The following is a 113,150-nucleotide window of genomic DNA, read 5'->3' on the forward strand; positions in this document are numbered from 1 at the left end:
GAGTCGTCACGCCGGGGGTCACCGAGCTGACGAAGGTGTTCGTCAAGCCCGCCCACCGCGGCTCGGGGCTCGCGCCGCGGCTGGTGGCGGCCGCCGAAGACGCCGCCCGCACGCTCGGCTCGGCCCTCATGCGGCTCGACACCCGCCACGACCTCGTCGAGGCCCGCGCGCTCTACGCGAAGATCGGCTACGACGAGGTCGAGCCCTTCAACGACGGGCAGTTCGCCGAGCACTGGTTCGCGAAGGCCCTCAGCTGAGCCCGGCCGGTGCAGGCCGCGACCTCGCCGGGTGCCGACTTCCGCGTCGCCACCACGCGCCCGCCCAGGGAGATGCGGCACTCCACCGCGCCGCTCCCCTGCCCGAGCAGCTGGACCGACCCGGCCGACGGCCACGAAAGCTCCTTCCGCCACGGCAGGGCGACGTCCAGCTCCTGGTGGACCAGGCCGAGCCCGTTCGAGTCGTAGACGACCGTCGCCGTGCCGGTGCCGGCCAGCTCATAGGTCACCTGGTAGCCGGACGGCGCCGGCGGGGTCGAGGTGTACGTCGCAGTCGCCATGATCGTGCGCGGCGGCACCGAGGACGGCGCCGGCCCCCACCACCGCGACCGGCGGCGACGGCGGAGAACCGTTGTCTCCCACGATGAAGATGCCGGTGGTCACCGCCGCGATCGCGATCACCGCGATGCCGAGCCTGCCGGCGAGCTGCCGGTTCATGGGGACTCCCAAGGGAAACGGCGGCTCCCCGGCGCGGAGTGGTCGTGTTCCACCAAGACTCCCAGGTCGGGGTCGTGAGTGTTTAGGGCGGTTAGAACCGCCCTAAACACTCACGACCGGGTTACTTGATGCCGGCGTCCGCGACCTTCCTCGTCCGGCCCGATGTTCAGCAGGTCGACCTTGTGGTCACCGTCCAAACCGGACCGCGCGACGAAGTAGTTCGACACCGCGAGGTGCTGCGGCGTGTCGGTTTCGTGGTAGAAACCGTCGCTGCCGAGCGCCCAGTTGTCGTAGGCGCCCCAGTGCGGGACCGCGCCGACGACGGTCGGCAAGGTCGCCGCCTCCGCCCTGCTGCGCCTTCGCCTTGGTGTCGACCCGGCCCCGGATGTCGAGGACGTAGACGCCACCGGTCGTGCCGGGGTCGTCGGCCGAGAGGGTGCCCTTCTGCCGGCCGACGATCGCGCGGTGGAGGTACTTGTCGTCCGGGCTCGCCTGGATCAGCCGCCGTCGGAGCTGGCGCCGTTCGAGTCGTCGGTCGCGTAGATCGCCTTGTTCGCGGCGCCGTCGTCGAACACCTCGATCCAGCGCGGCTCGGCCGCGGTGATGTCCGGTGTGTAGAACACCGCGCCGCCCTGCATGGTCTGGGCGAACGCGCCCTTGTGCCCCGGCAGGTTCGTCACCGTGGTCTCCATGACCGCGCGGCTCTCGGCGTGCAGTGGGTCGGCCGGATCGGCCCGCGGGCCGTCCTGCAGGTACGGCACCGACTTCAGCTTCGGGTGGTTGCGGTCGGAGATGTCCCAGGTCCGCACGGTCGGCCGGCGCAGGTACGGCGACGGCTGCTTCACCGGGTCGAGGATGATGGTGCGCGGCTCGGCGTAGTCGCTCGTGACGAGCGTGTTCAGCTCCTCGCGGGCCTGGATGCCGTGCGGGTTGGCGCAGGTCGGCTTGCCAGCTGCGGCAGGTTGTCGCACAGCTTCTGGTTGTCGCCCTGCGGGGTCGCCGCCGGGGACTCCGACAGGACTTCGGCGTTCTGTCCGAAGTGGACGACCTCGCCGGGGCTGCCCGCGAAGCCGTTGCCGATCTGGGTGGAGCCGTCGGCGTAGGAGTGCGGGCCGGGGACGACCGGGCCGCCCATGTACGTGCCGTACGCGGTGCCGTCCTCGATCACCCAATACGCGTCCGGACGCTGCCGCCGAGCGTGGTGGTCGGCAGGCTGACGCACGCGCCGATTGGGCCAACAGGTGAGCGTCACTACTCCGCGACGTCTAGACCATCCAGCGGCGTCACAGCTGGTCACAATGGCGCAGCCCCGACGCCTGAACGCCGGGCTGCGAGTTACGTATCCGTTGTGAAGTGCCGGGAACTCCGGTCAGAGCTTGGTGCCGCAGTCCGAGCAGAACAGCGCGCCGGGCTTGGTGCTCTCGCTCCCGCAGCCGCCGCAGCGGACCTTGAGCGCCAGTGACGTGCCGCAGGACGAACAGAACTTCCCGCCCTCGGCCTTCAGGCCACAGCCCGGGCAGGTCACCTTCGCGCGGGTGTCGAGGTCGAGGTCGGACGTCCAGTCGTTCTCGCGGGCCTTGTCCCAGATCTGGTCGCGCTGCGCCGACGCCTGGGCGCGCGAGATCTCCTCGGCGACGCTCGGCGAGCAACGCAGGCACTGGCCGATCTCCTCGTTCCAGCACTGGTCGTGGCACATCCAGTCGCCGCACCCGCGGCACTGGCGGAAGCTCGGCGTGATCTCCTTGACCGCCGCCGCCAGCGCCCGGTCCTTGGCCGGCGAGTTCGTCGCGCGGTCGTAGCGCCACTGGTCGGCCGAGTTGCTCAGATCCCGGAGCGTCCCGCCGAAGAACGAGCCGACAGTGCGAAGCACGCTTCGCCCGGTTTCCATGGTGTCGCGCTGGAAGGCGGAACGGAAGCCGTTGCCGCAGCGTTCACAGCGGAACTCGAACTGGTACCCCTGTGTGTTGGAGAGGTCCGAAAAGTTGTCCGTGAAGGGCACAGAGTCAGCCACGGCCCATCTTCGCCAGCGCGCCACCACCACGGCGACGAGAGATTTGCCGACAACGACGCGGCTACCGGCCGTCACGGGATGCCAGGAGGGCCAACGGAAGCAGCGCCAGCACACCTCCGACGACCGCCACGAGCGCGTACCCACCGCCGGCAAACAGCTGTCCTGACCCCAAACCGGCCAAAGCGGACGCGGACCAGACCACCGCGTCGACGGTGCCCTGCACCCGGCTGCGCGTCTCCGGCGCGAGGTCGCGGCTCAGCTGCGCGCTGCCGCCGACGAACACCAGGTTCCAGCCGTACCCGAGCAGGAACAACGCCACCGGCAGGCCGGACGTGTGCGCCGTCGGCGCCGCGAGCGCGGTCGCCGTCGACAAAGCCAGGACCCCGAGACCCGCGTTGACCGTGACGCGCGGGCCCCAGCGGTCGGCGATCCGGCCGGACAGCGGCGCCAGCGCGAACATGCCGAACAGGTGCGCGCTCAGCACCCAGCCGACGACGTCGAGACCGTGCCCGTGGCTCTCCAGCTGCACCGGCGTCATGGTCATCACCGCGACCATCGTCAGCTGCGCGGCGACCATCGCGACCAGCGGCCGCGCGACGCCGGCCGCCCGCGCCGGGGCGACCGTGGCCGCCGGCTTCTCCGGTGGGAGCGGGACGTGCCGCGGGAGGAACGCGGCCGCCAGCGCCGCGCCCGCCGTGGCCAGCACGGCGACCGCGACCGGCCCGGACAGCGACGGCCAGCCGAACCCGGTGACGACGTCCGCCGCCGGGGCCATCAGCGCCGGCCCGGCGAGCGCGCCGACGGTTCCGGCCCACACGACGTTCGACAGCGCGCGGCCCCGGCGTTCCTCCGGGTACAGGTCCGCGGCCAGGTAGCGCGACAGCTGCGCGCCGCCGTTGCCGAGACCGACCAGCAGGATGCCGAGCAGGAGCGGCACCAGCGACGTCGTCAGAGCGCCGGCGAAGGCGACGAGCGCACCGGCCGCGGCGACGCCGTACCCGGCAACCAGGACGCGGCGGCGGCCGTGCCCCGGCAGCAGCAGGCCCGCGCCGAACGCGCCGGCGGCCGTCCCGAGCACGTTCGCGACGCTCGGCAGGCCGCTCCACCCCGGCCCGCTGCCGGCGGCGACGATCAGCGTCGCGGCGGTGCTCAGGCCGACCGTCGCCGTGTTGAGCAGCGCGACGCCGGCGAACAGCGCGCCCATCGACCGGGCCCGGCCGGTCACCGTCAGAGTCCCCATGACCAGCAACTTTAGGAACTTCCGAGGATCTTTCGAAGGGACGATCAACGGCAAATCCGTCGCCACGGTCGCGGTTCGGAAGGAAGATGGGGCCCATGACCTTCCGTTCGGAAAAGCCCCTGGACGACGTCGACTGGCGGCTGCTGGAACTGCTGCAGGCCGACGGGAGGCTGTCCTTCAAGGAGCTGGGCCGGCGCATCAACCTCTCGGCGCCGGCAGTGGCCGAGCGGGTCCGGCGGCTGGAGGAGACCGGCGTGATCACCGGCTACCGCGCGCAGGTCGACGCGCGGCGCGCGGGCCAGCCGCTGCAGGCGTTCGTCGAGATGCGGTGCGCGCTGAGCAGCTGCCTGCTGAAGACGTCGAAGTCCGAGGACTACCCGGAAGTCGTGGAGATCCACCGCCTGTCCGGCGACCACTGCACGATGCTGAAGATCCGGGCGGCCTCGCTCGAGCACTTCGAAGGTCTGCTGGAGCGGCTCGGCAAGCACGGCGAGCTGCGGTCGTCGGTGGTGCTGTCGACGCAGTTCGAGGGGCGGCCGGTGCAGCCGCCGACGGACGACTTCCTGCGCGCGACGACGCCCGAAGGCTGGTCGTGACCCGAAGTCCTGCCCGGAAGGCGGCTGATTGTCCGCCGCCGAGCTGATAGACGAGAGGGATGCCGATCTTGACTCGCAGGGTGCGGACGCTCGCCGTCACCCTCGCCACCTTGGCCACCCTGGCCGTCCCCGCCACCGCGCAGGCCGCGCCGCCGGCCGCCCCCGCCGAGTTCGTCGCCCTGTCCGACGTGGCGCCGTCGATCCTGCAGGACATCCGCTACGCCACCCGGCACAACTTCGTCGGCCGGCGGATCGACGGCTACCTCGAGCCCACCTGCATCCTGACCCGGCAGGCCGCCGAAGGCCTGCGGCAGGCCCAGGCGAAGCTGGTCAGGCAGGGCTACACGCTCAAGGTCTACGACTGCTACCGCCCGCAGCGCGCGGTCGACCACTTCGTGCGGTGGGCGAAGGACCTCGCCGACGAGAAGATGAAGGCCGAGTTCTACCCGAACGTCGCCAAGGACCGGCTGTTCGAGGACGGGTACATCGCCGAGAAGTCCGGGCACAGCCGCGGCAGCACCATGGACCTCACCGTCGTGAAGCTCCCGCCGCGGTTCCAGCGCCCGTACGTCCCGGGTGAGCCGCTCGTGCCGTGCTTCGCGCCGCGGAACCGGCGCTTCCCCGACAACATGGTCGACATGGGCACCGGCTACGACTGCTTCGACCCTCTGGCCCACACCGACAACCCGGCGATCACCGGCGTCGCGCGGCAGAACCGCGACCTGCTGCGGACCACCATGATCGCGGCCGGCTTCCACAACCTGCCCGAGGAGTGGTGGCACTACACGCTCGACGGCGAGCCGTTCCCGGACACCTACTTCGACTTCCCGGTGTCGCGCTGCAGTCTTCGCTGACCCGAAAAGCGCCCCCGGTCCACTGTGGACCGGGGGCGCTTTTTTGTTCGTCAGGCCGCGTTCCGGCGCCGGCGGGAGCCGATCACCAGTCCACCGCCGAGCCCCAGGGCGACCAGGGCGAGCACCCCGAGCCCGAGTGCGTCGACACCCGTGCTGGCCAGGCCGGTGCCACCGCCGGTGCTTTCCCCGCCGCCGGTCCCCGCCGCGTTCGACGAGGTGGGCGTGCCCGCCGGGGCGCAGTCCGCGGGCTGGGCCGGTACGGCCGGCGCCGCCGGCGAGGTGCCCTCCTCCGCCAAGACCACCTGCGGCTGCGGCTTCGTCGGCGCGCCGAAGACCCAGATCGGCATCGGGTTGCTGTCGTCGTACTTGAGCTTCCAGCCGTCCGGCAGCTGGAAGTACAGCTGGTAAGCAGGTCCGGGCGCCACGTCCTTGAACGCGAAGTACCCCTTGTCGTCGGTCGTCGTCTCGCCGGTGATCGGGCAGTGCAGGTCGGAGACGAGCACGACCTTGACGCCGGCCACGCCCCGCTGCAGCTGACCGTGGTCGTCGAAGACGCCGACGTTGCCGTCGACGGTGACCTTCGCGCCCGGCACCGCGGCCTGGGCGTCGGCCTGCGCGTGGTTGTCGACGTCCACTTCGGGATAGCCGAAGTCGCAGGAAGCGAAGACGAACCCGCGGTTGAACGCGGCCGCCGGCACCGTGTCGGTCACGTCGAAGGTGCGGGTCTCTCCGGCGGCGATCGTCACCCCGCGCGAGTAGACCAGGTCACCCCAGCCGGGCCCGGTTCCGTTCAGGATGTAGCTGTCACCGACCCGGTTGCACTCGGCCACGATGCCGGTGAGCGGGATCGAGCCGGAGTTCGACAGCGTCACCGTGAGGTGCAGGAGGTCGCCGACCCGGTAGCTGTCCTGGGTGAACTTCATCGACGCCTTCAGCGCGCCGTTGAGCGGCGGAGCCCCGCGGACGAGCAGGTCGTCACTGTCCGGTCCGATGTGGACGGTCCGGAACGGGAACAGCCAGCCGTCGACCACGTCGCCGCCGAGGTAGTAGTCCCCGGCCGGGATGTCGACGCCGAACTTCCCCTGGGCGTCGCTCGTGGCCGTGTACTCGCCGCTGCCGTGCGTGTACCGCAGGGTGAGCTTGGCCCCGCCCAGCTGCTCGCCGCCGTCCGGCACACCGTTGCCGTTCGCGTCCCCGTAGACCGAGCCCTTCGCGTGCACGATCTCCTGCGTGATCGGAACGGTGAAGGTGAACGTCTGGCTGGCGCTGGCGCCGGTCTCGTCGAACAGGACACCCCGCACGACCGCGGTCGGCTTGTCGAGGCTCCGGACGCGGCCGGAAACCGGCAGTTCGAAGGTTTCACCCGGCTCGAGCGACAGGCCGGGCGCGGCCTTGAGCGGTCCCCAGCCGTCGTAGGGCACGTTCAGGTCGTCCGGGTTGGAAATCATCTGGTAGATCGTGAGGCCGGCCGCGCGGGTCTGGCCGACGTTCGTCAGCTTGAACTTGAAGGTGACGTCGTCGCCGGTCCCGTACGACGGCTTGTCGAAGTCGGCGGAAACGTCGACTTCCGCTCGTTCGGCGGCGGCCCGGGGCTTCTGTTCCGTGGGCGGCGCGCTCTCGGCCGCGGAACTCGGCACCGACGTCGTCGGCATCTCGGAACTGCTCGGCGGCGCTTCCGAAGTGGCCGGCGCGGTGGCCGTCGGAGTCGTCTCTTCCGCGCCGGCCGGGCCGGCAAACCCGCAGGTCAGCAAGGCCGCCGCGGCGAGCGTGGCGAAATGGCGCGAGATCGGTCTCGCGCTTCTGGATTTGTTCACGAACAGTCACCCCTGATTACCCGATGGAAACGCGCAAAGCCCCCGAACCGCGTGAACCTCGTCAATCTAGCGGGGTGCGCACCCGTTTTGGGTGACAGTTGCGAAACGGGAAAGGCCCTCGCCGGAATCCCGGCGAGGGCCTTTCCCGTTGATCGGGACTACGGTCAGCGGAAGTCGCGGCCGAAGTCGTAGTCGTCCAGCGGCACCGCGGCACCGGTACCCGTACCGAACACGTCCGGGGTGTAGTAGCCGTCGTCGTAGGACGGGATCGCGTACGCCGCGACCCGGGCCTCTTCCGTCGGCTGCACCTGGATGTTGCGGTACTTGTTGATGCCCGTACCGGCCGGGATCAGCTTACCGATGATCACGTTCTCCTTGAGGCCCACGAGCCGGTCCGAGCGGCCGTTGATGGCCGCGTCGGTCAGGACGCGCGTGGTCTCCTGGAACGACGCCGCCGACAGCCACGAGTCCGTGGTGAGCGACGCCTTCGTGATACCCATCAGCACCGGACGACCCGAAGCCGGCTCGCCGCCCTCGGCGACCGCGGCCCGGTTCGTCGCCTCGAACTTGGTCCGCTCGGGCAGCTCGCCCGGCAGGAAGTCCGTGGCACCGGAGTCGATGATCGTCACGCGGCGCAGCATCTGCCGCACGATGACCTCGATGTGCTTGTCGTGGATCGACACACCCTGCGCCCGGTACACCTTCTGGACCTCGTCCGTGAGGTGCATCTGCGCCTCGCGCGGCCCCATGACCCGCAGGACCTCGTGCGGGTCCGGCGTGCCCTCGAGCAGCTGCTGGCCGACGTTGACGTGGTCGCCGTCGCCCAGCGGGCCGTTCGGGGTGTTCGCGAGCCGCTGACGCTTGGACAGCTTGTCGAAGACGATCTCTTCGCCGCCGTCGTCCGGGATCAGCGTGATCTTCCAGAACCGCTCGCTCTCCTCGATGCGCACGCGGCCATCGACGTCGGCGATCGGCGCCTTGCCCTTCGGGACACGAGCCTCGAAGAGCTCCTGCACACGGGGCAGACCGGTCGTGATGTCGTCACCGGCGACACCACCCTGGTGGAACGTACGCATCGTCAGCTGCGTACCCGGCTCACCGATCGACTGGGCCGCGACGATACCCACGGCCTCGCCGACGTCGACGAGCTGACCGGTCGCCATCGAGCGGCCGTAGCAGGTCGCGCAGATGCCGACGGCCGACTCGCAGGTGAGCACCGAGCGGACCTTGACCTTCGAGATGCCGCTCGAAAGCAGCTTGTCGATGGCCGGGTCGCCGATGTCGTCGCCGGCGTTCAGCACGACGTTGCCCTTGGCGTCCACCGCGTCCGTCGCGAGGTTCCGCGCGTACACGGAGGTCTCGACGTGCTGGTCGCGCAGCACCTTGCCGTCGCCGATGTCCTCGCCGATCGGCATCATGATGCCGCGGGTGGTGCCGCAGTCGACCTCGCGGACGATGACGTCCTGCGAGACGTCCACCAGACGACGGGTCAGGTAACCCGAGTCGGCGGTCCGCAGCGCCGTGTCCGCCAGGCCCTTCCGGGCACCGTGCGTCGCGATGAAGTACTCCGCCACCGACAGGCCCTCACGGAAGTTGGCCTTGATCGGACGCGGGATGTACTCACCCTTCGGGTTCGACACCAGGCCACGCATCCCGGCCAGCGACCGGACCTGCGTCATGTTGCCCGCCGCGCCCGACTTCACGATCATGGCGATCGGGTTGTCGTCCGGCAGCGCCGTCTCCATGATCTTGTGGACCTCTTCGGTGGCCTGCGTCCACACCTTGACGAGCTCGTTGTTGCGCTCGGTGTGGGACAGCTGACCACGCTGGTAGCGCTTCTCCACCTGGGAGGCCTTGCCCTCGTACTCGTCGAGGATGGCGGCCTTGCCCACCGGGGTGAGCACGTCCGAGATGGCGACGGTGACGCCCGAGCGGGTCGCCCAGTAGAACCCGGCGTCCTTCAGGCGGTCCAGGGTCTGCGCGACCTGGGTCATCGAGTACCGCTCGGCGAGGTCGTTCACGATCGCGGCCTGACGCTTCTTCGGCATCGGCTCGTTGATGAACGGGTAGTCCGCCGGCAGCAGCTCGTTGAACAGCACGCGGCCCAGGGTCGTCTCGGCCAGCCACGCCTTGCCCGGCTCCCAGCCCTTTTCCGCGAGCCGCGCTTCGTCGGCCTTGGCCGGCTGGCGGTCGGTGACGCGGATCTTGATCGGGGCGTGCAGGCCCAGCGCCTTGCGGTCGAAGGCCATGATGGCCTCGGCCGGCGACGAGTACGCGTTGCCCGCGCCCTCGGCCTTCTCGTTGAGGCGGGTCAGGTGGAACAGACCCGTCACCATGTCCAGTCGCGGCATGGCGAGCGGACGGCCCGACGCCGGCGAAAGGATGTTGTTCGCCGACAGCATCAGGATCCGGGCCTCGGCCTGCGCCTCGGCCGACAGCGGCAGGTGCACCGCCATCTGGTCACCGTCGAAGTCCGCGTTGAACGCCTCGCAGACCAGCGGGTGCAGCTGGATGGCCTTGCCCTCGACCAGCTGCGGCTCGAAGGCCTGGATACCGAGGCGGTGCAGGGTCGGCGCGCGGTTCAGCATCACCGGGTGGCCGGTGATGACCTCTTCCAGCACGTCCCACACCTGCGGCCGCGAGCGCTCCACCATCCGCTTGGCGGACTTGATGTTCTGCGCGTGGTTCAGGTCGACCAGCCGCTTCATGACGAACGGCTTGAACAGCTCGAGCGCCATGTCCTTCGGCAGGCCGCACTGGTGCAGCTTCAGCTGCGGGCCGACGATGATGACCGAACGGCCCGAGTAGTCGACGCGCTTGCCGAGCAGGTTCTGGCGGAACCGGCCCTGCTTGCCCTTGAGGAGGTCGGACAGCGACTTCAGCGGCCGGTTGCCCGGGCCGGTGACCGGACGCCCGCGGCGGCCGTTGTCGAACAGCGCGTCGACGGCCTCCTGCAGCATCCGCTTCTCGTTGTTGACGATGATCTCGGGCGCACCGAGGTCGATCAGCCGCTTGAGGCGGTTGTTGCGGTTGATCACGCGGCGGTACAGGTCGTTCAGGTCGGAGGTCGCGAAGCGGCCACCGTCCAGCTGCACCATCGGGCGCAGGTCCGGCGGGATGACCGGGACGGCGTCGAGCACCATGCCGCGCGGGTCGTTGCCGGTGGCCTGGAAGGCCGCGACGACCTTGAGCCGCTTCAGCGCGCGGAGCTTCTTCTGCCCCTTGCCGTTGCGGATCGTGTCGCGCAGGCTCTCCGCCTCCGCGGCGACGTCGAACTCGGTGGCCAGCTTCTGGATGGCCTCCGCGCCCATGCCGCCGGTGAAGTACTCGCCGTAGCGGTCGACCAGCTCGCGGTACAGCAGCTCGTCGGCGATCAGCTGGCGGGTGTCGAGCTTCGTGAAGGTCGTCCAGACCTCCTCGAGGCGGTCCAGCTCGCGACCGGCGCGGTCACGCAGCTGGCGCATCTCGCGCTCGCCGCCCTCCTTGACCTTGCGGCGGACGTCGGACTTGGCGCCCTCCGCCTCCAGCTCGGCCAGGTCGGCTTCCAGCTTCTGCGCGCGAGCCTCGATGTCCGCGTCACGCTTGGTCTCGAGGTTCTTGCGCTCGACGCCGATCTCGTTCTCGAGGGTCGGCAGGTCGTTGTGGCGCAGCTCCGTGTTCACGCCCGTGATGACGTAAGCAGCGAAGTAGATGATCTTCTCGAGGTCCTTCGGCGCCAGGTCCAGCAGGTAGCCGAGGCGCGAGGGAACACCCTTGAAGTACCAGATGTGGGTGACCGGGGCGGCCAGCTCGATGTGGCCCATCCGCTCGCGGCGCACCTTGGCGCGGGTCACCTCGACGCCGCAGCGCTCACAGATGATGCCCTTGAAGCGGACGCGCTTGTACTTGCCGCAGTAGCACTCCCAGTCCCGGGTCGGGCCGAAGATCTTCTCGCAGAAGAGGCCGTCCTTCTCGGGCTTGAGCGTCCGGTAGTTGATGGTCTCCGGCTTCTTGACCTCGCCGTACGACCACTGACGGATGTCGTCGGCCGTGGCGAGACCAATGCGGAGCTCATCGAAGAAGTTGACGTCCAGCACGTCTAGATCCCCTTGGGGTTGTTTCGGCTAGAGGGGTTGGCGGGCGAGCGAGGGGGCCGGAGGCTGTGTCTTGCGGGACACCCGCACCCGGGTCTCCCCCTCGCTCAGCTCGCGATCAGTGCACGACGTCGTCCACCGAGGGCGACTCGTTGCGGGACAGGTTGATGCCGAGGTTCGCCGCGGCGCGCTCGAGGTCCTCGTCGTCGGAGTCGCGCATCTCGATCGCCGCGCCGTCGCTGGAGAGCACCTCGACGTTGAGGCACAGCGACTGGAGCTCCTTGAGGAGCACCTTGAACGACTCCGGGATGCCCGGCTCGGGGATGTTCTCCCCCTTGACGATGGCCTCGTACACCTTGACGCGGCCGACCACGTCGTCCGACTTGATCGTCAGCAGCTCCTGCAGCGTGTAGGCAGCGCCGTACGCCTGCATCGCCCAGCACTCCATCTCACCGAAGCGCTGGCCACCGAACTGCGCCTTACCACCCAGCGGCTGCTGCGTGATCATCGAGTACGGACCGGTGGAGCGGGCGTGGATCTTGTCGTCGACCAGGTGGTGCAGCTTCAGGATGTACATGTAGCCGACCGCGACCGGGTACGGGTACGGCTCGCCGGAGCGGCCGTCCAGCAGGGTCGCCTTGCCGTTCTCCTTGACCATGCGCTCGCCGTCGCGGTTCGGCTTGGTCGCCCCGAGCAGCCCGGTGAGCTCCTCTTCCTTCGCGCCGTCGAACACCGGGGTCGCGGTGTTCGTGTTCGGCGCGACGTCGTAGAGCTCCGGGGACAGGTTCTTCGCCCAGTCCGGGGTGCCTTCGATCGTCCAGCCCTGCGAGGCCAGCCAGCCCAGGTGCAGCTCGAGGATCTGGCCGATGTTCATCCGTCGCGGCACACCGTGGGTGTTCAGGATGATGTCGACGGGCGTGCCGTCCTCCATGAACGGCATGTCCTCGACCGGCAGGATCTTGCCGATGACACCCTTGTTCCCGTGCCGGCCGGCGAGCTTGTCGCCCGGCTGGATCTTGCGCTTCTGGGCCACGTAGACGCGGACCAGCTCGTTGACGCCCGGGGGCAGCTCGTCGTCGTCCTCGCGCGAGAACACGCGGATGCCGATGACCTTGCCGGTCTCGCCGTGCGGCACCTTCAGCGAGGTGTCGCGGACTTCGCGGGCCTTCTCGCCGAAGATCGCGCGGAGCAGGCGCTCTTCCGGCGTCAGCTCGGTCTCGCCCTTCGGCGTGACCTTGCCGACCAGGATGTCGCCGTCGCGGACCTCGGCGCCGATGCGGATGATGCCGCGTTCGTCGAGGTCGGCCAGGACCTCCTCGGAGACGTTCGGGATGTCCCGGGTGATCTCCTCGGCGCCCAGCTTGGTGTCGCGGGCGTCGATCTCGTGCTCCTCGATGTGGATCGACGTCAAGACGTCGTCCTGCACCAGGCGCTCGGAGAGGATGATCGCGTCCTCGTAGTTGTGGCCCTCCCACGGCATGACCGCGACGAGCAGGTTCTTGCCGAGCGCCATCTCACCGTTCTCGGTGGACGGGCCGTCGGCGATGACCTGACCCTGCTCGACCCGGTCGCCCTCGTTGACGATCGGGCGGTGGTTGAAGCAGGTGCCGTGGTTGGAGCGGCGGAACTTGTACAGTCCGTAGCTCTTCCGCGTGCCGTCGTCGTGCATGATCGTGATCAGGTCCGCCGAGAGCTCCTCGACGACACCGGACTGCTCGGCGACGAGCACGTCACCGGCGTCGACCGCGGCGCGCAGCTCCACCCCGGTGCCGACGTACGGCGCCTGGTTGCGGAGCAGCGGCACGGCCTGGCGCTGCATGTTCGCACCCATCAGGGCGCGGTTCGCGTCGTCGTGCTCGAGGAACGGGATCATCGCCGTCGCGACCGAGACCATCTGCCGCGGCGAGACGTCCATGTAGTCGATGTCGAGCGGGTCGATCAGCTCGACTTCGCCACCCTTGCGGCGGGCCATGACCCGGTCTTCCACGAAGGTGCCGTCGTCGGAGATCGGCGCGTTGGCCTGGGCCTTGACGTACCGGTCCTCTTCGTCCGCGGTCAGGTAGTCGACCTGGTCGGTGACCCGGCCCTCGACGACCTTGCGGTACGGCGTCTCGATGAAGCCGAACGGGTTGACCCGCGCGTAGGAGCAGAGCGAGCCGATCAGGCCGATGTTCGGACCTTCCGGCGTCTCGATCGGGCACATCCGGCCGTAGTGCGACGGGTGGACGTCCCGGACCTCCATGCCGGCGCGCTCACGGGACAGACCACCCGGGCCGAGGGCCGACAGACGACGCTTGTGCGTCAGGCCCGACAGCGGGTTGTTCTGGTCCATGAACTGCGACAGCTGCGAGGTGCCGAAGAACTCCTTGATCGCCGCGCCGATCGGGCGGATGTTGATCAGGGTCTGCGGGGTGATCGCCTCGACGTCCTGCGTGGTCATGCGCTCACGCACGACACGCTCGGTGCGGGACAGGCCGACCCGGATCTGGTTCTGGATCAGCTCGCCGACCGTGCGCAGGCGCCGGTTGCCGAAGTGGTCGATGTCGTCGGTCTCGACCGGGATCTCGGTGCCGTTCTGCGCGTCCATCTTGTCCTCGCCGGCGTGCAGCCGGACCAGGTACTCGATGGTGGTGACGATGTCCTCTTCGGTCAGCGTCCCCGTGTCGTACGGCGTGTCGAGGCCCAGCTTCTTGTTGACCTTGTACCGGCCGACCTTGGCCAGGTCGTAGCGCTTCGCCTTGAAGAACAGGTTCTCCAGCAGGGTCTGCGCGCTCTCCTTCGTGGGCGGCTCGCCCGGGCGCAGCTTGCGGTAGATGTCGAGCAGCGCCTCGTCGGTGCCCGCGGTGTGGTCCTTCTCGAGGGTGGCCAGCAGCGTCTCCGAGAAGGAGAAGCGCTCGCGGATCGCCTCGGTGGTCCAGCCCAGGGCCTTCAGCAGCACGGTGACCGGCTGGCGGCGCTTGCGGTCGATGCGGACGCCGACGGTGTCGCGCTTGTCGACGTCGAACTCGAGCCACGCGCCGCGGCTCGGGATCACGCGGACGCTGAAGACGTCCTTGTCGGTCGTCTTGTCGACGTCCTTCGAGTAGTAGACGCCCGGCGAGCGGACCAGCTGGGACACGACGACACGCTCGGTGCCGTTGATGATGAACGTGCCCTTGTCGGTCATGACCGGGAAGTCGCCCAGGAAGACCGTCTGGCTCTTGATCTCGCCCGTGTTGTTGTTGACGAACTCCGCCGTGACGAACAGCGGGGCCGCGTACGTCATGTCCTTGTCCTTGCACTCCTCGATCGAGGCCTTGACCTCGTCGAAGCGCGGGGCGGAGAAGGACAGGGACATCGAGCCGGAGAAGTCCTCGATCGGGGAGATCTCGTTCAGGACCTCTTCGAGGCCGCCGACCGGGTTTTCTTCACCTTCTTCGACACGGCGCTCGAACCACGCTTCGTCCCCGGTGAACCACTGGAACGACTGGATCTGGACATCGAGCAGGTTGGGGGTGTTGAGCGGTTCGCGAATCTTTGCGAAGGAAACCCGCTTGGGCGCGCCGGGGATTCCCGTGGACTCCGAGCGAGATTCAGCCGAGGTGGTCGCAGCAGTGGCCTGGTTCGCGGGAGAGACTGCCAAGATGCGTCCTTCCGGGGACAATGAGCGGTGACGGCCGCCATAGCAACAGCTATGAGCGACTGTCAAGGGTGCCGTGTGCCCACTATCCTAACTACCGGCTCCGGGCAGCCTGAAAGAGGGCAGCGCAAAGAGGCAGTCTAGCCCGAACGGCGCGGTCTGTCCAGGGGGCGCTCCCGATGGGGCCCAGCCTGCCTCGCGACGTCTTCAGGTATGCCTCCAGGCGAGCCGGTTGTCCCTCCCGCAAGGGCCGCCGGTTTCGCCGTTCGGGAGTAAGCGTGAACCCACCGGGCCCGAGAGTCAAGATGCCACACGGGGGTCCCGCCGGTTGGCGCAGCGTGGAAGAGGGTCAGCGGAGCGTGAGCGGCCGAATATCATCCTGGTTACCGGCGGGTAGCGCCAGTAATACGGCTTGGACCTGGGTGTTTCCCACGTTCGGCGCTCGCCCGATTTGTGTTTCAGGCCACTTCGGAGCGACACCGGTTCCGCCGGCGACGGCGTGTCGCGGGGGTTCGGGTGACCGCCCCGGAGCCCCCGCGGGCGCCGTCCCAGCCGCCCCGTGCGTCCCGCCCGCCTCAGCGGCGCGAGAGCGTTCGGAGAGGCTTCGGGACCGTGCCGGCCGCCCTGTGCCGCCGCGGCCCGCTCAGGCCGCGACGAGCCCGCCCGGGAGAGGCTCGCCGGCTCTCCGGGCCCGCCGAGCACGGACCTGACGGAGCCGCGCGTTCCCTCGTGTGGGCGACGGCAGCCTCCGGCGAACTGCGCCGCCGCGGCCCGCTCAGGACTCGGCGAGCCAGCCGGGGAGGGGCTCGCACGCCGCGCGCCAGCTCTCCGGGACCGGTGAGCCGTCCGCCGCGAGCACGCCGCCCACGATGGCGCCCACCGTGTCGACGTCCTCGGCGACCTGGGCCACCGTCCAGAGCGCGTCGGTGAAGCTGTCCCCGAAGCGGGCGGCGATCCACAGGGCCAGCGGGACCGTGTCGTGCGCGGCCAGCTCGCGGCCCGTGCCGAGCTTGGCGGCGGCTTCGCGGGCGCCGGAGAACTTCAAGGCCAGCGTGAGCCCGTCGCGGACCCGGCCGGGCGGCACCAGCGGGATCACCCCGTCCAGCAGGTCGGCGCCGGCCAGCCCGGGGGACGCTGCCCGCAGCGCAGCCGCCGCCGCGACGGCCACCGCGCCCGCGACGCCTTCGAGGTGCGAGTGCGTGACGACGGCGGACAGCTCGGCCTGGCGCAGGGCCTGCGGCAGGGTGTCGCAGAACCACGCGCCCAGCGGCGCCACGCGCATGGCGGCGCCGTTGCCCCAGGAGCCGCGGCCGTCCGGTTCGGCGACCTCCGGCCACGTCCGCCCGGCCCGGATCTGGTTCAGGCGCCACTCCGCGCCCGGGCCGTAGCCGCGGCCGGGGTCGAGGTGCTCGGCGAACGAGCCGGCGAGCACGTCCTGGTCGATGTGACCGTTCCGCCGCAGGACGTCGACGACCGAGCACGCCATTTCGGTGGCGTCGGTCCAGCGCCACGGCGCGGCCGGCACCAGCCGGCCGGCGACGTCCGGGTGGTCTCCGGGCAGGAGGATCTGCGCGCCGAAAGCGTCACCGACGGCCAGGCCGACGAGACTGGCGTACGCCTGTTCGAATCCCATTGGCCTACCGTAGCGGCGGCGCTACCGGCCGCCGGCCACCGCCGGCTCCCCGAAATCGACGAGCGGCACCGCCCGTCGCCGGGCGGCCGCCGGACTCACTTCGTCGGCGAGGGGGACGCCGGCGGCGCCGAGGACGACGGCGCCTGGGTCGCCGCCGGGACCTTGGGCGCGTTGTACGTGTCCATGTCCGTGATCTTCCACTTGTCGCCCTGGAGCTGGGCGTTCAGGTGGAGCTGGGCCGTGCCCGCGGTCGTCTTCTTCGTGTCCGTGCGGGTCGAGGTCTGGTCGACGAAGACCATCACCTTCGCCAGGTCGCCGTTGAGCATGATCACCGCCGCGCGGGTGACCTTGCAGGTCACGACCATCTTCTGCGTCGGCGCGAGCCTCTTCACCTCGCCCATCAGCGAGTTGTACTTGTTCTTGACGTCGTCGTTGGCGAGCAGGTCGTTCGCCGCGTCCTCGGTCTTCTTGATGTTGTTGAAGTCGTAGGAGAACAGCGCCTCGGCCGCCTTCGACACGGCGTCCTTGACCTGGGCCGTCTTCGCGACGTCCAGCAGCGCGGTGTTGCTCGTCGCCGAGGAGACCTGGACCTCCTCGGACTTGAACCAGAACGCCAGCCCGCCCAGGAGCAGCGCCACGAGCACGAGCGCGCTCGCCAGCACGTACGGCTTGTGCGAGGAGGAGCCCGCTGCGGCCGGAGCGGGCTTCTCCGCCGAAGCGGCCGCCTCGGCCTCGGAGACGCCGGTCGGCTTCGCGATCCCTGTGTCGCGCTTCTTCCGCCGCGGCGCCGGCCGGGACGGAGCTTCTTCGTCCGCCTCGGGCTCGCCGGTGAGCGCGTCGACCTTCGGCTCGTCCTCGGTCTCGACCGCCGCGAACACCGCCGTGTCCTCGGCCGAAGGTGCGGTGTCGAGCTGCCCGCTCGCGGCCTCGAACGGCTCCGCGGGCTTGGCGGCCGGGCGCGGCACCGGACGCGGCGCGGGCCGGGGCCGCGGCTTGCGCGGCTCGGCCGGCACCGCGGGGAGCTGGCCGGTCCGCTCGGCGGCGGACTCGTCCGCCGCGGGCTTGCGCAGGCCGGCCACGCGGGGCCGGCGCGACGGCGGGGTGCTGCTGCTGCGAGGCGGCTGGCGGCGGGAGGGGGGCACTACGAGCTCCTTCTGCGTGACGCGCTACTGGCCGGCCGCGACGAGCGGGACGCTGTCGATGCCGGACAGCTTCCAGTCTTCGCCCACGCGGGTCATCGACACCTCGAGGCGCAGCGGCTTCGCGCTGCTCTTGTCGCCCTGGGTGACGGTCGTGGCGATGGCGGCGAGGAAGCTGGCCTTGCCTTCGTGGTCGTCCAGCTCCTCGACGGCGATGTCCTGGACGTCGGTGGTGACCTTCGTCTTGGCGTCGGCGAGCGCCTTGCGGAACGTCGGCGCCGACTGGTCGATCTGCTGGGACATCTTGTCGTCCGACACGGACTTCTGCCGGGCGAAGAAGCCGTCCAGGTCCTGGTAGTCGACCTCGGTGTAGGCCTTCAGCGCGTTCGTACCCGCCTTGACCACGGCCTCGCGCGAGGCCGCCAGATCGGCGTTGTCGTCGTTCGCGGCCACCCACCACTGGACGCCGAAGATCGCCGCCGCGATCAGCGCGGCCAGCGCCAGCGCCGCGGCGCCGAGCACCAGGATCCGCGAGGACGACTCCTGCGACGGCGTCTCGGGGGCCGGCTCCTCGGTCTCCGCCACCGCGACCGCGGCCGGCTCGTCCGAACTCATAGCACTCCAGGGTAGGTAACGGTCATCAAATCCACGTCAGGCGAGCCCGAGCAGCGAACCCAGGCTGTTCAGGCTGACGCCGGGGCTGCCGACGATGCCCGGGACACCGCGGGTGTCGCGCTCCTCCGCGAGCTCCTCGGCCGGCCGGTTCGCGTTGGCCGAAACGTCGCTCGCGGACGGCGCGACCGGCACCCCGCCGTACGGCGCGTTCTGCGCGCCCCGCACGTTGATCGGGCTGCCCTTCGGTTCGGCACAGTACGCGTCCTCCTTCGCCGGCTTCGGCGAAGTGTCGGCTCCGGTGCGGTACTGCGAGTACGGCAGGTACCCCTTGGTGCACGACGGCGGGTTGAAGAGGTTGAGCACCAGGCCGAGGTGCGCGGTGCCGTCGCCGGGCGCCACGCTGCTCGCCGCGCCGGCCAGCGCCGGGTAGGTGACCAGGCCCTGCTCGATGCCGTCGAGCCGCGTCACGGTCAGGTTGGCCGTGGTGAGCAGGTTCGCCGTCAGCGCGCCGAGGCCCGGGCCGGACTCCTGCAGCACCTGGCTGATCTGCGTCGCCACCTGCGGCGTGATGCCGATGAGCTTGCGCAGGTCGCCGTCGGAGTTCTTCAGGGTGCCGGTGAGCTCGTTGAGGCTCTTGCTGAACGACGCGAAGTTCTCCGCCTCGGCGTTCTGCGTGTCCAGCACCTTGCCGCCCTGGTCGAGCAGCTGGATCGTCTGCGGCAGGTACTCCTGCGCGGTCGTGGTGAAGCTGCGCGCGGTGTCGAGCAGCTTCTGCAGGTCGCCGCCGGTGCCGCGGAAGGCGTCGTAGGACTCGTCGACGACCGTGCGCAGCGAGTCGACCGGGACCGACGCGGCCAGCGTGTCGAGGTCGCCGATCAGCCGGTCGGTGCTGACCGGGGTGGTCGTCTTCGAGGCCGGGATGACCGAGCCGCCCGCCAGGTACGGGCCCTTGTCGGCCTTGGGCTTCAGGTCGACGTACTGCTCGCCGACCGCCGACCGGTTGGCGACGACCGCGTCGAGGTCGGCCGGCACCTGCGGCGCCGACGGGTCGATGTTCAGGTCCGCCTCGAGCCCGGTCGGGGTCAGCCGCATCTCCCCGACCCGGCCGATGTTGTAGCCCCGGTAGGTGACCTCGGCGTTGGTGAAGATGCCGCCCGACTCGTTGAGCTGCAGCTTCACCGTGTAGCCGTCGTTGCCGAACACGGTGCCGAGCCCGGCGAACCGGATCAGCGCGTAGACGATCGCGACGATGGAAATGACCGCGAAGGCGATCAACTGGATCTTCGTCCGGCGAACCAGCATCAGCCCGCACCTCCCGGCAGGAGCCCGAAGAGGTTGCCGAGCCCCGGCTTCGACTGCCCGGACTGCGGCTGGCCGCTCTCCCCGGGGATCGGCAGCGGCGGGTTGCCCGACGCGCCTTCGGTACCGCCGGTCAGCCCGGCCAGCGGCAGCTGCCCGGACAGGATGTTCTGGCGGCTGTTGCCCAGGTTCTCGACGACGGTCTTCAGGTTCAGGTCCACCTTCGCGTACAGGTTGAAGTAGTCGCCCTTGACGCCGTTGACGGCCTGGTCGCTGAACGGGAACGTCAGCAGGATCTGCAGCGCCTTCGGCAGGTCGTTGCCCGCCTCGCCGAGCTTCTGCAACGTCGGGGTCAGCGCCTTCAGATCGGCGACGAGGTCTTTCTGCGACCGGTTGACCGTGTCGGTGGCGACCCCGGAGAGGTTGTCCAGCGCCTGCAGCATCGTGACCAGCTGGCCGCGCTGCTGCTCGAGCACGCCGAGGCCGGGGCCGAGGTTGTCGACCGCGCCGACCAGCTTGTCCTTCTGGTCGTTCAGGGTCGAGGACAGCCGGTTCAGCCCGTCGATCGCCCGGGTGATGTTGCGCGACTGCTGGTCGAGGTTCGTCACCAGCTGGTTCGCGTTGTCCAGCAGCGCCTTGATGTCCGGCTCGCGGCCGGACGTGGCGTTGTTGAGCTCCTTGGTGATGGTGTTGAGCTGGTCGACCCCACCGCCGTTGAGCAGCAGCGACAGCGCGCCGAGCAGCTCTTCGACCTCGACGCTGCGGTTCGTCCGGGCCAGCGGGATGGTCGCGTTGTCGGCGAGCTTGCCCTGGGCCTGGTCGTCGCCGGGCGAGGCCAGCTCGACGTACTTCTCGCCGAGCAGGCTGGACTGCTTCACGTTGGCCAGCGCGTTGGCCGGCAGCTTGACGTCGCCGTTGACCTTCAGCGTCACGAGCGCGTGCCAGCCGTCCTTGGTGAGCCCGACGTTCTCGACCCGGCCGATCGGCACCTCGTTGACCTTCACCCCGGCCTGCGGGGTCAGGTCCAGCACGTCGCGGAACTCGACGTTCACCGTGTACGGGTGGTCGCCGAGGTCGGCGCCGCCGGGCAGCGGCAGGTCGTAGATGCCGTTGAACGCGCAGCCGGACAGGGTCAGCGCGGACACCGTGGCGAGAGCCCCGGCACTCAGCAGCTTCCTCACTGGCCACCTCCGTAGAGCTGCCCGGCGATGGGCAGCGGCAGCGGCGGCAGCTTGCCCGCCTGCAGCGCCTGGACGGTCTGCGCCAGCGAGGGCAGCGGCACGATCCCGTCGACGACACCGGCGATGCCTTCGCAGGCGTTGCCGAGCACGTCCGGGATGCCCTTGCCGGCCTGCTTGAGCAGCCGGCAGATCATCACCAGCGGCGGCTGGGTCAGCTCGTTGAGGTTCGGCCGGGCGTCGAGCGTGCCTGCCGAGCCGTTGTAGGTGTTGACCAGGTTGCTCAGGCCGACCGGCGCGACGTCGAGGATCTCGGCGAGCGAGCTGCGCTGGTCGACGAGCACCTTGGTGATGCCGGCCAGCTTGTCCACGTTGGACTTGAGCCGGTCGTGGTTCTGGTCGATGAACGCCTGCACCGCGGTGAGCGTGGTGCCCAGCTGCTGCACGGTGGCGGCCAGGTTGTCCTTTTCGGACGCGAGGTAGCCGCTGACGTCGGCGAGCTGGCTCTCGAAGCTGCGGACCTGCTTGTCGCTGTCGGCCAGCGTCTGCGAGAACTTGCCGAGGTTCTCGATGGTGGAGAACAGGTCGTCCTTGTTGCCGGAGAGCGTCCCGGCCGCTTGGCCGAGCTTGGTGATCGTGTCGTGCAGGGCCTGGCCGTTGCCGTCGACGTTGGCCGCCGCGGTGGTCAGCAGGTTCGACAGCGACCCGTTCTTGTTGGCGCCGTTCGGGCCGAGAGTCTCGCTGACCCGGGCCAGGCTGGCGGCCAGCTGGTCGACTTCCAGGGGCACCTCGGTGCGGTCGAGGCCGATGACCGCGCCGTCGGAGATCCGCGGGCCGCCGGTGTAGGCGGGGGCGAGCTGGACGTAGCGGTCGGACACCAGCGACGGCGCCACGATGAGCGCCTTGGCGTCGGCCGGGACGGCGACCGAGCGGTCGTACTCGAACTCGACCTTCACCTGGTTGCCCATGGGCTGGATCTTGGTGACCGTGCCCATGTCGACGCCGAGCATCCGCACGCTGTTGCCCTCGTACAGGCCGACGGCGCCGGCGAAGTACGCGGTCAGGTGGTTGCGCCCGGCGTCCTTCAGGGTCCACCAGATCCCGCCGGCGACGACGAGCGCGAGGACGATCGCGATGGTGAAGCCCCGGGTCAGGGCCTGGCCGAAGCGGGTGTCACTCATTTCGTGTAGCACCCCTCTTCGTTGATCGGGCCGAACGACGGCAGCACCAGGCCGCAGATGTAGTTGTCGAACCAGCGGCCGTTGCCGATGGTGTTGGTGAAGACGCGGATGAACGGCGCGAACTTCGCGATGCCCTGGGCCAGCGAGTCCTGGTTGCGCTGCAGCATCGACGTCAGCTGGTCCAGCGACGTCAGCACCGGGTCCAGCTGCTTGCCGTTGTCGTCGATCAGGCCCTGCAGCTGCGTCGCCAGCTCGCGGGAGCCGTTCAGCAGCGCCGTGATCGCGTCTTCGCGCTTCGAGAGCTCGGCGAGCAGCTGGTTGCCGTCGTCGAGCAGCTTCTGCACCTCGGCGTCGCGGTCGACCAGGGTCTGCGACACCTCGCGGGTGTTGGCCAGCAGGTTGGACAGCTGCGTGTCGCGCGAGGCGATCGTGTCCGACAGCTTCGACAGCCCGGACAGCGCGCCCTTCACGTCTTCCGGCGTGTTGGCGAAGGTCTGCGAGATCGTGTCGAAGCTCTGCGCCAGCTGCTTGGTGTCGATGTTGTCGACCGTCTGCGACAGCCCGCGGAACGCGTCGAGCACGTCGTAGGGGGCCATCGTGCGGTCCCGCGGGATGCCGGTGCCCGGGTTCAGCGAGCCCTCGCCCTGCGGGTCCAGCGACAGGTACTTCTGGCCGAGCAGCGTCTTGATCTTGATCGCGGCGCTGGTCCGGTCGCCGAGCCAGGCGTCCTTGACCTTGAACGACACCTTCACCGACGCACCGTCGAGCTCGATGTCGCTGACCTTGCCGACCTTGACGCCGGCGACCCGGACGTCGTTGTCCTTCTGCAGCCCGGAGGCTTCGCTGAACTCGGCGGTGTAGGTCGTGCCGCCACCGATCACCGGCAGGTCGTCGGAGTTCAGCGCGGCGATGAAGCCGAGCGCCAGGACGGCGATGCCGACCAGCGCGATCGGGACGGGGTTGCGCTTCTGGAAGGACTTCATCCCGAGCACCTCTCCCGGTTGGCCGGGAGCAGGGGCAGGTCTGTCGCGGGGATCAATGGAGGCAAGCTGACCGTCCCGGAGAACTCGCAGGCGTAGAAGTTGAACCAGGAGCCGTAGTCCGCGGTGCGGGTCAGCGTGCTCACCTTGGTCGGCAGGAACTGGATGAAGTGCTCCAGCTCCGGCTCGTTCTTGTTGAGCTGGTTCGTGAGGTTGCCGAGCGCGCTGATGTCGTTCTTCAGCGGCTCGCGGACGTCACCGAGCAGGCCGGACGTCGTCTCGGCCAGGTTGCCGAGGCTCTCGATCGCGTCGCCGATCGGCTTGCGGTCCGCGGCCAGCCCGGACACCAGCTGCTGCAGCTTGACGATCAGGTCGTTGAGCTGCGGGGTGTGCGCGTTGACCGTGTCGAGCACCGAGTTGAGGTTGTCGATGACCTGGCCGATCACCTGGTCCTTGTCGGCGATCGTGGTGGCCAGCGACGCCGTGTGCGACAGCAGGCTCTCCACGGTGCCGCCCTCGCCCTGCAAGACCTGGATGACCTCGTAGGACAGCTTGTTGACGTCGTCCGGATTCAGCGCGGTGAACAGCGGCTTGAAGCCGTTGAACAGCTCGGTCAGGTCCAACGCCGGCGTCGTGCGCTCCAGCGGGATGGTGCCGCCGGGCTGCAGGGTCTTCCCGGCGCTGTCGTCGCCTTCGCCGAGTGAGACGTAGCGCTGGCCGACCAGGTTGCGGAACTTGATCTGCGCGGTCACCCCGGCCGGCAGCGTCCGCCCGGCGTCGACCTCGAACTCGACCTCGGCCTGGCGCTTGTCGACGATCTTGACGTCCTTGACCTGCCCGACGCGGACGCCGGCGATGCGGACGTCGTCGTTGGGCAGCAGCAGCGTCGCGTCGGTGAAGCGCGCCTTGTAGGCGTTGGTGCTGGTGGTGTTGATGTTGGCGATGCTGATCCCGAGGATCGTCGTGAACAGCACGGTGACCACGACGAAGATGCCGAGCTTGATCAGCGGCGCGAGCAGGCCCCTCACTTGACCGTCACCTCCGCGCCCCGGTACAGCGGGCCGACGAGCAGGGCGCTCCAGCCCGGGACGTCCGACGCGTTCATGCCCAGCTGCGGGCCGAGCAGATCGGCCAGGAAGCCCTGTTCCGCCGTCGAGTAGGCAAGTTGACCAGCGCTGTCACCGGCTCCGCTCCCATTGCCGCCGGCCGCGTCGGCCTTGAACTTCGCCGGGTTGAGGCCGTCGCCGACCGTCTTGGGCGCGGTCTGGTGCTTGGTGCCGTCCTGGAACGCGCCGTCCGGCGGCTCCGACGGGAACGGCTTCGGGATGTCCTTCATGTCGTAGCACCGCGGGCCGCGCTTGTCCTCGAACCGCGGCTCCTCCTTGCCGGCTTCGTACGGCGCGCGCGGCACGATGATCTCGATCGTGGCGTGCAGGCCGGGCTTGTCGGTGCCCTTGCCCAGCGCCTGGTCGATCAGCGGGACGTTGTCGGCCATCTGGCGGATCACGCAGGGGTACTCCGGCGCGTACTTCGCCAGCAGCTCGGCCGTCGGCCGGGCGGTGTCGGCGAGGGAGATGATGTTCTCCTTGTTGTTCTGCAGGAACGTCTGCAGGTCCACCGACGCCTGGGTCAGGCTGCCGTAGAGGTTCGACAGGTTCTGCCGCTCGTCGACCACGGTCCGGGTCGTCGTGCTCAGGTTGTCCAGGCTCTGCACCAGGTCCGGCGCCGAGTCCTTGAGGTGGTCGGAGAACTCCGCGAGCGCCTTCAGGTTGTGCTGCAGCTCCGGCTCGTGCGGGTTCAGCTCGCCGATGTAGGTGCCCAGCTGCGTCAGCGTGTCGCCGAGCTGGTCGCCGCGGCCCTGCAGCGCGGTCGAGATCGCGGTGAGCGTCGCCGACAGCTTCTGCGGCTGCACCGCCTGCAGCACCGGCATCAGGTGGGAGAACGCCTGCTCCAGCTCGACCGCGCTGGACGTGCGGTCCTGCGGGATGACGTCCCCGCTGGCCAGGGTCTTCGACGACGGCTGCTGCGGGATCTCCAGCGAGACGAACCGCTCGCCGAAGAGCGTCTTCGGCAGGAACCGCGCCGAGACGTTCTCCGGGATCAGCTTCGCCGACTCCGGCTTGAGCGCGAGGGTCAGCTCCGCGCCGTGGTCGGTGGCGACGATGTCCTGGACGGACCCGACGATCAGCCCGCGCACCTTGACGTCGGACTGCTTGATCAGCTGGTTGCCGATCTTGTCGGCCTGCAGCTTGACCGTGACGACGGGCGTGAACGCCTTGTCGTAGAGCGCGATGGACAGCGCCACCCCGCCGACCATCACGGCGATGAGCAGCAGGCCGAGCAGCCTGCGTCGGAGCGTCCTCATCCCGCGATCCTTACCGTGACGTCGGTTCCCCAGATGGCGAACCCGATGAAGAAGTTCATGATCGACACCGTGACGATGGAGAGCCGCACGGCCTTGCCGACCGCGACGCCGACACCCGCCGGGCCGCCGGTCGCCCGGTACCCGAAGTAGCAGTGCGACAGGATGATCAAGACGCTGAAGAGCAGCACCTTGATGAACGAATAGAGCACGTCCTGCGGGGGTAAGAACAGGTCGAAGTAGTGGTCGTAAGTACCGGCCGACTGGTTGTAGATGTAGATGACGACCAGTCGTGACGCGAGGTACGAGCTCAGCAGGCCGATGATGTAGAGCGGGATGACCGCCACGAAGCCGGCGATGATCCGCGTCGTCACCAGGTACGGCAGGCTCGGCACGCCCATGACTTCCAGCGCGTCGATCTCCTCGGAGATCCGCATCGCGCCCAGCTGCGCGGTGAACCCGGCACCGACGGTGGCGCTCAGGGCGAGCCCGGCGACCAGCGGCGCGATCTCGCGCGTGTTGAAGAACGCGGTCAGGAAGCCGGTGAAGGCCGACGTCCCGATCGAGTTCAGCGCCGAGTAGCCCTGGAGGCCGACGAGGACACCGGTGAACAGCGTCAGGCCGACCATCACGCCGACCGTGCCGCCGATGACCGCGAGCGAGCCGGACCCGAAGCTCACCTCGGCCAGCAGCCGGAGGACTTCCTTCGTGTAGCGGCGCAGCGTCCGCGGCGTCCACAGCAGCGCGCGGCCGTAGAACGACATCTGGTCACCGAGGGTGTCCAGCGTCTGCAACGGACGGTTGGCGACGCGTTTCGCGCCCTGGAGGAACGTCATGGCGCTAGTCCAGCTTTCCGGGCACGATCTGCAGGTAGATCAGGGTGATCACGAAGTTCACGACGAACAGCATGAGGAACGTGATGACCACCGACTGGTTCACCGCGTCCCCGACGCCCTTCGGGCCGCCGGACGGGTTCAAGCCCCGGTAGGACGCGACGACGGCGGCGATGAACCCGAAGATCAGCGCCTTGAGCTCACCGACCCAGAGGTCGGGCAGCTGCGCGAGGGCGGAGAAGCTCGCCAGGTACGCACCCGGCGTCCCGCCCTGCAGCACGACGTTGAAGAAGTAGCCGCCCAGCACACCGATGACGCTGACCATGCCGTTGAGCAGCAGCGCGACCAGCATCATCGCGAGGGTGCGCGGCACGATCAGCCGCTGCACCGCGGAGACGCCGAGCACCTCCATCGCGGCGATCTCCTCGCGGATCGTCCGCGCACCGATGTCGGCGCAGACGGCGGAGCCGCCCGCGCCCGCCACCAGCAGCGCGGTGACCAGCGGACTGGCCTGCTGCACGGTGGCGAGCACGGAGCCCGCGCCGGTGTAGGACTGCGCGCCCAGCTGGCGGGCGAGCGAGCCGAACTGCAGCGAGATGACCGCGCCGAACGGGATCGCCACCAGGGCCGTCGGCAGGATGGTCACGCTCGCGATGAACCACGACTGCTGGATGAACTCCCGCAGCTGGAACGGGCGTTGGAACAGGCCGCGGATGATGTCCAGGCCGAGAGCGAACAGGTTCCCGGTTTCGCGGAGCATGCCGATCCCGGGGATCTTCGCCTGTGTTGCGGGAGAGCTCACCGGCCACCTGGCCCGTTGTTCGGCGGCGGGGGCATGCGCCGGGCGCCGGGTCTCGGCGGCTGGCCGCCGGGGATCCGCGCGACCTGGTCGGCGGGCAGCTGGCCGTGGTGCTGGTTCGGGACGCCGTCACCCTGCCGGGCGCCCGCCGGGACCTGCTGCTGTTGCTGCTGCTGAGCCTGGGCGACCTGCCGCGGGCTGACGCCGTAGTGGCGCTGCTCCTCCGGGCTCAGCGAGGCGATGATGCCCTGCTGGGCGGCCTCGGGCAGCCGGTGCATGATCTCCATGACGCGGTCCTTGCGGCGCACCGCGCCCATCCGCTGCGGCACGCCCGGCGTCGTCTGCATCTGCGGCGGCACCCCGGAGATGTCCTCGACCCCGCCCGCGTGGTGCCCGGCGTCGAACATCGCCTGCTCGGCGGCCATCTGGGCGCTGTCCTTCTCCTCGGACATGCCGATCGGGCCCTGCATCTTGCCGTTGAGGAACTGCTTGACGACCGGCTCTTCGCTGGTCAGCAGCACCTCGCGCGGGCCGAACATGACCAGTTCCTTGCGGAAGAGCATGCCCAGGTTGTCCGGCACCGTGCGGGCCAGGTTGATGTTGTGCGTGACGATCAGGAACGTCGCGTCGATCTGCGCGTTCACGTCGAGGAACAGCTGCGAGATGTAGGTGGTGCGGACCGGGTCGAGACCCGAGTCCGGCTCGTCGACCAGGATGATCTCCGGGTCCAGCACCAGGGCGCGGGCGAGGCCGGCGCGCTTGCGCATACCGCCGGAGATCTCGCCGGGCAGCTTCTTGTCGGCACCGTTCAGGCCGGTCATGTCGAGCTTCTCGAGGACGATCCGGCGGATTTCCGTCTCGGACTTCTTCGTGTGCTCGCGCAGCGGGAAGGCGACGTTGTCGTAGAGGTTCATCGAGCCGAACAGCGCGCCGTCCTGGAAGAGGACGCCGAAGAGCTTCCGGATCTCGTACAGCTTGTGCTCGGAGCAGGTGACGATGTCCACCCCGTTGATCACACAGCGGCCGCGGTCGGGCTTGAGCAGCCCGATCATCGACTTGAGGAAGACCGACTTGCCGGTTCCCGACGGGCCGAGCATCGCCGACACTTCGCCCGGGGGCAGTGTCAACGTGACGTCCCGCCAGATGGCCTGCTTACCGAAGGACTTGGTCAGACCTTCGATGACCACCTCGGCACCCATCGCACCTCCAGGAGCTGTTCCGCGTCATTGCGCCCGCTGCCACACCCATGCCACCCCATGCCGGCGGCGGGTGCGGGCCGTGGCGCCCAAGAACCCGCGTCAACCAGGTGCAACGAGCTGAGTGCGAACAGGTTACTCACCAGTTTTCTTTTCTGGCCAGCCCTGGTTCCATCGTCACCCCGCCGTGATCGGCAACTGCAGGCACCGTAGTCCATTCGGGGCAACGACGCAGATCTCCGGAGCCCCGAACCCTCGATTTAGGGACCCGGGGCTATTCGGACACCACTCCTAGGGGATCAACGTGAACGCGGCGACCACCAGCAGGAATACCACGGGTGCGACCACGGCCGCCGGGGAAAGGGTGAGCAGGGGCCTGCGGTCGGTCAGCTGCTGCGCGAGGAGCTCGATGTGCTCGGGGTCGGTCATGGTCCTCAAGTCGGTTCGAGGGCCGTCCGCGCAACAACCGGGCGCAGTGTCCCGGCAAACGGGAAGGGGCGGGCATCCGCGTGGATGCCCGCCCCTTCTCGAGGTGGTGCGCAGGCGCTTACGCGCCCGGAATCACTTGATGGAGATCTTGGCGCCCGCGGCCTCGAGCTTCTCCTTGGCGGCCTCGGCGGCCTCCTTGTCGACCTTCTCCAGGAGGGCCTTGGGAGCGGCCTCGACCAGCTCCTTGGCCTCCTTCAGGCCCAGACCGGAGACGACCTCGCGGACGACCTTGATGACCTGGATCTTCTTGTCGCCGGCGCCCTCGAGGACGACGTCGAACTCGTCCTGCTCCTCGGCGGCCGGGGCAGCGGCGCCGACCGGGCCGGCGGCGGCGACGGCGACCGGCGCGGCGGCGGTCACGTCGAAGACCTCTTCGAACTCCTTCACGAACTCGGACAGCTCGAGGAGGGTCAGCTCCTTGAAGGCGTCGATCAGCTCGGCGGTGCTCAGCTTCGCCATGATGGCTTCCTCTCAGAAATACGAACTAGACGTTCGGGGTGGGGGTGGTTCAGCTCTCGGCGGGTGCTTCGGCTGCTTCGGTACCGGTGGCGTTGCGCTGCTTCTCCTCCAGCGCGGCAGCCAGGCGGGCGACCTGGGACGCCGGCGCCTGGAACAGCGCGGCGGCCTGGGACAGCTTCGCCTTGAACGCGCCCGCCGCCTTGGCGAGCAGGACCTCACGGCTGTCGAGATCGGCGATCCGGTTGATCTCGTCCACGGACAGCGCTTTGCCGTCCATGTAGCCGCCCTTGATCACAAGCGCGTTGTTGTCCTTCGCGAAGTCGCGAAGCGCCTTGGCGGCGTCGACAGCCTCACCCTCGACGAAGGCGATGGCGGTCGCGCCGACGAACAGGTCCTCGAGCCCCGTGACGCCCGCGTCTTCCGCGGCACGCTTGACGAGGGTGTTCTTCGCGACCCGGTACTTGGCACTGGTGCCGAGAGCGCGGCGCAGCTGGGACAGCTGGGACACGGAGAGGCCGGTGTACTGGGTAACGACGGTGGCCGAGCTGGTGCGGAAGCTCTCCGCGATCTCGGCGACGGCCGCCACCTTGTCGGGCTTCGCCATGGTCGCCTCCTCTCTTGGCTAGTGTTTCCACTGGCCCGAAGGAGCCCCCGAAACGACGAAACGCCCTCGCGCAAGCAGGCGCGGGGCGTTGGAGGGGCACACGGGTGTGCCCGGCCTCGTTCCTCCTGCGCGGGCCGCCCGGCGAGTGCGGGACCTTCGTTCCCCGTGGGGACGGGGAAAACCAGCGGTCTTCGGTAGAACCATCGACAACTATACGTCATGGGTCCGGGGCGCCTCACCGGCCCCCCGCGCTGACCTGCGTTTAGGGCGGCTGGCGGTTCCCCGCGACGGCCGGGAGGGCATCATGGTCACGTGGCGGAGCAGCGCGATGACGGAAAGCCGGGTTCGGACATCGAACCGGCGGGCTCGAACGCACCCACGCCTTCCGGCGGCGGTGCGCAGCCACCGCTCCCCCAGCCCCGCGGCGCCCTCACTCCTGGCCACGGCTCTTCGGCGCTCCCCCAGCCGTCCGGTGGCGCGCAGCCGCCGGTGGATCCCGCGGAGCTCGAGCAGTTCCGCCAGTTCCAGCAGTTCCAGGACTACCTGCGGTTCACGCAGTCCCAACAGGGCAACCAGCCGGCGCCCGCGCCGGACGCCGGCGTGGTCCAAGCTCCGCCGTCCCAGCCGGCCACGCAGTCCGCCGGCCAGCCACCGATGATCCCGCCGGGCTACCAGCTGGTCCCCACCGAGCGCCGTCGAGCGCCGAAGTGGGTCAGCTGGCTGGGCAAGAAGGTGATTGCCTGGGTGCTGGCGATCGTGATCCTCGGTCTGGCAGGCACCTGGCTGTACAACCACTTCTTCCCCAACGACGCCGGCAAGACCTCGGCCCAGCTCGCCCAGGAGGGCGGCGGGAAGTACCACACGAACCACCTGTTCTCGACGAACCCGTACGAGGCGGTGCGGTTCGTGTACCACAACATCGCCCAGGGCCGGGTCGCCGATGCCTGCGGCCGCTTCCAGAACGAGGGGCAGCGCGACATCCAGACCCAGTTCGCGCAGGACATCGCGCAGACGTTCCGCCAGAACACCGCCCAGACGGACTGCAAGAAGGCTGTCGAGTTCCTCGCCACCCAGGTGACGAACAAGAACGACTACGCGGAGTCCCTGCCGTCGAGTGTCTCGGAACCGCTGCCCGGTGACACCGTCACGATCGATTCCTGCACCTTCGCCATCAGCGGCGGCCCGGCACTGGGCGTCTTCACGGTCTCGAAGGTGGAGAAGGGCCAGTGGCTCATCACCGGCCACGCGATCGGCCCGGCGAAGTGCAGCGGAGTGCCCACCACACCGGCACCGACCAGCTGACTCAGCGGGGGTGCGGCGCGGTCAAGAACGCCACCAGCGCTTCCGAGAACGCCGGGGACATCACCGCCGTCATGTGGTCGCCCGGGATGCGGACCATCCTGGCTCCCGCGATCGCTGCCGCGAGGCGCTCCGGCTCTGCTGCCAGCAGGTCCTGGTCGCCCGCCAGCACCAGGGTCGGGACGCCGATCGCCGAGAGGTTCAGGCTTCCCTCCTGGGACGCCAGCGCCACCGCCGCCAATGCCCGGCGGTCCCCGCCGACCGCGTCGGCCAGCAGGCGGAACGGCACTCCGGACGGCGGCACCGTCGACGGGTCCTCCGCCAGCAGTGCCGAGGCGATCTCCGCCGGCTTCACCACCCGCAGGTCGACGCCGCCGAAGTCGACGATGCCCGAACCCACCCCGCCCGTGGCCAGGCAACGGATGCGCTTGTCCGCCGCCGTGGCCGCCAGGGCGATGATCGCGCCCATCGAGTAGCCGACCAGGGACACCTCGTCCAGGCCCAGCTCGTCGAGCAGCGCCGAAACGTCGCGCGCCATGCTGTCGCCCGTGTAGCGGGACTCATCGTGGGGCTTCTCCGAACGGCCGTGGCCACGGGCGTCCAGGGAGATCACCGTGAGGCCGGCCTCGCGCAGCGCCGCGACCACGCCGGTGGAGATCCAGTTCGCGTTCGTGTCGGCCGCGAAGCCGTGTTGGAGCAGCACCGGGCGGTGGGCGGCGGCGCCCTCCCACACGGTGTAGTTCAACCGGAGCCCGTCGAACGACGCGAAAGTCGGCATGACCTCCATGAGACACGAAGAAAGGGCGCCCCCGCAGCAAGCGGGGACGCCCTTTCTGGTGATGTCCGACTCAGACGTTCGCGTCCTCGGAGAGGAGGTTGCGGGTCCGCAGCGGGTCGACCGGGATGCCCGGGCCCATCGTCGTGGTGAAGGTGACCTTCTTCAGGTAGCGGCCCTTCGCCGACGAGGGCTTGGCGCGGAGGATCTCGTCCAGCGCGGCGGCGTAGTTCTCGACCAGCTTCTCCGTGTCGAAGGAAGCCTTGCCGATCACCAGGTGCAGGTTGGCCTGCTTGTCGACGCGGAAGTTGATCTTACCGCCCTTGATGTCCTTCACGGCCTTCTCGACCGCGGGGGTCACCGTGCCGGTCTTCGGGTTCGGCATCAGGCCACGCGGGCCGAGGATGCGGGCGATGCGGCCCACCTTGGCCATCTGGTCCGGCGTCGCGATCGCGGCGTCGAAGTCGAGCCAGCCACCCTGGATGCGCTCGATCAGCTCGTCGGTGCCGACCGCGTCCGCGCCGGCGGCCTCGGCCTCGGCGGCCTTGTCGCCGACGGCGAAGACGATGACGCGGGCGGTCTTACCGGTGCCGTGCGGCAGGTTCACGGTGCCGCGGACCATCTGGTCGGCCTTGCGGGGGTCCACACCGAGACGCATCGCGACCTCGACGGTCGCGTCCATCTTGGTCTTGGAGGTCTCCTTCGCCAGCTTCGCCGCGTCGAGGGGCGCGTACAGCCGCGCCTTGTCGATCAGCTCCGCAGCCTGGCGGTAAGCCTTGCTGTGCTTGGTCATGCTTCTGTCCTTAGTAATCGTGGATCAGTGTGGTGACGAGCCGCACCCGGCTCTCCCACGTACTTCTGGTGCTGCAGACGTCAGGCGTCGACGACCGTGATGCCCATCGACCGAGCAGTGCCGGCGATGATCTTCGCCGCCTGGTCGATGTCGTGCGCGTTGAGGTCGGTCTCCTTGGTCTTGGCGATCTCGCGGACCTGGTCCCAGGTGACCTTGGCGACCTTGGTCTTGTGCGGCTCGCCGGAGCCCTTCTCGACACCAGCGGCCTTGAGCAGCAGGCGCGCGGCCGGCGGCGTCTTCAGCTTGAAGTCGAACGACCGGTCCTCGTACACGGAGATCTCGACCGGGACGACGTCCCCACGCTGCGACTCGGTCGCGGCGTTGTAGGCCTTGCAGAACTCCATGATGTTGACGCCGTGCTGACCCAGAGCCGGGCCGACCGGGGGCGCGGGGTTGGCCGCACCCGCCTTGATCTGCAGCTTGATGATCGCCGCAAGCTTCTTCTTCTTGGGTGGCATTTCTTTTCCTGTCCTGTACTACGTTCCCCGCGTACCTGCCGTGGACGTGGGGACTGCGGCCGCGCGGCGGCCGTCAGATCTTGGAGACCTGGTTGAACGACAGCTCGACCGGGGTCTCCCGGCCGAAGATCGACACCAGGACCTTCAGCTTCTGCCCGTCGACGTTGACCTCGGAGATCGTCGCCGGCAGCGTGGCGAACGGGCCGTCCATGACCGTGACCGACTCGCCGATCTCGAAGTCGACCTCGACGGCCGGGCCGCCGAGCGGGGCCGCGGTCGCGGTGGACTCGCCCTTGCCGGCCTTCGCCGGGGCTTCGCTTTCGACCTTCGGGGCGAGGAACTTCAGGACCTCGTCCACGGTCAGCGGCGACGGCCGCGAGGTGGCGCCGACGAACCCGGTGACACCCGGCGTGTTGCGCACCGCGCTCCACGAGGCGTCGTTCAGGTCCATCCGGACCAGGATGTAGCCGGGCAGCACCTTGCGCTGCACCTGCTTGCGCTGGCCGTTCTTGATCTCGGTGACCTCTTCGGTCGGGACCTCGATCTGGAAGATGTAGTCCTCGACGTCCAGGGTCTGGGTCCGGGTCTCGAGGTTGGTCTTCACCTTGTTCTCGTACCCGGCGTAGGAGTGCACGACGTACCACTCGCCGGGCGCGGCGAGCAGCTCGGCGCGCAGCCTGGCGACCGGGTCCTCGTCGTCCGCGGCGGGTTCGGCGGCCTCTTCTTCGGCCACCGCCACGTCGTCGCCGCCCTCGTCAACTGAAGCGGCTTCGTCGACCTCGTCGGACACCTCGACGGGCTCGAGGTGCGCGGACTCCTCGTCACCGAGTGCCGCGTGCACCTGCTCGTCGGAAAGCTCGGTCAGCTCGTGACCGGCTGATGTGCCGTTGTCGGAGGTCACGTTCCGTCCTCTCAGTTGATCATTGCCGGGGTCAGGCCGGGACCTGAGCCCCATCGGCGCGCGCCGAGGCGCGTCAGCCGAAGATCTTGCCGATGCCCCACTTGAATGCCAGATCGAGCACGCTGACCAGGGCCACCATGAACACCACGAAGGCCAGCACGACCGCGGTGTAGGTGACCATCTGCTTGCGGTTCGGCCAGATGACCTTGCGCAGCTCCGCCCACACCTCGCGGATGAAGCGGATCAGCCGCGCGAACACCGACGCCTTCTTCGGCTTCTGGTCCCGCTTCGGGGTCGGAGCGCCCTTCGCGTCGGGGGCGGACTTCTCCCCCGACTTCCCGGCCGGACGGGTCTTGTCGTCCGCACGTGCCGCGGACTTGCCCGCCGGACGAGCGGTCGCACGGCGCTCACGCCGGGCAGCGGCTGTGACGGGACGGGACGGGCTCTCGGGCTTCCGCCCGGTGCCGTCCTGCTCCTGCTCGCCGCCGCTGGCGTCGCTGTCGCTCACGACCACTCCTCTGCTCCACCAGTTCCGTTACGCAGGGGTGACAGGACTTGAACCTGCAACCTGCGGTTTTGGAGACCGCTGCTCTGCCAATTGAGCTACACCCCTGTGGAGTCCCGATCGCTCGGAGCCCCGGAGGACGCATTCCATCATCCCCACCATCCAGGCGGGGATGACCGTAGTGCGTTCCAAGTCCCGAAGTCTACGGCAAGCCTCGCGGGAGCCCGCAACCGCGCCCCCCGATCGACCGCCGTACCCCGGCCGGCCTGCGGAAAACTCCCCGCCGACCACCCGATCATGCCAGGATGTCCGCCATGACGAGCAACCCGGGCCCCGCGACGTCCGTCCGTCGTGGACCGGTGAGCGGGACGCGGCTCGGGCTGGCGCTCCCCCAGTACGGCGCCCTCGCCGACCCCGCCGCCGTCGCGCGCTTCGCGACCGCCGCGGAGGACCTCGGCTTCGGCTCGCTGTGGGTCGGCGACCGGATCCTGACGCCCCTGGAGCCGTCTGACCTGTACCCGGGCGGCGGGACGCCGGAGCACCCGTACCCCAATGAGTTCGAGACCTTCGCGGACCCGTTCACGACGCTGGCGACCGCGGCCGCGGTGACCCGCACGGTCCGCCTCGGGATGAGCGCCCTGACCGGCCCGGTCTATTCCCCGGTGCTGCTCGCCAGGGCCCTGACCTCGCTCGACCTCGCCAGCGGCGGCCGGCTGGACGTCGGCCTCGGGCTCGGCTGGCTGCGCGAGGAGTACTTCGCCACGGGCGTCCCCTGGGCCGGCCGGGGCAAGCGGCTCGACGCGGTGCTCGACGCGCTCGAGGCGCTGTGGACCGGCGATCCGGTGGAGCATGAGGGCCCGCAGTGGCGGATCGCGCCGTCGACGGTCGGCCTGCGCCCGGCGCAGGACCCGCGGCCGCCGGTGCTGCTGGGCGGGTTCTCGCCGCCGGCGCTGGCCCGGGTGGGCCGCCGGGCCGACGGCTGGCTGGCCGGGTGGATGCCGAAGCAGTACCTGACCGGCCTCTGGTCGGTCGCGCTCGAGGCGGCCGAGAAAGCCGGGCGCGACCCGGGAACGCTGCGCCGCGTGCTGCGGATCAACCCGCGCGCGGGTACCGGGGTCGAGACGGTCGCGGACGTGCCGCCGTGCCTGGACGTGGCCCGTGAGCTGGGCATCACGGAGGTCCTGGTCGACCTGCACTACGTCGCGAAGGACGTCGACCACGCCCTGGAGCTCGCGGCCGAGTTCGTCCACCCGCGGTAGCGGTCAAGCCCGCTTTGGGGTTTTCCCCAGTCACCCGGATCGCCGCAGTGACCGAAGGCCTACGTTCGGTAGAAACGAAGGTGTGGCGAAGAACAGCGGGGGCGGCTGCCTCGTCGTGGTACTCGTGGTCGGGCTCCTGGCGTTCGGGTACTACAAGTGGCACCACGGATCTTCGTCGGCGCCGCCGGACACCGGCGCGGACACCGGGGGCGGCACCGGCCGCTACGTCGCGCTGGGCGACTCCTACACGTCGTCGCCGCACAACGGCCGGCGGGCCGGGACCCCGGCGGGCTGCGAGCGTTCCCTCGACAACTACCCCCACGTCCTCTCGGCGAAGCTGAAGCCCGCCGAGCTCGCCGACGTCAGCTGCAGCGGCGCGACGACCGGGAACCTGACCGCCGCGCAGAAGACGCCGAACGGCACGAACCCGCCCCAGCTGGATGCGGTGAACGCGAAGACGACGCTGGTGACGCTCGGCATCGGCGGCAACGACGTCGGCTTCATCTCCCTGGCGTCGTCCTGCGCGACGGCGCACCGGTCCGGGTCGCCGTGCAAGGACCGGCTGACCGCGGGCGGGCACGACCAGCTCGCCGAGCGGATCGACGCGACCGCGCCGAAGGTGGGCGCGGTGCTGGACCGGATCCACGTAAAGGCCCCGGAGGCGAAGGTGGTCGTCGTGGGCTACCCGACGGTGCTGCCCGACGGCGACGGCTGCTGGCCGGTCCTCCCGGTGGGCGCCGGCGACGTCGACTACTTCCGCGGCGCGCTCGGCAAGCTGAACAAGATGCTCGAAGACCAGGCCGACGCCCACCACGCCGGCTACGCGGACACGGCCACGCCCAGCAAGGGACACGACGTCTGCTCGGCGTCCGACACACGCTGGGTGGAGGGGCTGATACCCACCTCGCCCACCGCGCCGCTGCACCCCAACGCCCGCGGGGCGCAGGGCATGGCCGACGCCGTGCTGGGCGTCCTGAAGCTGCCCTAGACGCGGACCAGGGCCTGCGGCTTGCCCAGCACGGTCTTGCCGTCGAACTTGGCCACCAGGTCGATGCGCGCGGTGCCGTCGTCGTTCACCACGGCGACCTTGCCGCTGAACTCCACCAGGGCGCCCTCGGGCGTGTTCGGCACCACCACCGGCCGCGTGAAGCGCGCGCTCAGGTCGACCAGGCGGGCGGGATCGCCGAGCCAGTCGGTGACCACGCGGCCGGCCAGCGCCATCGTCAGCATGCCGTGCGCGATGACGTCCGGGAGGCCGACCTCCTTGGCGAACGCCTCGTTCCAGTGGATCGGGTTGAAGTCCAGCGACGCCCCGGCGTAGCGGACGAGCTGGTCGCGCGTCACCCGGACCTCGATGGCGGGCAGTTCGTCGCCGACGTTCACGCGTCCTCCCCCCGGACCACCAGCTGGGCCCGCGTAGTGGCGATGTGCTCGCCGTCGCCGTCGGCGATCTCAGCGCGCAGGTTGATGAAGTCGTTGCCCGCGCGGGCCATGATCTTGTCGATGTGGGTGGTGAGCAGCAGCCGGTCGCCGACGCGCACCGGGCGGCTGTAGCTGAACTGCTGGTCGCCGTGGACCATCCGCGAGTAGTCGAGCCCGAGTTCCGGGTCGGTGACGATCGCGTTGATGGCGGCGAGGTTGACGATCGTGATGAACGTCGGCGGGGCGATGACGTCCGGGTGCCCGGCGGTGCGGGCCGCCTCGGGGTCGCGGTAGACCGGGTTCGCGTCGCCGATCGCGTCGGCGAACTCCCGGATCTTCTCCCGGCTCACTTCGTAGCTGGTCTGCGGCGGGTAAACCCGCCCGGTGAACGACTCGTCCAAGGGCACCCGGAGAGGCTACCAACAGCAGAAGAGCCGCCCCGGTGGTCCGGGGCGGCTCTTCGAAGCTGGTGCGAACGCGCTACGTCAGCGGGTTTCCTTGTGCGTCCGGTGCGTACCGCAGTTCGGGCAGAACTTCTTCATCTCCAGGCGATCCGGGTTGTTGCGCCGGTTCTTCTTGGTGATGTAGTTGCGGTGCTTGCACTCTTCGCACGCCAGCGTGATCTTGGGTCGCACGTCGGTGGCAGCCACAGCGTTTCCTTCTCTCTCAGGTCCCGGGGGCCAGCCCCAGTCGTTACCGCGTAGCGGTGGCCGGACTTGAACCGGCGACACAGCGATTATGAGCCGCTTGCTCTGCCAACTGAGCTACACCGCCCTTACATGACCCAAGCCGCGACACGCAGGCGTGACGCGGCTGAGGTCGTGAGCCCCTTTACGGAATCGAACCGTAGACCTTCTCCTTACCATGGAGACGCTCTGCCGACTGAGCTAAAGGGGCCTTGCCTCTCGCGAGGACTTCGAAAGATTACCAACCCCCGTCACCCGCCCGTGCAACCGGGGTCCTCAAAAAGCAAAACCTCAGGTCAGCAGGGTCAGCACGGTCTCGGAGTGGCGTCCGGGAGACCGTGCCGTGCGGGCCTGCAGCCACGCCTCCAGGCGGTCCTCCGGCAGCGGCCGCGAGATCAGGTAGCCCTGCGCGACGTCACAGCCCATCGCCTCGAGCTGGTCGCGCGCGACGTCCTCTTCGACGCCCTCGGCGACCACCGTCAGCCCGAGCGAGTGCCCCAGCTCGACGATCGACCGCACCACCGCGAGGTCGCCGAGGTCGGTGCCCATGCCGAGGACGAAGCTCTTGTCGATCTTGACCTGGTCGACCGGCAGCTGCCGCAGGTAGGCCAGCGACGAGTAGCCGGTGCCGAAGTCGTCCACCGCCAGCGTGATGCCCAGCGAGTGCAGCTCGCGCAGGATCGGCAGCGCCTTCTGCGGGTCCGACATCACGCCGGACTCGGTGAGCTCGAACGTCAGCAGCTCCGGCGGGATGCCGACGCGCTCCAGCTCGCGGGCCACCTTGTTCGGGAAGTCCTCGTCGGCCAGGTTGCGCACCGACAGGTTGACCGCCACCGAGATCCGCAGGCCCTCGTCGAGCCACTTGCGGCAGCGCTTCAGGGCTTCACCGAGCACGAACGACGTCAGCACGCCGATCAGGCCGGCCGCCTCGATGGCCGGGACGAACTCGTCCGGGCCGAGCCTGCCGAACTCCGGGTGCACCCAGCGGACCAGCGCCTCGACGCCCTGCACCTGGCGGTTCGGCAGGGTGATCTTCGGCTGGTAGTGCACGCTGACCTGACCGTCCTCCAGGGACTGCCGGAACTGCGTGACCATCTGGAAGCGGCGCAGGAAGATCTGGCCCATGCTCGGCACGTAGCCGCGGACCTCTTCGCCGCCCTTCGTCGCGCGCACGGCGACGTCGGCGCGCTGCAGCAGGCCTTCGATGTCGACGACGTCGCCGGACTCCTCGGGCGTCGTCGTCGCGTAGCCGATCATCGCGTTCGCCTCGACCGAAAGCCGGTCGACCGGGTACGGCGCGGAAAGCTCTTCGCGCAGCCGTTCCGCCGCGGTGTGGGCGTCTTCGGGCGGGCAGCCGACGAGCAGGGCCGCGAACGACGCGCCTTCGAGGCGGGCCAGCGGGACGTCGGGGCCGAGCGCGTCGCGGATGCGGCGGCCGGCGGCGATCACCATCCGGTCGGCCCACGCGTAGCCCAGCGCGTCGCTGACCGTCGAAAAGACGTCGAGGTCGATCCGCAGCACCACGGCGTTCGCGAAGTCCCGCAACGGTTCCTTCGCCACCTGCCGGAAGCCCGGCCGGTTGAGGTGCCCGGTGAGCGGGTCGTGGTAGGCGTCGTGGCGCAGGGTCGCGAGCAGCCGCCGGTTGTCCAGCGACGTCGCGAGGTGGCTGGCCATCGTGCCGAGCAGCTGGACGTCGTACTTGCCGAAGCCGCGCCAGCGGGACAGCCGGTCGTGCGCCTCGACGACGCCCAGCAGCTGGTTCGCGCTGCGCAGCGGGACGACGAGCGCCTCCTGCGCGCCGCGGTCGAGCAGCGCCGCGCGGACGTCGGGGTTGGCCTCGGTGATCCGGAAGTGCCGGACGTGCGCGCCGGGCAGGCGCAGCAGCGGGTCGTCGGCGGCCGGGTCGGCGGGCGGCAGGTCGTCACCGGCGACGACCACCCGCATCGTGTCCTTCGGTTCGAGCCGCAGCCGCAGCACGACGCGGCCCGCCGCCAGCTGGTCCTTGATGCGCTCGGCGATCGTGGCCCATTCGCGGACGTCGACGCCGCCGACGAGCTCGTCGGCCCGGCTGGCCGGGCGCGCCGCCGCCTGCTGGCCGGAGCGGGCCACCATCAGGCTGACGTCCGAGAGCGCCTCCATGTCCCGCTGCTCGCGCAGCAGGTCGGAGTAGGCCCAGTACAGCGCGGTCAGGCCGAGGAACACGGCGAGCACCAGCGGCCACGCCTTGGGCGTGTTCGAGATGACGAGGTAGCCGGACAGGCCGACGGACGCGTTGACGAAGCCGACGACCAGGATCCGCGCGGTGAGCCGGATCGCGGTGCTGACCCGCATGCGGCGCCGCAGGACGCGGACCGCGGCCAGCGCGAGCAGCGTGCTCACCAGCGGCGCGGTGAGCGTGCCGGCCAGCGCGGCGACCCACGGGATCTTGTCGCCGACACCCGCGCCGACGGCGTACTTGACGAGCCCGGCGACCGCGAAGGCGCCGGTGATCTCGAGCAGGAACGCGCCCGCGTTGTAGAGGACGCGGCCGGCGACCTTGCGCGCGAGCAGCGTGCCGATGCCGGCGACCAGGTGCGCGGCCAGCACGACCTCGAACGGCGCGACGAAGAACCCGATGACGAGCGGGATCTCGGTGAAGGAGATGGTCCACGAGATACCGCTGCGGACGTCGACGTTGATGCCGAGCTGTTCGGCGAGCAGGAACGCGACCGCGAGCACCGGCCCGATCCACAGCAGCCGGCTGTCCCAGTCGAACGGCAGCCAGGACCCGACGGCGAACGCGGCGGCGAGCCCGATGCTCAGGACGGCGAAGGTGTACGCGCGGAACCGGCGCTCGTCGGTGCGGGCCTCGGCGGACTGGGGAGGTGCCCCGGAAGCGGCTCCCGGCCCGGGCTGCGCCTGTGCGACGGCGTCGCCGTGGGCGTTGGTGTCCGGCATCCGACCTTCCCTCCCGGCTTGTCCACCGGTGCTGATCCGTGACTTCGGGTGTGGACAAGGGCCATACCGTACCCCGTAGGGCGTACCCGCGTCCCTTTCGAGACAGTAGGAGATCACCCCAGGGTTAACAATGCCTCGATGGCGCTGACCTGCGTGGACCAAGGGGTGAAACCTTGTGGCACTCGGGGCCCTACCCCGGACCGGGGGTCCGGTGGCCGAAGCAGGGGTGGTTCTCTGCGCACGGCGTCCCGCGTAGCGCTTCAATATGCCCATGCACAGCGACGTGATTGCCACCGAACACGCGGCCCGGCTCGCGGCGGTGGATTCCCTGCTCCCCGGTTCTTCCCCCTTCGAAGCAGCCGAAAGCGCGGTGGTGCTGGAGGTGGCGACGCCCGACTCGGCGGCGTCCGGCCTCGCCTCGCGCATCCAGGTCGACCAGGGCGCTCCCAACGCGCCGTGGCGGGCGCTGACCGAGCACCGCCTCGACCTCCAGCTGGCCGGCCCGCAGCCCGCGGCGGCCCTCGACGCCCTCCTCACCCGATGGGATGAACATCTGCGCGCGGTCGCCGAGCGCGGCGACACCGAGACCGCGGCGATCGTCCCCCGCGCCAGCCGGGACGCCGCCGGCACGCGGGAAATGCTGCACCACGGGTTCGCGCCGCTGCGCGTGATCGCGGTCCGCCCGGCCGAGCGGATGGTCCCGGCGGGCCCGCGCGGCACGCCCGGCGTCAAGATCCGCCGCGCCGAGCCCGGCGACCTCGAAACCGTCGTCTCGCTGGGGCTCGAGCTGCACTCCTTCGACGCGCAGTACGGCACGGTCAACCTGCGCCAGGGCGTCGAGGACATCATGGCCAAGGACCTGGCCGAACAGCTGAACCGCCCGGAGCCTCCGTTGTGGATCGCCGAGCTGTACGGCCGTCCGCTCGGCATGGTGAACGTCCAGCACCCCGGGGAGACCGGCTGGATCAGCGACCGCGTCGCGGCGGGGCGCGTCGGCTACCTGTCGTCGCTGGCCGTCGCGAAGGAGGCGCGGTCGTCCGGTGTCGGTACCGCGCTGGCCACCCACGCCCACCACGTCCTCGACGAGGAGGGCGCGGACGTCGTCCTCCTGCACCACGCGGCGGCGAACCCGCTGTCGACGCCGTTCTGGTACGCGCAGGGGTACCGCCCGCTGTGGACGTACTGGCAGCGTCGACCAGCCGTTCGGTGAACGACTGGCGGATTACCCCTGGTCGACAGTCCTTATAGGCTGGCTCCCGGAGCAGCGAGGGGAGCCGGACGTGACCAAGCAGCGGGATTCCGCGCCGAGAGCGCCCGAAGGCGTCGACACCGAGAAGCCGTCCGCGGCCCGGATCTACGACTGGTACCTGGGCGGCACGCAGAACTGGGCCGTGGACCGCGAGTTCGGCCGGCGCATGGAGCAGCAGTGGCCGCTGGTGCGCCCCGGGTCGAAGCAGAACCGCGAGTTCATGAACCGCGCGGTGCGGGCGGCGCTGCGGGCCGGGATCCGGCAGTTCATCGACCTCGGCTCCGGCGTCCCGACGGCCGGGAACGTGCACGAGGTCGTCGAGGCCGAGCTGCCCGAGGACCACGACGCGACGGTCGTGTACGTCGACTACGAGCCGGTCGCGGTCGCGCACGCGACGCTGATCCTCGAAGAGGAGGCGGCGACGGACTGGGCGGGCATCGTCCAGGCCGACATGCGGGACGCGAAGGCCGTGCTGCGTGCCGAAGAGACGAAGCGGCTCATCGACTTCTCGAAGCCGGTCTGCCTGATGATGATGGCGGTGCTGCACTTCGTCGGGCCCGACGACGACCCGATCGGCCTGCTGAAGGCGTACCGGGACAAGCTCGCGCCGGGCAGCTGGCTGGCGATCTCGCAGATGAGCGAGGGTGACGGGACCGGCAAGACCCTCGAGGGACTGCGCTGGTTCGTCGAGCAGTACCGGAAGACGAGCAACCCGGTGTGGCTGCGCGACCGCGAGGAGATCGAGCCCCTGTTCGGCGACTGGACCCTGCTGGAGCCGGGCATCGTGCACCTGCCGGACTGGCGGCCCGACCGGAAGCTCAACGCGCTGGAGGCGGAGGCCCGTCCGTACGCGTGGTGCGGCATCGCGGAGAAACCCGGCGCATGAGCCCGGAGAACACAGCGGCGCGAAGCGCCTCCATCGAGGGTGGTGGGGGCGTGGGAGGAGCCCCGATCGCCCCGGCCGGGGTGGACACCGACAAGCCGTCCGCGGCGCGGGTCTACGACTGGTACCTCGGCGGCAACCACCACTGGGCCGTCGACCGCGAGTTCGGCCGGCGCGTGGAGAAGGTGTGGCCGCTGATCCGGCCGATCTCGCGGCAGAACCGGGCGTTCATGAACCGGGTGGTCTCGGCGGCGATGGACGCCGGCATCCGCCAGTTCGTCGACCTCGGCTCCGGCGTGCCGACGGCCGGCAACGTGCACGAGATCGTCCGCGACCTGCTGCCCGACGGCGAACGGGCCGCCGTGGTCTACGTCGACTACGAGCCGGTGGCGGCCGCGCATTCGCGGCTGATCCTGGAACGCGAGGGCGCGACGGACTGGGCGGGGCTGGTCGAGCGGGACATCCGGCGGCCGAAGGAGATCTTCGCCGACCCGGTGACGTCGTCGCTCATCGACTGGTCGCGCCCGGTGTGCCTGCTGATGATCACGGTGATGCACTTCGTCGGGCCGTCCGACGATCCGGACGGGCTGATGGCGACGTACCGGTCGAAGCTCGCGCCGGGCAGCTGGCTGGCGTTGACGCACGGCACGTGCCGCGACGACGCGCCGCCGGAGCGCGCCGCAGAGGTGAAGCGGTTCATCGACGCCTACCGCGACACGTCGAACCCGGCGTGGCTGCGGTCGGCCGAGGAGCTGCTCCCCTGGTTCGGCGGCTGGCCGCTGCTGCCGCCGGGGATGACGTCATTGCCGGACTGGCGTCCCGACGAGCGTCCGAACGTGATCGACCTCGAGACCCGGCCCTTCGCCTGGTGTGCCGTCGCGCGCCGACCAAGCCTCTGACCTGCACTTTCTTTCTTCGCTGTGGGCGAACGCACTCCTGGAAACAAACACACCCATCGGAGAGTTGAGCTAGGCAGACTCAACTACACGAGGAGTGCACATGTCCGACACCCGCCTCCTGCCCGTGCTCCCGCTCGATGACGACGTCGTGCTGCCGGGCATGGTCGTCCCGCTCGACCTCACCGACACCGAGACGCGGGCAGCGGTGGAGTCCGCCCAGGCGAGCACGCCGAGCCAGGCGTCCTTCCCCGGCATCCGGTCGACCGGCGCCACCAAGGCCGAGGTCCTGATCGTCCCGCGCGTCCACGGCGAGTACGCCGAGTACGGCACCGTCGCGACCGTCGAGCGCATCGGGCGCGTGCCCGGCGGCAAGGCCGCCGTGCTGCTGCGCGGGACCGCGCGCGCCCTCGTCGGCCGGATGGCCGACGGCCCCGGCGCCGCCCGCTGGGTGCACGCCGAGGACGCCCCCGAAACCACCGACGACCGGACCGCGAAGCTCGCGGCCGAGTACAAGGCCGTCGTCATCTCGATCCTCCAGCAGCGCGGCGGCTGGCAGCTGATCGACGCCGTCCAGCAGGTCGAGGACGGCTCCGCGATCGCCGACCTGTCCGGCAACGCGCCGTACCTCGACACCGAGCAGAAGCTCGAGCTGCTGACCACGCTCGACGTGAGCGCACGCCTGGAGAAGGCGCTCGAGTGGAGCAAGGAACACCTCGCCGAGCTCGAGGTGACCGACACGATCCGCAAGGACGTCGCCGAGGGCATGGAGAAGCAGCAGAAGGAGTTCCTGCTGCGCCGCCAGCTCGAAGCCATCCGCAAGGAGCTCGGCGAGCTCGACGGCACCGCGCAGGACGACGACTACCGCGCCCGCGTCGAGGCCGCCGAACTGCCGGACGCCGTGAAGAAGGCCGCGCTGGCCGAGGTGGACAAGCTGGACCGCACGTCCGAGCAGTCCCCCGAGGGCGGCTGGATCCGCACCTGGCTGGACACCGTCCTGGAGCTGCCCTGGAACGAGCGCACCGAGGACGTCTACGACATCGCCGCCGCGCGGGCTGTCCTGGACGCCGACCACGCCGGCCTCGACGACGTCAAGGAACGGATCATCGAGTACCTGGCCGTCCGGAAGCGTCGTGCCGAATCGGGTCTGGGCCCGGTCGGCGGACGCCGGTCCGGCGCGGTGCTCGCCCTCGCGGGCCCTCCCGGGGTCGGCAAGACGTCGCTGGGTGAGTCCGTCGCGAAGGCCATGGGCCGCAAGTTCGTCCGCGTCGCCCTCGGCGGCATCCGCGACGAGGCGGAGATCCGCGGCCACCGCCGCACCTACGTCGGCGCGCTGCCCGGCCGGATCGTCCGCGCCATCAAGGAAGCCGGCTCGATGAACCCGGTCGTGCTGCTCGACGAGATCGACAAGGTCGGCGCCGACTACCGCGGCGACCCGACGGCCGCCCTGCTCGAAGTGCTGGACCCGGAGCAGAACCACACGTTCCGCGACCACTACCTCGAGGTCGAGCTGGACCTGTCCGACGTCGTGTTCCTGGCGACGGCCAACGCGCTGGAGACCATCCCCGGTCCGCTGCTGGACCGCATGGAGCTCGTCACGCTGGACGGCTACACCGAGCACGAGAAGGTCACCATCGCCCGCGACCACCTGCTCCCCCGGGAGCTGGAGCGCGCCGGCCTGGGCACCGCGGACGTCAGCCTGACCGACGCCGCGTTCAGTCGGATCGCGGCCGAGTACACCCGCGAGGCGGGCGTGCGCGACGTGAACCGCACGATCGCGAAGGTGCTGCGCAAGATCGCGACGAAGGTGGCGCTGGACGAGGTGTCCTTGCCGCTGACGATCGGTGCTCCGGAGCTCGAGACCTACCTCGGCCGGCCGCGGCACGTGCCGGAGTCGTCGCTGCCCGCGTCGACCCAGCGGACCGCGACCCCGGGGGTGGCGACGGGCCTGGCGGTGACGGGTGCCGGCGGTGACGTCCTCTACATCGAGGCGTCGCTGGCGGACCAGGAGTCCGGCGCGTCCGGGCTGCAGCTGACCGGCCAGCTCGGCGACGTGATGAAGGAGTCCGTCCAGATCGCGCTGTCCTACCTGCGCTCGCACGGCGCGGAGCTGGAACTGCCGGTGGGTGACCTGAAGAACCGCGGCATCCACGTCCACGTGCCGGCCGGCGCGGTCCCGAAGGACGGGCCGAGCGCGGGCGTCACGATGACGACGGCGCTGGCGTCGCTGCTCTCGGGCCGCGTGGTGAAGGCGGACGTCGCGATGACCGGCGAGGTGTCCCTGACCGGACGCGTCCTCCCGATCGGCGGCGTCAAGCAGAAGCTGCTGGCGGCGCACCGGGCGGGGATGAAGACGGTGATCATCCCGCAGCGCAACGAGCCGGACCTGGACGACGTCCCGGCCGAGGTGCTGTCCCAGCTGGACGTCCACGCGGTGGCGAACGTCCGCGAGGTCCTCGACCTCGCTTTGACCCCGGCTTCGACGCCGGTTCCCCAGGCGGCGTAACCCCGAACGCCGCCGCTGAACGGCCGGTTTCCCTCTCCCCCAAGGGAAACCGGCCGTTTCCTATGTCCGGACCGGGGCGGTCGACTCACGCTCGACGAGCGAGACGTCGATCGTCACCGGCTGCTTCGGACGCTCGCCCTTCTCGATCGAGCCCATCAGGATCGACACCGCTGTCGACGCCTTGCGGGCGATGTCCTGCGAGATCGTCGTCAGCTTCGGGGTCACGTAGTTGCAGAGGTCCAGGTCGTCGAAGCCGACCACCGAGACGTCTTGCGGCACGCGCGTGCCCGTCTCGGTCAGGCCGTGGACGATGCCGACCGCGAGGATGTCGGCCGTCGCGAACACCGCCGTCAGGTCGTGGCGCTCCCGCAGGACCAGCCCCAGCTCGTGGCCTTCCGCGTACGTCGTGTTGACCGTCTCCACCAGGCCCGGACGCTCGGCACCGGCGTCCGCGAACGCCTGGCAGAAGCCCTCGAAGCGTTCGTGGACCACGCCGACACCGCTGAACGCCGGGCCGGCGAACAGGATCCGGCGGTGGCCGAGGTCGAGCAGGTGCCGAGCCGCGAGGCGGGCGCCCGCGAAGTCGTCCGAGCGCGTGCCCGTGGTCAGGCGGTTCGCCGAGTAGCTGTCGATCGCGACGACGTGGACCGCGCCGATCGTCTTCTTCGTCAGCTTGCCGACCTCCTCGTCGAGGAAGCCGAGCAGGATCGCGCCGTCGAGGCTCCACGACCGCAGCGCTTCGGCGACCTCGTCCGGGTGGGCGACCCCGCGCAGCAGCAAGTGGTAGCCGTATTTGCGCAGCTCGCGCTCGATCAGGCCGACGATCGCCATGGTGTGCGGGCTGATCATCAGGCTGTCCTCGTCCGCGGCCGGCACCAGCAGGCCGACGAGCCGGGACGCCTTCGTCGCGAGGCTGCGAGCCGACGCGCTCGGGACGTAGCCGAGCTCGTCCGCGATGCGCTGGACCTTCTCGATGGTGCTCGGCGAGACCCGCGCGCGGTTGCCGTTCATCACGTTCGACACGGTCATCATGCTCACGCCCGCCTGCTCGGCGACCTCCCGCAGCGTGACGCGCACCCTCGGACTCCTCTCGCTCACCCCGGCGCCAAGGTTACGGGACCGGCCGTTGACAACCACCTCAGGACGACATTACCGTCTAGCGAGGTATAGCGCTAAACCTAATCGCTGCGGACGCCGGTCCGCACCCTTCGCCGCGCTCCGGAAACCGTTGAGCCAGAACGGGAGTCCCGTGACCACCGACCTCTCGACCAGCCCGCTGACCACCGCCCCCGGCCAGGGGACGCCGTGGTGGCGCGGCGCCGTCATCTACCAGATCTATCCCCGCAGTTTCGCCGACGGCAACGGCGACGGCACCGGCGATCTCGCCGGCGTCCGCGCCCGCTTGCCCTACCTGAAGAGCCTCGGGGTGGACGCCCTCTGGTTCACGCCCTGGTACTCCTCACCGCTGGCCGACGGCGGTTACGACGTCGCCGACTACCGCGCGATCGACCCGGCGTTCGGGACCCTCGCGGAGGCCGAAGAGCTGATCGCCGACGCGGCCGGGCTGGGCATCAGGACCATTGTGGACATCGTCCCCAACCACGTCTCGGACCGGCACGAGTGGTTCCGGGACGCGCTCGCCGCCGGGCCGGGATCGCCGGAGCGCCGACGGTTCTGGTTCCGCCCGGGCCGCGGCGAGCACGGCGAGCTGCCGCCGACGGACTGGGAGTCCAGCTTCTCCGGCGGCACCTGGACGCGCGTCACCGAACCGGACGGCACGCCCGGCGAGTGGTACCTGCACCTGTTCGCGCCCGAGCAGCCGGACCTCAACTGGAACCACCCGGACGTCCGCGCCGAGCACGAGCGCGTGCTGCGCTTCTGGTTCGACCGGGGTGTCGCGGGCATCCGCATCGACTCCGCGACCATGCCGGTCAAGGACCCGTCGCTGCCCAACGAGGTGACGCCGGACGCGCACCCGTTCGTCGACCGCGACGAGATCCACGACATCTACCGGAGCTGGCGGGCCGTCGCCGACTCCTACGCGGAGCCGCGCGTGCTGGTCGGTGAGGTCTGGCTGGCCGATCCGCGCCGCTTCGCGCGCTACCTGCGGCCGGACGAGATGCACACGGCGTTCAACTTCGACTTCATGATGCGCCCGTGGGACGCCGGCGAACTCCGCACCGCCATCGTGTCCACTTTGGACGCCCACGGCTCGGTCGGCGCGCCGCCGACGTGGGTGCTGTCCAACCACGACGTCACCCGCGCGGCGACCCGCTACGGCCGTGAGGACAGTTCGTTCGGCTTCGTCGCCCGCGCCTTCGGCATCCCCACGGACCTCGTGAAGGCGCAGCGGCGGGCGCGCGCGGCCGCGCTGCTGTCGGCCGCTTTGCCCGGCTCGCTGTACGTCTACCAGGGCGACGAGCTGGGTCTGCCCGAGGTCGAGGACCTCCCGCTCGGCGTCCTGCAGGACCCGATGCACTTCCGCTCGGGTGGCACCGACCCCGGCCGCGACGGTTGCCGCGTCCCGCTGCCCTGGACGTCCGACGCGGACAGCGCGTTCGGCTTCGGCGCCGGAACCCCTTGGCTGCCCCAGCCCGCGAACTGGGGTGACTACTCGGTCGAGCGGCAGGACGGCGATCCCCGGTCGATGCTGACGCTCTACCGCACCATGATCGCGCTGCGCCGGTCCGAGCCCGCGCTGCGTGGCGAGGAGTTCGCCTGGGCGGCCGACGGCGGCGCCGACGTCCTCGCCTTCCGCCGCGGTGACGACCTGCTCTGCCTGGTCAACTTCGGCGAAACCCCGCTCGACCTGCCCGTCCACCTCGAAGTCCTGCTCGCCAGCGAAGAGCTGACGGACGCCCAGTTGCCCACCGACACAGCCGTCTGGCTGCGAGTCTGAAACCCCGCCAGGAGTGACGATGAAGTCCTCGAAGATCGCCGCGGTGTGCCTGTGCGCCGCCGCCGCGCTGACCGCCTGTTCCGGCGCCGGCGACACCACCACCGCCGACGGCAAGACCGTCGTCAAGGTGTCCATCGAACCGGGCCTGGACCAAGGCGCGGTCGCCGCGTTCAACGCCCGGGTGACGCAGTTCGAAGCCGCGAACCCGAAGATCGACCTGGTCCCGCAGGAGTTCAAGTGGGACGCGACGACGTTCACCGCGCAACTGGCGGGCGGCACCCTCCCGGACGTCCTGACCATGCCGTTCACCGACGGCCGCGGCCTGATCGAACGCCGTCAGCTCGCCGACATCAGCGGCCTGGTCGACCAATTGCCGTATGCGAAGAAGTTCAACCCCGAGGTCGCGAAGGCCGGTTCGGCCGCCGACGGGAAGATGTGGGCCGTCCCGATCGCCGCCCACGGCCAGGCCCTGCACTACAACCGCACGCTCTTCAAGCAGGCCGGTCTCGACCCGGACAAGCCACCGTCCACTTGGGACGAAATCCGCGCGGACGCGAAGCAGATCGCGCAGAAGACCGGCCAGGCCGGGTACGCCCAGCTGACCACCGACAACACCGGCGGCTGGATCCTCACCACGCTCGACTACGACTTCGGCGGCCGCACCGAACAGCTGGCCGGCGACAAGGCGACGGCGACGCTGAACACCCCGCAGATGGCCCGTGCGCTGCAGACCATCCACACCATGCGGTGGGACGACAACAGCATGGGCGCGAACTTCCTCTACGACTGGAACGGCATCAACCAGGACTTCGCCGCCGGCCGGATCGGGATGTACGTCTCCGGCGGCGGCAACTACGGCTCACTGAAGGCGCAGAACGCGATCAAGGCGGACGACTACGGCGTCACGGCCCTCCCCCTCGACGGCCCGGACGCCGGTGTCCTCGGCGGCGGCACGCTCGCCGGCGTCAACGCCAAGGCGAACGACGCCGTCAAGGCCGCGGCCGTGAAGTGGATCGACTTCTACTACCTGAGCAAGCAGGCCGACCAGGCCGCGGCGGTCGCCGACGCGAAGACGACCGCGGACTCGGGCGAGGCGGTCGGCTCGCCCGAGCTGCCGGTGTTCGACAAGGCGACCTACGACCAGCGGATGGGCTGGATCGCGCAGTACGTCAACGTGCCGGTGAAGCAGATGACGCCGTACACGGACAAGATGTTCGGCCAGCCGCTGATCCCGGAACCGACGCGGTCCACCCAGCAGGTCTACGGCCTGCTCGACCCGGTGGCGCAGAAGGTCCTGACCGACCGCGGCGCGGACATCCCCGCGCTGCTCGCCGACGCGCAGACGCAGGCCCAGGCGTTGCTGGACAAGCCGTGACGCTCACGGCGGCCCGGCCGGCGACGGCGACCTCGCGCCGCCCGGCCCGGGCCCGCCGCCGGCGCACCCCCCTGACGTGGGTGCGCGGCGGCGGCCTCGGCACCGTGCTGTTCCTGCTGCCGATGCTGGCGGTGTTCGGGCTGTTCTCGTGGCGGCCGATCGGCCAGGCCGTCGTGATGAGCTTCCAGCAGACCAACCTCGTCTCGGCCCCGGTGTTCGTCGGACTGGACAACTACAAGGCCGTGCTCGGCGACCCGCAGCTGTGGAACGCCGCGGGCAACACGCTGTGGTTCGCCGTGCTGGCGCTGCTGCTCGGTTACCCGATCCCGCTCATCGCCGCGGTGCTGATGAGCGAGGTCCGGCGGGCGAAGGGGCTCTACAGCGCGCTGGCCTACCTGCCGGTGGTGATCCCGCCGGTGGTGGCCGTGCTGCTGTGGAAGTTCTTCTACGACGCGAGCCCGAACGGCGTGTTCAACACCGTGCTGGGCGCCGTCGGAATCAGCCCGGCGCCGTGGCTGCAGTCGGCGTCGACGGCGATGTTCTCGCTGGTCGCGGAGGCGACGTGGGCGGCGGCCGGTGCCACGATCATCATCTACCTCGCCGCGCTGACCAGCGTCCCGCCCGAGCAGTACGAGGCGGCCGAGATCGACGGCGCGTCGGTCTGGGGCAAGGTCTGGCACGTCACGCTGCCGCACCTGCGCGGGGTCCTGCTGATCACGTTCATCCTGCAGATCGTCGGCACGGCGCAGGTATTCCTCGAGCCGTTCCTGTTCACCGGTGGCGGCCCGGCGCGCTCGACGACCACGATCCTGCTGCTCGTCTACAACTACGCCTTCGCGGACAGCCTCGGCGGCGACTACGGCGCGGCGACCGCGTTGAGCGTCCTGCTCGCCCTGGTCCTGGGCCTGTTCTCCGCCGTGTACTTCCGCCTCACCCGCTCCTGGAGCAAGTCATGACGCGCGCCCTGCTCTCGCCGTCGGACTGGCGGCGTCCAGTGGTCCGGCGCACCACCCGCACGCTGCACGCACTGCTGCTCGCGGCGTTGTTCCTGGCCGGGCTGGGGCCGATGCTGTGGCTGGCGAAGGCGGCCGTCACCCCGACGCAGGACACGCTGCGCGACCCACTCGCGCTGTGGCCGCACGGGATCGACTTCGCCAACCTCTCGACGGCGTGGACGCGCGTCCAGATCGACAAGTACTTCCTCAGCACCGTGTGGGTCGCCGCCGGGTCGTGGCTGGTGCAGCTGATCGTCGCGACGACGGCCGGGTTCGCGCTGTCGGTGCTGCGGCCGCGCTACCGTCGCGTGCTCACCGGGGTCGTCCTGACGACGTTGTTCGTCCCGGCGGTCGTGCTGCTGGTGCCGCTGTACCTGTCCATGGTGGACTTCTCACTGATCAACTCGTTCTGGGCGGTCTGGCTTCCGTCGGGTGCCAGCGCGTTCAACATCCTGCTGGTGCAACGGTTCTTCGACAACCTCCCGCGTGAGGTGTTCGAAGCCGCTCGCGTTGACGGCGCGGGGCCGCTACGGCTGTTCTGGTCGGTCGTGCTGCCGATGTCCCGGCCGATCCTCGGAGTCGTCTCGGTGTTCGCGATCGTGGCGGCCTGGAAGGACTTCCTCTGGCCGATGCTGGTGCTGCCCGACCCGGCAGTCCAGCCGCTCTCGGTCCGGCTGCCGGCGTTGCAGAAGTTCGTCGAGCTGGACGTCTTCCTCGCCGCTCTGGCTATTTCGACGGTGATTCCCGTCGTGCTGTTCCTCGTGTTCCAGCGGATGTTCCTGCGCGGCAACGCGCTGGGCGGAGCCGTCAAGGGCTGACTCTCTGGTTGGGAGAAAACAGATGCGCAGATCCCCTGTCCTGGCCGTCGCGGTGCTCACTTTCACCGCGGTGGTGTCCACGGTCCCGGCGCACGCCGCGACCACCCGTCTGGAAGCCGAATCCGCTGCTCTTTCCGGCGGCGCTGTGGTCGAAACCGACCATCCCGGCTACAGCGGTTCCGGCTTCGTCGGCGGTTTCACCGACGGCCATCTTGGCACCGCGCGGACGACCTTCGCTGTCTCCGCCGCTTCGGCGGGTTCGTACACCCTCGCGCTCGGCTACGCGAACGGCACCGGCTCTTCCCGGACCCTCACCCTGACCGTGGACTCCACGGCACAGCAGATTTCTTTGCCCGCAACAGCTTCCTGGGACAGCTGGGGCTCGGCGAGCGTGGCCGTCCCGCTCGGCGCGGGCGCGCACAGCGTGTCCTACACCTTCGGCTCGGGGGACAGCGGAAACGTCAACCTCGACCGCCTCGACGTGACGCCGTCCGCGGCCGGGCAAGTGGGTCCGCTGTTCGAGGCCGAGAACGCGACGCTCTCGGGCGGCGCGGTCGTCGCGACCGACCACCCCGGCTACAGCGGGAGCGGCTTCGTCGGCGGGTACACCGACGGCAACAAGGGGGCCGCGCGGACGTCGTTCGCCGTCAACGTGACGACTGCAGGAACGCAGTCGCTCGCCCTCCGGTACGCGAACGGCACGGGTGTGGCCATGACGCTTTCGCTCTATGTCGACAGCGTCCGGCAAGGTCAGGTGTCGCTGCCTGCGTCGGCGAACTGGGACACCTGGACGTCGGCGACCGAGTCCGTGACGCTGGCCGCGGGCGACCACACGGTGGCATACGCCTTCGACAGCACCGATTCCGGCAACGTGAACCTGGACAGCCTGACCGTGACAGTTTCGGTGCCTGCTGGTCCTGGCGAAGCCGAAGCCGCGTTCCTCTCCGGCGGCGCGACCGTCGGTGCCACGACCGCGGGGTACACCGGACCTGGCTATGTGACGGGCTTAGCGACGCCGGGCGCGCGTCTGGTGCGCACCTTCGCGATGGCGTCGGCGGGAACGGCGACCGCGACGATTCGCTTCGCCAACGCGGGCACCCTCACGGTGTCGGCGAACGGCCGTGACGCCGGATCCGCGACCTTGCCGTCCGGCAGCGGCTGGCGGACGGCCACGGTCTCGGTGCCGGTCCGCGCGGGCGTCAACACGCTGCAGCTGGCCGGGACCGGCAGCGACGTCCTGGTCGACAGCGTGGTCGTCGCGAACGAGACGGCGCCGGCCGCCCGGGGCGCGACGACGCCGTACACCGAGTACGAGGCCGAAGCCGGGTCGACGACCGGGACCGTGCTCGCCGCGGACCGGACGTTCCACACGGTCCAGGCCGAGTCGAGCGGGCGCCGCGCGGTGCGGCTGGGCGCGACCGGGCAGTCGGTGAGCTTCACGCTGACGCAGCCCGCGAACGCCGTCACCGTGCGGTTCTCGATCCCGGACAGCGCGGACGGCGCCGGGCAGACCGCGCCGCTGGCGTTGTACGCGAACGGGACGAAGGTCCGCGACCTGACGCTGACGTCGACCTACAGCTGGGTCTACGGCGCTTATCCGTACACGAACGTGCCGTCGCAGGGCAGCCCGCACCGGTTCTACGACGAGACGCGCGCGCTGATCGGCGACTGGCCCGCGGGCACCGTGCTGAAGCTGCAGAAGGACGCGTCCAGCACGGCCGCGTACTACGACGTCGACCTGCTGGACGCCGAGCAGGCACCCAGTGCGGCGACCGCCCCGGCGGGTGCGCTGTCCATCACGTCGTACGGCGCGGTGCCGGACAACGGCTCGGACGCGACGTCGGCGATCAACGCCGCGATCGCGGCGGGCGCGTCGCAGAACAAGCCGGTGTGGATCCCGGCCGGGACGTTCCGGATCACGTCGAAGATCACTGTCGCGAACGTGCGCGTTTACGGAGCGGGTCCCTGGTACTCGGTGATCCAGGGCACGGGCCCTCGCGGTGGCTTCTTCGGCACGGGCAGCAACGTGACGCTGGCCGACTTCGCGATCTTCGGTGACGTCCGGATCCGCGACGACAACGGCTCGGACGGCGCCCTCGACGGCAACTTCGGCACCGGGTCGCTCGTCCAGAACCTGTGGATCGAGCACACCAAGGTCGGGCTGTGGGCCGACTCGGGCACGAATGGCCTGTACGTGGTCGGCACGCGGATCCGCGACACGTTCGCGGACGGCGTCAACATCCACGCCAAGGACGCCGGGACGAGCAACGTGCGGGTGGACCAGTCGATGGTCCGCAACACGGGCGACGACGGGCTGGCGATGTTCTCCGAAGGCGACACGGTGGCCGGGAGCGCGTACACGTTCAACACGGTCCAGTCGCCGGCGCTGGCGAACGGCATCGGCGTCTTCGGCGGGGCGGGCAACCGCGTCGAGGACAACGTCGTGTCGGACAACGTCGAGGCGGGCTCGGGCATCACGGCCGGCACCCGGTTCAACCCGGTGCCGCTGTCCGGCACGACGTCGATCCGGCGCAACACGCTGCTGCGGACGGGCAGCTTCGAGCACAACTGGAACTCGGCGCTCGGCGGGCTCTGGATCTACGCGGACTCGGCGGACATCGCGGCGCCGGTCGTCGTCGAGGACCTGACGGTGACCGACAGCACGTACCAGGGTGTGCTGCTGAGCTTCCAGAAGTCGATCACGCAGCTGAGCTTCGACCGCGTGACGATCGCCGGAGCGGGCACGTACGGCATCGAGACGAACGCGACGGGCAGCGCTTCGATCGCGCACACGTCGGTGACCGGAGCGGCGTCCGGCGGCCTGCTGAACGACGGCGGGTACACCTTGGTGAGGGGTCCCGGGAACTCGGGTTTCTAGCCGACGAAAGAAGCCCGGTGACCTCGTCGGTCACCGGGCTTCTCCGTGGGTGGCGGGTGAGGGATTCGAACCCCCGTAGGCGTAAGCCAACTGGTTTACAGCCAGTCCCCTTTGGCCACTCGGGTAACCCGCCATGGCCGGTCGAACCGGCCGGGGAGAAGCTTACCCAACGGGTCGGAGCGGGGGTCAACCGGGATGCCCGCCCCCCGGTGGGGGCTAGGCTGGGTGGCCCCTGACAAGCGAGTACGAGGTGTGAGGACACGTGGCGGATCCCTCTTTCGACGTCGTGAGCAAGGTCGACCGCCAGGAGGTGGACAACGCGCTGAACCAGGCGAGCAAGGAGCTGGGCACCCGGTTCGACTTCCGCGGCACGGGCACGACGATCAACTGGTCCGGCGAGGAGGCGATCACGATCGAGTCCGAGACGGAGGAGCGTGCGCTGGCCGCGGTCGAGGTGTTCAAGGAGAAGCTGATCAAGCGCAGCATCTCGTTGAAGGCGTTCGAAGCGGACGAGCCGGCCCTGTCGGGCAAGATCTACAAGATCGGCGGCAAGATCCTCCAGGGCATTGCGTCGGACAAGGCGAAGCAGATCGCCAAGTTCATCCGGGATGAGGGGCCGAAGGGTGTGCAGGCCCAGATCCAGGGTGATCAGCTGCGGGTTTCGGGCAAGAAGAAGGACCAGCTGCAGGACGTGATCGCCTTGCTGAAGGGCAAGGACTTCGAGATCGCGTTGCAGTTCACGAATTACCGGTGACGCACCCTCGTTGACCTGCGGGTATCTGGTTTCAGGTGCCCGTGGGTACAACGTCGGTACAACCGAGCGCGGAGTCGACGAGCGTCCGCGTCTGGTCCACCGCGTCCGGCCAGTAGCCGACGTAGGTGTTGAGCGTCACCGCGGGCGTGGTGTGGCCCATGGCGAGCTGGACGGTCTTGACGTTCGCTCCGCCGAAGATCAGCACCGTGGCGAAGTAGTGCCGCAGGTCACGCAGGCCGAAGCCTTCCGGCAGCCCAGCGGCCTTCACGGCCGGACGCCAGATGTACGACCAGTCGGCCCGGTGGATCGGACGGCCGTCGCCCCGGGTGAACACGAGGTTGGCGGGCCGCCGGATCGGCCGGCGGGGGTCGGTCTCGTCGTCGATCTCCTCCGGCAGAGACCGGAAGGTCTCCAGGTGGCCGCGCAGGGAGTTCGCGACCAGCGTCGGCAGCTCGTTCGCCCGGCGGCTGGTTTTGGTCTTCGGCGGGGCCAGGTACGGCGTGCGGCCGGACACCACGGTGAGCTGATGCCGGACCTCGACCTCCATCGCGTCGAAGTCGATCGCGTCCCGCTCCAGGCCGAAGATCTCGCCACCACGCCAGCCGCAGCCAGCCGCCAGGTAGACGATGGGCCGGTACCGCTCCGGCAGCGCGTCGTGGAGCGCGTGGACCTCTTCGGGACGCGCGATGTAGTACTGGGCGTCCTCGATCTCCGGCAGCCGGATGCCGACGCACGGGGACGTCCCGATGCGCTTGTCGGCGACGGCCGCGTTGAACAGCGGGACGAGGGTCCCGAAGTAGACGACCGTGAGCGTGCTCGGAGCGAGCTTCGCGACTCGATCCTTTACCCAGCCCCGAATGTGGGAGCTACGGATCTGTGCGATGGGCAGCTCACCGAGCACGGGCACCAGGTGCCGCCGGATCACGCGCTCGGTGCGTTCGGCCGTGCTCGGGCGGTGCAGCAGCGTCTGCCGCCACTGGTCCGCGTAGTCCTTGAACGTCAGCCGTCCGGCGCGTGGGTCGACGTACTGGCCGCGCGAGATGTCGGCGTGCATGTTCGCGTCGTGCCGGTCGGCGTCGGCGCGGCGCTCGAACAGCTCGGTACGGGCTTGTCCGGTGTCCGGGTCCACCCAGCGCACGCGCCAGCGCTTACCGCGTCCGTGGCGCTTCGAACGCAGCCGTTCGCCGGTGACGGAGTCGCGTTTCCGCAGGTACCAAAGGTCGTCAACGGCCATGTGGTCCCCCACCGTCGTCGTCCTGGCCGTCGAGCTTGCGCCGGGCGAGGTGCAGTTCGGCGAACACGGCGGCAAGCCGTCGTTCCGCGTCGTTGTGGTAGCCGATGCCGGTCATGGACCAGTCGTTGACGACGGTCAGGACCTCGGTGTCGGCGATGCCCAGGGCCTCACGCTGCTCATCGAGGCGGTACTCCGCCCGGGTACGGCGGATCTGCCCGAACGTCGTCGAGTAGCGGCGGGACTTGGTCAGGAAGTGGCCCCGGAACCCGAGCATGTGCGCCCACTTCCGGAGGTTCAGCTCCCGGTACTCGGGCAGGCCACCGAGCCGCCACGCAGTGCGCATGAGCTGCTTGTGGTGCTCGGTGATCGGAAGCTGTTCGATGTGCTCGGCCGAGCGGATGCGGTAGTCGGAGCCCTCGGTGAGGCGGGTGCCCTTGGTGGCGTACTTGGCGACGTAGCCCGCGACGCGCCGGTCGTGCCAACCACCGTCCGAGTCCTCCGAGGCGCCTTCCGAGGCCGCGATGGGCTCCACGTCGACCTGCTCACCCCAGGTCAGCTCGACCACGCCGACCGCCGGGGACTCGGGGGCGCGTACGACGACGGAGGCCGCCGCGTCCTCGATCACGGCGGTCAGGAGGTCGCCGGTCACTTCGGCCGGCGGGGGCGGTCCGTCCGGTCCCTCGGGGCCATCGACGCGCACGACGGCGTGGAAGTGGATGAGGCCGCGCCGCTGGTACTCCGCGACCTTGGCGTAGGACAGGCGCATGACCTCGCGCAGCTCAGCCGGACGCAGCCCGAGGGCCCGAGCGAGCTTGCGCCCCACGGCGATGGTGAAGCGGCGCCACAGCTCCCCGGCGTGGGCTTGCCACAGCACCGACCCGACGTAGTCGTAGGCCTCCGGGTCGAGGGGCGTACCGAGGACGTCGTCGTACTGGGAGTGCAGCTCACCGCAGGAGCAGCGGCGCACGTGTCCATTGCGGAACGGTCGCGAGTGGACTTTCCCGAACGACGGCGCGGTCAGCGTCGCCAGCACGCGCAGGTGACCGGTGACGGTCTCGGGGACACCCTTGCCCCCGGCCATGCCAGCGCGGATGAGGTGGAACGTGTCGTGCGCGTAGTGGGCGGAGCAGGACTCGCACACCGACGCGCGCCGGTTCTTGCAGGGGACGAACACGCTGCCGGACAGCTCGGCGACAACCTTGCCGGAGGAGTCGACCACAGTGGATCCCCCGGCCATCCGGACCGGCTTCGCGCAACCCCGAGCGGCCTTGACCTTCCCGGCCCAGGTGTCGAAGTTCGCGCGGGCGAGGACGTGCGACAGCGCCGGGTCCAGCGTGCCGGACTCCGAGAACGCGGCCACCACCTCACCGAAGCCAGCCGGAGCAGCCACCATCAGGCAGCCACCCCCGCCCGAGCGGCGCCCGGCCAACCGGTCCGGGTCGAGCGGCGGTCACCCCACACAACGGGACGGGACACCGAGTGCACGCCGTCCAGGCAGGGCACTTCGAGGACTTCCCCTCGCTCCACGAGGGCGTTCCAGCGCTCCAGCGAGACGCCCATGTTCAGGACCAGGTCCTGGACCAGCTCGGGGAGGTCAGCGAACCGCAGGTCGCAGAACCGGCGGCCCGTCTCCGAGTCCACATCGGACAGGCGGAACCGCTCGCCAGGCAGGCGACGGACCTGCGCGCAGTGGCGTTCCTGCCGGGCCACGACCATCTCCGAGTAGGAGCCGAACCGGCCCTCGCCCCGGCAGGTGCGGCAGGCGACGCCGGACCCGGGCGTGAGCGTGCCCATGCCCGAGCACGACCAGCACGGCGTCCACGCGATCACGGGAGCCTGGATGTGCGGCTGCCCGCAGCGGGAGCAGTCGAAGGTGAGCACGTCACCGAGCTGCATGGCGGTCATGGCTCAGACCCCCGCGCAGAAGCAGACGTAGGCCGTGCCGACGGTCCCGGTCACGGAGCCGTCCCGATCGCAGGCCGCGAGGGTGCCCCAGCAGTCCGGGCACCAGCCAGCGGGGCCAGCACGGTGCACGCGATCGGGGAACGTGCGGAACAGCGGGGCCAGGGAGTAGTACTGGAACGGCCCGACGACGGTGTAGGTCTCCCCCGCGTCCACGAGCGCTTCCCACTTCGCTTCGGTCAGCCCGACGACGTCCGTGATCACGTCCTCGACGTACGGCGGCAGGTCACCGAACTTGTTGCGGCCGAACGGTTCCAGCGTCAGCGGGTTCTCGTCGGAGAACCGGAACCGCTCCGGGATCACCGTCACGTACCGCTCGTCATCCAGCAGTGCAAGAGCGCCCATGTTCGCCTCCGTCGTCGCGCCGACCCGGTCAACCTCCCTAGGGAGGTATTCTCAGATTGCACCTCCCTAGGGAGGTTGTCAAGCGAGGTGTGGAGGTCTCACTAGGGAGGCCGTACGCTGGACGTTGACGCAGCGAAGGAGACCCCGTGTCGGAACGGCTACCGCTCAGCAGACGGATCGCGGCCGACTTACGCGCCGCGATCATGCAGGGCGAACTCGCTCCGGGGGCCGTGCTTCCGTCCGAGCGACAGCTCATCGCTCAGTACGGCACGACGAAGGCGACGGCCGGCAAGGCGATTGCCTACCTGGTCTCCGAGGGCCTGGTGACGACCGAGTTCGGACGCGGCACCTTCGTCCGACGCCGCCCACCCCTCCGTCGCGTCTCGGCAGCACGACGCCACGCGGCCCACCGGGACACCGGGAAGCCCGTCTTCGACGTCGGAGCCATCGAGCAGGGCCGGGTTCCGTCGCGCCGGATCCTCTTCGTCGGGCGCGCTCCCCTTCCCGCGAACGCAGCTCATTGGCTACGCGCCTCACCCGGCGACGAGGCAGTGGTACGCCGTCGTTTGCAGTTCCTCGACGAAGAGCCGGTCGTGGTCTCCGCGAGCTACTACCCGCTGTGGCTCGCAGCGGACACCCGGCTCGAATCACCCGACGCGCTCCCGGAGGGGCCCGACGAGCTGATCGAGTCGCTGGGGCACACGTTCTTCCGAGGGGTCGAGGTGTTCAGCGCGCTCATGCCGACCCCGGAGGAGACGGAGCTGCTCAACCTCCACGCGGGGGTGCCGGTGATGCATATGTGGGACGTCGACTACGACAAGGACGGCAGGCCGTTGCAGGCCGCTCACGACGTCTACGCAGGCGACAAGCACGAGTTCATCTACGAATGGAACGAAGGCGACATTCAGCCATGACGAGCGAGTGGCCCGGCAACTGGGCTGACCGGATCAGCGGCGAAGCCTGTGAGATGTGCCAGTCGAGGCGCTTGGACGAGGACACCTACGGCATCCGGATCTTCGAGACGGCCGATGTGGACGCCGTGCTCCAGCGGGCCGATATCCAGCGCGGGTACACGCTCGTGATCTGGCGCGGACGTCACGTCGTCGAGCCGTTCGAGCTGACGGACTCGGAGGCGCAGGCGTACTGGAAGGCGACGTTGACCGTGGCGAAGGCGCTGGCCACGTTCTATCGGCCACTCAAGATGAACTACGAGACGCTGGGGAACACCGTCCCGCATCTCCACACGCACCTACTGCCGCGCTTCGTCGAGGACCCTGCTCCGGGGAGGCCGTTCCCGCTGCTGCCTCAGAGTGGCGACGAATCCAAGATCGATCCTGCGAAACTCGCCAGCGACGCTGCAGCGCTTCGGACTCTTCTCGGTTGAGCCGCTGCCCGTGAGGCGGAGGCTTGGTGAGAACTTTCTCTACAGGATCAAGGCGGCCCCTGCGGGGCCACTCGGCCCCAGCTCTTTGCTCCGGCCAAGCCCTCGCGGGGGCGTGCGGCCTGGCGGCCGGTCCCCCGCGAGTCGGCCGGGGCGAGTGGGCCGAAGGGTTCGGGTGAGCCGTGGATCCGAGAAGAGTTGTCCTCGCCGGACGGGCAGGTCTCCGAGATGGCCGGCGGGGCTCGCATGTTGCGTCCGTGGTTGGCCAGACGGCATCTCGTCAACCTCCCGGAGGGCTATCACGCCGCGTCAAGGGGGCGGTTTCGGAGCTCAGTCACGGTCAGCGGAAGGTGCCCCCTTGACGCGGCGTGATCGGGCTACGCCAGGTCGACGAGATACCGAGAGGCCATCCACTCTGTTGATCAAGCCCCTCGCACCCGCATATTGAGCCGGTCAGTCACACCATCAACGTGATCTAACCATTTTTCCAGGTGCACAAATGGGACCACGTCAAAAATACTTCGCCGATGCCTGCTAGCCTCCATCCACGACGCTCGATTCTCGTGCACAACTGCGACAAAATCGCGGTCTTGCAGCACCACTTCATCTACGCCGACAGGATCGACAACCTTTAAGTCTCCACCGGTGACACATGCCGGAAAAATCGCACCGTCTCTCCCCGATTTTGTCTCCCCACCCAACATTGTGCGCCTGAGATCAAACGCGGCCTTAATAGGTGGATATCCAATCTCCGGCAGGACATTCCTTGCCTTAAACCCTTTACCCTCTCTCTCGATTCTAACGATCTGCACCGCTTTTTCAATGTTGTTCAAGCGGAAGACTTCCCAGTCGTCGCCCAAGCCGAGCGTCTCCCAAGCGCGCTTGACTTGGTACGACTGGCCAGGCACAGGGTTAACAGGTCGATGCTTCTCAGCTTCCGAATTATCAACCTTGGAGAGCCTCAGCTCAAATGGCGGATTCCCTCGTTCATACGGCGTCCACGGCCTCGTAAAGGCGACGTGAGTCTGAGGACTACTCTTACACTCAATTACAACAATCTGCGCAATTGGATGCTCAGCTTGCTCGTCGGTGGCAATATACTTCAAGCCGATTACGTCGATCTCTCTCGGCTTTCCCTCGTCAGGATCCACATACGACCCCGCGATACGAGTAGAGTAACCGCGACACTCAAGCACCAACGCGACCCTCTGCTCAAGAAGAAATCCTGAGGCTAACAATGCCTCTGCAGTCTCGGCGTCAGTCGGCTTTTCACCCATTGCCCCAGAGTACGTCGCCAGACGTCCGCAACCGACTCGCCGCGCCGGGTACAAATCCGGTACAGATGGCACCAACTAGCGACGACCGACGACGACCATCAACGGGCACAAACCCGCAGCTCAGAGCCCCGCGCCACAGCATTACCCCAGGCCGGACGCAGTTCACGAATTACCGCTGATCCCCTCGGCCCGCGGGCGCCGTAGACGCCCGCGGGTCAGGACGGTGTCACCGTCCAGCTCGCTTCGTACCCGTCCACCCGCAGGTAAGCCGGCCCACGGACCTCACGGTCCACGTCCACATCGCCGATCTCGTTGACCAGCAGGTCGCGGTCCTCCTCCGAGTGGACCCACAGGCCGATGTTGCCCTTGGTCTTCGCCGTGAACTTCACGTGCGTGATCCCCGCCGGCACGCGCAACACCGCGTCGCCCTTGCCCGATGTCGGTGCGCCCGCGGCTACCGCCGGCAAGCTCCGGTAGTCCGCGATCGTTGCCGTCCAGGCCGCGTTCGCGAGGACCGTCACCTTTCTCGTCGGGCGGTCCGGGTCCGTGTTCAGCCACGTCGTGCCCTGGTACTTGCCGATCGCGTTGACCAGGCCGAACTCGCCGCCGTCGGTGCTGATGATCACGTTCGACCCGCACTTCGGGCAGTCGAACGTGAAGAAGCCCAGCTGGTCCGCCGGCCACGTCACCGCGAACTCGCCCTCACCCTTGCCTGTGTGCGTCTCGGTCGCCACGTCGCGCGGCGCCGGGGCTGCCGAAGTAGTTGGCGTCGGCACCTCAGTCGAAGACGACGTCGGCGCCCCGACGATCGTGCCGAACCCCGTCGCGGGTGCGCACGCGGACACCAGGACCACCGCCAGCAGGCAGGACAGCCGGAGTTTCATCGTTCCCCCTCGGGGCCACCACCGGCCCCCAGGTGATCTTTCGGCGTCCTTTGCCGGAGCGTTACCGTCGCTGTGCGTGAGCGATCACCCGGACGGGCACAGCGGAGCCCTCGAACGCGCGAATGCCCCGTGTGACTGTCCACGAAGGACCCGGCCGGCGTGCTGTAATCGCGCGGTCACCGCGTGGAGAGGGTCGGAATGCGCCGCTTGCTCGCCTTCGTGCTGTCACTCACCGTGATCGGCGCGACACTGACCCCCGCGAGTGCCGCCGAGCGCAAGCAGCTCCTGCCCGGCCTGGGCTCCTACGCCCGCCTGGTCCGGCTCGACTACTCGATCTTCGGCCGCGGGCACATCATCGCGGCGCTGACCAGCGAAGACGCCGGTGGCAAGTTCACGCCCGTCATGGAGAGCACCGACGAGGGCGAGACGTTCCACCAGATCGGTGCCATCCACGACCCCGACGGCCGGTACGGCATGTGCTGCGGCACCCTCTACGAGCTGCCGCAGCGGGTCGGCCGGCTCCGCGCGGGCACCCTGCTCTGGGCAGCCTCCTACCGGCAGGACGCCGGGGCGCAGCGGCGCGTCGGGATCAAGGTGTGGGCCAGCAAGGACGGCGGCCGCTCGTGGGGCTTCCTGTCCGAGGCCGCCCGCTCGCACAACATCGACGGCATCTGGGAGCCCGAGTTCACCGTCGACGCCGGCGGCACGCTCTGGCTCCACTTCGCCGACGAGACGCAGGCACCGAAGTACGCGCAGGTCCTCAACCGCGTCGCCTCGACCGACGGCGTGAACTGGGGCACCAAGCAGCTCACCATGGCCATCCCGCCGGACCGGGTCCGGCCCGGCATGCCGATCATCCGCAGGCTGCCCGACGGCCGCTACTACTTCGCCTACGAGATCTGCAACTTCCGCGACCGCTACTGCGACCCGTACTTCAAGATCTCCCCCGACGGCGCCAACTGGGGCAGCCCCACCGACCCCGGCACGCGCGTCGACACCGCGAACGGCAACTACTTCCAGCACGCGCAGACGATCACGCTCTTCCCCGGCGGCCCGAACGGCGTGCGGATCGTCATGGTCGGGCAGATCTACACCAACGCGAAGGGCCAGCCGCAGCCGCAGAACGGCCAGGTGCTGCTGGCGAACGACAACTTCGGCAGCGGCCACTGGTACGAGCTGCCCGCCCCGGTGCACATCACCGGCATCTACAACAACTTCTGCCCCAACTACTCCTCGACGCTGCTGCCGGTCGACGACGGCAGGAACGTGCTCGAGATCGCCACCGAGTGGCTCAACGGCCACTGCGCCGCGTACTTCGGCAAGGGACCGGCCTTCTGACGGCGGGCCCTGCCCGTAGGGTGGCGGGGTCGTGGCCGCGGAGAGGGAGGCAGTTCATGAAGGGCATCGTGCTGGCCGGAGGCAGCGGGACACGCCTGCACCCGATCACCCAGGCGGTGTCGAAGCAGCTGCTGCCGGTCTACGACAAACCGATGGTCTACTACCCGATCTCGGTGCTGATGCTGGCCGGGATCCGCGAGATCCTCGTCATCTCCACCCCCGCCGACCTGCCGATGTTCCGCAAGCTGCTCGGCAACGGCGACCAGTTCGGCGTCTCGTTCTCCTACGCCGAGCAGCCCAGCCCGAACGGCCTGGCCGAGGCCTTCGTCATCGGCGCGGACTTCATCGGCGACGACGACGTGGCGCTCGTGCTCGGCGACAACATCTTCTACGGCCAGGGCTTCTCCGGCCGCCTGCAGCAGGCCGTGCGCAACCTCGACGGCTGCGTCCTGTTCGGCTACCCGGTGAAGGACCCCGAGCGCTACGGCGTCGGCGAGGTCGACGCCGACGGCAAGCTGGTGTCCATCGAAGAGAAGCCGGCCAAGCCGCGCTCGAACAAGGCGATCACCGGGCTATACATCTACGACAACCAGGTCGTCGAGATCGCCCGCGCGCTGACGCCTTCGGCGCGCGGTGAGCTCGAGATCACCGACGTCAACCTCGCGTACGTGCGCCAGGACCGGGCGTCGCTGGTCGACCTCGGCCGCGGCTTCGCCTGGCTCGACACCGGCACGCACGACTCGCTGCTCGAAGCCGGCCAGTTCGTGCAGGTGCTGGAGCACCGCACCGGCGTGCGCATCGCGTGCCTCGAGGAGATCGCGCTGCGGATGGGCTTCATCGACGCCGACGAGTGCTACGCGCTGGGCGAGAAGCTGGCGAAGTCCGGCTACGGCGACTACGTGAAGGCAGTCGCCGTAGCGGCGGGAGCTTCGACCTAGCGTTACGGGTAGACCCGCAGCGCCGAGGTCTTGTCGTTCATGCTGCCGAGCCCGTAGCACGTGTAGCAGGTGATGCTGGCACCGCCGGGGCCGGGCAGGTCGTAGAGGATGCCGTGACTACAGGTCCCGACCGCCTCCCAGGACGACAGGACGTTGTTCTGGACGATGGTGCTCCACGTCCAGACCCGGCCGCCCGAACAGCCGGGGCTCGCCACGTCGAACCACCAGCAGGTGCCTTCGAAGTTGCTGTCCCGGCACCCGTAGCCGACGTGCACGTTGGCGGCCACCGAGTCCGGTGCCGCCAGGGCAGCCGGCCCGCACAGGGTGCGTGCCGCCGTGACGACGTTGGTGTTCCCCTTCTGTTCGAACGCCGTGGCCTGGATCGTGCAGGCCTGCCGGGCGGAAGCGGCTGCCCCCGGGCTCGCGGTGGTCGTCGCGGACGCGGGAACCACCAGCCCCACCGCCAGCAGCAACCCAGCGGCCAAGCTCAGGAGCACAGCGATCGGCCGACTTTTCACCATGGACTTCTCCCCATCGTCGAGGTGTCGTAACCGGACGGCTCGATCCTCGCTCTATTCCTGGTTTCCACCACACCTTTCGACCAGGTTCGAAATCTCCGCGATCACCATTGCCCCACCGGGGTCGGGCGGCCGTTCAGCAAAGCGACACCCATGGCCGTGAGGTGGTGCACCACCGAAGCACCGTCACGGTTGCTGGTGATGAGGCCGGCATCTCGCAGGATTTTCGTGTGATAGCTGATCGTCTGGGCCGAAATCCGCAATTTACCGGCGATGGCGCCGGTGGCGAGCGCATCATTCCCGGCGAGTTCGAGAATCCTGGCTCTGGTGTCTCCGAGCAGATCACCGAGCGTTTCGCCGCCTGCCGCGCACCGGCCGCTCCCGGACAGCCACCGGGGATCGCGCCGGACCGGCAGGACCAGCACCGGCGAGAGTTCGCGGTCGAACAGCGTGACCGGGTGGCGGACGCAGTAGAAGGACGGGATGAGCAGCAGTCCCCGTCCGCCGAGGTACAGGTCGCGGTCGAAGGGGTACCGGGTCAGCAGCAGAGGTGGCTGCCAGTCGTAACCGGGCCCCAGCGATCGCAGCAGCGCTTCACTGCCCCTGCCGGCCGCGATGTGGGCGTACTCGTGGCGCACCTCCGCCAGCCGCAGGTCGATCAGCTGCCGGAACGGGGCGATCGCGGCGTCGTAATAGGTCCGCAACGTCCGGCAGACGTGCGCGACCTCGTCCTTATCGCCGATGGCGAGCAATCGCACCCGCGGCGGCAGTGCCCGTGTGCGGGCCAATTCGGCGAGCTGGACCGAAAACTGAACTCTGGGCGTGCACCGCACCGCGTTGATACCATCGGCGACATCGCCCGTTTCGGTCGCCGGGGTGAGGAAGTCCGGAAAGTAGCTGGCCTTGGGATCGATGACCTTCAGAAAATCCACGGCCGCTTTCAGCTCGGGTGACAGAGATACGGCCAGCCGCCGTCGCCAGGGGTCGAACACCGGATCCGGTTCCCCCGGCTGCAGCAGATGCAGGCTCAGCACCACTTCCCACATCCAGTCCGTGGAGGTGGCCAGCCGCACCCTGCCCTGGTCCTCGGACGTGAAATGAATTCGCAGCAACCCCTCGGTGTTCACCGGCTCCCCCTGAGCGATCCCGGCGCGACCCCCGTCGGCGCCTCGGCGTGAAGTGCACCGTCCAGTGGTGGCATCGCATACGGGTGCCGAAGTGCTACTCAGCGCACTCGAAACAGCTGCTCGCGCAGCGTCGGCCCGGCGTACCCGGTCCGGAACACCCCGCGTTCCTGCAGGTGCGGGACGACTTTTTCGACGAACTCGTCGAGGCCCGTCGGGGTCAGGTGCGGCACGAGGACGAACCCGTCGGCCGCGTCGGACCGGACGTGTTCGTCGATCGTCTCCGCCACGGTCGCCGGTGAGCCCACGAACTGCTGGCGCGCGGTGACCTCGATCACCAGCTCGCGGATCGACAGCTTCTTCTCCTCCGCGAGCGCCCGCCACTTGCGTGCGAGCGCGAGCTGGTCCTTCTCGTGCCGGACGCGGCCCCAGGTCAGCGGCTCGGCGTCCGGGTCGGGGTCGACCTCCGGCAACGGGCCGTCGACGTCGTAGCCCGACAGGTCGCGGCTCCACACCTGCTCGAGGAACTGGATCGCGGTCGCCGGCCGCACCTGCTGGAGCCGGATCTCGCGCGCGTGCTCCTCGGCTTCGGCGTCGGTGTCGCCGAGGACGAACGTCGCGGCCGGCATGATCAGCAGCTCGCCGTGTTCGCGGCCGTAGGTGGCCAGCCGCCGTTTGACGTCGTGGAAGAACGTCTGCCCGTCCTCGAGGGTGCCGTGCCGGCTGAAGATGACATCGGCGGCCTTCGCGGCGAACTCGCGGCCTTCGTCGGAGTCGCCGGCCTGGATGACGATCGGCTGCCCCTGCGGGGTCCGCGGCAGCGTGAACTCGCCGTGGATGTCGAACTGCGGTCCACTGTGGACGAACTTGCCGGGGTCGCGCGCGAAGACGCCGTTCTCCTTGTCCCCCACCAGGGTTCCGGGCTGCCAGCTGTCCCACAGCTCGCGCACGGTGGCCAGGAACTCCTCGGCGCGCGCGTAGCGGTCCTCGCGCTTGAGGAAACCGCCGCGGCGGAAGTTCTGGCCGGTCCAGGCGTCCGGCGACGTCACGACGTTCCACGCCGCGCGCCCGCCGGAGAGGTGGTCGATGCTCGCGACCTGGCGGGCGACCTCGTAGGGCTCGTTGAACGTCGAGGACAGCGTCCCGGCCAGGCCGAGGTGCGTGGTGACTCCCGCCAGCGCGGCCAGCACGGTGGTCGTGTTGGGCCGGCCCACGACGTCGGAGTCGAGGATCTTGCCCGCGTGCTCGCGCAGCCGCAGGCCTTCGGCGAGGAAGAGGAAGTCGAACTTGCCGCGTTCGGCGGTGCGGGCGAAGTGCTCGAAGGAGGCGAAGTCGATCTGGCTGCCCGACGCGGGATCGCTCCACACCGTCGTGTTGTTGACGCCGGGGAAGTGCGCCGCGAGCTTGATCTGCTTGGTCATCTCAGGCTCCCGGGGTGACGGCGTAGGCGTTGACGGCCCGGCCGAGGCCGAGGTGGTCGCGCAGGGTCGTGCCGCGGTAGCCGGTCCGGAACGCGCCGGCCGCGCGCAGCGCCGGGACGACCTCGCCGGCGAGCAGGTCGAGGTCGTCGGGCAGGACGGCGGGCCGCAGGTGGAAGCCGGCGACGCCGGTCTCGGCCGCCCAGCGGGGCAGTTCGGCGGCCAGCTGCGCGGGGGTGCCGACGAACGCCAGGCCGGCCGGCTCGAACGGCACCAGGGCGTCCAGCTGGTGCAGCCGGTCGCGGGCGCCCTGCTCGGTCTCGGCCAGCACGATCGAGACCGTGGCCAGGACCTTGGCGCCGGGGAACCGGGCGACCGCGGCGCGCACGGCGTCGAGGTGGTCCGCGCGGGTCACGACCAGGTCGGCGCCGACCGCGTGCGGCGAGTCGCCGTAGACCGCGGTCACCGGGTGGCCCTGCGGCGGCCGCGGGGTGATCGACGGGCCCTTCACGCTGAAGAAGCGGCCGTCGAAGTCGACGTGGTGCAGCTTCCCGCGGTCGACGAACCGGCCGGAAGCGGCGTCGCGGATGATCGCGTCGTCCTCCCAGCTGTCCCACAGCCGGGTGATGACGTCGAGGACCTCGGCGGTCTCGGCCTCCCCGTCCTGTGGTGCAGGAGCCGGGCGGCGGCCGAAGTGCGCGGCCTCGGCGTCCGTCAGGGACGGCACCGCGAGCACCCCGGCGCGGCCGCGGCTCGCGTAGTCCAGGGTCGCCACGGACGTCGAGACGTGGAACGGCTCGGTGTGGGTGGTGGTGACCGTCGGGACCAGGCCGATCCGGCTGGTCGCCGGCGCGATGGCCGACAGCGTGAGCAGCGCGTCGAGGCGCCCGCGCACGACCTCCTCGCCGCCGGACTGCAGCGCCAGCGAGTCGTCGAGGGTGACGAAGTCGAGCGAAGCGGCTTCGGCCAGCCTCGCGTACTTCAGGTAGTGGCCGGAGGTGAACAGCGCGGCGGGCTCGGCCGCGGACACCCGCCAGGCGGCCGGGTGGTAGCCGGCCCCGTCGATGGCGACGCCCAGGTGCAGCTCTGCGGAGACCATGCCGGGGAAAACTCCGTGGGCGAAAGCCGGATTCCCGCTCCCACCAGCTGGGATCAGAAGGTGCGGCGGGCCATCTCTTCGAGCCGCGCGATGCGGTCGGCGATCGGCGGGTGCGTCGAGAACAGCTTGCTCAGGCCCTCGCCGGGACGGAACGGGTTGGCGATCATCAGGTGCGACTGCGACACCAGCTGCGGCTCGGCGACCAGCGGCCGCGCCCGCGTCCCGGCCTCCAGCTTCCGCAGCGCCGACGCCAGGCCGAGCGGGTCGCCGGTGAGCTCCGCGCCGGACGCGTCGGCCTGGTACTCCCGCGACCGGCTGACACCCATCCGGATGACCGCGGCCGCGATCGGGCCGACCAAGATCAGCATCAGGCTGACCAGCGGGCTGCCGTCGCGGTTGTTGCCGCCGAAGAACAGCGCGATGTTCGCGAGCACGCTGATCACGCTGGCCAGCGCGCCGGCGACGCACGAGATGAGGATGTCGCGGTTGTAGACGTGGGACAGCTCGTGGCCGAGCACGGCCCGCAGCTCCCGCTCGTCCAGCAGGTCGAGGATGCCGGTGGTGCAGCAGACGGCCGCGTGGCGCGGGCTGCGGCCGGTCGCGAACGCGTTCGGCGCGACGGTCGGGCTGAGGTAGAGCTGCGGCATCGGCTGGCGGGCGACGTGCGCGAGCTCGCGCACGATCCGGTACATCGCGGGCTGCTCGACCTCGGACACCGGCCGGGCGCGCATCGCGCGCAGCGCCAGCTTGTCCGAGTTGAAGTAAGCGTACGCGTTCATCCCCAGCGCGATGATCAAGCCGATGACCAGCGCGCCCCGGCCGAACAGGCCGCTGATCGCGATGATGATCGCCGACAGCAGACCGAGCAGCATCGCCGTCTTCAGTCCGTTCTGGTGCCCGTGCACGCGCGCTCGCCTCCGTCCGCTCATTCCCCGTGGTTACCCAGTGGAAACAACGCGATCGGGGGACGCGAAGTTCCTTCACGTGATGATCGCGCGGGTTAGGCTCGGCAGGCGAGTTGATCAAGAGCGGAGGCGCCGATGCGAGGTCGCCCGATAGGCCGAAGGACCCTGTTCGCCCTGGTCACGGCCGGTGCCGGGGCCCTGGTCCTGCCGGGGTCCGCGCGGGCCGAAGACGTCCGCTCGATCGAGCTCGGCGGGGCGCCCACCGCGGTCGCGGTGAACCCCGTCACCGGGTTGGCGTACGTCACGGATCCCGACGCCGGGACGGTCACGGTCCTCGACCAGCGCACCGCCGCGGCCGGCGCGGTGATCAGCGTCGGCGGCGCCCCCGGTGCGGTCGCGGTCGACGCGAAGGCCAACCGGATCTACGTCGCGAACCCGCCGGCCGGCACCGTCGTGGTGCTGGACGGCCGCACCCACGACCTGGTGAGCGTGATCGGCGCCGGTGCCGGCGCGTCCGCGCTGGCCGTGGACGAGCAGGCCAACCGCGTCTACGCAGCCAGCGGCGACACCGGCACGCTGGCCGTGCTCGACGGCGTCAGCTGCACGCTCGCCGCGCTCGTGCCGGGCCCGAAACCGAGTCTCGGCGGGGTGGCGGTCGACGCCGGCCGCAAGCTGGCCTACTGCGCCAGCACCGGCACGGACTCGCTCGAGGTGTTCTCGATCGACAGCGGGAAGTTCGTCGCCAGCGTGAAGGTCGGCGCGCGGCCGACCGCCGTCGCGGTGCACGCCGAAAGCGGTTCCGTGTACGTGGCCAACTCCGGCATCCACCACATGTCCATTGTGGACGCGGCGACCCGCGTCGAGCGCAAGACCGTGTTGCTGCGCAGCGAATCGTCCGCGCTGGCGGTGCACCAGGGAACGAACACCGTGTACACCAACGGCGGCCAGAACGGGCTGAGCCGGATCGACGGCGGGACCGGGACGCTGACCGGCGAGCTGTCGCTGGGCGTCAACCCGGGCGACGTCGCGGTCGACCAGCGCACGCGCACGGTGTTCGTCACGGATCCCTTGCACGGCAGGGTTTCCCTCGTGCGCGATTTCTGAGTACGCAGCTGGGGTAACTCCAGGTATACGGTCGGAGACTATGAAACTCGGACTGCAGATCCCCGACTTCACCTGGCCGAACGGGGCGTCCGCGCTGGGCGCCGACCTGGCCGCCGTCGTCCGCACCGCCGACAACGCGGGCTTCGACTCCATCGCCGTGATGGACCACTTCTTCCAGATCGGCGGGGTCGGCCCCGTCGAAAACGACATGCTCGAGGCGTACACCACCCTCGGCTTCATCGCCGCGCACACCGAGCGCGCCAAGCTGCTGACCGTGGTCACCGGTGTCCTCTACCGGCACCCGGGCCTGCTGGCCAAGGCGATCACGACGCTGGACGTGCTCTCCGGCGGCCGCGCGATCCTCGGCATCGGCGCGGGCTGGAACGAGGACGAGTCCCGCGGGCTCGGCTTCCCCTTCCCGCCGGTCGCGGAGCGCTTCGAGCTGCTGGAGGAGAACCTGCAGTACGTGCTGCAGATGTGGGCCGACGGCGACGAGCCGTTCAAGAGCAAGCACTTCGACGCCTCGCGGCTGCTGAACGTGCCGCAGGCGCTGTCGGACCCGCGCCCGCCGATCATGATCGGCGGCGGTGGCGAGAAGAAGACGCTGCGGCTGGTCGCCAAGTACGCCGACCAGTGCAACCTCTTCAACAGCCCCGAGCTGGAGCACAAGCTCGACGTCCTCAAGCAGCACTGCGAGAACGAGGGCCGCGACTACGACTCGATCACCAAGACCGTCTACCACATCCTCGACATCGGCGAGAACGGTGAGAAGTCCGGCGAGCTGCTGCAGGAGCTGGAGCGGCTGCACGGGCTGGGCATCGACGTCGCACTGGGCATGGTCCCGCACGTCCACAAGCCGGCGGTGCTGGAGAAGTTCGGCACCGACGTCATCCCGGCCGCCGAGAAGATCTGAGCCACGGGCTCGCTGAGGCCTCCGCGTTGCGGCGCGGGAGCCTCAGCGAGTTCTGGTTCAGAACCGGATCAGCTTGGCGAGCGCGTCTCGTGCCTGTCCACGAAGCAGCTCAGCCGCCTTCGCTCGCTCCTCCGGACTTTCGTCGGGATCGTCGAAGTATTCGTCCACGTCACCGAAAAGCCATTGGAGGACGTCGTAGGCGGCTTGGTCCCGAATCGCTTCATCCGCCTTGGCGAGCGCCAGATAACGCGTCTCGAACTCGGGAGCGCCGATGGCACCGGAAACGAAGAGGTCGATCAGCTCGACGTACTGCCGCAGATCGGTCCGGACCTTCGCCGGATCCACGTGCTCCGCCATTCAGAGCGACCCCCGTTCCACGACGTTCTTCAACTGCTGCGGGTTCAGCTTCCAGCCGGTCCAATACGTGCCGTCGGGCCGCAGGACTTCGCACACCCGCGAAAACTGGTTGTAGATCAGAATAGCGGGATCGCCGCGGTAGGTGCCGGCGAGGTTCACCTCGTTCGCGGGATCTTCGGCGAACCGCCGGAGCGCCTGCTCGTACTCGTTGGCGGCCGCGCGGCTCCAATTGGAGTCCACGCCGAAGTCCTTCGCGTGCTTGAAATGGCTCTGCAGTTGCTTCTCGGGGTACTTCGGCTCCGGCAGTCGCGCGGTCTGGTCTCCGAGCTCGTCACCGAGCTTCGCGGTGTCCGCCTGCTCGATGTTCGGCTCCGGGGTCCGCTCGACCGCCATCGCCATGGCCGTCACGCCGCCGGCGACGGCTCCGATCACTTCCGCCCCTTCGAGCGTCGCCACCGCTCCGGCCGAGATCTCCGCCACCGGGCCGGCCAACAGGCCGATGACGTCGATCCCCAGCAACTCGGCAGCACCCGCGAGGACCTCGAAGAAGCCGTCGGTGAAGATGGTGGCGATCCCCGCGATCGCCAGGCCGAGTCCAGCCCCGTCGACGACGTCGCGCACCGAGTCTTCGATCCGCTCGCGGGTGTCGACGACCCAGACCCGGAAGTCGGCGAAAGCCGTCGACAGCTTCTGGAGGAACTGCGGGAGCACGAAGAAGATCGCCGAGTCGTGACCGCCTGCCAGCCGGTCCCAAAAGTCGTTCAGAGCGTCGACGTCGGCGGCATCGTTGTTCTCCACCAACGCGAACATCCGGTTCTTGAGGTCGGCGGCCAGCGCCTGCACCGCGTCGCCGGCCTGCTCGAACGCCATCTGGATGTTCGTCAGCCTGCCCGTGTCGGCGTTCGGCACGTACCGGGCTATCTCGTGGGGCAGCCACCACTCCTCCGGCCCCAGCAGGCCCGGCCACGCCGGACTGCCCGCGGCCTTCGCGGGTATCAACGGCGTCCACGGCGCCGGACCCGGTTGCGGACGGGACGCGTTGTCGGCGTTCCAGTGGTTCAGACCAGCCTGGTCGATCCCCGCGGCGACCGAGCCGAGCACGTCGTAGGCGCGGAAGAACGCCGCTACCGCGGTGTGCATCGCTTCCTGGTAGGCACGTTCGAAAGCGTCGGCACCATCGCCCGCACCGGCCGCGCCGGCATTGCCGTCCAGCGCGGTGAACAGCTTCAGCCGGATCTGGTGCAGCCGCTCCTGGCCATCGGCCAACCCCAGAGCGACGGCGTGGAAGTCCTCCGGGGTGACGTCGATGACCCCCTGAGGTGCACCGCCCTCATCGATCCGCGCCACGCCAGATATCCAGGTTCGCCGACAACGCCGCGCCGTGGTTGTCGTGTGCCGCCAGCACGACGTCCCGGATCCGAGGCAGGTCGGCGTGCAGTTCGCGGGCAGCGGTGACCCATTCGGCATAGCGTCGCGCGAACGCCGATTGCCCGTCGCCGAGCCAGTCGCCCAACGCCTCCGCCAACTCCTCTTCGAGCCGCGTGAGCAGTTCTTCGGCCTCGTCGAAGGCAGTTTTGAGGTCTTGCGCGCGCGTTCGCAGCGCCGCGAAATCGACCCTCAGCGTACCCAATTCACCCTCCCCGGTGACCGAACGCTTCCGGTCTGTCACGCTAGCCGCCCAGGGATGGGTAATCGAGCGGTAAGTCAGCCGTCCCTGGCAAAACGCCTGGTCAGCGCCGCGACGCCGATGCCGACGACCGCCAGCACGATTCCCCACACCACCCAGCCGACCAGCACGAGCACGACCCCGGTGGCCGCGAACAGGGCGAACTCCACCAGGAACCGGGCCGGTTCCGGCAGCCGGCGGCGGGCCCGCGGGGCGACGAACAGGCCCCAGACCGCGGCCGCGGCGAGCGGCAGCAGGACCGCGTCGACGATCGCCAGCGCCACCCCGCTGCCGAGCTGGGTGCCGGCCAGCGCCAGGCCGCCCAGCAGGGCCAGCTCGGTGAGGAAGCGGACCGTCAGCACCACGCCCGCGACCCCGCTCAGGCGGGGACCCGTTCCCGAAGTCATCGGGCCAGCCTAGGGCCCCGATCCACTGTGGACGTTACGGGTACAGCTGAGCACAGTTCGTGATCTCGGCCACAGTTCGGCCGATCAGGTTGCGGTTCCGAATCGGTCCACGACGCCGCCACGCGTCGCTGTAACGACGATCCACCCCTGCTCGACGTGTTAAGCGCACATCGCGACCGCGAGCCAAGGAGCCTGGTAGATGACCACATGTCGACTCTGCGGTTCGACAAACATGGCCAGCGTGGTGGACCTCGGGGCCACTCCCCCGTGTGAGCGATTCTTGACCGCCGAGCAGCTCGACGAGCCGGAAGCCACCTTCCCGCTCCACCTCAAGGTGTGCACCGAGTGCTGGCTCGCCCAGATCCCGCCGCTGATCGACCCCGACGACACCTTCACCGAGTACGCCTACTTCTCGTCCTTCTCGACGTCGTGGGTGGAGCACGCGAAGCGGTACGTCGACGGCGCGGTCGAGCGGCTGGGGCTCGGCGAGAAGTCGTTCGTCGTCGAGGTCGCCAGCAACGACGGCTACCTGCTCAAGCACGTCGTCGGGCACGGCATCCGGTGTCTGGGCGTCGAACCTTCGGTGAACGTCGGGCAGGCGGCGCGCGACGCCGGCGTGCCCACCCTGACGGCCTTCCTCTCCGAGGAAACCGGCAGGCAGGTGCGTGAGGAGCACGGGCCGGCCGACCTGGTCGCCGCGAACAACGTCTACGCGCACATCCCCGACGTCCTCGGCTTCACGAAGGGCCTGCGCGCCCTGGTCGCCGACGACGGCTGGGTCTCGATCGAGGTCCAGCACCTGCTCACGCTGATCGAGAAGAACCAGTACGACACGATCTACCACGAGCACTTCCAGTACTACACGGTCGAATCCGCGCGCCGGGCCCTCGCGACCGGCGGCCTGACCGTGGTCGACGTCGAGCTGGTGCCGACGCACGGCGGGTCGATCCGGCTGTGGGCGCGCCCGGCCGAGGTGGCCGGCGAGCCCAGCGAGCGGATGACCGACGTGCTGGAGCGCGAGAAGGCCGCCGGGCTGCACGAGCTGTCCGGGTACACCGAGTTCGCCGAACGTGTCACCCGCGTGCGGCTGGACCTGCTGAAGTTCCTCATCGAGGCGCGCAACGACGGGAAGACCGTCGTCGGCTACGGCGCCCCGGGCAAGGGCAACACCCTGCTCAACCACTGCGGGATCCGCACGGACCTGCTGCCGTACACGGTCGATCGCAACCCGTACAAGCACGGCCGGTTCACCCCGGGCACGCGCATCCCGGTGCTGCCCCCGGAGCGGATCGAAGCCGACCGGCCCGACTACGTGCTCGTCCTCCCGTGGAACCTCCGGGAGGAACTGACCGAACAGCTGTCGTTCGTGGGTGCCTGGGGCGGAAAGCTCGTGTTCCCCATCCCCCGCCTGGAAATCGTCGAGGTGTCTTGAAGTGAAGGTCGTTCTCTTCTGCGGTGGCTACGGGATGCGGATGCGCAACGGCGCGGCCGACGACGTCCCGAAGCCGATGGCGATGGTCGGACCGAGACCGCTCATCTGGCACGTCATGCGCTACTACGCGCATTTCGGCCACACGGAGTTCATCCTGTGCCTCGGCTACGGCGCGGCGCACATCAAGAACTTCTTCCTGAACTACCAGGAAACCATTTCCAACGACTTCATCCTGCGCAACGGGCAGGCGGAACTGCTGTCGACCGACATCGCCGACTGGACGATCACCTTCGTGCAGACCGGCATCGAGTCGCCGATCGGTGAGCGCCTGCGCCGCGTGCGCGACTACCTCGACGGCGACGAGATGTTCCTCGCGAACTACGCCGACGTCCTGTCCGACGCGCCGCTGCCGGACATGATCGAGCGGTTCTCGAACACCGACGCGGGCGCGTCGATGATGGTCGTGCCGCCGCAGTCGTCGTTCCACTGCGTGGAGATGAACGAAGGCGGCATGGTCGGCGCGATCACCGCGGTCAGCGAAATGCCGCTGTGGGAGAACGGCGGGTACTTCGTGCTCCGCCAGGAGGTCTTCGACCACATCCCGGAGAACGGTGACCTGGTCGCCGACGGCTGCGGCGAGCTGGCCAAGCGCGGCCGGCTGCTGGCCTACCCGTACCGCGGGTTCTGGAAGCCGACCGACACGGTCAAGGAGCGCGCGGCGCTCGACGACGCGTACACCCGCGGCCAGAAGCCCTGGGCGCTCTGGGAGCAGCCCGCCGAGAGCATCGCGTGATCGGGCTGCGACCGGGACGGCTCGAGAGCGTCGTCGCCCTCGGCGCGCACTGCGACGACATCGCGATCGGCGCCGGCGGCACGCTGCTGACGCTGTGCGCGTCGCGGCCGGGCCTGCGGGTCGACGCGCTGGTCCTCTCCGGCGGCGGCACGCCCCGCGAGGACGAGGAGCGGGCCGCGCTGGCGGCGTTCTGCCCGGGCGCGCAGCTCGACGTCACGGTGCTGAAACTGCCGGACGGGCGCTTCCCGGCACACTGGGAAGAGGCCAAGAACGCGCTGGAGGAGCTGCGGCGGCGGACCGATCCGGACGTCATCCTGGCGCCGCGGACCGACGACGCGCACCAGGACCACCGCGGGCTCGCGAAGCTGGTGCCGACGGCGTTCCGCGACCACCTGGCGCTGGGCTACGAGATCGTCAAGTGGGACGGCGACCTCGGGGCACCTTCGGTCTACCAGCCCCTCGACGACGACGTCGCCGAGGAGAAGGTCCGGCTGCTGCAAACTCACTACGCGTCGCAGCGGCACCGCGGCTGGTACGACCGCGAGGCCTTCCTCGGGCTGGCCCGGATCCGCGGGATCGAAGCGGCCGCGAAGTACGCCGAAGCGTTTTTCGTCAAGAAACTCACTCTCGATCTGAAGGGCTGATCCGATGCGGGTGTTGCTGACCGGGCACAAGGGCTACCTGGGGACGGTGATGGCCCCGGTGCTCGCCGCCGCCGGTCACGAGGTCGTCGGCCTCGACTCGGGACTGTTCGAGGACTGCCTGCTCGGGCCCACCCCGGCCGACCCGGCCGGGCAGGTCGTCGACCTGCGCGACGTCACCGCGGAGCACGTCACCGGGTTCGACGCGGTCATCCACCTGGCCGCGCTGTCGAACGACCCGCTCGGCTCGCTCGCGCCGGAGCTGACCTACGACATCAACCACCACGCGTCGGTGAAGCTCGCGAAGCTGGCGAAGGAGGCCGGCGTCGGGCGGTACCTCTACGCGTCGACCTGCTCGGTGTACGGCGCGGGCGGCGACAAGCTGGTCGACGAGGACGCCCCGCTGAAGCCGGTGACGCCGTACGCGGAGTCGAAGGTGCGCGTCGAGGCCGACGTCCACGAGCTCGCCGACGACGACTTCACCCCGGTCTACATGCGCAACGCGACCGCGTTCGGCTACTCGCCCCGGCTGCGCGGCGACATCGTGCTGAACAACCTGACCGCGCACGCACACCTGTCCGGCGAGGTGCTGGTGCTCTCCGACGGCACGCCGTGGCGGCCGCTGGTGCACGCCCAGGACATCGCGCGCGCGTTCACCGCCGCGCTCACGGCGCCGAAGGAGGCCGTGCACAACAAGGCGTTCAACATCGGCACCGAGGACAACAACGTCACCGTCGCCGAGATCGCCCAGGAGGTCGTCGAGGCCGTGCCGGGCTCGACGCTGAACATCACCGGCGAGGCCGGCGCCGACCCGCGGTCGTACCGGGTCGACTTCTCGCGCTTCCGCGAGGCCATCCCGGGCTTCGCCTGCGAGTGGTCGGTCAAGGACGGCGCCGTCGAGCTCATCGAGGCCTACCGCCGGTTCGGGCTGACCCGGGAGTCGTTCGAGAAGCTGTTCACCAGGCTCGCCTGGCTGCGCAGCGAGGGCGAAGCCGGCCGCGTCGACGCCACCCTGCGGCGGAAGTAGTGGCGGGCCCGCAGCTGCGGACCGGGGCGGAGCTGCACGCCCTGGTCGAGCGGCTGTACCCGATCTGCCGCAGCATCACCGGCGACGGCGTGCGGCAGACCCTGGACATCATCGGCGAGCACATCGAGCTGGAACGGCACGAGGTTCCGACGGGCACGGCCGTGCTGGACTGGACGATCCCGCAGGAGTGGAACATCCGGGACGCGTACGTCGCGTCTCCTGACGGCTCGCGCGTCATCGACTTCCGGGAGTCGAACCTGCACGTCGTCGGGTACAGCGTCCCGGTGAACGAGCGGATGCCGCTGAGCGAGCTGCGGGAGCACCTGCACACGCTGCCGGACCAGCCGTCGTGGGTGCCCTACCGGACCAGCTACTACGCCCCGGCCTGGGGCTTCTGCCTCGCGCAGGAGAAGCTCGACGCGCTGCCCGACGGCGAGTACGACGTCGTCATCGACTCGACCCTGGCCGACGGTTCGCTGACGTACGGCGAGCACGTCGTCCCGGGGCGCGTCACCGACGAGGTCATCGTGTCGTGCCACGTCTGCCACCCGTCGCTGGCCAACGACAACCTGGCCGGCATCGCGGTGGCGGTCTCGCTGGCCCAGCAGCTGGCGCTCACCCAGCCGCACTACACGTACCGGTTCCTGTTCATGCCGGGGACGATCGGCTCGATCACGTGGCTGGCCCGCAACTCTTCGCGGATCGAAAAGATCAAGCACGGGCTGGTGCTGGCCTGCGCGGGCGACCCGGGATCGCTGACGTACAAGAAGTCCCGCCGCGGCGACGCCGAGATCGACCGCGTCGTGCAGCACGTGCTGCACTCGCGCGAGCACCGCGTCGTCGACTTCTCGCCGTACGGCTACGACGAGCGCCAGTTCTGCTCGCCGGGCTTCAACCTCGGCGTCGGCTCGCTGACGCGGACGCCGTACGCGGGCTACCCCGAGTACCACACCTCGGCGGACAACCCGAACTTCGTATCGCCGGCGGCCATGGAGGACACCCTCGGCGCTCTCCGCGACGCGTTCGGCGTCCTGGACCGCAACCGCCGGTACGTCAACCTCAGCCCGTACGGCGAGCCGCAGCTCGGCAAGCGCGGGCTGTACGACTCGCTCGGCGGCCGCAGCGACGCCAAGGAAGCCCAGATGGCGATGCTGTGGGTGCTCAACCTCTCCGACGGCGAGCACTCGCTCCTCGACATCGCCGACCGGGCCGGGTTGTCCTTCGACATCGTGGACGTCGCGGCGCGTGCCCTGCACGACGCCGGTCTGGTCAAGGAGTGAGCGACGTGGCCAACCATCGCCGGGCCCCTCGCTCGCTGCTCCGGAACGGCGCCGTGCGCGCCATGGCCGGACGGCTGAGCTGGGGCCTCGGCGACCAGGCGGTGTCGAGCCTGACGAACTTCGCCGTCGGGCTGTACGTGGCCCGCTCGCTCGGCACGTTCGCGTTCGGCATCTTCAGCCTCGCCTGGGTCACCTACGGCGTGGTGCTCAACGTCTCGCGCGGCCTGGCCACCGACCCGCTGATGGTGCGGTTCAGCGCGGTGCCGGAGGCGCGCTGGCGCCTGGGGGTCGCCAGCGCCTCCGGCACCGCGATCGGCGTCGGCTGCGCGACCGGGCTGGTCAGCCTGGTCGCCGGGCTGGCCGCGGGCGGCCCGCTCGGCAACGCGTTCGTCGCGCTCGCCGTCGTCCTGCCGGGCCTGCTGCTGCAGGACGCCTGGCGCTTCGCCTTCTTCGCGAAGGGCGAGGGCAAGAAGGCGTTCATCAACGACTGCGTCTGGGGCGTGGCCCTGCTGCCGGCGCTGTTCATCGCCGCCCAGATCCACACCGTGGTCGCGTTCGTGCTGGCCTGGGGCCTTTCGGGCGCGGTCGCGGCCCTGTTCGGCTGGTTCCAGACCAGCATCCTCCCCCACCCCCGGGAAGCGCTGGGCTGGTTCCGGCGGCAGCGCGACCTGAGCGTCCGCTACCTCGTCGAGAACGTCAGCAACAGCGGCGCGTCCCAGCTGCGCGCGTACGGTCTCGGCGCGATCGCCGGCATCACGGCCGTCGGCGCGGTCCGCGGCGCCGAACAGCTGCTCGGCCCCTTCCTGGCCCTGCTCATGGGGCTGTCCTTGGTCACTGTCGCAGAAGGCGCGCGGGTGCTCCAGCGGGCACCGCACCGGCTGAAGCACTTCTGCGTGATCCTCGGCGGCGGCCAGGCCGCCGCCGCGCTGTGCTGGGGCCTCGGGCTGCTGCTCCTGGTCCCCGACTCCGCCGGCCGCTGGGTGATGGGTTCGGTGTGGGACTCGTCGTCCCCGCTGATCCTGCCGGTCACCCTCGCCGTGGTCGGCGCGAGCTTCGCCACCGGCGCCGCGGCCGGTCTCCGAGCACTCGGCGCCGCTCCGCGGAGCCTGCGGTCGCAGCTGATCGCCTCCCTGTTCTACGTCACGTTCGGCATCACCGGAGCCTTCCTGGATGGCGCGGCCGGGTCCGCGTGGGGTGTCGCGACCGCGACGCTCACCGGGTCCGCCGTCTGGTGGTGGCAGCTGCGGCTCGGGCTGCGCGAGTACGTGCCGCGAGCAGCGGACGACGCCGGGGCCAACGAGACCACCATCGTCTTCGCGCCACTCAGAGAAACGATCAACGAAACCACCGTGGTCTTCGAGCCGATCAAAGAGCCGATCAAGGAATGAGGACTCCATGACCACCGTCCCGCGGCTGAGCCTCGGCCTCCCGGTGTACAACGGCGAGGAGTACCTCGCCGAGTCGCTGGACGCCCTGCTCGGCCAGACCTACGAAGACTTCGAGCTGATCATCTCGGACAACGCCTCCACCGACGGCACCGACGAGATCTGCCGCCGCTACGCCGAGAAGGACTCCCGGATCCGCTACGTCCGGCAGCCGAAGAACATCGGGGCGACCCCGAACCACAACTACGTGTTCGACGTGTCCCGCACCGAGCTCTTCAAGTGGGTCTCCCACGACGACCTCTACGCCCGCGACCTGCTCAAGCGGTGCATCGAGGCCCTCGACGAGCGCCCCGACGTCATCCTCGCCCACTGCGACCAGGCGATCATCGACGGCGACGGCCGCATCGTCCAGCCGCTCGAGTACACGCTGGACACCGCGTCCCCGCACGCCCCGGACCGCTTCCGCAGCATCCTGTTCGAGCCCGGCGGCGACGACTTCTACGGCGTCATCCGCGCCGACGTCCTCCGCCGCGTCAAGCCGCTCGACAGCTACCACCACGCCGACCGGACGTACTCCGCCGAGATGGCCCTCCACGGTCCCTTCCACCAGGTGCCCGAGCTGCTCTACTTCCGCCGCGACCACCCGGGCCGCGCGGAACGGGCCAACCCGACCATCCGGAGCCGGTGCGCGAATCTGGACCCGCGGCGCGCGAACCGGCTCCGGAACCCCACCGTCCGCCTGCTCGGCGAGTACGTCTACGGGTTCGCGGACCTGATCCGCCGCGCGCCGATCTCGGCCGCCGACAAGCGCGAGTGCTTCGCGCACCTCGGCAGCTGGCTGACCAACCGGGCGCGCTCCGGCCACGGCGAGCGCGTCGAGGACCGCGCGCCGACCGCCTCCGACGTCGCCACGGTCAACACGATCGTGGCCGGCCGCGAAGGCAGGCTCGCGTGAAGCGTGCCCCGCGCGTCGGCGTCTTCGGCCTCCTCGGCTCGGGGAACCTCGGCAACGACGGTTCCCTCGAAGCCGTGCTCGGCTACCTGCGCGCCGAGCACCCGGACGCCGTCCTGACCGGCCTGGTGGGCGGCCCGGACGTCGTCCGCGAGCGGTACGGCGTCGACACCACGCCCCTGCACTGGAACCAGGCCGAGTACGAGACGGCGTCCGGCCTCCGGTCCATCGTGCTCAAGGGACTCGGCAAGCTGGTGGACATCGGCCGCACGGCCGCCTGGGTCCGCAAGCAGGACGTCGTCATCGTGCCCGGCATGGGCGTGCTCGAAGCGACACTTCCGTTGCGTCCGTGGGGTTTTCCGTATTCGCTGTTCCTCCTCTCCGCCACGGGGCGGCTTTTCGGCACGAAGGTCGCCCTGGTCAGCGTCGGCGCCAACGAGATCAGCGCGCGGGCCACGCGGACACTCGTCCGCTGGTCGGGCCGGCTCGCCGCGTACCGCTCCTACCGCGACGACATCTCCCGCGACGCCATGCGCGCCATGGGTGTCGACACCCGCCACGACGAGGTCTACCCGGACCTCGCGTTCTCCCTCCCCACTCCGGACGCCGGCGGTGCGCCGGGCACCGTCGGCATCGGCGTGATGGCCTACTACGGCGGCAACGACGACCGCGCCGACGGCGACCGCATCTACCGCCACTACGTGGACACGATGAACCGGTTCGTCGCGTGGCTCGTCGACCAGGGCAGACCCGTCCGGCTGTTCATCGGTGACCGGATCGACCGGCAGGTCGTCGACGAGATCATCGAGAAGACCGCTTCCCCGCTGGTGACGGCGGCTTCGGCGGAGACCCTGGACGGGCTGATGCACGAGATGGCGGCGGTGGACAGCGTGGTGGCCACGCGCTACCACAACGTGCTCTGCGCCCTGAAGGTCGCGAAACCGACCGTCGCGATCGGGTACGCGCCGAAGAACGACGTGCTGATGACGGAGATGGGCCTCGGCGCCTTCACCCAGCGCGCGAAGGACGTCGACTTCGACCGGCTCGTCGAGCAGTTCACCGACCTGGAAAACCGCTCGGCGGAACTGCACCAGACGCTCCTGGAACGGAACCAGATGAACGCGCAACGGCTCAAGGACCAGTTCGCCGCCCTTTCGGCGGCCCTCTTCGGGGGTGGGCGATGAAGGCCATTCCGGTGCCCGAAATCCACGGCGCGTACCTCTTCGAACCGACCCCGCACTCCGACGAGCGCGGCTTCTTCAGCCGCACCTTCGACCGCGAGGTCGTCGCGTCGGTCGGGATCGACCCGGACGGCTTCGCCCAGGACAGTCTTTCCCGCTCCCGCAAGGGGGTCGTCCGCGGGATGCACCTGCGGGGCGGCGCCGGCGAGGCGAAGCTGGTGCGGTGCTCGCACGGCGCGATCTTCGACGTCGTCGTGGATCTCCGACCGGATTCGCCCACGTTCCGGAACATCAAAACATTCGAACTTTCCGGTGAGACGCAGGTTTCCGTGTACATCCCCGCGGGGTGCGCCCACGGATTCCAGTCACTCACGGATCCCTCGGATGTCGCGTACCGTATCGATCGCGCACACGATCCGTCCGAAGACATCACAATTTCGTACAAAGACCCTGAATTGGACATTTCGTGGCCACTGTCGGTCACAATGGTCAGTGACCGGGATGAGCGCGCGCCGTCTCTCGGAGAGGCGTTGAAACCAACGAGGTGACCCCCATGGGAACGAACTTGCCCCGCTCCGCGGAGGCGAACGAGCGGCTGCACCGGGTCATCCCGGGTGGTGCGCACACCTACGCCAAGGGCTCGGACCAGTATCCCGAAGGGATGGCTCCGGTCATCTCGCACGGTCTCGGCGGCCACGTCTGGGACGTCGACGGCAACGAGTACGTCGAGTACGGCGCCGGCCTGAGAGCGGTCAGTCTCGGCCACGCCCACCCGCGGGTCCTCGAGGCGGTCCGGGCCGAGCTCGGCAAGGGCAGCAACTTCATCCGCCCGTCGATCATCGAGGCCGAGGCCGCCGAGCGGTTCCTCGAGAACGTGCCGACGGCCGACATGGTGAAGTTCACCAAGAACGGCTCCGACGCCACGACCGCCGCGGTCCGGCTGGCCCGCGCCGCCACCGGCCGCAAGCTGGTCGCCAAGTGCGCCGACCACGCCTTCTTCTCGACCGACGACTGGTTCATCGGCACCACGGCGATGAACGCGGGCATCCCGGACGAGACGACGGAAGCGACGGTGTCCTTCCCGTACGGCGACCTGCAGGCCGCGGAGGAGCTGCTGCAACGCCACGAGGGCGAGATCGCGTGCATGATCCTGGAGCCGGCCGCCGCGGTCGGCCCGCCGCCGGGGTACCTGCAGGGCCTGCGGGAGCTCGCCACGCGCCACGGCGTCGTGCTGATCTTCGACGAGATGATCACCGGTTTCCGCTGGTCCGCCCACGGCGCGCAGGGCCTCTACGGCGTGACGCCGGACCTCTCGACGTTCGGCAAGGCCCTCGGCAACGGCTTCGCCGTGTCCGCGCTCGCGGGCAAGCGGGAGCTGATGGAGCTCGGCGGGCTGCACACCGACCGGGAACGGGTGTTCCTGCTCTCGACCACGCACGGCGCCGAGACCCACTCCCTCGCCGCCGCGATCGCGGTGATGGACGTCTACCGCGACGAGGACGTCATCACCCGGCTGCACACCCTCGGCGACCGGCTCGCCGCCGGCGTCCGCGACGTGGCGGCCGGGATCGGCGTCGGGGACCACGTGGTCGTCCGCGGACGCTCCAGCAACCTGGTCTTCGGCACCCTCGACGAGCAGCTCAAGCCGTCCCAGCCGTACCGGACGCTGTTCCTGCGCGAGCTGGTGGGCGGCGGGGTGCTCGGACCGTCCTTCGTGGTCAGTGCCGCGCTCACCGAGGCCGACATCGACAAGACGATCGACGTGGTCGCCCAGGCCTGCATGGTCTACCGCAAGGCCCTCGACGCCAACGACCCGACGCCGTGGATGGGCGGGCGCCCGGTGCAGCCCGTGTTCCGCAAGTACGCCTGACCGGACACGGGCACGGGCCGGCCGGGAAACCCGCGCCGGCCGGCCTTCGCCGCACGCCGCCCGCTCGACGGACGGGCCGGATTCACCCCTTGGGTCCGATGAGGACACGTGAGGGGGACTGTTTTCCGGCTCGCACGTGCGTAACTTCCTGCCATGGGCAGATCTCGTCCGGTTCTCGTCGCTGCTTGCTCGCTCCTGATCGCCGTGGCCTGCCCGGCGATCGCGCGGGCCGCCGACGGGCCCGGGCCGGTGTGCGACCACCAGCCCGCGGAGCACGAGGAAGCGCCTCCCGGGGCCGTCCCCGTCGATCCGGGCGTCGACGGGGACCTCTCGGCCAAGACGGCGGCGAACCCGCCCGGCACGACGTTCTGGCTCCGCCCCGGCACCCACACGCTCGGCACCGACCAGTACGGCCAGGTCGCCCCGAAGGACGGCGACGTGTACCTCGGCGCGCCGGGCGCGGTCGTCGACGGCCGCGGCGTCAACCACGCGGCGTTCACCCAGCGGGCCCGTGACGTCGAACTCCACGGGCTCACGATCCGCGGGTTCGCCGCGCTCCAGGACCAGGGCGTGGTGAACCACGACTCCGGCGACGGCTGGCTCATCGAGAACACGACCATCGAGGACAACGCCGGCGCGGGGCTGATGGCCGGCGCGCGCCAGGTCGTCCGGCACAGCTGCCTGCGGAACAACGGCCAGTACGGGCTCAACGCGTACCAGCCCGGTGACGGCATCACCGGGCTCGTGCTGGACGGCAACGAGATCACCGGCAACAACACCGGTGACTGGGAGGCCAAGGTGCCGGGCTGCGGGTGCAGCGGCGGCGCCAAGTTCTGGGCCGTGAACGGCGCCGACATCACCGGCAACTGGGTCCACGGCAACCACGGCGCCGGCCTGTGGGCCGACACGAACAACAACGACTTCCTCGTCGAGGGCAACCTGTTCGAAGCCAACGACGCCGAGGCGCTGTTCTACGAGACCAGCTACAACCTCGTGCTGCGCGCCAACACGTTCCGCGGCAACACCCTGGTGCAGGGCCGTGCGTTCGCGTCGCGCGGCGACAACTTCCCGGCAGCGACGGTGTACCTGTCGGAGTCGGGCGGCGAGGCGCGTGTGCCGGCGCGCACGGCGGCCGTCGACATCAGCGGGAACACGTTCGAGGACAACTGGGCCGGGATCACGTTGTGGGAGAACGCCGACCGCTTCTGCACCAGCCCGGCGAACACGTCTTCGGGCTACTGCACCAAGGTGGCCTCGACGTCTTCGTGCGCGGCCGGCACGATCGCGACTCCCCCGGCGTACGACGACTGCCGCTGGAAGACCCAGCGCGTGGAGATCCACGGGAACACCTTCCGGTTCGATCCCGGGCGGGTCGGCTGCACGAGCCTCTGCGGGCGGATGGCACTCCTGTCGAACTACGGGACCTTCCCGGACTGGTCCCCTTACAAGGGAACCGTCGTGGAGGAGGCGATCACCTTCCGGCAGGGCAACCGGTGGCACGACAACTCCTACTCCGGGCCGTGGGCCTTCGTCGTGCATGACACCTCCAGGACGGTCGACGCTGCGGGTTGGCGGGCTGCGCCCTACTCGCAGGACGAGTGTTCTTCGTTCGACGGTGGCACCGCCGGCTGCTGATCGGGAGCTTGCCGAGGGGGTCCGACACTTTTCGGCGCAACCTCTGTCTTCGATCGCGGATTTCCTTGCTGCCCAAGGGAAAAGTCGCGAACGGAAGATTTCGGACCGTGCACTTCACCCGTTTCAGCGATGGCGTTCGCACAAGTGTTCGGTACCGTCGGAGACATGTCCGCCATCCCCGCACCCCTCGACCGCGACGCGATCGACGTCGTCCTGTTCGACGCGATGGGCGTCCTCTACTCCTCCGCCGATGATGTCGGCGACCTGCTCGTGCCCTATCTCCGCACCCACGGCTGCGTGCTGCGCAGGGAGGAAATCGCCCAGCTGCACCAGGAATGCAGCCTCGGCAAGATGTCCTCCGCGGACTTCTGGGCGACGGCCGGCGCGGCCGGCGCATCGGACGAGGAGTACTGCCGGAACCACCGCCTGACCGAAGGCGTGGTCGCGGTCCTCGCCGAACTCGACACCACCGGCGTGCGGCTCGGTTGCCTGAGCAACGACGTCAGCGAGTGGTCGAAGCTCCTGCGCGAACGCTTCGGCCTCGGCGAGTACCTGACGGACTGGTTCGTCAGCGGCGACCTCGGAGTGCGCAAGCCGGCTCCCGAAGCGTTCACGATCCTGAGCCGGCGCCTCGACGTGGCACCGAACCGGATCCTGCTCATCGACGACCGTGCGGAAAACGTCTCGGCCGCGCGCGCCGCCGGACTGCAGGCACTGCAGTACGGCACGGCCCGACTGTCCACAATGGACGCCTTGCGGAAGGAGCTCAGACCGTGGTGAAGCGCGCGCTCGGCTCTCCCCGAAGACGTCCCGCCGGCAGACACCGGTTGCAGAGAACCAGCAGCAGGTCCTGGGCCAGGCCGGTGAGCGGAGTCCCGGTGCCGTACGACCAGTCGAGGTCGTCGGCACGCAGGCAGACGCCGGTCAGGTCGGTGCCGAAGTACTTCACCTGCTTCGGCTTGACCCCACCGAGAACCACTTCCAGCCGTTCCGGGGGCACGCGGCGATCCAGCCCGAGCGCGGTCGTGATGTCGAGGCCGTGGATCACGTCGTGGCTCAGCGCCCCCTCCGGTCCACCACCGGGCGGCTGCCACGGGTGGTCGGCGTTGTCGCGCAGCGAGGCGATCAAGGCCTCCCGGGAGAGCTCGGCGCCTTCCTGGCGAGCCACCCGATCGGCCATCCGGTTGAAGCGGCCCGCGGACTTCACCAGCTCGCGCACGAACCGCCCGGTAGAGAACCGGAAGGGCATCGTCATATGGGCCACCACCTCGGGTACCCGCCAACCGGCACACAAGGTCGGCGACTCCCAGGCAGCCGGTGCCAGCTCATCGAGCACGGCGGCCAGCTCCCGCCGTTCGGCGGCGATCAGGTCTTGGATCATCGGCCTCTCCTTCGCAGGTAGTCACCCCACCGACGAACGCGAGCCGTCCGGACCGACACCGAGACCACGCGACGAAATGCAACCCGCCGAACTCCCGAGGCCGGGCTGAGCGAGGCCGGGACAGCACCGCCGGGATTCCCGCACCGGCCGCGAAGGCCGTGCGACCGACAGCACCGGCGGAGATCCGTCAGCCAACCGAACCCGCTTCACCGCCCACCAAACCTGCTGTCGCGACAAGCGGCAGCCGCTGTCCCGGCATCACAACCGCGCGGCCACGCGATCCACCAGCCATGCCGTTGCCGGGACCACAGCCAGCGCGGCACAGAACCCACCCACAGCGTCCGTCGGGTAGTGCGCACCCAGGGCCACCTCGGCCCATCCCATCGCCACCCCGGCCACCAGAGCCAGTCCCAGGACCACGACCACCGCGGCCGCCCGGCCGAGACCCAGCCGGTCGGCCAGCACCAGCGCGATCACCAACGCCAGCGCGGTGGCCATAGCCGTATGACCACTCGGATAAGAAAGGAACTCGCCATGGATGGTGCGGCCGACGATCGGCTTCAGCACCGTCGTCACCGCCACCGTGACCACCACGCCGAGCACCGTCACCACGGCCGCGCGGATGCGGTGGACCAGGAAGCACACCGCCGCGATCACCGCGACCAGGATCGTCGACCCCAGCGGCTCGCCGCCGAAGTCGAAGACCAGGGCCACGTAGCGCCACGGCGGCCGGACCCCGTCGATCGACGGGAGCACCGCCGCGTCGAGCCCCGTCAACCCCGAGTCGTGGAAGTGCAAGATGCCCAGCGCGACCAGCACCGCCGTCGCCAGGGCGGCCATCATGGCCAGGGGGGCGCGCAACACGGCCGGGAGGGCCGCGGGTGCCGTCCGGACCTGCTGCCTCACCCGCGCGCCTCGATCGCCGCCTCGTATCCGGCGATCAACCGGTCGAGCCCGACCTCCGGCGTGAAGTCCTTCTCGTACCGGACTCGAGCCGCGTCGCCCATCTCGCGGTTGCAGTCGCCGGCCACCGCCCGCAGCCGGTCCGCGAGCGAAGCCGGGTCGTTCGGCTGGTGCAGGAAGCCGGTGACGCCGTCTTCCACCAGCTCCGGGAAGGCGCCGTGCGACGCCGCCACCGTCGGCACCCCGGCGGCCATCGCCTCGACGACCACCAGGCCGAACGCCTCCAGCCACGTCGACGGCGCCACCACTGCCACCGCGTCGGCCGTCAGCGCCCGGCACTCCGCCTTGTTCTGCAGGCCGACGTACGAGACGTCAGCGCGGCCGGCCGCCCAGGTCGCGACCTCGTCCTGCATCGGACCCGTACCGGCGATGACCAGCGGGACACCCAGGTCGCCGCCGAGGAGGTCCCACGCCCGCATCAGCAGGCCGACCCCCTTTTCCTCGGTGACGCGGCCGAGGAACAGCACGTGCTTGCCGTCGCCGGTGCGGCGGACGCCGGGGTCGGTGACGAAGTTGTGCTTCACCGCCATCCGCTCGCCGGGCATCCCGGCCGACACCAGGAGGTCACGTTGAGCCGCCGAAATGCAGAAGAACCGCGCGACGCCCGTCCACCACCGGCGCCGGTTCGCGGCCGTGCTCGCCGCCATCGGGAGCGTCGCCACGCGCGAATCGCGGTAGCAGCCGTGCTTCACCGCCGGCAGGGGTGAGCCGCCGACGCACTCGGTGCAGATGTGGCCGTCGCGGTGGAGCGTGCCGGGTGGGCAGACCATCCCGTAGTTGTGCAGCGTCGCGACCGCGGGCACCCCCGCGTCCGCGCACGCCGCGACCACCGACGGCGACAGCAGCGGGAACGTGTTGTGGATGTGCACGACGTCCGGGCGGGACACGCGCAGCCGGGCGGCGAGCTCCCTCCGCACCGCCGGGTTCCACGGCACCGCCAGCGGCACCGCGGCCTTGCGAGGGAGCGGCATGGACGCGATGTCATCACTGCGGCGTTCGAACAGCGACACCTGGTGCCCGCCCTCGGCGAGCAGCGTCACTTCGGCGTCGACGACGTTGTTCTCGCCGCTCGGCTGCTCGGACCGGTACCGGTTGTGCACCACGAGCACCTTCACGTGCCTGTCCCCTTCGCCGGGATGAATGCTTGTTCGTCGGACTGCGGCACCCCGCGGACCAGCAGCGATGCGGCCAGGGCCAGGTGCAGCAGGTACGGCGACGCGTCGCCGAGGCCGGCTTCGGTGTAGGAGGCCGAAATGCAGTAGGTGATCAGGAAGATCGCGCACGCGCGAGCCAGCGACGGCGGCCGCAGCACGGCCACCACGACCAACGTGAGGAGGAACCCCGCCACCAGCCCGATCCCGACGAAGCCCTGCTCGTGGTAGATCGCGAGCCAGCTGTTGTCGATCGGCAGGCCGTCGTACGACTTGTCCGTCAGCCCGACCCCGAAGATATACTCCGCCGTCGTCCGCGGGGCCTCCAGCAGCGCGTCCCACACCTTCGCGCGGCCGGTCAGGCTGGAGAAGTTGTCCGCGCTCTGCCCGCGGAGGAACCACGCCTGCAGCGCGCCCGCCAGCACCACGCCGGCGACCCCGCCGATGCCGACCGTCCACGCGAACACCTTCCGGGCGCGGGCGCTGGTCAGCAGCATCGACAGGAAGGCCACCGCGAGCCCGGCGACGAGGCCGAGCGTCGCCGTGCGGGTGTGCGTGAGCACCAGCAGGCCCAGCACCGGCACCACGATGACCATCGCGTTGCGCCACGTCGTGCGGCGCCCGAACCAGAGCAGGAGCGTGAGCCCGGCGATGACCGCCGCGTACTGGCCGATCTGCGGCGGTGTGAGCGGCCAGATCGCGCCCGAGAGCCGGCCGCCGTACTCCTCCGGCATCGCGTTGCCGGGCGAGATCACGAGGCCGATCGCCACCGACGCGAGCACGACGGTGTACGTGCGGATGTGGGAGCGGACGAACGAGAACCCGCCGTCCCACCAGCGGGTCAGCAACCAGAGCGTGGAGATGAACACCGTGAGCCGGAAGCACCGGAACAGCGCGCCGGCGCCCTCCTGCAGGTCGGCGCTGGACAGGATGCTCGACACCAGCAGCAGCGTCAGCAGCAGCAGGTACGCGCTCGGCCGGATCCGCAGGTGCTTGTTCAGCACCAGCGCGATCACGAACGCCGTCATCAGCGCGCCCATGGTGACCAGCTGGCTGACCGACCGCGGCAGCGGGATGACCGTCTTCGCGCCGGTCGAGCCGAGCGTGTTGATGATCAGCAGCGCCCACGCCAGGCCCGCCCACTTCGGCGTCGCCGACGCGGGCTCGGCCGCGGCGTCGCCGCGGATGCCCGCGATGCCGGTGTGCACCGCCATGTCAGCCCCCGGCCTGTGCGGTGTACGTGCTGCCGGTGTCCTGCGAGTACGGCGAGCCTTCCCACTCGCCGACCTCGAGGATGCGGTCGGTCGTGTACGCGATGAAGGTCCACGGCCCGGCGTAGCTGTTGTCGTGCCAGCGGTTGTCCTGCTTGTACGTGATCGCCTCCTGGACCACGTCACCCTTGTACGGCGACCAGTCCGGGTAGCTGCCGAAGTTCGAGAGCAGGCCCATCCGGCCGCACGACGCCTGGCAGCCGACGACGGCCGGGTCCAGCACGAACTTGTTGTCGTGGATGTCGACGTGCTGGGTCTTCCAGCGGCAGTCGCTCAGCAGCGGCCCGCTCGCGATGGCCGGGTCCGCGCACGTCTTGACGTTCGGCACCAGCCGGGTGCAGTCCCCGGACGAGGTGTTGGCCGGGCTGTTGCAGTACCGGTCGGCGTTCTCCCACAACGTGATCCCGGACCAGTTGTTCTCCAGGTAGTTGCGGGAGATCTCGATCTTCGCCGTCCGCGCCTTGATCCGCGGCTCGCCACCGGACTCGGAGATGTAGATCGCCGGGGTCGGGAAGTTGTCGCCCTTGTCGGCGTACCTGCGGCCGTCGACCCAGTTGTTCTTGCGGATCGTGTTGTCGCGGATGATCGCGTTGTAGCTGATCTCGTAGATCAGCGCAGCGCTGTCGTTGTCCTCGATGAGGTTGCCCTCGATGAGGAAGTCGTTGTTGTTCGTGTCGGCCCACAGCCCGGTGCCGTGATTGTCGTGCACCCAGTTGCCGCGCACGTCGGCGCCGTTGACGTCCCAGAACTTGACGCCGCCGGTGCAGCCGCAGCCGTCGACCTTCGCTTCCCAGTCGCCGGTGTTGTTGCCGGCGATCTCGTTGCCCTCGACGACCAGCGCGGTGATCGGGGTGGCCCCGGAGAAGGCGTTGATCCCGTACTGGCCGTTGCGGCGCAGGCAGTTGCCGCGCACCTGCTGGCGCGCGCCCGCCATCAGGCCGGCGCCGTCGTTGTCCTGGATGGTCGAGTGCTCGATCACCCAGCCGTCGCCGGAGTCGTGGTTGACCACGCCTTCGTCGCGGGGCGCGGCGAAGCCCTGCACTGTCAGGTAGGTGAGCTTCACGTTCGCCCCGTGGCCGGTGAACGCGTACTGGTTGATCTTCCGGCCGTCGACGACCGCGCCGGGGGCACCGATGTAGGCGTCGCCGTCCTTGGGCGAGACCTGGTCGTACTTGTCGTCGCCGAGGATGTGCTTGCCCGGCTTGAGCCAGAAGGTCGTGCCGGGGCCGGCCGAGCGCGTCTTCGCAGCGAGGTCGCCCGGCACCGCCGGGTCGACGACGACCGCGCCCGCCGGGGCCGTCGCCGGGCCGGCCGGTTCCTTGTCGCAGACCGCCGCGACCGACCCGCTGGGCGCCGGGGTCGCCTGGGCCGGGCCGGTGGTGTCCGGGCCACTGGAGCACGCCGCGACCGTGAGGAGGACGCCGAGCAGCGGGGCGGCACGGCGGAGTCGGGAGCGGCGGGCTGTCACGGGCGGGTCCTAACTGAAGCGGAGCAGGGTGGCGAGGAGTCCGGCGGGGCCGGAGCCGACGAGGGTGGTCGAGGGCTCCTTGCGGCCGAAGCCCGCGGAGTACCAGCCGAGGGGCGGGTCGATCTCACCGCGGTGGGCCGTCCACGACAACTCGGGCGGCAGTTCCACGACGGCGGTGTGCACCGGGGCCACGGAGCCGGTGGAGGTGCCCGGCCAGCTCAGGTGCGCGACGTTCCCCTCGAGCCGGACGGTGACCGCCGGGCCGAGGTGGAATGCCAGGCGCGCGGCCGGGCCGGTGTCGCCGAGCACTTCGTCGACGATCTTGAGCACGTCTCCGTCGAGCTCGACCGTGCGGCGGTGGACCGCGGGCGCGTACCCGTCGTGGGCCGCCGTCCAGCGGGAGGGGCCTTCGTCGGGCGTGCGCACGTCGAGCACCTTCGTGACCGCGTGCCGCGTCCACAGGAACGGGCCGCCGGACACCGACTGGTCGGTCCCGCCCAGCTCGAGGGTGTTGTGGCCGAGCGTCGACCGGAAGTACGACCGCCACCGCGGCTCGCCGTGGTAGCAGAAGGTGCCCGGATCGGCCAGGATGTCGACACCGTCGTGGCGGACCTCCACCGACAGCGCGTCCGCGTGGGCGTGCGCGGCGATCGACAGGAAGCCGTGCGGCCCGCCGTCGCAGCGGGCCCAGATCCGGCCCGACCGCAGGATCGTCATGCCCGCGTCCCGCAGGTGCGCGGGACGGCGGCCGGGGCGGACACCAGAGGCCCGCGGGGTGCGCGAAGCGAGGGAAGCCAACAGCGGCGTGCGAACGTCCTCGGCCGGGATCGGCGGCCACCAGTCGAGGCGCCCGAACAGCGCTTCGCCGGTCGCCAGCAGCGACGCCCAGCGGTCGGTCTCGAGACCGTCGACGATCAGGCCGAAGCCGTCGTCGGCGTCGCCCTGCCTCGGCGGCCGGAGCCGGTTGTCCACAATGGACGCCAGCGCGTCGGTCATCCGGAGCAAGACGTCCCACGTCGAATCCGGTACCGGCGTGCCCGCCGCGTCGGCCTCGACCGCCGCGGCCAGCCCCAGCTCCAGCACCAGGCCGTGGTACTCGGACGCCAGTTCGGCGTTCAGCCCCGAGTCGAAGGTGTTGCGGCCGAGCTGGATGTCCAGCGACCGCATGGCCTCGGTCCGCCAGCGCGGCGACTCCGGGAACCAGCCGAACGCGCACGCCGCGGCCAGCAGCCCGGCGTCCTCGGCGATGACGTGGTTGTTCGCCGACGAGCCGTGGCTGCGCAGGGTCGAAAGCCAGTTCTGGTGGTGCCACAGCTGGAGCTGGAAGTCCGGGTTGTCCTCGAACAACTCCGCGGCACCGGCCCAGCCGTCGAGCAGGCGGCGCGTCCAGACCCACGACAGCAGGCGGATGCCCAGCTCGATGCCACTCACCCAGTGCGGCCCCCGCAGCGGCGGGTTCTCCGCCCACCACGAACGGAGGTGCGCGGCCACGCGCGAGGCGTAGTCCGAATTCCCGGTCAAGGCGTACGCCGCGGCCAGCACGGTCAGGTGCTGGTGGCGCGACGGCTCCCAGATCTGCTTGATGTCGCCGACCGTGTCCTCCGACCGGTACGGCACGTCGAAGGCGTACACGTCCGAAGGCGCGCGGCGGCCGGTCTTCGGGTCGAGGAACCAGTCCGGCGACTCGAGGTCCGAGCGGACCACGCCGAAGTACTCGGCGCGGCCGGCCATCAGCTCGTCGGCGGTGGCCAGCAGCCGCTTGACGGCCTCACCGGACACCTTGCCCAGCACGCCTTCCGGCAGCGCGGCCGTGAAGCGCGGGTGCGACGGCCAGTCGGGCGGGGTGGGCAGCGCGCTCCGCCACTGCCGCTGGACGACGGCGTGCCGTGCACGGCCGACGACCTCCGCCGGCCCCATCCGGGACAGCCGGCGCAGGTACCAGCCGGGTCCCATCATGTCCGGGCTCCTGCCTCTCGCGGCAGCTCCAGCCGGACCACCCTCACACGCGTCATGGCCGGGCACCCGCCTCTCTCGGCAGCTCCGGCGCGACCGACACCCGCACTCGTCATGCCGGGGCACCCGCCTTGCTCGGCAGCTCGATGCGGACCGGCGCCGCGTTCGAGACGCTCGCCTGCGCGGCGAGCGTGGCCAGCGTCGTCGCGGCCAGCGACGCCACCGGGATCGGCATCGGGCCACCCGTCCGCACCGCGGACAGGAACGCGTCCACCTCGGCGGCCTGCCCCTTGTCGCGGCCCTTCGGGATCCGCGAGCTGGCCCACTTCTTGCGCGAGTACACCGCCGCGCGCACGAAGTCGTCGAACTTGAGCACCTTGCCGTCGGCGGTGAGGTCCAGCGTCTCCTTCGGGAAGCCGGACGAGCCGGTCTCGGCGTAGGTGATGACGGCCGTCGAGCCGTCCGGGTAGCCGAGGGTCACCTGGAGATCCCCGGTCGCGTACACCGACACCGGGTCGGCGTCGAGCAGCCAGCTCACGGTGTCGATGAAGTGCCCGCCCTCACCGGCGAAGCGGGAGCCCTCGGTGGCGGTCTGGTTGTACCAGCTGCCGTGGTCGAGGCGGCCGGCGTTGACCAGGTACCGGACGGTCGCCGGGCCGACGCGCGGCCCGAACTGGCTGCGGGCCTCGTGCAGCAGCGGCGCGAACCGGCGGTTGAAGCCGACCTGGAGGCGGTCGTTGCCGGACTCCTCGATCGCGTCGAGGACCTTCTGCAGCTCCTCCGGGGACAGCGCCAGCGGCTTCTCGACGAACACCGACTTGCCCGCCAGCAACGCCTGGCGGGTCAGCTCGGCGTGCGAGCTGTGCCGCGTCACGACGAAGACGGCGTCGATGGCCGAGTCGCCGAGGACGTTGTCGATGTCGGTGGACGCGTCGGCGAAGCCGAACTTGCGCCGTGCGTTGGCGCCGGAGAGCGCCGACGTCGTCGCGACGTGCTTGAGCTGGACGTCGTCGCGCTCGACGAGGTGCGGCAGCAGCATCGACGACGCGTAGTTGCCCGCGCCGATGAAGCCGAGCCGCACGGGCTGCCCAGCCGGGAGAGGCGCGGCCTTGTGCTCGACCAGCCCGACCCGCGCGGACGTGACCACGGGCTCCGTCCGAGCTACCGCGTCCGGGTACCGGAACAGCACGGCGACGGCCTTGAGCTCGCCCTCGTTCAGCGCCTTGTACGTCGAAACCGCTTCGGAGAAGTCCGAGACGTGCGTGATCAGCGGCTCGACGTCGAGGCGGTCGCGCGCGATCAGGTCGAGGACGCACTCGAGGTTGCGGCGCTCGGTCCAGCGGACCTGGCCGATCGGGTAGTCGCGGCCCTCGAGCTCGTACGACGGGTCGTAGCGGCCCGGGCCGTACGAGCGGGAGAACCGGACGTCCAGTTCCTTCTCGTAGTAGGCGTTCCACGGCAGGTCGAGCTTGCACTTGCCGATGTCGATCACCCGGCCGCGGTCGCGCGACAGCTTCGCGGCCAGCTCCACCGGGTCGTTCGTGTTTCCGCCGGCGGCGAGGTAGGTCTGGTCGACGCCCGCGCCGTGGGTCAGCTCGTCCACGGCGGTGTCGACGATGCCCGACGCCGGGTGCGCGCAGGTCAGCGCGCCGAGGCTCTCGGCGAGCTTGCAGCGCTCCGGGTCGGGGTCGACGCCGACGACGCGCACGCCGGAGGACGCCAGCAGCTGCACGACGAGCTGCCCGATCAGGCCGAGCCCGATGACCAAGGCGACGTCGCCGATCTGCGGCTCGCCGCGGCGCACGCCCTGCATGGCGATCGACCCGACGGTGCCGAACGCCGCGTGCCGCGGGTCGACCCCGGCGGGCACGCGCGAGTAGAGGTTCTTGGGCACCCAGTTCAGCTCGGAGTGCAGCGCGTGCTCGTTGCCCGCGCAGGCCACGAGGTCGCCGACCGCGACGTCGGTGATGCCGTCGCCGACCTGCTCGACGATGCCGCAGAGCGAGTAGCCGAGCGGGGTGTAGGAGTCCAGTTTGGACGTCACCTTGCGGTAGGTCGCCGAGAGGCCGTTGGTGGCGACGCTCTGCATCACCTTCGCGACCTGGTCCGGGCGGGCCTTCGCCTTGCCCACCAGGGACATGCTGGCCTCGGACACCTTCATCATCTCGGTACCGGTCGAGATCAGCGAGTACACCGTCCGCACCAGCACGCCACCCGGCTTGCACGCGGGCTCCGGTACCTCCAGCAGTGCCAGCTCACCGCTCTTGTAGTTCTGGACTACCTGCTTCACTTCGCTCCCGCCAATGCGTTCCGGTACCAGTATTCGAGGGTCAAGACGTGCCACAGGTGCTTGCCGCGGTCCTCTTGGCCGGCGGCGTCCTCGGCGACCATGCGCTGCAGCGCTTCACGCCGGAGGAACCCGGACTCCACGAGCACGCCTTCGTTGACGACTTCGCGCACCAGCGGCGCCAGGTCGCGGCTCATCCACGCCCGCAGCGGCGCGCTGAACAGGCCCTTGGGCCGGTGCACGATCTCGCTCGGCAGGATGTTCAGGGCCGCGTTCTTCAGCGCCACCTTGCCCGCGCGGCCGACGATCTTCTTGTTCCCCGGGATCTTGAACGCCGCGCGCACCACCTCGACGTCGACGAACGGCGTCCGCACCTCGGTGGACGCGGCCATCGTCGAACGGTCGGTGTAGGTCAGGTTCAGCCCCGGCAGGAACATCCGCGAGTCGGCCAGGCACATGCGGTTGACGAAGTCGTCGAGCGCCTGGTCGTGGTACGTGTCGGCGTGCTCGGTCAGGACGGAGTCGACGTCGGCCGCGAGGTCCGGGTTCACCAGGTCGATCAGCTCGGTCCGGTCGTACATCGTGTAGCTGCGCCGGAACGCCGTCTCTTCGGGCAGTCCCGCGAAGGACAGGAACCGCTTCGCGAACCGCACCGACCGGTACCCGCGCTTGGCCGACGCCACCGGCAGCCGGTCCACCAGGGACTCCATCGGGCGGCGGACCGCGCCCGGCACCTTGTGGTAGCGCAGGGCGATCAGGTTCGCGAGGTGCTTGCGGTACCCGGCGAACAGCTCGTCGGCGCCCATCCCGGACAGCATCACCTTGACGCCGGCGTCGCGCGCGGCCGAGCAGATCAGGAACGAGTTGATCGCCGCCGGGTCGCCGATCGGCTCGTCGAGGTGGTAGGTCATCTTCGGCAGCAGGTCGAGCACCTGCGGCGCGATCTCGATCTCGTGCAGGTCGACGCCGAACTGCTGCGCCACGATCCGGGCGTACTTGAGGTCGTCCGGCATGGCCTCGAACTTGGCGTCCTCGGCGCGGAACCCGATGGTGTACGCGGAGATCCCCGGCTGCGACCGCGCGGCCAGGGCCGTCAGGTAGCTGGAGTCCAGGCCGCCCGACAGGAACGTCGCGACCGGGACGTCGGAGATCAGGTGCTTGGCGGTCGACTCGGCGATCACCTCGTGCAGGTCGACCTCGCCGTCGAAGGCCGCGCCCTCCTCGGCGACCTCGCGCAGCGACCAGAACCGGCCGCGGTCGACCTGGCCGTCCGGGCGGCAGCGCAGCCACGTGCCCGGCTGCAGCTTCTCCGCGCCCTGGTAGGCGCAGCGGCTGTCGGGCACCCAGTAGTAGAGCAGCGACGCGATCAGCGCGGCGTTGTCGACCTGCAGCGACCCGCCGAGCTCACCGGCCAGCGCCTTCAGTTCGGAGGCGAAGGCGACCCCGCCGTTGCGCCGCACGAAGAACAACGGCTTGATGCCCAGCTGGTCGCGGACCAGGAACAGCTCGCCGGTGCCCTCCTCGAACAGCGCGAAGGCGAACATCCCGCGGAGCTTGGGAAGGCAGTCCGTGCCCCAGCGCCGCCACGCCTGCAGCAGCACCTCGGTGTCGGACGTGCCGCGGAAGCGCACGCCGGCGGCTGCCAGCTCGGTCCGCAGCTCGGGCGCGTTGTACAGCTCGCCGTTGTAGCTCAGGGCGAGGCCGTCGAGGACCATCGGCTGGGCGCCGGTCTCGGTCAGGTCGACGATCGAGAGCCGCCGGTGGCCCAGGTGGACCTCGCCGGTGCCGGCACGGTGCTCGTAGCGGCCGGAGCCGTCCGGCCCGCGGTGGGCCAGCGTCTTGGTCAGCCGGTCGGTGAGCGGCCCGCCGTCCGGCCAGAGGTAGGTGCCTGCGATGCCGCACATCTCGAGAAGGTCCCCTTCGGTAGCGGCGCGCAGAGGTCAGGAGACCTCCGCGCTCGTTTCTGGCTCGAGCTCGGCGTTCAGTTCGCCTTTGTGCGCCGGTTCGCCGTGGTCGCGCTTGAACGGCGTCGGCCGCTTCGGCGGCTTGACCGGGGCGAACTTCTTCGTCGGCGCGTCCAGGTGGTCTCCGACGCTCACCTTGCCCGGCTCCGGCAGCGGCGCAGGGGGCTTGGCCGGCGGCGGGACGACCGGCCGGACCGGCGCGATCCGCCGCGTCGGCGGCTCCGCGACCGCGACGCGCTCGGCGATGCGGGCGGCCAGTTCGTCGATGCGGTCGTCGTGCTCGACGACCGGAACGCGGTGCGGGGCGGGGGCCGCCTTCGCGCGGCCGCGCAGGGCCGTGTGCAGGCCGTCCCACAGCGTGCCGTCGGACTTGTCGCGCGGGTCCGGGTCGACCAGCACCACCCCGACGATCGGAATCTGCTGGTCGGCGAGCTGCCGCGCGACGGTGTGCAGCCACAGCGTGTTCGCGTGCCCGGCCTTGACGACCAGCACGGTCTCCTTGCCGAGGTGCTCCAGATCCGTCCACGCCGTGCCCGGCGAGACCGTGCCGACACCGACCCGGCGCTCGTCCGGTCCGGCGTCCGGGTCGCCGGCACCGACGACGGTGATCTCGCTGTGCGTTTCGGTGGCGAGCTTGCGGACGTCCTCGCCCGGCAGGTCGTCGAGGACGCTCGCCTTGCCGTCGGCGGCGAGCTCCCCGGCGATGTCGAGGGCGAGCGCGGCGGCGATCTTCGGGGCGCCGAGCTCCAGCAGCGAAACCCCGTGCTCGTCCTTCTTGATCGCGCGCACCAGCGTCGTCGCGACGCGCTGGCGTTCGGACACCGCCCGCGAGCGCTGCCACAGCCGGGCGGGGCCCCGGCGCTTCGACGGCAGCTGGGCGAGCACGGACGCACCGAGGTGCGTGGAGATCTCGCGGCGCAGCACCGGCCGGTCGCGCGACACCGCGCCGACGGCGGCGATCGCGAGGCCCAGTGCCAGGCCGAGGGCGAGGCCGATGCCACCGTTGGTCGCGGTGGTCTTGAGGAACGCCTTCGGCAGCGCGCGGGGCGCGTCGACGATCTGGGTGCCCGCGGCGACCTGCGGGCTGCCGATGCCGGCCTGCTGGGCGCGGGAGTCGAAGTCGGAAATCTGCGACGCGAGCGCCGCGCGGCGGCCGTAGAGGCCCTCGAGGGTGCTGGCGTTGGCGTTGCGGCCCTTGCCGGTCTCGTCGGAGATCTGCTGGTCGACCTTGGCCAGCTCGTCCTGGGCGTTCTTCCGCTGGTCGAGGATGGCCTTGGACTGCGCGGCCGCGGCGGCCTGGCTGCGCTGGACGTGGTCGGCGATGAACGTGTCGGCCAGCGCCTTCGCCTGCGCCACGGCCTCTTCGTTGCTCTTCGCCTTGACGGTGATCTGCATGACGTTGTTCGTCAGGCCCAGCCCGGCGTAGTTCTTCATGAACTCTTCGGGCGACTCGGTGCTGTTGATCTTCTTCAGCGCGCCTTCGGCGATCTGGGTCGTCGACAGCACGGCGACGTCGGTGCGCATCAGCGTGCCGCTGTCGGTCGGCGAGTCGTCCTGGTGGACCACGATCACCTTGGTGACCGCGGTCGGCGGCGCGGGCAGCAGGATCGCCACCAGCGCCCCGGCGATCAGGCCGAGCAGCGCCGTGGCCAGCCAGAGCCGCCGGCGACGGCGGATCGCGACGAACAGGCGCTGCAGGTCGATGAGGGGGGCGGTTTCCGTGGGTGTGGTCACGCCGAACCTGCCAGGGCTTTCTCGGGGGCTTCCGCCACGGGTTCGGCCTCCGGCCCGGACGGCCGGACGGGATGGGTGAGGACCGCGCCGACGACCTCCTGGCCCGCGTCGGCACAGGCTTCGGCGAGCCGGACGAGCTCCCACGCGGTGCGGGAGCCGGCGCTGAGCACCACCAGGACGCCGGAGCCGGGGCCGGCGTCGGGCACCGTCGGCCGTCCGGCCACGAACTCGAAGGTCCGCAGCGGCACGGACAGCCGGTCGGCCAGCTGCGCGAGCTGCCCGGCGGCCAGCTTGCCGGTCTCGTCGTCTTCGGCCACGAGCACCAGCACGTCGGCAGGGCCGGTGGCCAGCCGGGCCAGCACCCGGCGGTAGCGGATGCCGCGGTTGACCTCGTCGGCCGAGGTCTCTATCGGCGGCAGCACCCACGGCCGGTCACCGCCGAGCAGCCGCCGCACCTTCCCGTAGAAGCCGGTCGCCGGGAGGCGGTCGCCCTGCGGCGTCGTGACGTCGACACCGGCCAGGATCGGCGAGCCGAGCGCCGAAGCGATCTCCGGCTCGCCCCGCAGCCGCCGGTCGGAGCGCGCGGCGAACAGGTGCCCGAACACGCCGGCGAGGAAGAACAGGACCGCGCCGCCGGCGACGAGCTGGAGCATCGTCGGGGCGGCTGGCCCGGTCGGACGCTCGGACGGCCCCAGCACCACGGTGTTGCCGATGCCCGTGGCGAGGTCGGCCTGGTTGAGGTCGTTGATCGCCTGCTCCAGCGACGTCCGCAGGCCTTCGAGCTGCGTACGGACCTGGACGCTCTCGACCGTGAGGTCCCCGCCGACGGACTTGGCCAGGTCACTGATCTTCTGCGTGGTCAGCTGGACCTGCTGGCGCAACGACTCGCGCTGCTCCTGGGCCAGCTGCACCGACGCGTCCGCGGAGTTGCTGGCCAGCTGGCCGGAGTACTTGACGAACTGCTGCGCGACCTGGTCGGCGAGCTGCTGGGCGTGCTCGGCGGTGTCGGCCGAGACGGTGATCGTCACGACGTTGCCGTTCGCCACCGACGCGGTGACCTGCTTCTTCAGGTCGGCGCCGCTCGGGTGCCACGGCAGCACGGCGGCGGCGCGGTCGAGGACGACCGAGCTGGTCGCGACCTCGGCCTGGGTGAGCAGCTCGTCCGCCTGGCGCGGTCCTTGGAGTAGCACGCTCGACGAGGTCTGGTAGCCGGGCGAGAAGAGCACCGACGCGCCGGCGCCGACCGCCGCGCCCAGGACGGCGAGGGCGATCAGCAGCCGCCAGCGCCGTCTGAGGACCTGCCCGATCAGGGCCAGGCGCACCGTGTCGTCAGTCAACGGCGGTATCTCCATTCCTGAGCGGGTACGCCGAACGGATTCACATGATCGGCCGGTTACCCGATCCGTCGTCGAGCCGCGAGCTTTGGTTACAGGTCTGGTGAGTTCTTGACCTAACGGCGATCAGGACTTCACGGCGTGCTCATACGCGGCGAGCAGGTTCTTCGCCGAGTTCTCCCACGAGAGCGCGCCGGCCACCCTGGCCTGCCCGAGCTTGCCCATCCGGACCCGCTCCTCCGGGTCGTCCAGCAGCTGCGAAACGAGCTTCGCGAACGCCGACTCGTCGTTCGCCGGGGCGTAGACCGCCGCGTCGCCCGCCGAAACGCGCGCTTCGCGCAGTTCGAACGAGACGATCGGCTTGCTCATCGCCATGTACTCCATGACCTTGTTCATCGTGGAGACGTCGTTGAGCGGGTTGAGCGGGTCCGGCGACAGGCAGACGTCGGCGGTGGAGAGATAGCGGACCAGGTCCTCGTCGGGGATCCGGCCGGTGAACTCGACCTGGTTGGCCAGCCCGAGCTTCGCCGAGAGCGCCACCATGTCGTCGAAGGCGTCGCCGGAGCCGACGAACACCGCGTGCCAGTCGGTGCGCCCGATCTCGTCCCGCAGCTTCGCGAGGGCGCGCAGGGCGTAGTCGACGCCGTCCTGCGGGCCCATCACGCCGAGGTAGGCCAGCAGGTACGGCTTGCCCTTCTTCAGCTCGGGCTCGGCCGGCACCTCCTTGAACCGCTCGACGACCGGGGCGCTGCGCACCACGAAGACGTCCTCGGGCTTCTTGCCGCCACGGATCCGGGCGACCTGCTTGTAGCTCTCGTTCGTCGAGATCACGACGTCGGCGGCGCGGTAGGTGGCGCGTTCGAGCGCGCAGACCCCGCGGTAGAGCAGGTCCTGCCCGCGGTCGAAGCGCGAGAGGTACAGCTCCGGGCAGAGGTCGTGCTGGTCGAAGACGAACCGCGCGCCCCGGCGCTTCAGCACCTTCGCGACCAGGTACAGCAGGTCCGGCGGGTTGCAGGCGTGCACGACGTCGACCGGGCCGACCTTCCGCGCCAGCCGCAGCGTGTGCCACAGCGCGCTGCCGTACTCCTGCAGGTAGCCGGCGGGGCCGCCGGTGGCCGCTTTCAGCGGGTACCGGTGGATGTGGACACCGTCGACGAGGGCTTCGGCCTCGGTGTCGCGTTTCGTGCCCTGCGGGCAGATCACGTGGACTTCCCACCCGGCGTCGCGCAGGGTCGTGGACTCCTGCCACACCCGCCGGTCGAAGGGAACGGAGAGATTTTCGACGAGGATGAGCGCTTTACCAGGCAAGGCCGGCGTATCCCTCTTCAAGGCGACGCTCGGCGGCGTCGGGCAGGCGGACGAGGTCGATGAGCGGCCGGTCGCCGCTGTGCGGCAGGGCCGCCAGCACGTCCGGGTCCTTGGTGCCGACGAGCAGGACGTCGGCGTGGTCCATGACTTCTTCGACGGACCCGGCGAGCAGCTGGCCGAGGTGCGGCAGCCGGCCCTCGATGTACTCACGGTTGGCGCCCATCAGCCGCGAAAGGCTGACGTTGGCGTCGTAGATCTTGAGATCGAAGCCCTTGCCGAGCAGCTTCTCCGCCAGCTCGACCAGCGGGGACTCGCGCAGGTCGTCGGTGCCCGGCTTGAACGACAGCCCGAACAGCCCGACCTTGCGCTTGCCGGTGCGCGCGACCAGGTCGAACGCGCGCTGCAGGTGGTCGGCGTTCGACGCGAGCACGTGCGACAGGATCGGCACGCTGACGTCGGCGCGGTGCGCGGCGTAGACCAGCCCGCGCAGGTCCTTCGGCAGGCAGGAGCCGCCGAACGCGAACCCGGGCTTGAGGTACGCCGGGCTGATGTTGAGCTTGGTGTCGGCGAGGAAGACGTCCATCACCTGGTGCGAGTCGAGGCCGAGCGCCCGGCAGACCGCGCCGAGCTCGTTGGCGAACCCGATCTTCAGGCCGTGGAAGGAGTTGTCGGCGTACTTCGTCATCTCCGCGACCGGGATCGGCACGCGGAAGACGGGGCCGGGCAGGCCTTCGTAGAGCGCCGCGACGGCGTCGCCACTGGTGGCGTCGAACTCGCCGATCACGGTCTTCGGCGGGTCGAAGAAGTCGCGGACGCTGGTGCCCTCGCGCAGGAACTCGGGGTTCACCGCGACACCGAAGTCGACGCCCGCCGTACGGCCCGAGGACTTCTCCAGGATCGGGATCAGCAGGTCCAGACAGGTGCCCGGCAGCATCGTGCTGCGGAAGACGACGGTGTGCCGCTCGCTCTTGGCCGCGATCGCCTCGCCGATCTCCTCGGCGACGCGCTCGAGGTAGACCGTCGACAGGCTGCCGTTCGGCGCCGACGGCGTGCCGACGCAGACCAGCGAAATCTCGCTGTCGGCGACGGCTTCCGCGACGTCGGTCGTGGCTCTCAGCGCGCCACTCGCGACGACTTCGGCGGTCAGCTCGCCGATCCGCTCCTCGACCACCGGGGCCTTGCCCTGGGTGATGAGGTCGATCTTGACCGGGTTGACGTCCACGCCGACCACCCGGTGCCCTTGCCCCGCCAGGCACGCGGCGGAGACACAACCGACGTAACCGAGCCCGAAGACACTGATCTTCACGCCAAACCTCCGCTATTCCGCGCGACCCTCAAGTTGGTCGGCGAGACCCCCTGGATCGTTACCGCCGGGGCGGCGAACGGGGTAAAGCGTGAGACGGCCGTTAGGCGTAACGGTTTTCGCGTAAAAATCGGGTCTCGAATTGCATCTTGCAGTGGGTGGGCAACGCGGTCGGCGCGGTTCCGGTCAGCGGGTCCCGAGAAGGCGTTTCCGTTCCGGGGTGTAGGTCCACCACGGCCGGGGCGGCGCGCCGTCGGCTTGGTCGACCGCGGACATGAAGGTGTCGAGCACACAGGGGTCGTGCCGGACGCCGTCGGTCTCGCAAAGGCGTTCGTACAGCTCGACCGGATCACGCCCGGCGAGCTGCGCGGGCTCGGTGATCCCGAGCCGGGTGAGGTCGCGGACCATCGCCGGGCCAATGTTCGCCAGTTTCAGCAGTTCCTTGCTCATGCTCCCAGCACAGCAGCCGGGGCCGATCCGGTCTTGAACGGATCGGCCCCGGCTCGTGCGTCAGTTGTTGTTCACGAAGGTGGTGGCGAGGCTCTGCCCCTTGCTCACCGCGTTGCCGTGGTTCTCGATCGGCGAGACCGTCGAGTTCTTGAAGCAGATGTACGTCACGCCGGAGTCGGTGCCGCCGTTGGACGGGTCGGGGTTGATGCCGAGGTCCTTCGCGGTCGCGTAGGACGCTTCCCCGATGATCTGCGTCGGCCCGGTGTCGCCGATGACCGCGTACTCGACCTTGCCGTTGTAGATCACGGCGCAGGAGCCGCCGCCCTTCAGCTGCGACGACGAGTACTTCCAGATGCTGCTCGAGCTCGGCACGACGATGTAGGGCAGCTTCGCGGCGTTGAGCGGCTTGCCGTCGGACTGGTGGAACGCCGTGTCGTCCTGGTAGCAGCAGTCGGTGTTCTCGTTGCACTGCGTGGAGCGCTGGCCGTCGCAGTCGATGTCCATGTCGGCCTTCCAGAAGACCGCGCCGTTGGCGTCGCAGACGGCGACCGTCTTGGCCGAGACGTCCTCGTCGGTCTTGTACTTGCCGTTGGAGATCTGCTTGCAGCTGTTCGTCTTGGCGAGCAGCTGGGCCGCGGTCGGGGCGGCCGCGGTGGTGGCGGGCTGCGCGGTCGGGGCCTGCGCCGCGGACGCGAGGGCCGAGGGCATCACGGCCGCGGCGAGCGCCATGGTCGCGAGCAGGATCAGTTTCCGCATTCCTGGTGCTCCCTTTAGTTAGGAAACTTTCCTTACGGCGGCGAGGCGATCAGGATGCACCCCAGCGGGAGCCGGTACAAGACCTGAACCTGCGGGAATTTCCCATCATGCGGCCGGTCTTGGCGAAAACGCTGCTCACCCGGACACCGGGGGACGCGGCCGGTTCACGCGATGTCCCGCTGTGCGGCACAGCCCCCGGCCCGCCATCACCGGTCGTGAGTGGTTAGGGCGGTTAGAACCGCCCTAACCACTCACGACCGGCGGCGGAACAGCCGGGCCAGCCGGCGCCCGGCCCTGCGTTGCCCCGCGACGAGTACCTCGTCCAGCCAGTCGTCGTCGAGATCGTGGCGGAGCTCGGTCCGCGCCTGGAGCCACCCGTCCCGGCTCGCCGCGCCGCCGTCGCTCGTGTACACCCGCGTCGCGCCCGCCTGCCGCAGCCGGCTCAGCACCCGCCGGTCGTACGCGCCGAACGGCAGCGAAAACCGCCGCACCGGACGGCCGCACAGGTCGCCGAGGAGCTTCGGTGCGTCCGCCAGCTCGCGGCGGGCGTGACGGTCGTCGAGGCGGCGCCAGTCGCGCGGCTCCCAGCCGTGCGAGCCGATCTCCATCCCCGCCCGCACGAGCTCGCGCAGGCCGTCGCGGTCGAGGTAGCCGCGCTGGCCGAGGCGGCCGGCGAGCGGGAAGAACTCCGCCGTCAGCCCGCGGTCGACCAGCCGGGGCAGGGCGAGTTCGACGTCGGACTCGTTGCCGTCGTCGAACGTGAGGTGGACGTCGTCGCGTTCGGCGACGGCGTCCAGCAGGTGCTCGAACTGCTCGACCGTCACCCAGCGCTCGTCTTCGCCGGGGTCGAGCTGACGAGCCGGCCGCCCGATCCCGTGCAGGGCGAGGTTGACCGCCACCGTTCCACCGCCTGCCACCGCGAGTAGTCGATTTGTTACCTCGATTAATCGCGGTGGCAAACGGGTGAGTTACAGGTTTTGCCGAAATCAACCCTTCCGGATTTCCAGGGTGCAGCACTTCGGGCCGCCGCCGGCTTTCCGCAGCTCGGAGATGTCGACGTAGACCGGCTCGTACCCCCGATCGGCGAGGAGTTCACCCAGCCGGGTGGCCTCGACCGGCAGGACGACGTTGCGGCCATCGGAAACGCCGTTGAGGCCGAAGCATTCGGCGTCTTCCTTGGTCGCGAGAACGGCGTCCGGGAACAGCCGCTCCAGCACGCGGCGCGAGCCGGCCGAGAACGCCTCCGGGTAGTAGACGATCTGCGCGCGCGTCGTGTCGGTCGTCTCGGCGAGCACGAACAACGCCGTGTCGAGGTGGTAGAAGCGCGGGTCGACCAGGTGCAGCGAGACGACCGGGACGCCGAGGACCTCCTGGGCCTCGGCGTGCGCGGCCGGGTCGGTGCGGAAACCGGTGCCGGCCAGCAGCAGGCTGCCGGTCCAGGCGAAGTCGCCCTCGGCCTCGTTGACCTTCTCCGGCATGGTGATGTCGCGGTAGCCGTGCTCGACGAACCAGCGGCGGAAGTGCTCGGCCTCGGCGGCGCGCTGCGGTGCGCGGAACCGCGAGCCGAGCACGCGGCCGTCGACGACCGTGCCGGAGTTCGCGGCGAAGACCATGTCGGGCAGGCCGGGCTGGGCGTCGATCTCCTCGACGGTGTGGCCGAGGCGGCGGTACGTGTCGCGCAGCTCGGTCCACTGCGCGACGGCGACGTCGGCGCTGACCGGCTGGGTCGGGTCCATCCAGGGGTTGATCACGTAGTCCACCGCGAAGTGACGCGGGGGGCACATCAGGTATCGACGGGTGGTCGGTACGCGCATTGGCGATGATCCCTGCATGATTGCAGGGTAAGGTGCGGCCAAACTCGCAATCAATCGCTGTTCGCTGCGCATATCTGTGCTAAGTGTTGCGTGTGAACACCATCGACCAGCGAATCGTTTCGTGTCTCGTGGCGAACGCCCGATCGAGCTACGCGGAGATCGGCAAGGTGGTCGGCCTGTCCGCCCCGGCGGTGAAGCGGCGGGTCGACCGGCTCCTCGAAACGGGCATCCTCCGCGGGTTCACCGCGGTGGTCGACCCGGAGGCGCTGGGCTGGGGCACCGAGGCGTTCGTCGAGGTCACGTGCCAGGGCAACATCACGCCGGCCCGCATCCGCGCGCGGCTGGAGCCACTGCCGGAGGTGGTGGCGGCGTACACGGTCTCGGGGGCGGCGGACGCGATCGTCCACCTGCGGGCGGCGGACATCCACCACCTCGAGACCGCGCTGGAGCGGCTGCGCGGACTGGAGATCGTGGACCGGACGGTGTCGACGGTCGTGCTGTCCCGGCTGCTGGAGCGCCCGCCGACACCGGAGGGGTGAGGCCGCCGGCCCAGCCTCAGCCCGCGAGTGCCCGCAGCACCGGCGGCGCCTCGTCCGGGTGCAGCCGCAGCTCCGTCCGGCCGCCCGCCGCGTGGAAGGTCACCGCCTGCCGGTCCACCGCCTGCATGGTCAGCTCGCCCGGGTCGAACGCCACCGGTTCGCCGCCGGCCGGGAGCCACCGCACCGGGCCGGCGCCCACCTCCAGCCTTCCGCGGCGCTCGCGTCCCGCGGTCAGTTCCTCGTCGCGCAGCACGCACGGGATCGTCACCCGCTCACCCCGCTCCAGAGCCGCCTGGCGCGCCGCCCGGCGGCGGCCACCGAACAGCTCGGGCAGGTCGAGCACCACCAGCACGTTGCCCACCAGCACGACGATTCCCCTGAGCAGCACTCCGGCCAGTTCCCCCATGTGACCACTAATACCCTGACCCGATGACCGACAGCATCGTCAGCGAGCACACCGGCGGCGTCGCGCTGCTGACCGTCGACGCGCCCGGCAGCCGCAACGCGCTCACCCTCGACCTCTCCGCCCAGCTCGCGGCCGCCGTCGAAGCCGCGGAGCGGGACGAGTCCGTGCACGCCGTCGTCGTCACCGGGACGCCACCCGCGTTCTGCGCCGGTGCCGACCTCTCCGCGCTGGGCAGCGCCGACGAGGCCGGCCTGCGTGCCATCTACGAGGGCTTCCTCGCCGTCGCGCGGTGCACGCTGCCGACCATCGCCGCGGTCGGCGGTGCCGCCGTCGGCGCCGGCCTGAACCTGGCGCTGGCCGCCGACGTCCGCCTCGCCGGGCCGCGGGCGAAGTTCGTCGCCCGGTTCCTCGAGCTCGGGCTGCACCCCGGCGGCGGGATGACCTGGATGACGCAGCGGCTGGCCGGCCCGCAGCAGGCCGCCGCGATGACGTTGTTCGGGCAGCCGCTCGACGCCGAAGCGGCCGTGCGCGCCGGGCTGGCGCTGCGGGTGGTCGAGGGCGACCTCGTCGCCGCGGCCCGGGAGCTCGCCGCGCCCGCGGTCGCCGCGCCGCGCGAGGCGCTGCTGGCCACCAAGCGCAGCCTCCGGGCGACCGCCTCGCTGGCCGCGCACGCCGACGCGGTCGACGTCGAGATCGGGCCGCAGCTCGCGTCGCTCGCCTCGCCGGAGTTCGCCGAGCGGCTCGAGGCCATGCGGGCGCGGATCCGGTCCCACTCTTGATCCCACCAGGTGGACGCCCCTACGCGAGACACGAGTCACAACGAGAACTGGGGTTTACCCGTTACCATCGGTAACACATATTTGTCGGACCAGCACAGAAGAACCATCAGCGCAGTAATGAGGTCGTTCCGGACGCCGGGAGTCTAGGAACATCGTGGTCGAGCGCGAGCTAACCTCGTGGTAGGGCCTGGTGATCCGCCTGTCACGACACCGGGCAGGTGACCGATGGCCACAACGTCGGGAGAGAGGGAATCCCTGACCCATGAGCACGAGTGCGAACGGCAACGGCGCTGGTCACGGCTCGCTCGCCGCGACCAGGCAGACCGAGGTCAGCAAGCTCGACCGGGTCGTGATCCGGTTCGCGGGCGACTCGGGTGACGGCATGCAGCTGACCGGCGACCGCTTCACGTCCGAGGCCGCCGCCTTCGGCAACGACCTGTCGACGATGCCGAACTTCCCCGCCGAGATCCGGGCTCCGCAGGGCACGATCCCCGGCGTCTCCTCGTTCCAGGTGCACTTCGCCGACTACGACATCCTCACCCCCGGCGACCGCCCGGACGTGCTGGTGGCGATGAACCCGGCCGCGCTCAAGGCGAACCTCGCCGACGTCCCGCACGGCGGGACGATCATCCTCAACACCGACGACTTCATCAAGCGCAACCTGACCAAGGTCGGCTACGCGACCGACCCGCTCGACGACGACTCGCTCGAGGCCTACCAGGTCCACCGGGTCGCCATGTCGACGCTGACCCAGGGCGCGCTCGCCGACACCGGCCTCGGCAAGAAGGACGCCGAGCGCTGCAAGAACATGTTCGCCCTCGGCCTGCTGTCGTGGATGTACCACCGGCCCACCGAGGGCACCGAGCGGTTCCTGCGCGAGAAGTTCGCCAAGAAGCCGGACATCGCCGAGGCGAACATCCTGGCCTTCCGGGCGGGGTGGAACTACGGCGAGACCACCGAGTCGTTCGCGACGACGTTCGAGGTCGCCCCGGCGAAGCTGGCCCAGGGCACGTACCGGCAGATCACCGGCAACACCGCGCTCGCCTACGGGATCGTGGCCGCCGGACAGCGCTCCGGCCTGCAGATCCTGCTCGGGACGTACCCGATCACCCCGGCGTCGGACATCCTCCACGAGCTGTCCAAGCACAAGAACTTCGGCATCATCACCTTCCAGGCCGAGGACGAGATCGCCGGCATCGGCGCCGCCCTCGGGGCGTCCTACGGCGGCGCGCTCGGCGTCACGTCGACGTCCGGCCCGGGTGTCGCGCTGAAGTCCGAAGCCGTCGGCCTCGGCGTGATGGTCGAGCTGCCGCTGGTCGTCATCGACGTCCAGCGCGGCGGCCCGTCCACCGGCCTGCCGACCAAGACCGAGCAGGCCGACCTGCTGCAGGCGATGTTCGGCCGCAACGGCGAGTCCCCCGTCCCGATCGTCGCGCCGCTGTCCCCCGCGGACTGCTTCGACGCGGCCATCGAGGCCACCCGGATCGCGCTGAAGTACCGCACGCCGGTGCTGCTGCTGTCGGACGGCGCGATCGCCAACGGCTCCGAGCCGTGGCTGATCCCGGACGTCGGGACGCTGCCCGACCTGCACGTCGAGTTCGCGTCCGAGCCGAACGCCGACAACGACTCCGGCGAGTTCTGGCCCTACGTGCGCGACCCCGAGACGCTCGCCCGCGCCTGGGCGATCCCGGGCACGCCCGGGCTGCAGCACCGCATCGGCGGGCTGGAGAAGGCCGACAAGACCGGCCACATCTCCTACGACCCGGCCAACCACGACAAGATGGTCCGGCTGCGGCAGGCGAAGATCGACGGCATCGACGTCCCCGACCTGGTCGTCGACGACCCGAGCGGCGGCAAGGCGCGCGTGCTCGCGCTGGGCTGGGGCAGCTCGTTCGGCCCGATCGGGGCCGCGTGCCGCCGGGTGCGCAAGCTCGGGATGCCGATCGCGCAGGCCCACCTGCGCCACCTCAACCCGCTGCCGGCCAACCTCGGCGACATCCTGCGCAGCTACGACAAGGTCGTGGTGCCGGAGATGAACCTGGGCCAGCTCGCGCTGCTGCTGCGGGCGAAGTACCTGGTCGACGTGCACAGCCACACCAAGGTCGCGGGCATGGCGTTCAAGGCCGAAGAGCTGCAGGACCTGTTCGCGGAGATCATCACCAGCGCTAGTACCGAGGCGGCTAAGTGACCACCGCCGACGTTCTCTTTACCGCGGAGGCGGCATGACTACTGTCGATATCGGGCTCCCCACCATCGGCGGCCTGGACCTTGTGCCCACCACCGACGAGCCGCAGAAGGCCAAGGACTACAAGTCCGACCAGGAGGTCCGCTGGTGCCCGGGCTGCGGCGACTACGTCGTGCTGAACGCGGTCCAGTCCTTCCTGCCGACGCTCGGCCTCAAGCGCGAGAACATCGTCTTCATCTCGGGCATCGGCTGCTCGTCGCGGTTCCCGTACTACCTGAACACCTACGGCATGCACTCGATCCACGGCCGCGCGCCGTCGATCGCGACCGGGCTCGCGACCACGCGGCCGGACCTGTCGGTGTGGGTCGTCACCGGTGACGGCGACGCGCTGTCCATCGGCGGCAACCACCTGATCCACGCGCTGCGCCGCAACGTGAACATCAAGATCCTGCTGTTCAACAACCGGATCTACGGCCTGACCAAGGGCCAGTACTCGCCGACGTCGGGCCAGGGCATGGTCACCAAGTCGACGCCGATGGGTTCGGTGGACACGCCGTTCAACCCGCTGTCGCTGGCGATCGGCGCGGAGGCGTCGTTCGTGGGCCGCGCGATGGACTCCGACCGCAAGGGCCTCACCGAGGTCCTGCAGGCCGCGGCGGAGCACCGCGGGTCGGCGCTGGTGGAGATCTACCAGAACTGCCCGATCTTCAACGACGGCGCGTTCGACGTCCTCAAGGAGGCCGACGAGGCCGCCACCCGGCTGATCCCGCTGCGCGCCGGCGAGCCGATCCGGTTCGGCCCCAACCAGGAGTTCGGCGTCAAGCGCGGCGACTGGGGCGGCCTGGACGTCGCGAAGGTCGCGGACATCGGCGAGGACAACGTCGTGGTGCACGACCCGTCGATCGCCGACACGTCGTACGCGTTCGCGCTGTCGCGGCTCGGCGACCAGAGCCTCAACCACGTCCCGATGGGCATCCTCCGCCAGGTCGAGCGCCCGACGTAC

At 69.9% G+C, this 113,150-nt stretch carries 103 protein-coding genes, 4 tRNA genes and 1 pseudogene (2 of these 108 only partly in view); 39 read left to right on the top strand and 69 right to left on the bottom strand.

Annotation, left to right across the window (positions count from 1 at the left end):
* Positions 1–257 carry the 3' portion of a GNAT family N-acetyltransferase gene (locus QRX60_RS08005; RefSeq protein ID WP_332845829.1) on the top strand. It extends 223 nt beyond the left edge of the window, so 257 of the gene's 480 nt are visible here — the last part of the coding sequence; its start codon lies off the left edge, out of view; the stop codon is at positions 255–257.
* Here the strand turns inward: QRX60_RS08005 and QRX60_RS08010 are convergent.
* From QRX60_RS08010 to QRX60_RS08030, 5 genes and pseudogenes are all read right to left on the bottom strand, one after another.
* Positions 188–556, bottom strand: a complete 369-nt coding sequence (locus QRX60_RS08010; RefSeq protein WP_286000139.1) for a hypothetical protein — start codon at positions 554–556, stop codon at positions 188–190. The two genes, QRX60_RS08005 and QRX60_RS08010, sit on opposite strands and share 70 nt — an antisense overlap.
* Positions 495–713, bottom strand: coding sequence for a hypothetical protein (locus tag QRX60_RS08015; protein ID WP_286000140.1), 219 nt, complete (start codon positions 711–713; stop codon positions 495–497). Before QRX60_RS08015 ends, QRX60_RS08010 begins: the two co-directional genes overlap by 62 nt.
* Before the next feature lie 152 nt (positions 714–865).
* Positions 866–1,931: pseudogene (locus QRX60_RS08020) on the bottom strand (hypothetical protein); the annotation flags it as partial.
* Positions 1,932–2,082: 151 nt separating this feature from the next.
* Positions 2,083–2,724, bottom strand: a complete 642-nt coding sequence (locus QRX60_RS08025) for a zinc ribbon domain-containing protein (protein WP_286000141.1) — start codon at positions 2,722–2,724, stop codon at positions 2,083–2,085.
* A 61-nt stretch (positions 2,725–2,785) separates the two neighbouring features.
* Entirely contained in the window at positions 2,786–3,964 is a 1,179-nt protein-coding gene (locus QRX60_RS08030; RefSeq protein ID WP_286000142.1) for an MFS transporter, read from the bottom strand.
* Between the two features lie 95 nt (positions 3,965–4,059).
* On the opposite strand from QRX60_RS08030, the gene QRX60_RS08035 reads away from it, so the two are divergent.
* On the top strand, positions 4,060–4,560 hold the full coding sequence (locus QRX60_RS08035; protein WP_286000143.1) for an Lrp/AsnC family transcriptional regulator: 501 nt from the start codon (positions 4,060–4,062) through the stop codon (positions 4,558–4,560).
* Positions 4,561–4,619: 59 nt separating this feature from the next.
* Entirely contained in the window at positions 4,620–5,414 is a 795-nt protein-coding gene (locus tag QRX60_RS08040) for a M15 family metallopeptidase (RefSeq protein WP_286000144.1), read from the top strand.
* Between the two features lie 50 nt (positions 5,415–5,464).
* Here the strand turns inward: QRX60_RS08040 and QRX60_RS08045 are convergent, their stop codons facing one another.
* Complete coding sequence (locus QRX60_RS08045) at positions 5,465–7,051, bottom strand: SdrD B-like domain-containing protein (protein WP_286000145.1); 1,587 nt, start codon at positions 7,049–7,051, stop codon at positions 5,465–5,467.
* On the opposite strand from QRX60_RS08045, the gene QRX60_RS08050 reads away from it, so the two are divergent.
* A complete protein-coding gene (locus tag QRX60_RS08050) occupies positions 7,017–7,244 on the top strand; it encodes a hypothetical protein (RefSeq protein WP_286000146.1) in 228 nt (75 codons plus the stop codon). The genes QRX60_RS08045 and QRX60_RS08050 overlap by 35 nt on opposite strands.
* Positions 7,245–7,392: 148 nt before the next feature.
* Here QRX60_RS08050 and QRX60_RS08055 read toward each other — a convergent pair whose 3' ends face one another.
* The 17 genes from QRX60_RS08055 to rplJ form a co-directional block, all read right to left on the bottom strand.
* Entirely contained in the window at positions 7,393–11,304 is a 3,912-nt protein-coding gene (locus tag QRX60_RS08055; RefSeq protein ID WP_286000147.1) for a DNA-directed RNA polymerase subunit beta', read from the bottom strand.
* A gap of 115 nt (positions 11,305–11,419) precedes the next feature.
* Complete coding sequence (gene rpoB, locus QRX60_RS08060) at positions 11,420–14,923, bottom strand: DNA-directed RNA polymerase subunit beta (RefSeq protein ID WP_286000148.1); 3,504 nt, start codon at positions 14,921–14,923, stop codon at positions 11,420–11,422.
* 772 nt (positions 14,924–15,695) lie between these two features.
* Entirely contained in the window at positions 15,696–16,553 is an 858-nt protein-coding gene (locus QRX60_RS08065) for an ADP-ribosylglycohydrolase family protein (RefSeq protein WP_286000149.1), read from the bottom strand.
* 95 nt (positions 16,554–16,648) lie between these two features.
* Positions 16,649–17,632 (bottom strand): hypothetical protein, encoded by a 984-nt coding sequence (locus QRX60_RS08070; RefSeq protein ID WP_286003531.1) that lies wholly within the window; start codon positions 17,630–17,632, stop codon positions 16,649–16,651.
* 87 nt (positions 17,633–17,719) lie between these two features.
* Entirely contained in the window at positions 17,720–18,307 is a 588-nt protein-coding gene (locus tag QRX60_RS08075) for a hypothetical protein (RefSeq protein ID WP_286000150.1), read from the bottom strand.
* Between the two features lie 36 nt (positions 18,308–18,343).
* Positions 18,344–19,609, bottom strand: coding sequence for an MCE family protein (locus tag QRX60_RS08080; RefSeq protein ID WP_286000151.1), 1,266 nt, complete (start codon positions 19,607–19,609; stop codon positions 18,344–18,346).
* Positions 19,609–20,787, bottom strand: a complete 1,179-nt coding sequence (locus QRX60_RS08085; protein ID WP_286000152.1) for an MCE family protein — start codon at positions 20,785–20,787, stop codon at positions 19,609–19,611. The genes QRX60_RS08080 and QRX60_RS08085 overlap by 1 nt, the downstream gene beginning before the upstream one ends.
* Positions 20,784–21,965 carry an MCE family protein gene (locus QRX60_RS08090; protein ID WP_286000153.1) on the bottom strand — a complete coding sequence of 394 codons (1,182 nt, stop codon included), beginning with the start codon at positions 21,963–21,965 and terminating at the stop codon, positions 20,784–20,786. Before QRX60_RS08090 ends, QRX60_RS08085 begins: the two co-directional genes overlap by 4 nt.
* Positions 21,962–22,948 carry an MCE family protein gene (locus QRX60_RS08095; protein ID WP_286000154.1) on the bottom strand — a complete coding sequence of 329 codons (987 nt, stop codon included), beginning with the start codon at positions 22,946–22,948 and terminating at the stop codon, positions 21,962–21,964. Before QRX60_RS08095 ends, QRX60_RS08090 begins: the two co-directional genes overlap by 4 nt.
* Positions 22,945–23,973 carry an MCE family protein gene (locus tag QRX60_RS08100; RefSeq protein ID WP_286000155.1) on the bottom strand — a complete coding sequence of 343 codons (1,029 nt, stop codon included), beginning with the start codon at positions 23,971–23,973 and terminating at the stop codon, positions 22,945–22,947. Before QRX60_RS08100 ends, QRX60_RS08095 begins: the two co-directional genes overlap by 4 nt.
* Positions 23,970–25,310, bottom strand: a complete 1,341-nt coding sequence (locus QRX60_RS08105) for an MCE family protein (protein ID WP_286000156.1) — start codon at positions 25,308–25,310, stop codon at positions 23,970–23,972. Before QRX60_RS08105 ends, QRX60_RS08100 begins: the two co-directional genes overlap by 4 nt.
* Positions 25,307–26,143, bottom strand: a complete 837-nt coding sequence (locus QRX60_RS08110) for an MlaE family ABC transporter permease (protein WP_003060266.1) — start codon at positions 26,141–26,143, stop codon at positions 25,307–25,309. The genes QRX60_RS08105 and QRX60_RS08110 overlap by 4 nt, the downstream gene beginning before the upstream one ends.
* Before the next feature lie 4 nt (positions 26,144–26,147).
* Complete coding sequence (locus QRX60_RS08115) at positions 26,148–26,900, bottom strand: MlaE family ABC transporter permease (RefSeq protein ID WP_086675527.1); 753 nt, start codon at positions 26,898–26,900, stop codon at positions 26,148–26,150.
* Positions 26,901–26,938: 38 nt separating this feature from the next.
* Positions 26,939–28,138, bottom strand: coding sequence for an ABC transporter ATP-binding protein (locus QRX60_RS08120; RefSeq protein WP_286000157.1), 1,200 nt, complete (start codon positions 28,136–28,138; stop codon positions 26,939–26,941).
* A gap of 288 nt (positions 28,139–28,426) precedes the next feature.
* Entirely contained in the window at positions 28,427–28,564 is a 138-nt protein-coding gene (locus tag QRX60_RS08125; RefSeq protein ID WP_286000158.1) for a hypothetical protein, read from the bottom strand.
* A 132-nt stretch (positions 28,565–28,696) separates the two neighbouring features.
* Positions 28,697–29,083 (bottom strand): 50S ribosomal protein L7/L12, encoded by a 387-nt coding sequence (rplL, locus tag QRX60_RS08130; protein ID WP_286000159.1) that lies wholly within the window; start codon positions 29,081–29,083, stop codon positions 28,697–28,699.
* Between the two features lie 49 nt (positions 29,084–29,132).
* Positions 29,133–29,687 (bottom strand): 50S ribosomal protein L10, encoded by a 555-nt coding sequence (gene rplJ / locus QRX60_RS08135; protein WP_257921889.1) that lies wholly within the window; start codon positions 29,685–29,687, stop codon positions 29,133–29,135.
* A gap of 312 nt (positions 29,688–29,999) precedes the next feature.
* Between rplJ and QRX60_RS08140 the strand changes: the two genes are divergently transcribed.
* Positions 30,000–30,989 carry a hypothetical protein gene (locus QRX60_RS08140; protein WP_286000160.1) on the top strand — a complete coding sequence of 330 codons (990 nt, stop codon included), beginning with the start codon at positions 30,000–30,002 and terminating at the stop codon, positions 30,987–30,989.
* A gap of 1 nt (position 30,990) precedes the next feature.
* On the opposite strand, the gene QRX60_RS08145 is transcribed toward QRX60_RS08140, so the two are convergent.
* The 6 genes from QRX60_RS08145 to QRX60_RS08170 all read right to left on the bottom strand — a co-directional run bounded on the left by QRX60_RS08145 (position 30,991) and on the right by QRX60_RS08170 (position 34,586).
* The gene (locus QRX60_RS08145; RefSeq protein ID WP_286000161.1) at positions 30,991–31,764 is read right to left on the bottom strand and encodes an alpha/beta fold hydrolase; all 774 of its coding nucleotides are present in this window, start codon (positions 31,762–31,764) and stop codon (positions 30,991–30,993) included.
* Between the two features lie 70 nt (positions 31,765–31,834).
* Complete coding sequence (rplA, locus tag QRX60_RS08150) at positions 31,835–32,554, bottom strand: 50S ribosomal protein L1 (RefSeq protein ID WP_284747830.1); 720 nt, start codon at positions 32,552–32,554, stop codon at positions 31,835–31,837.
* 80 nt (positions 32,555–32,634) lie between these two features.
* The gene (gene rplK / locus QRX60_RS08155) at positions 32,635–33,072 is read right to left on the bottom strand and encodes a 50S ribosomal protein L11 (protein WP_003079266.1); all 438 of its coding nucleotides are present in this window, start codon (positions 33,070–33,072) and stop codon (positions 32,635–32,637) included.
* A gap of 73 nt (positions 33,073–33,145) precedes the next feature.
* The gene (gene nusG, locus QRX60_RS08160; protein ID WP_286000162.1) at positions 33,146–33,973 is read right to left on the bottom strand and encodes a transcription termination/antitermination protein NusG; all 828 of its coding nucleotides are present in this window, start codon (positions 33,971–33,973) and stop codon (positions 33,146–33,148) included.
* A gap of 73 nt (positions 33,974–34,046) precedes the next feature.
* On the bottom strand, positions 34,047–34,487 hold the full coding sequence (gene secE, locus QRX60_RS08165; protein WP_286000163.1) for a preprotein translocase subunit SecE: 441 nt from the start codon (positions 34,485–34,487) through the stop codon (positions 34,047–34,049).
* Positions 34,488–34,513: 26 nt separating this feature from the next.
* Positions 34,514–34,586 (bottom strand) — tRNA-Trp (locus tag QRX60_RS08170).
* 206 nt (positions 34,587–34,792) lie between these two features.
* Between QRX60_RS08170 and QRX60_RS08175 the strand changes: the two genes are divergently transcribed.
* Positions 34,793–35,737: a TIGR03619 family F420-dependent LLM class oxidoreductase gene (locus QRX60_RS08175; RefSeq protein ID WP_286000164.1), complete on the top strand. Its 945-nt coding sequence runs from the start codon at positions 34,793–34,795 to the stop codon at positions 35,735–35,737.
* Positions 35,738–35,819: 82 nt separating this feature from the next.
* Positions 35,820–36,725, top strand: a complete 906-nt coding sequence (locus tag QRX60_RS08180) for an SGNH/GDSL hydrolase family protein (RefSeq protein ID WP_286000165.1) — start codon at positions 35,820–35,822, stop codon at positions 36,723–36,725.
* Here the strand turns inward: QRX60_RS08180 and QRX60_RS08185 are convergent.
* From QRX60_RS08185 to QRX60_RS08210, 6 genes are all read right to left on the bottom strand, one after another.
* The gene (locus QRX60_RS08185) at positions 36,722–37,120 is read right to left on the bottom strand and encodes a MaoC family dehydratase (protein ID WP_286000166.1); all 399 of its coding nucleotides are present in this window, start codon (positions 37,118–37,120) and stop codon (positions 36,722–36,724) included. The genes QRX60_RS08180 and QRX60_RS08185 overlap by 4 nt on opposite strands.
* Positions 37,117–37,566 (bottom strand): MaoC family dehydratase N-terminal domain-containing protein, encoded by a 450-nt coding sequence (locus QRX60_RS08190; protein WP_286000167.1) that lies wholly within the window; start codon positions 37,564–37,566, stop codon positions 37,117–37,119. The genes QRX60_RS08185 and QRX60_RS08190 overlap by 4 nt, the downstream gene beginning before the upstream one ends.
* 78 nt (positions 37,567–37,644) lie before the next feature.
* A complete protein-coding gene (rpmG, locus tag QRX60_RS08195; protein WP_005152047.1) occupies positions 37,645–37,809 on the bottom strand; it encodes a 50S ribosomal protein L33 in 165 nt (54 codons plus the stop codon).
* Between the two features lie 51 nt (positions 37,810–37,860).
* A tRNA-Met gene (locus QRX60_RS08200) sits at positions 37,861–37,933 on the bottom strand.
* Between the two features lie 50 nt (positions 37,934–37,983).
* A tRNA-Thr gene (locus QRX60_RS08205) sits at positions 37,984–38,056 on the bottom strand.
* An 80-nt stretch (positions 38,057–38,136) separates the two neighbouring features.
* On the bottom strand, positions 38,137–40,782 hold the full coding sequence (locus QRX60_RS08210) for a putative bifunctional diguanylate cyclase/phosphodiesterase (RefSeq protein ID WP_286000168.1): 2,646 nt from the start codon (positions 40,780–40,782) through the stop codon (positions 38,137–38,139).
* Positions 40,783–41,053: 271 nt separating this feature from the next.
* Between QRX60_RS08210 and QRX60_RS08215 the strand changes: the two genes are divergently transcribed.
* The 4 genes from QRX60_RS08215 to lon all read left to right on the top strand — a co-directional run bounded on the left by QRX60_RS08215 (position 41,054) and on the right by lon (position 46,316).
* A complete protein-coding gene (locus tag QRX60_RS08215) occupies positions 41,054–41,992 on the top strand; it encodes a GNAT family N-acetyltransferase (protein WP_286000169.1) in 939 nt (312 codons plus the stop codon).
* A 70-nt stretch (positions 41,993–42,062) separates the two neighbouring features.
* On the top strand, positions 42,063–42,917 hold the full coding sequence (locus tag QRX60_RS08220) for an SAM-dependent methyltransferase (protein WP_286000170.1): 855 nt from the start codon (positions 42,063–42,065) through the stop codon (positions 42,915–42,917).
* Positions 42,918–42,967: 50 nt separating this feature from the next.
* The gene (locus tag QRX60_RS08225) at positions 42,968–43,813 is read left to right on the top strand and encodes an SAM-dependent methyltransferase (RefSeq protein WP_286000171.1); all 846 of its coding nucleotides are present in this window, start codon (positions 42,968–42,970) and stop codon (positions 43,811–43,813) included.
* Positions 43,814–43,913: 100 nt separating this feature from the next.
* Positions 43,914–46,316: an endopeptidase La gene (gene lon / locus QRX60_RS08230; RefSeq protein ID WP_286000172.1), complete on the top strand. Its 2,403-nt coding sequence runs from the start codon at positions 43,914–43,916 to the stop codon at positions 46,314–46,316.
* A gap of 60 nt (positions 46,317–46,376) precedes the next feature.
* Here lon and QRX60_RS08235 read toward each other — a convergent pair whose 3' ends face one another.
* Positions 46,377–47,393, bottom strand: coding sequence for a LacI family DNA-binding transcriptional regulator (locus QRX60_RS08235; RefSeq protein ID WP_286000173.1), 1,017 nt, complete (start codon positions 47,391–47,393; stop codon positions 46,377–46,379).
* A gap of 172 nt (positions 47,394–47,565) precedes the next feature.
* On the opposite strand from QRX60_RS08235, the gene QRX60_RS08240 reads away from it, so the two are divergent.
* Genes QRX60_RS08240 through QRX60_RS08260 form a run of 5 tightly spaced genes read left to right on the top strand, consistent with a single transcriptional unit; the run spans position 47,566 to position 55,281 of the window.
* The gene (locus QRX60_RS08240) at positions 47,566–49,215 is read left to right on the top strand and encodes a glycoside hydrolase family 13 protein (RefSeq protein ID WP_286000174.1); all 1,650 of its coding nucleotides are present in this window, start codon (positions 47,566–47,568) and stop codon (positions 49,213–49,215) included.
* A 19-nt stretch (positions 49,216–49,234) separates the two neighbouring features.
* Positions 49,235–50,590, top strand: a complete 1,356-nt coding sequence (locus tag QRX60_RS08245; RefSeq protein ID WP_286000175.1) for an ABC transporter substrate-binding protein — start codon at positions 49,235–49,237, stop codon at positions 50,588–50,590.
* Positions 50,587–51,546 (top strand): carbohydrate ABC transporter permease, encoded by a 960-nt coding sequence (locus QRX60_RS08250; RefSeq protein ID WP_286000176.1) that lies wholly within the window; start codon positions 50,587–50,589, stop codon positions 51,544–51,546. The genes QRX60_RS08245 and QRX60_RS08250 overlap by 4 nt, the downstream gene beginning before the upstream one ends.
* Positions 51,543–52,403 carry a carbohydrate ABC transporter permease gene (locus tag QRX60_RS08255; RefSeq protein WP_286000177.1) on the top strand — a complete coding sequence of 287 codons (861 nt, stop codon included), beginning with the start codon at positions 51,543–51,545 and terminating at the stop codon, positions 52,401–52,403. Before QRX60_RS08250 ends, QRX60_RS08255 begins: the two co-directional genes overlap by 4 nt.
* Positions 52,404–52,425: 22 nt before the next feature.
* Positions 52,426–55,281: a carbohydrate-binding protein gene (locus tag QRX60_RS08260; RefSeq protein WP_286000178.1), complete on the top strand. Its 2,856-nt coding sequence runs from the start codon at positions 52,426–52,428 to the stop codon at positions 55,279–55,281.
* Positions 55,282–55,331: 50 nt separating this feature from the next.
* On the opposite strand, the gene QRX60_RS08265 is transcribed toward QRX60_RS08260, so the two are convergent.
* Positions 55,332–55,414: transfer RNA gene (locus tag QRX60_RS08265), tRNA-Tyr, on the bottom strand.
* Between the two features lie 129 nt (positions 55,415–55,543).
* On the opposite strand from QRX60_RS08265, the gene QRX60_RS08270 reads away from it, so the two are divergent.
* Positions 55,544–56,035 (top strand): YajQ family cyclic di-GMP-binding protein, encoded by a 492-nt coding sequence (locus QRX60_RS08270; protein ID WP_286000179.1) that lies wholly within the window; start codon positions 55,544–55,546, stop codon positions 56,033–56,035.
* 31 nt (positions 56,036–56,066) lie between these two features.
* On the opposite strand, the gene QRX60_RS08275 is transcribed toward QRX60_RS08270, so the two are convergent.
* From QRX60_RS08275 to QRX60_RS08290, 4 genes are read right to left on the bottom strand one after another with little or no spacing between them, the layout of a single operon-like run.
* Positions 56,067–57,269, bottom strand: coding sequence for a tyrosine-type recombinase/integrase (locus tag QRX60_RS08275; protein WP_286000180.1), 1,203 nt, complete (start codon positions 57,267–57,269; stop codon positions 56,067–56,069).
* Complete coding sequence (locus tag QRX60_RS08280) at positions 57,259–58,662, bottom strand: replication initiator (RefSeq protein ID WP_286000181.1); 1,404 nt, start codon at positions 58,660–58,662, stop codon at positions 57,259–57,261. Before QRX60_RS08280 ends, QRX60_RS08275 begins: the two co-directional genes overlap by 11 nt.
* Positions 58,662–59,174, bottom strand: coding sequence for a hypothetical protein (locus QRX60_RS08285; RefSeq protein WP_286000182.1), 513 nt, complete (start codon positions 59,172–59,174; stop codon positions 58,662–58,664). The genes QRX60_RS08280 and QRX60_RS08285 overlap by 1 nt, the downstream gene beginning before the upstream one ends.
* A 3-nt stretch (positions 59,175–59,177) precedes the next feature.
* Positions 59,178–59,576 carry a hypothetical protein gene (locus QRX60_RS08290; protein ID WP_286000183.1) on the bottom strand — a complete coding sequence of 133 codons (399 nt, stop codon included), beginning with the start codon at positions 59,574–59,576 and terminating at the stop codon, positions 59,178–59,180.
* 146 nt (positions 59,577–59,722) lie between these two features.
* On the opposite strand from QRX60_RS08290, the gene QRX60_RS08295 reads away from it, so the two are divergent.
* Positions 59,723–60,490, top strand: coding sequence for a GntR family transcriptional regulator (locus tag QRX60_RS08295; protein WP_286000184.1), 768 nt, complete (start codon positions 59,723–59,725; stop codon positions 60,488–60,490).
* The gene (locus tag QRX60_RS08300) at positions 60,487–60,960 is read left to right on the top strand and encodes an HIT family protein (protein WP_286000185.1); all 474 of its coding nucleotides are present in this window, start codon (positions 60,487–60,489) and stop codon (positions 60,958–60,960) included. Before QRX60_RS08295 ends, QRX60_RS08300 begins: the two co-directional genes overlap by 4 nt.
* Before the next feature lie 419 nt (positions 60,961–61,379).
* On the opposite strand, the gene QRX60_RS08305 is transcribed toward QRX60_RS08300, so the two are convergent.
* Together QRX60_RS08305 and QRX60_RS08310 are read right to left on the bottom strand one after the other, a co-directional pair.
* Positions 61,380–62,234 carry a hypothetical protein gene (locus QRX60_RS08305; protein WP_286000186.1) on the bottom strand — a complete coding sequence of 285 codons (855 nt, stop codon included), beginning with the start codon at positions 62,232–62,234 and terminating at the stop codon, positions 61,380–61,382.
* Positions 62,235–62,449: 215 nt separating this feature from the next.
* Positions 62,450–63,118, bottom strand: coding sequence for a hypothetical protein (locus QRX60_RS08310; RefSeq protein WP_286000187.1), 669 nt, complete (start codon positions 63,116–63,118; stop codon positions 62,450–62,452).
* A gap of 198 nt (positions 63,119–63,316) precedes the next feature.
* On the opposite strand from QRX60_RS08310, the gene QRX60_RS08315 reads away from it, so the two are divergent.
* Both QRX60_RS08315 and rfbA read left to right on the top strand, forming a co-directional pair.
* A complete protein-coding gene (locus QRX60_RS08315; RefSeq protein WP_286000188.1) occupies positions 63,317–64,456 on the top strand; it encodes a sialidase family protein in 1,140 nt (379 codons plus the stop codon).
* Between the two features lie 56 nt (positions 64,457–64,512).
* Positions 64,513–65,394, top strand: a complete 882-nt coding sequence (rfbA, locus tag QRX60_RS08320; RefSeq protein WP_286000189.1) for a glucose-1-phosphate thymidylyltransferase RfbA — start codon at positions 64,513–64,515, stop codon at positions 65,392–65,394.
* Between the two features lie 2 nt (positions 65,395–65,396).
* On the opposite strand, the gene QRX60_RS08325 is transcribed toward rfbA, so the two are convergent.
* The 5 genes from QRX60_RS08325 to htpX all read right to left on the bottom strand — a co-directional run bounded on the left by QRX60_RS08325 (position 65,397) and on the right by htpX (position 70,458).
* Positions 65,397–65,915 (bottom strand): hypothetical protein, encoded by a 519-nt coding sequence (locus QRX60_RS08325; protein ID WP_286000190.1) that lies wholly within the window; start codon positions 65,913–65,915, stop codon positions 65,397–65,399.
* Positions 65,916–66,016: 101 nt separating this feature from the next.
* Complete coding sequence (locus tag QRX60_RS08330) at positions 66,017–67,039, bottom strand: ArsR/SmtB family transcription factor (RefSeq protein ID WP_286000191.1); 1,023 nt, start codon at positions 67,037–67,039, stop codon at positions 66,017–66,019.
* Positions 67,040–67,137: 98 nt separating this feature from the next.
* Complete coding sequence (locus QRX60_RS08335) at positions 67,138–68,457, bottom strand: NtaA/DmoA family FMN-dependent monooxygenase (RefSeq protein WP_286000192.1); 1,320 nt, start codon at positions 68,455–68,457, stop codon at positions 67,138–67,140.
* A gap of 1 nt (position 68,458) precedes the next feature.
* A complete protein-coding gene (locus QRX60_RS08340; RefSeq protein ID WP_286000193.1) occupies positions 68,459–69,553 on the bottom strand; it encodes an LLM class flavin-dependent oxidoreductase in 1,095 nt (364 codons plus the stop codon).
* 53 nt (positions 69,554–69,606) lie between these two features.
* Positions 69,607–70,458: a zinc metalloprotease HtpX gene (htpX, locus tag QRX60_RS08345; RefSeq protein WP_286003532.1), complete on the bottom strand. Its 852-nt coding sequence runs from the start codon at positions 70,456–70,458 to the stop codon at positions 69,607–69,609.
* 135 nt (positions 70,459–70,593) lie between these two features.
* Between htpX and QRX60_RS08350 the strand changes: the two genes are divergently transcribed.
* Together QRX60_RS08350 and QRX60_RS08355 are read left to right on the top strand one after the other, a co-directional pair.
* Positions 70,594–71,562 (top strand): YncE family protein, encoded by a 969-nt coding sequence (locus tag QRX60_RS08350; RefSeq protein ID WP_286000194.1) that lies wholly within the window; start codon positions 70,594–70,596, stop codon positions 71,560–71,562.
* Positions 71,563–71,602: 40 nt separating this feature from the next.
* Complete coding sequence (locus QRX60_RS08355; RefSeq protein ID WP_286000195.1) at positions 71,603–72,475, top strand: LLM class F420-dependent oxidoreductase; 873 nt, start codon at positions 71,603–71,605, stop codon at positions 72,473–72,475.
* Between the two features lie 57 nt (positions 72,476–72,532).
* Here QRX60_RS08355 and QRX60_RS08360 read toward each other — a convergent pair whose 3' ends face one another.
* The 4 genes from QRX60_RS08360 to QRX60_RS08375 are packed head-to-tail and all read right to left on the bottom strand — an operon-like array spanning position 72,533 to position 74,905.
* Positions 72,533–72,832: a colicin immunity domain-containing protein gene (locus QRX60_RS08360; RefSeq protein WP_286000196.1), complete on the bottom strand. Its 300-nt coding sequence runs from the start codon at positions 72,830–72,832 to the stop codon at positions 72,533–72,535.
* Positions 72,833–74,179: a colicin D domain-containing protein gene (locus tag QRX60_RS08365; protein WP_286000197.1), complete on the bottom strand. Its 1,347-nt coding sequence runs from the start codon at positions 74,177–74,179 to the stop codon at positions 72,833–72,835.
* Positions 74,163–74,501, bottom strand: a complete 339-nt coding sequence (locus QRX60_RS08370; RefSeq protein ID WP_286000198.1) for a WXG100 family type VII secretion target — start codon at positions 74,499–74,501, stop codon at positions 74,163–74,165. Before QRX60_RS08370 ends, QRX60_RS08365 begins: the two co-directional genes overlap by 17 nt.
* Before the next feature lie 35 nt (positions 74,502–74,536).
* Positions 74,537–74,905 carry a YrdB family protein gene (locus tag QRX60_RS08375; RefSeq protein ID WP_286000199.1) on the bottom strand — a complete coding sequence of 123 codons (369 nt, stop codon included), beginning with the start codon at positions 74,903–74,905 and terminating at the stop codon, positions 74,537–74,539.
* A 199-nt stretch (positions 74,906–75,104) separates the two neighbouring features.
* On the opposite strand from QRX60_RS08375, the gene QRX60_RS08380 reads away from it, so the two are divergent.
* The 12 genes from QRX60_RS08380 to QRX60_RS08435 all read left to right on the top strand — a co-directional run bounded on the left by QRX60_RS08380 (position 75,105) and on the right by QRX60_RS08435 (position 87,881).
* Entirely contained in the window at positions 75,105–76,337 is a 1,233-nt protein-coding gene (locus QRX60_RS08380; protein WP_286000200.1) for a class I SAM-dependent methyltransferase, read from the top strand.
* Between the two features lies 1 nt (position 76,338).
* On the top strand, positions 76,339–77,130 hold the full coding sequence (locus QRX60_RS08385; RefSeq protein WP_286000201.1) for a glycosyltransferase family protein: 792 nt from the start codon (positions 76,339–76,341) through the stop codon (positions 77,128–77,130).
* Positions 77,127–77,774 (top strand): PIG-L deacetylase family protein, encoded by a 648-nt coding sequence (locus tag QRX60_RS08390; protein WP_286000202.1) that lies wholly within the window; start codon positions 77,127–77,129, stop codon positions 77,772–77,774. The genes QRX60_RS08385 and QRX60_RS08390 overlap by 4 nt, the downstream gene beginning before the upstream one ends.
* A gap of 4 nt (positions 77,775–77,778) precedes the next feature.
* The gene (locus QRX60_RS08395) at positions 77,779–78,798 is read left to right on the top strand and encodes an NAD-dependent epimerase/dehydratase family protein (RefSeq protein ID WP_286000203.1); all 1,020 of its coding nucleotides are present in this window, start codon (positions 77,779–77,781) and stop codon (positions 78,796–78,798) included.
* The gene (locus QRX60_RS08400) at positions 78,798–80,078 is read left to right on the top strand and encodes a DUF4910 domain-containing protein (protein WP_286000204.1); all 1,281 of its coding nucleotides are present in this window, start codon (positions 78,798–78,800) and stop codon (positions 80,076–80,078) included. The genes QRX60_RS08395 and QRX60_RS08400 overlap by 1 nt, the downstream gene beginning before the upstream one ends.
* Positions 80,079–80,083: 5 nt before the next feature.
* Positions 80,084–81,466 (top strand): MATE family efflux transporter, encoded by a 1,383-nt coding sequence (locus QRX60_RS08405; RefSeq protein ID WP_286000205.1) that lies wholly within the window; start codon positions 80,084–80,086, stop codon positions 81,464–81,466.
* 7 nt (positions 81,467–81,473) lie between these two features.
* Positions 81,474–82,418 carry a glycosyltransferase family 2 protein gene (locus QRX60_RS08410; protein WP_286000206.1) on the top strand — a complete coding sequence of 315 codons (945 nt, stop codon included), beginning with the start codon at positions 81,474–81,476 and terminating at the stop codon, positions 82,416–82,418.
* Positions 82,415–83,599: a polysaccharide pyruvyl transferase family protein gene (locus QRX60_RS08415; protein ID WP_286000207.1), complete on the top strand. Its 1,185-nt coding sequence runs from the start codon at positions 82,415–82,417 to the stop codon at positions 83,597–83,599. Before QRX60_RS08410 ends, QRX60_RS08415 begins: the two co-directional genes overlap by 4 nt.
* Entirely contained in the window at positions 83,596–84,144 is a 549-nt protein-coding gene (locus tag QRX60_RS08420; RefSeq protein ID WP_286000208.1) for a dTDP-4-dehydrorhamnose 3,5-epimerase family protein, read from the top strand. Before QRX60_RS08415 ends, QRX60_RS08420 begins: the two co-directional genes overlap by 4 nt.
* Positions 84,145–84,149: 5 nt before the next feature.
* Positions 84,150–85,466, top strand: a complete 1,317-nt coding sequence (locus QRX60_RS08425; RefSeq protein ID WP_286000209.1) for a glutamate-1-semialdehyde 2,1-aminomutase — start codon at positions 84,150–84,152, stop codon at positions 85,464–85,466.
* Between the two features lie 153 nt (positions 85,467–85,619).
* The gene (locus QRX60_RS08430; protein WP_286000210.1) at positions 85,620–87,101 is read left to right on the top strand and encodes a right-handed parallel beta-helix repeat-containing protein; all 1,482 of its coding nucleotides are present in this window, start codon (positions 85,620–85,622) and stop codon (positions 87,099–87,101) included.
* 165 nt (positions 87,102–87,266) lie between these two features.
* Positions 87,267–87,881 (top strand): HAD family hydrolase, encoded by a 615-nt coding sequence (locus tag QRX60_RS08435; RefSeq protein WP_286000211.1) that lies wholly within the window; start codon positions 87,267–87,269, stop codon positions 87,879–87,881.
* Here the strand turns inward: QRX60_RS08435 and QRX60_RS08440 are convergent.
* The 16 genes from QRX60_RS08440 to ddaH form a co-directional block, all read right to left on the bottom strand.
* On the bottom strand, positions 87,868–88,482 hold the full coding sequence (locus QRX60_RS08440; protein ID WP_286000212.1) for a maleylpyruvate isomerase family mycothiol-dependent enzyme: 615 nt from the start codon (positions 88,480–88,482) through the stop codon (positions 87,868–87,870). The two genes, QRX60_RS08435 and QRX60_RS08440, sit on opposite strands and share 14 nt — an antisense overlap.
* A gap of 258 nt (positions 88,483–88,740) precedes the next feature.
* Entirely contained in the window at positions 88,741–89,388 is a 648-nt protein-coding gene (locus QRX60_RS08445; RefSeq protein ID WP_286000213.1) for a phosphatase PAP2 family protein, read from the bottom strand.
* The gene (locus QRX60_RS08450) at positions 89,385–90,560 is read right to left on the bottom strand and encodes a glycosyltransferase (protein ID WP_286000214.1); all 1,176 of its coding nucleotides are present in this window, start codon (positions 90,558–90,560) and stop codon (positions 89,385–89,387) included. Before QRX60_RS08450 ends, QRX60_RS08445 begins: the two co-directional genes overlap by 4 nt.
* The gene (locus tag QRX60_RS08455) at positions 90,557–91,810 is read right to left on the bottom strand and encodes an O-antigen ligase domain-containing protein (protein WP_286000215.1); all 1,254 of its coding nucleotides are present in this window, start codon (positions 91,808–91,810) and stop codon (positions 90,557–90,559) included. Before QRX60_RS08455 ends, QRX60_RS08450 begins: the two co-directional genes overlap by 4 nt.
* Position 91,811: 1 nt before the next feature.
* The gene (locus QRX60_RS08460; protein WP_286000216.1) at positions 91,812–93,335 is read right to left on the bottom strand and encodes a right-handed parallel beta-helix repeat-containing protein; all 1,524 of its coding nucleotides are present in this window, start codon (positions 93,333–93,335) and stop codon (positions 91,812–91,814) included.
* A gap of 9 nt (positions 93,336–93,344) precedes the next feature.
* A complete protein-coding gene (locus QRX60_RS08465; RefSeq protein WP_286000217.1) occupies positions 93,345–95,291 on the bottom strand; it encodes a heparinase II/III family protein in 1,947 nt (648 codons plus the stop codon).
* A gap of 109 nt (positions 95,292–95,400) precedes the next feature.
* The gene (locus QRX60_RS08470) at positions 95,401–97,578 is read right to left on the bottom strand and encodes a bi-domain-containing oxidoreductase (protein ID WP_286000218.1); all 2,178 of its coding nucleotides are present in this window, start codon (positions 97,576–97,578) and stop codon (positions 95,401–95,403) included.
* Entirely contained in the window at positions 97,575–99,479 is a 1,905-nt protein-coding gene (gene asnB / locus QRX60_RS08475) for an asparagine synthase (glutamine-hydrolyzing) (RefSeq protein ID WP_286000219.1), read from the bottom strand. The genes QRX60_RS08470 and asnB overlap by 4 nt, the downstream gene beginning before the upstream one ends.
* Positions 99,480–99,515: 36 nt before the next feature.
* Positions 99,516–101,273: a Wzz/FepE/Etk N-terminal domain-containing protein gene (locus QRX60_RS08480; protein WP_286000220.1), complete on the bottom strand. Its 1,758-nt coding sequence runs from the start codon at positions 101,271–101,273 to the stop codon at positions 99,516–99,518.
* Positions 101,270–102,625 (bottom strand): GumC domain-containing protein, encoded by a 1,356-nt coding sequence (locus tag QRX60_RS08485; RefSeq protein WP_286000221.1) that lies wholly within the window; start codon positions 102,623–102,625, stop codon positions 101,270–101,272. Before QRX60_RS08485 ends, QRX60_RS08480 begins: the two co-directional genes overlap by 4 nt.
* 108 nt (positions 102,626–102,733) lie before the next feature.
* Positions 102,734–103,915, bottom strand: coding sequence for a glycosyltransferase family 4 protein (locus tag QRX60_RS08490; protein ID WP_286000222.1), 1,182 nt, complete (start codon positions 103,913–103,915; stop codon positions 102,734–102,736).
* Complete coding sequence (locus QRX60_RS08495; protein WP_286000223.1) at positions 103,905–105,221, bottom strand: nucleotide sugar dehydrogenase; 1,317 nt, start codon at positions 105,219–105,221, stop codon at positions 103,905–103,907. Before QRX60_RS08495 ends, QRX60_RS08490 begins: the two co-directional genes overlap by 11 nt.
* Positions 105,222–105,404: 183 nt before the next feature.
* On the bottom strand, positions 105,405–105,668 hold the full coding sequence (locus tag QRX60_RS08500; protein ID WP_286000224.1) for a helix-hairpin-helix domain-containing protein: 264 nt from the start codon (positions 105,666–105,668) through the stop codon (positions 105,405–105,407).
* A gap of 60 nt (positions 105,669–105,728) precedes the next feature.
* Complete coding sequence (locus QRX60_RS08505; protein WP_286000225.1) at positions 105,729–106,424, bottom strand: glycoside hydrolase family 75 protein; 696 nt, start codon at positions 106,422–106,424, stop codon at positions 105,729–105,731.
* 251 nt (positions 106,425–106,675) lie between these two features.
* Entirely contained in the window at positions 106,676–107,323 is a 648-nt protein-coding gene (locus tag QRX60_RS08510; protein ID WP_286000226.1) for a polysaccharide deacetylase family protein, read from the bottom strand.
* An 87-nt stretch (positions 107,324–107,410) separates the two neighbouring features.
* Positions 107,411–108,256, bottom strand: coding sequence for a dimethylargininase (ddaH, locus tag QRX60_RS08515; protein ID WP_286000227.1), 846 nt, complete (start codon positions 108,254–108,256; stop codon positions 107,411–107,413).
* Positions 108,257–108,330: 74 nt separating this feature from the next.
* Between ddaH and QRX60_RS08520 the strand changes: the two genes are divergently transcribed.
* Entirely contained in the window at positions 108,331–108,777 is a 447-nt protein-coding gene (locus QRX60_RS08520) for an Lrp/AsnC family transcriptional regulator (protein ID WP_086676042.1), read from the top strand.
* A 16-nt stretch (positions 108,778–108,793) separates the two neighbouring features.
* On the opposite strand, the gene QRX60_RS08525 is transcribed toward QRX60_RS08520, so the two are convergent.
* Positions 108,794–109,183, bottom strand: a complete 390-nt coding sequence (locus tag QRX60_RS08525; protein ID WP_286000228.1) for a hypothetical protein — start codon at positions 109,181–109,183, stop codon at positions 108,794–108,796.
* 23 nt (positions 109,184–109,206) lie between these two features.
* On the opposite strand from QRX60_RS08525, the gene QRX60_RS08530 reads away from it, so the two are divergent.
* The 3 genes from QRX60_RS08530 to QRX60_RS08540 form a co-directional block, all read left to right on the top strand.
* Entirely contained in the window at positions 109,207–109,962 is a 756-nt protein-coding gene (locus QRX60_RS08530) for an enoyl-CoA hydratase (RefSeq protein WP_286000229.1), read from the top strand.
* A gap of 262 nt (positions 109,963–110,224) precedes the next feature.
* Positions 110,225–112,150 carry a 2-oxoacid:acceptor oxidoreductase subunit alpha gene (locus QRX60_RS08535; RefSeq protein WP_286000230.1) on the top strand — a complete coding sequence of 642 codons (1,926 nt, stop codon included), beginning with the start codon at positions 110,225–110,227 and terminating at the stop codon, positions 112,148–112,150.
* A 34-nt stretch (positions 112,151–112,184) separates the two neighbouring features.
* Positions 112,185–113,150, top strand: the 5' portion of a protein-coding gene (locus QRX60_RS08540; protein ID WP_286000231.1) for a 2-oxoacid:ferredoxin oxidoreductase subunit beta. Its footprint extends 99 nt past the window's final position; the window shows 966 of its 1,065 coding nt (coding positions 1–966); the start codon lies at positions 112,185–112,187; its stop codon lies off the right edge, out of view.

It is taken from the genome of Amycolatopsis mongoliensis (assembly GCF_030285665.1).
GTDB classification, from domain to species: domain Bacteria; phylum Actinomycetota; class Actinomycetes; order Mycobacteriales; family Pseudonocardiaceae; genus Amycolatopsis; species Amycolatopsis mongoliensis.

What these genes read in the sequence shown, in the direction of transcription:
- QRX60_RS08485 (WP_286000221.1), bottom strand. Translation starts at nt 102,625, where the DNA reads ATGGAGATACCGCCGTTGACTGACGACACGGTGCGCCTGGCCCTGATC.
- QRX60_RS08305 (WP_286000186.1), bottom strand. Translation starts at nt 62,234, where the DNA reads ATGGGTGAAAAGCCGACTGACGCCGAGACTGCAGAGGCATTGTTAGCC.
- QRX60_RS08350 (WP_286000194.1), top strand. Translation starts at nt 70,594, where the DNA reads ATGCGAGGTCGCCCGATAGGCCGAAGGACCCTGTTCGCCCTGGTCACG.
- QRX60_RS08275 (WP_286000180.1), bottom strand. Translation starts at nt 57,269, where the DNA reads ATGGCCGTTGACGACCTTTGGTACCTGCGGAAACGCGACTCCGTCACC.
- QRX60_RS08035 (WP_286000143.1), top strand. Translation starts at nt 4,060, where the DNA reads ATGACCTTCCGTTCGGAAAAGCCCCTGGACGACGTCGACTGGCGGCTG.
- QRX60_RS08010 (WP_286000139.1), bottom strand. Translation starts at nt 556, where the DNA reads ATGGCGACTGCGACGTACACCTCGACCCCGCCGGCGCCGTCCGGCTAC.
- QRX60_RS08015 (WP_286000140.1), bottom strand. Translation starts at nt 713, where the DNA reads ATGAACCGGCAGCTCGCCGGCAGGCTCGGCATCGCGGTGATCGCGATC.
- QRX60_RS08040 (WP_286000144.1), top strand. Translation starts at nt 4,620, where the DNA reads ATGCCGATCTTGACTCGCAGGGTGCGGACGCTCGCCGTCACCCTCGCC.
- QRX60_RS08300 (WP_286000185.1), top strand. Translation starts at nt 60,487, where the DNA reads ATGACGAGCGAGTGGCCCGGCAACTGGGCTGACCGGATCAGCGGCGAA.
- QRX60_RS08285 (WP_286000182.1), bottom strand. Translation starts at nt 59,174, where the DNA reads ATGACCGCCATGCAGCTCGGTGACGTGCTCACCTTCGACTGCTCCCGC.
- QRX60_RS08465 (WP_286000217.1), bottom strand. Translation starts at nt 95,291, where the DNA reads ATGATGGGACCCGGCTGGTACCTGCGCCGGCTGTCCCGGATGGGGCCG.
- QRX60_RS08110 (WP_003060266.1), bottom strand. Translation starts at nt 26,143, where the DNA reads ATGACGTTCCTCCAGGGCGCGAAACGCGTCGCCAACCGTCCGTTGCAG.
- QRX60_RS08030 (WP_286000142.1), bottom strand. Translation starts at nt 3,964, where the DNA reads ATGGGGACTCTGACGGTGACCGGCCGGGCCCGGTCGATGGGCGCGCTG.
- QRX60_RS08075 (WP_286000150.1), bottom strand. Translation starts at nt 18,307, where the DNA reads ATGAGTTCGGACGAGCCGGCCGCGGTCGCGGTGGCGGAGACCGAGGAG.
- QRX60_RS08215 (WP_286000169.1), top strand. Translation starts at nt 41,054, where the DNA reads ATGCACAGCGACGTGATTGCCACCGAACACGCGGCCCGGCTCGCGGCG.
- QRX60_RS08260 (WP_286000178.1), top strand. Translation starts at nt 52,426, where the DNA reads ATGCGCAGATCCCCTGTCCTGGCCGTCGCGGTGCTCACTTTCACCGCG.
- ddaH (WP_286000227.1), bottom strand. Translation starts at nt 108,256, where the DNA reads ATGCAGGGATCATCGCCAATGCGCGTACCGACCACCCGTCGATACCTG.
- QRX60_RS08440 (WP_286000212.1), bottom strand. Translation starts at nt 88,482, where the DNA reads ATGATCCAAGACCTGATCGCCGCCGAACGGCGGGAGCTGGCCGCCGTG.
- QRX60_RS08340 (WP_286000193.1), bottom strand. Translation starts at nt 69,553, where the DNA reads ATGGTCTCCGCAGAGCTGCACCTGGGCGTCGCCATCGACGGGGCCGGC.
- QRX60_RS08410 (WP_286000206.1), top strand. Translation starts at nt 81,474, where the DNA reads ATGACCACCGTCCCGCGGCTGAGCCTCGGCCTCCCGGTGTACAACGGC.
- QRX60_RS08095 (WP_286000154.1), bottom strand. Translation starts at nt 22,948, where the DNA reads ATGAAGTCCTTCCAGAAGCGCAACCCCGTCCCGATCGCGCTGGTCGGC.
- QRX60_RS08435 (WP_286000211.1), top strand. Translation starts at nt 87,267, where the DNA reads ATGTCCGCCATCCCCGCACCCCTCGACCGCGACGCGATCGACGTCGTC.
- QRX60_RS08315 (WP_286000188.1), top strand. Translation starts at nt 63,317, where the DNA reads ATGCGCCGCTTGCTCGCCTTCGTGCTGTCACTCACCGTGATCGGCGCG.
- QRX60_RS08145 (WP_286000161.1), bottom strand. Translation starts at nt 31,764, where the DNA reads ATGCCGACTTTCGCGTCGTTCGACGGGCTCCGGTTGAACTACACCGTG.
- QRX60_RS08430 (WP_286000210.1), top strand. Translation starts at nt 85,620, where the DNA reads ATGGGCAGATCTCGTCCGGTTCTCGTCGCTGCTTGCTCGCTCCTGATC.
- QRX60_RS08455 (WP_286000215.1), bottom strand. Translation starts at nt 91,810, where the DNA reads ATGGCGGTGCACACCGGCATCGCGGGCATCCGCGGCGACGCCGCGGCC.
- QRX60_RS08325 (WP_286000190.1), bottom strand. Translation starts at nt 65,915, where the DNA reads ATGGTGAAAAGTCGGCCGATCGCTGTGCTCCTGAGCTTGGCCGCTGGG.
- QRX60_RS08500 (WP_286000224.1), bottom strand. Translation starts at nt 105,668, where the DNA reads ATGAGCAAGGAACTGCTGAAACTGGCGAACATTGGCCCGGCGATGGTC.
- QRX60_RS08290 (WP_286000183.1), bottom strand. Translation starts at nt 59,576, where the DNA reads ATGGGCGCTCTTGCACTGCTGGATGACGAGCGGTACGTGACGGTGATC.
- QRX60_RS08525 (WP_286000228.1), bottom strand. Translation starts at nt 109,183, where the DNA reads ATGGGGGAACTGGCCGGAGTGCTGCTCAGGGGAATCGTCGTGCTGGTG.
- QRX60_RS08280 (WP_286000181.1), bottom strand. Translation starts at nt 58,662, where the DNA reads ATGGTGGCTGCTCCGGCTGGCTTCGGTGAGGTGGTGGCCGCGTTCTCG.
- QRX60_RS08105 (WP_286000156.1), bottom strand. Translation starts at nt 25,310, where the DNA reads ATGAGGACGCTCCGACGCAGGCTGCTCGGCCTGCTGCTCATCGCCGTG.
- QRX60_RS08310 (WP_286000187.1), bottom strand. Translation starts at nt 63,118, where the DNA reads ATGAAACTCCGGCTGTCCTGCCTGCTGGCGGTGGTCCTGGTGTCCGCG.
- rplL (WP_286000159.1), bottom strand. Translation starts at nt 29,083, where the DNA reads ATGGCGAAGCTGAGCACCGCCGAGCTGATCGACGCCTTCAAGGAGCTG.
- QRX60_RS08530 (WP_286000229.1), top strand. Translation starts at nt 109,207, where the DNA reads ATGACCGACAGCATCGTCAGCGAGCACACCGGCGGCGTCGCGCTGCTG.
- rplJ (WP_257921889.1), bottom strand. Translation starts at nt 29,687, where the DNA reads ATGGCGAAGCCCGACAAGGTGGCGGCCGTCGCCGAGATCGCGGAGAGC.
- asnB (WP_286000219.1), bottom strand. Translation starts at nt 99,479, where the DNA reads ATGTGCGGCATCGCAGGCACCTACCTCTGGCCGGACGGCGGGCCGCTC.
- QRX60_RS08255 (WP_286000177.1), top strand. Translation starts at nt 51,543, where the DNA reads ATGACGCGCGCCCTGCTCTCGCCGTCGGACTGGCGGCGTCCAGTGGTC.
- QRX60_RS08120 (WP_286000157.1), bottom strand. Translation starts at nt 28,138, where the DNA reads ATGGGTGCCGAGGTGGTCATCGAAGGTCTGACCAAGTCCTTCGGTAAG.
- QRX60_RS08245 (WP_286000175.1), top strand. Translation starts at nt 49,235, where the DNA reads ATGAAGTCCTCGAAGATCGCCGCGGTGTGCCTGTGCGCCGCCGCCGCG.
- QRX60_RS08210 (WP_286000168.1), bottom strand. Translation starts at nt 40,782, where the DNA reads ATGCCGGACACCAACGCCCACGGCGACGCCGTCGCACAGGCGCAGCCC.
- QRX60_RS08175 (WP_286000164.1), top strand. Translation starts at nt 34,793, where the DNA reads ATGACGAGCAACCCGGGCCCCGCGACGTCCGTCCGTCGTGGACCGGTG.
- QRX60_RS08375 (WP_286000199.1), bottom strand. Translation starts at nt 74,905, where the DNA reads ATGACTTCGGGAACGGGTCCCCGCCTGAGCGGGGTCGCGGGCGTGGTG.
- QRX60_RS08065 (WP_286000149.1), bottom strand. Translation starts at nt 16,553, where the DNA reads ATGGGATTCGAACAGGCGTACGCCAGTCTCGTCGGCCTGGCCGTCGGT.
- QRX60_RS08335 (WP_286000192.1), bottom strand. Translation starts at nt 68,457, where the DNA reads ATGACCAAGCAGATCAAGCTCGCGGCGCACTTCCCCGGCGTCAACAAC.
- QRX60_RS08360 (WP_286000196.1), bottom strand. Translation starts at nt 72,832, where the DNA reads ATGGCGGAGCACGTGGATCCGGCGAAGGTCCGGACCGATCTGCGGCAG.
- QRX60_RS08395 (WP_286000203.1), top strand. Translation starts at nt 77,779, where the DNA reads ATGCGGGTGTTGCTGACCGGGCACAAGGGCTACCTGGGGACGGTGATG.
- QRX60_RS08420 (WP_286000208.1), top strand. Translation starts at nt 83,596, where the DNA reads ATGAAGGCCATTCCGGTGCCCGAAATCCACGGCGCGTACCTCTTCGAA.
- QRX60_RS08535 (WP_286000230.1), top strand. Translation starts at nt 110,225, where the DNA reads ATGAGCACGAGTGCGAACGGCAACGGCGCTGGTCACGGCTCGCTCGCC.
- QRX60_RS08125 (WP_286000158.1), bottom strand. Translation starts at nt 28,564, where the DNA reads ATGACCGACCCCGAGCACATCGAGCTCCTCGCGCAGCAGCTGACCGAC.
- QRX60_RS08505 (WP_286000225.1), bottom strand. Translation starts at nt 106,424, where the DNA reads ATGCGGAAACTGATCCTGCTCGCGACCATGGCGCTCGCCGCGGCCGTG.
- QRX60_RS08080 (WP_286000151.1), bottom strand. Translation starts at nt 19,609, where the DNA reads ATGCTGGTTCGCCGGACGAAGATCCAGTTGATCGCCTTCGCGGTCATT.
- lon (WP_286000172.1), top strand. Translation starts at nt 43,914, where the DNA reads ATGTCCGACACCCGCCTCCTGCCCGTGCTCCCGCTCGATGACGACGTC.
- QRX60_RS08425 (WP_286000209.1), top strand. Translation starts at nt 84,150, where the DNA reads ATGGGAACGAACTTGCCCCGCTCCGCGGAGGCGAACGAGCGGCTGCAC.
- rfbA (WP_286000189.1), top strand. Translation starts at nt 64,513, where the DNA reads ATGAAGGGCATCGTGCTGGCCGGAGGCAGCGGGACACGCCTGCACCCG.
- QRX60_RS08090 (WP_286000153.1), bottom strand. Translation starts at nt 21,965, where the DNA reads ATGAGTGACACCCGCTTCGGCCAGGCCCTGACCCGGGGCTTCACCATC.
- rplK (WP_003079266.1), bottom strand. Translation starts at nt 33,072, where the DNA reads ATGCCACCCAAGAAGAAGAAGCTTGCGGCGATCATCAAGCTGCAGATC.
- rplA (WP_284747830.1), bottom strand. Translation starts at nt 32,554, where the DNA reads ATGACCAAGCACAGCAAGGCTTACCGCCAGGCTGCGGAGCTGATCGAC.
- QRX60_RS08115 (WP_086675527.1), bottom strand. Translation starts at nt 26,900, where the DNA reads ATGCTCCGCGAAACCGGGAACCTGTTCGCTCTCGGCCTGGACATCATC.
- QRX60_RS08355 (WP_286000195.1), top strand. Translation starts at nt 71,603, where the DNA reads ATGAAACTCGGACTGCAGATCCCCGACTTCACCTGGCCGAACGGGGCG.
- QRX60_RS08380 (WP_286000200.1), top strand. Translation starts at nt 75,105, where the DNA reads ATGACCACATGTCGACTCTGCGGTTCGACAAACATGGCCAGCGTGGTG.